79 protein-coding genes, 2 tRNA genes, 1 rRNA gene, 3 pseudogenes and 1 riboswitch are annotated in these 90,861 nt (G+C 44.9%); of the genes and pseudogenes, 32 read left to right on the top strand and 53 right to left on the bottom strand.

The window, feature by feature from the left end; genetic code table 11:
- The first annotated feature begins 463 nt into the window (after positions 1-463).
- From AACT42_RS02275 to AACT42_RS02260, 4 genes are all read left to right on the top strand, one after another.
- The gene (locus tag AACT42_RS02275; protein ID WP_094131903.1) at positions 464-1,621 is read left to right on the top strand and encodes a site-specific integrase; all 1,158 of its coding nucleotides are present in this window, start codon (positions 464-466) and stop codon (positions 1,619-1,621) included.
- Between the two features lie 18 nt (positions 1,622-1,639).
- Complete coding sequence (locus AACT42_RS02270; RefSeq protein ID WP_176429117.1) at positions 1,640-1,798, top strand: hypothetical protein; 159 nt, start codon at positions 1,640-1,642, stop codon at positions 1,796-1,798.
- 182 nt (positions 1,799-1,980) lie between these two features.
- Complete coding sequence (locus tag AACT42_RS02265; RefSeq protein WP_254918509.1) at positions 1,981-2,511, top strand: AAA family ATPase; 531 nt, start codon at positions 1,981-1,983, stop codon at positions 2,509-2,511.
- Between the two features lie 59 nt (positions 2,512-2,570).
- A complete protein-coding gene (locus AACT42_RS02260; protein WP_254918702.1) occupies positions 2,571-3,020 on the top strand; it encodes a hypothetical protein in 450 nt (149 codons plus the stop codon).
- Between the two features lie 102 nt (positions 3,021-3,122).
- Here the strand turns inward: AACT42_RS02260 and AACT42_RS02255 are convergent, their stop codons facing one another.
- From AACT42_RS02255 to AACT42_RS02235, 5 genes are all read right to left on the bottom strand, one after another.
- The gene (locus tag AACT42_RS02255; protein ID WP_094131902.1) at positions 3,123-6,377 is read right to left on the bottom strand and encodes a type I restriction endonuclease subunit R; all 3,255 of its coding nucleotides are present in this window, start codon (positions 6,375-6,377) and stop codon (positions 3,123-3,125) included.
- Positions 6,378-7,412, bottom strand: a complete 1,035-nt coding sequence (locus tag AACT42_RS02250; protein ID WP_094131901.1) for a PDDEXK nuclease domain-containing protein — start codon at positions 7,410-7,412, stop codon at positions 6,378-6,380.
- Positions 7,409-8,809 (bottom strand): restriction endonuclease subunit S, encoded by a 1,401-nt coding sequence (locus AACT42_RS02245; RefSeq protein ID WP_094131900.1) that lies wholly within the window; start codon positions 8,807-8,809, stop codon positions 7,409-7,411. The genes AACT42_RS02250 and AACT42_RS02245 overlap by 4 nt, the downstream gene beginning before the upstream one ends.
- On the bottom strand, positions 8,809-10,866 hold the full coding sequence (locus AACT42_RS02240) for a type I restriction-modification system subunit M (protein ID WP_094131899.1): 2,058 nt from the start codon (positions 10,864-10,866) through the stop codon (positions 8,809-8,811). Before AACT42_RS02240 ends, AACT42_RS02245 begins: the two co-directional genes overlap by 1 nt.
- A 136-nt stretch (positions 10,867-11,002) precedes the next feature.
- A complete protein-coding gene (locus AACT42_RS02235; protein WP_094131904.1) occupies positions 11,003-11,347 on the bottom strand; it encodes a hypothetical protein in 345 nt (114 codons plus the stop codon).
- A 203-nt stretch (positions 11,348-11,550) separates the two neighbouring features.
- Here AACT42_RS02235 and AACT42_RS02230 point away from each other — a divergent pair, with 203 nt between their 5' ends.
- The 4 genes and pseudogenes from AACT42_RS02230 to AACT42_RS02215 form a co-directional block, all read left to right on the top strand.
- A complete protein-coding gene (locus tag AACT42_RS02230) occupies positions 11,551-12,384 on the top strand; it encodes a hypothetical protein (RefSeq protein WP_094131898.1) in 834 nt (277 codons plus the stop codon).
- A 569-nt stretch (positions 12,385-12,953) separates the two neighbouring features.
- Positions 12,954-13,307, top strand: a pseudogene (locus tag AACT42_RS02225) (hypothetical protein); the annotation flags it as partial.
- Positions 13,308-13,309: 2 nt separating this feature from the next.
- A pseudogene (locus AACT42_RS02220) lies at positions 13,310-13,393 on the top strand (transcriptional regulator); the annotation flags it as partial.
- 114 nt (positions 13,394-13,507) lie between these two features.
- Positions 13,508-13,630 (top strand): annotated as a pseudogene (locus tag AACT42_RS02215) (integrase); the annotation flags it as partial.
- Positions 13,631-13,646: 16 nt separating this feature from the next.
- On the opposite strand, the gene AACT42_RS02210 reads toward AACT42_RS02215, so the two are convergent.
- From AACT42_RS02210 to AACT42_RS02200, 3 genes are all read right to left on the bottom strand, one after another.
- Positions 13,647-14,204: a hypothetical protein gene (locus tag AACT42_RS02210; protein ID WP_013857463.1), complete on the bottom strand. Its 558-nt coding sequence runs from the start codon at positions 14,202-14,204 to the stop codon at positions 13,647-13,649.
- A gap of 288 nt (positions 14,205-14,492) precedes the next feature.
- On the bottom strand, positions 14,493-14,645 hold the full coding sequence (locus tag AACT42_RS02205; RefSeq protein WP_176428357.1) for a hypothetical protein: 153 nt from the start codon (positions 14,643-14,645) through the stop codon (positions 14,493-14,495).
- A 99-nt stretch (positions 14,646-14,744) separates the two neighbouring features.
- A complete protein-coding gene (locus tag AACT42_RS02200) occupies positions 14,745-15,140 on the bottom strand; it encodes an ACT domain-containing protein (RefSeq protein WP_094131897.1) in 396 nt (131 codons plus the stop codon).
- Between the two features lie 250 nt (positions 15,141-15,390).
- On the opposite strand from AACT42_RS02200, the gene AACT42_RS02195 reads away from it, so the two are divergent.
- The 11 genes from AACT42_RS02195 to AACT42_RS02145 all read left to right on the top strand — a co-directional run bounded on the left by AACT42_RS02195 (position 15,391) and on the right by AACT42_RS02145 (position 26,735).
- Positions 15,391-15,978 carry a class I SAM-dependent methyltransferase gene (locus tag AACT42_RS02195; protein WP_088728669.1) on the top strand — a complete coding sequence of 196 codons (588 nt, stop codon included), beginning with the start codon at positions 15,391-15,393 and terminating at the stop codon, positions 15,976-15,978.
- Positions 15,975-18,902, top strand: a complete 2,928-nt coding sequence (locus AACT42_RS02190; protein ID WP_094168061.1) for a DEAD/DEAH box helicase family protein — start codon at positions 15,975-15,977, stop codon at positions 18,900-18,902. The genes AACT42_RS02195 and AACT42_RS02190 overlap by 4 nt, the downstream gene beginning before the upstream one ends.
- Positions 18,903-19,196: 294 nt before the next feature.
- Complete coding sequence (locus AACT42_RS02185) at positions 19,197-19,559, top strand: transcriptional regulator (protein WP_228209387.1); 363 nt, start codon at positions 19,197-19,199, stop codon at positions 19,557-19,559.
- On the top strand, positions 19,550-19,918 hold the full coding sequence (locus AACT42_RS02180) for an SFCGS family glycine-rich protein (protein WP_019281179.1): 369 nt from the start codon (positions 19,550-19,552) through the stop codon (positions 19,916-19,918). The genes AACT42_RS02185 and AACT42_RS02180 overlap by 10 nt, the downstream gene beginning before the upstream one ends.
- Complete coding sequence (locus tag AACT42_RS02175; protein ID WP_094131644.1) at positions 19,915-20,208, top strand: DUF4312 family protein; 294 nt, start codon at positions 19,915-19,917, stop codon at positions 20,206-20,208. Before AACT42_RS02180 ends, AACT42_RS02175 begins: the two co-directional genes overlap by 4 nt.
- Positions 20,209-20,232: 24 nt before the next feature.
- Entirely contained in the window at positions 20,233-21,009 is a 777-nt protein-coding gene (locus AACT42_RS02170) for a DUF4311 domain-containing protein (protein WP_017045612.1), read from the top strand.
- 10 nt (positions 21,010-21,019) lie between these two features.
- The gene (locus tag AACT42_RS02165) at positions 21,020-21,667 is read left to right on the top strand and encodes a DUF4310 family protein (protein ID WP_017045613.1); all 648 of its coding nucleotides are present in this window, start codon (positions 21,020-21,022) and stop codon (positions 21,665-21,667) included.
- Between the two features lie 45 nt (positions 21,668-21,712).
- Positions 21,713-22,876, top strand: a complete 1,164-nt coding sequence (locus AACT42_RS02160; RefSeq protein ID WP_094131643.1) for an amidohydrolase/deacetylase family metallohydrolase — start codon at positions 21,713-21,715, stop codon at positions 22,874-22,876.
- Positions 22,860-23,984: a DgaE family pyridoxal phosphate-dependent ammonia lyase gene (locus AACT42_RS02155; RefSeq protein WP_017049433.1), complete on the top strand. Its 1,125-nt coding sequence runs from the start codon at positions 22,860-22,862 to the stop codon at positions 23,982-23,984. The genes AACT42_RS02160 and AACT42_RS02155 overlap by 17 nt, the downstream gene beginning before the upstream one ends.
- Positions 23,975-24,721: a 2-dehydro-3-deoxy-phosphogluconate aldolase gene (dagF, locus tag AACT42_RS02150; RefSeq protein WP_094131642.1), complete on the top strand. Its 747-nt coding sequence runs from the start codon at positions 23,975-23,977 to the stop codon at positions 24,719-24,721. The genes AACT42_RS02155 and dagF overlap by 10 nt, the downstream gene beginning before the upstream one ends.
- 106 nt (positions 24,722-24,827) lie before the next feature.
- Entirely contained in the window at positions 24,828-26,735 is a 1,908-nt protein-coding gene (locus AACT42_RS02145) for a BglG family transcription antiterminator (RefSeq protein WP_236732701.1), read from the top strand.
- 199 nt (positions 26,736-26,934) lie between these two features.
- Here AACT42_RS02145 and katG read toward each other — a convergent pair whose 3' ends face one another.
- Both katG and AACT42_RS02135 read right to left on the bottom strand, forming a co-directional pair.
- A complete protein-coding gene (gene katG / locus AACT42_RS02140; RefSeq protein ID WP_017047941.1) occupies positions 26,935-29,109 on the bottom strand; it encodes a catalase/peroxidase HPI in 2,175 nt (724 codons plus the stop codon).
- A gap of 304 nt (positions 29,110-29,413) precedes the next feature.
- Positions 29,414-29,734, bottom strand: a complete 321-nt coding sequence (locus AACT42_RS02135) for a DOPA 4,5-dioxygenase family protein (protein ID WP_017046265.1) — start codon at positions 29,732-29,734, stop codon at positions 29,414-29,416.
- A gap of 216 nt (positions 29,735-29,950) precedes the next feature.
- Here AACT42_RS02135 and AACT42_RS02130 point away from each other — a divergent pair, with 216 nt between their 5' ends.
- The 3 genes from AACT42_RS02130 (at position 29,951) to AACT42_RS02120 (ending at position 33,835) form a co-directional block, all read left to right on the top strand.
- Positions 29,951-30,556, top strand: a complete 606-nt coding sequence (locus AACT42_RS02130; RefSeq protein ID WP_019282098.1) for a DedA family protein — start codon at positions 29,951-29,953, stop codon at positions 30,554-30,556.
- 176 nt (positions 30,557-30,732) lie between these two features.
- Entirely contained in the window at positions 30,733-31,992 is a 1,260-nt protein-coding gene (locus AACT42_RS02125) for a D-amino acid dehydrogenase (protein ID WP_017046262.1), read from the top strand.
- Between the two features lie 298 nt (positions 31,993-32,290).
- Positions 32,291-33,835 carry an alanine/glycine:cation symporter family protein gene (locus tag AACT42_RS02120; RefSeq protein ID WP_094131641.1) on the top strand — a complete coding sequence of 515 codons (1,545 nt, stop codon included), beginning with the start codon at positions 32,291-32,293 and terminating at the stop codon, positions 33,833-33,835.
- Between the two features lie 91 nt (positions 33,836-33,926).
- On the opposite strand, the gene AACT42_RS02115 is transcribed toward AACT42_RS02120, so the two are convergent.
- The 5 genes from AACT42_RS02115 to guaB form a co-directional block, all read right to left on the bottom strand.
- Complete coding sequence (locus tag AACT42_RS02115) at positions 33,927-34,535, bottom strand: acetate uptake transporter (protein ID WP_010320388.1); 609 nt, start codon at positions 34,533-34,535, stop codon at positions 33,927-33,929.
- A gap of 179 nt (positions 34,536-34,714) precedes the next feature.
- Positions 34,715-36,403, bottom strand: a complete 1,689-nt coding sequence (locus tag AACT42_RS02110) for a chitinase (RefSeq protein ID WP_094167918.1) — start codon at positions 36,401-36,403, stop codon at positions 34,715-34,717.
- Between the two features lie 280 nt (positions 36,404-36,683).
- Complete coding sequence (thiD, locus tag AACT42_RS02105; RefSeq protein WP_094132388.1) at positions 36,684-37,541, bottom strand: bifunctional hydroxymethylpyrimidine kinase/phosphomethylpyrimidine kinase; 858 nt, start codon at positions 37,539-37,541, stop codon at positions 36,684-36,686.
- A 99-nt stretch (positions 37,542-37,640) separates the two neighbouring features.
- Positions 37,641-37,751: riboswitch (TPP riboswitch) on the bottom strand.
- 49 nt (positions 37,752-37,800) lie between these two features.
- The gene (gene guaA, locus AACT42_RS02100) at positions 37,801-39,354 is read right to left on the bottom strand and encodes a glutamine-hydrolyzing GMP synthase (protein WP_094132390.1); all 1,554 of its coding nucleotides are present in this window, start codon (positions 39,352-39,354) and stop codon (positions 37,801-37,803) included.
- 81 nt (positions 39,355-39,435) lie between these two features.
- The gene (guaB, locus tag AACT42_RS02095; RefSeq protein ID WP_026028100.1) at positions 39,436-40,899 is read right to left on the bottom strand and encodes an IMP dehydrogenase; all 1,464 of its coding nucleotides are present in this window, start codon (positions 40,897-40,899) and stop codon (positions 39,436-39,438) included.
- A gap of 230 nt (positions 40,900-41,129) precedes the next feature.
- Here guaB and xseA point away from each other — a divergent pair, with 230 nt between their 5' ends.
- Complete coding sequence (gene xseA, locus AACT42_RS02090) at positions 41,130-42,461, top strand: exodeoxyribonuclease VII large subunit (RefSeq protein ID WP_094132392.1); 1,332 nt, start codon at positions 41,130-41,132, stop codon at positions 42,459-42,461.
- A 4-nt stretch (positions 42,462-42,465) separates the two neighbouring features.
- Here the strand turns inward: xseA and AACT42_RS02085 are convergent, their stop codons facing one another.
- From AACT42_RS02085 to trmJ, 19 genes are all read right to left on the bottom strand, one after another.
- Entirely contained in the window at positions 42,466-42,690 is a 225-nt protein-coding gene (locus tag AACT42_RS02085) for a zinc ribbon domain-containing protein (RefSeq protein ID WP_202599510.1), read from the bottom strand.
- 620 nt (positions 42,691-43,310) lie between these two features.
- On the bottom strand, positions 43,311-44,798 hold the full coding sequence (der, locus tag AACT42_RS02080; RefSeq protein WP_094132395.1) for a ribosome biogenesis GTPase Der: 1,488 nt from the start codon (positions 44,796-44,798) through the stop codon (positions 43,311-43,313).
- A 149-nt stretch (positions 44,799-44,947) separates the two neighbouring features.
- Entirely contained in the window at positions 44,948-46,108 is a 1,161-nt protein-coding gene (gene bamB, locus AACT42_RS02075; RefSeq protein WP_094132397.1) for an outer membrane protein assembly factor BamB, read from the bottom strand.
- Between the two features lie 12 nt (positions 46,109-46,120).
- Entirely contained in the window at positions 46,121-46,735 is a 615-nt protein-coding gene (locus AACT42_RS02070) for a YfgM family protein (protein ID WP_013857490.1), read from the bottom strand.
- A 38-nt stretch (positions 46,736-46,773) separates the two neighbouring features.
- The gene (hisS, locus tag AACT42_RS02065) at positions 46,774-48,042 is read right to left on the bottom strand and encodes a histidine--tRNA ligase (RefSeq protein WP_017044251.1); all 1,269 of its coding nucleotides are present in this window, start codon (positions 48,040-48,042) and stop codon (positions 46,774-46,776) included.
- Between the two features lie 25 nt (positions 48,043-48,067).
- Positions 48,068-49,192 (bottom strand): flavodoxin-dependent (E)-4-hydroxy-3-methylbut-2-enyl-diphosphate synthase, encoded by a 1,125-nt coding sequence (ispG, locus tag AACT42_RS02060; protein WP_094132399.1) that lies wholly within the window; start codon positions 49,190-49,192, stop codon positions 48,068-48,070.
- A gap of 8 nt (positions 49,193-49,200) precedes the next feature.
- Positions 49,201-50,145: a cytoskeleton protein RodZ gene (gene rodZ, locus AACT42_RS02055; protein ID WP_094132401.1), complete on the bottom strand. Its 945-nt coding sequence runs from the start codon at positions 50,143-50,145 to the stop codon at positions 49,201-49,203.
- Between the two features lie 301 nt (positions 50,146-50,446).
- Entirely contained in the window at positions 50,447-51,568 is a 1,122-nt protein-coding gene (locus AACT42_RS02050) for a bifunctional tRNA (adenosine(37)-C2)-methyltransferase TrmG/ribosomal RNA large subunit methyltransferase RlmN (RefSeq protein ID WP_026028096.1), read from the bottom strand.
- 209 nt (positions 51,569-51,777) lie between these two features.
- Positions 51,778-52,203, bottom strand: coding sequence for a nucleoside-diphosphate kinase (gene ndk, locus AACT42_RS02045; protein WP_013857494.1), 426 nt, complete (start codon positions 52,201-52,203; stop codon positions 51,778-51,780).
- A 72-nt stretch (positions 52,204-52,275) separates the two neighbouring features.
- Positions 52,276-53,571 carry an aminopeptidase PepB gene (gene pepB / locus AACT42_RS02040; RefSeq protein WP_094132403.1) on the bottom strand — a complete coding sequence of 432 codons (1,296 nt, stop codon included), beginning with the start codon at positions 53,569-53,571 and terminating at the stop codon, positions 52,276-52,278.
- Between the two features lie 184 nt (positions 53,572-53,755).
- Positions 53,756-53,950 carry a Fe-S cluster assembly protein IscX gene (iscX, locus tag AACT42_RS02035; RefSeq protein ID WP_010320404.1) on the bottom strand — a complete coding sequence of 65 codons (195 nt, stop codon included), beginning with the start codon at positions 53,948-53,950 and terminating at the stop codon, positions 53,756-53,758.
- Between the two features lie 50 nt (positions 53,951-54,000).
- Positions 54,001-54,339, bottom strand: coding sequence for an ISC system 2Fe-2S type ferredoxin (fdx, locus tag AACT42_RS02030; protein ID WP_010320405.1), 339 nt, complete (start codon positions 54,337-54,339; stop codon positions 54,001-54,003).
- Positions 54,340-54,350: 11 nt separating this feature from the next.
- Positions 54,351-56,204, bottom strand: coding sequence for a Fe-S protein assembly chaperone HscA (hscA, locus tag AACT42_RS02025; RefSeq protein WP_094132405.1), 1,854 nt, complete (start codon positions 56,202-56,204; stop codon positions 54,351-54,353).
- A 21-nt stretch (positions 56,205-56,225) separates the two neighbouring features.
- Complete coding sequence (hscB, locus tag AACT42_RS02020; RefSeq protein ID WP_094132407.1) at positions 56,226-56,741, bottom strand: co-chaperone HscB; 516 nt, start codon at positions 56,739-56,741, stop codon at positions 56,226-56,228.
- A gap of 66 nt (positions 56,742-56,807) precedes the next feature.
- On the bottom strand, positions 56,808-57,131 hold the full coding sequence (gene iscA / locus AACT42_RS02015; protein ID WP_010320408.1) for an iron-sulfur cluster assembly protein IscA: 324 nt from the start codon (positions 57,129-57,131) through the stop codon (positions 56,808-56,810).
- A gap of 62 nt (positions 57,132-57,193) precedes the next feature.
- Positions 57,194-57,577, bottom strand: coding sequence for a Fe-S cluster assembly scaffold IscU (iscU, locus tag AACT42_RS02010; RefSeq protein WP_010320409.1), 384 nt, complete (start codon positions 57,575-57,577; stop codon positions 57,194-57,196).
- 56 nt (positions 57,578-57,633) lie between these two features.
- The gene (locus tag AACT42_RS02005) at positions 57,634-58,848 is read right to left on the bottom strand and encodes an IscS subfamily cysteine desulfurase (protein WP_013857499.1); all 1,215 of its coding nucleotides are present in this window, start codon (positions 58,846-58,848) and stop codon (positions 57,634-57,636) included.
- Positions 58,849-58,874: 26 nt separating this feature from the next.
- Positions 58,875-59,396 carry a Fe-S cluster assembly transcriptional regulator IscR gene (gene iscR / locus AACT42_RS02000; RefSeq protein WP_026027698.1) on the bottom strand — a complete coding sequence of 174 codons (522 nt, stop codon included), beginning with the start codon at positions 59,394-59,396 and terminating at the stop codon, positions 58,875-58,877.
- Positions 59,397-59,511: 115 nt separating this feature from the next.
- Positions 59,512-60,240 (bottom strand): tRNA (cytosine(32)/uridine(32)-2'-O)-methyltransferase TrmJ, encoded by a 729-nt coding sequence (trmJ, locus tag AACT42_RS01995; RefSeq protein ID WP_094132409.1) that lies wholly within the window; start codon positions 60,238-60,240, stop codon positions 59,512-59,514.
- Positions 60,241-60,417: 177 nt separating this feature from the next.
- Here trmJ and suhB point away from each other — a divergent pair, with 177 nt between their 5' ends.
- On the top strand, positions 60,418-61,221 hold the full coding sequence (gene suhB / locus AACT42_RS01990) for an inositol-1-monophosphatase (protein WP_013857502.1): 804 nt from the start codon (positions 60,418-60,420) through the stop codon (positions 61,219-61,221).
- 174 nt (positions 61,222-61,395) lie between these two features.
- Here the strand turns inward: suhB and secF are convergent, their stop codons facing one another.
- From secF to queA, 5 genes are all read right to left on the bottom strand, one after another.
- Entirely contained in the window at positions 61,396-62,343 is a 948-nt protein-coding gene (secF, locus tag AACT42_RS01985; RefSeq protein ID WP_013857503.1) for a protein translocase subunit SecF, read from the bottom strand.
- Positions 62,344-62,357: 14 nt separating this feature from the next.
- Complete coding sequence (secD, locus tag AACT42_RS01980; protein WP_017044259.1) at positions 62,358-64,214, bottom strand: protein translocase subunit SecD; 1,857 nt, start codon at positions 64,212-64,214, stop codon at positions 62,358-62,360.
- Between the two features lie 19 nt (positions 64,215-64,233).
- Positions 64,234-64,566 carry a preprotein translocase subunit YajC gene (yajC, locus tag AACT42_RS01975; RefSeq protein WP_013857505.1) on the bottom strand — a complete coding sequence of 111 codons (333 nt, stop codon included), beginning with the start codon at positions 64,564-64,566 and terminating at the stop codon, positions 64,234-64,236.
- Positions 64,567-64,673: 107 nt separating this feature from the next.
- A complete protein-coding gene (gene tgt, locus AACT42_RS01970; RefSeq protein ID WP_026027700.1) occupies positions 64,674-65,804 on the bottom strand; it encodes a tRNA guanosine(34) transglycosylase Tgt in 1,131 nt (376 codons plus the stop codon).
- Between the two features lie 128 nt (positions 65,805-65,932).
- Complete coding sequence (queA, locus tag AACT42_RS01965) at positions 65,933-66,985, bottom strand: tRNA preQ1(34) S-adenosylmethionine ribosyltransferase-isomerase QueA (protein WP_094132411.1); 1,053 nt, start codon at positions 66,983-66,985, stop codon at positions 65,933-65,935.
- A gap of 228 nt (positions 66,986-67,213) precedes the next feature.
- Between queA and AACT42_RS01960 the strand changes: the two genes are divergently transcribed.
- Positions 67,214-67,660 carry a CBS domain-containing protein gene (locus tag AACT42_RS01960; protein ID WP_088728656.1) on the top strand — a complete coding sequence of 149 codons (447 nt, stop codon included), beginning with the start codon at positions 67,214-67,216 and terminating at the stop codon, positions 67,658-67,660.
- Between the two features lie 93 nt (positions 67,661-67,753).
- Here AACT42_RS01960 and aceA read toward each other — a convergent pair whose 3' ends face one another.
- The 3 genes from aceA to AACT42_RS01945 form a co-directional block, all read right to left on the bottom strand.
- A complete protein-coding gene (gene aceA, locus AACT42_RS01955; RefSeq protein ID WP_013857509.1) occupies positions 67,754-69,064 on the bottom strand; it encodes an isocitrate lyase in 1,311 nt (436 codons plus the stop codon).
- A gap of 135 nt (positions 69,065-69,199) precedes the next feature.
- Complete coding sequence (gene aceB / locus AACT42_RS01950; protein WP_094132412.1) at positions 69,200-70,834, bottom strand: malate synthase A; 1,635 nt, start codon at positions 70,832-70,834, stop codon at positions 69,200-69,202.
- A 592-nt stretch (positions 70,835-71,426) separates the two neighbouring features.
- On the bottom strand, positions 71,427-72,329 hold the full coding sequence (locus AACT42_RS01945) for a hydrogen peroxide-inducible genes activator (RefSeq protein ID WP_013857512.1): 903 nt from the start codon (positions 72,327-72,329) through the stop codon (positions 71,427-71,429).
- A gap of 196 nt (positions 72,330-72,525) precedes the next feature.
- Between AACT42_RS01945 and AACT42_RS01940 the strand changes: the two genes are divergently transcribed.
- Together AACT42_RS01940 and AACT42_RS01935 are read left to right on the top strand one after the other, a co-directional pair.
- Entirely contained in the window at positions 72,526-73,137 is a 612-nt protein-coding gene (locus tag AACT42_RS01940; RefSeq protein ID WP_010320425.1) for a peroxiredoxin C, read from the top strand.
- Between the two features lie 157 nt (positions 73,138-73,294).
- Complete coding sequence (locus tag AACT42_RS01935; protein ID WP_013857514.1) at positions 73,295-74,131, top strand: copper homeostasis protein CutC; 837 nt, start codon at positions 73,295-73,297, stop codon at positions 74,129-74,131.
- Positions 74,132-74,197: 66 nt separating this feature from the next.
- Here AACT42_RS01935 and phoU read toward each other — a convergent pair whose 3' ends face one another.
- From phoU to AACT42_RS01915, 4 genes are read right to left on the bottom strand one after another with little or no spacing between them, the layout of a single operon-like run.
- Positions 74,198-74,896 (bottom strand): phosphate signaling complex protein PhoU, encoded by a 699-nt coding sequence (gene phoU / locus AACT42_RS01930; protein ID WP_010320427.1) that lies wholly within the window; start codon positions 74,894-74,896, stop codon positions 74,198-74,200.
- A gap of 36 nt (positions 74,897-74,932) precedes the next feature.
- Positions 74,933-75,751: a phosphate ABC transporter ATP-binding protein PstB gene (gene pstB / locus AACT42_RS01925; RefSeq protein WP_010320428.1), complete on the bottom strand. Its 819-nt coding sequence runs from the start codon at positions 75,749-75,751 to the stop codon at positions 74,933-74,935.
- 2 nt (positions 75,752-75,753) lie between these two features.
- The gene (gene pstA, locus AACT42_RS01920) at positions 75,754-77,400 is read right to left on the bottom strand and encodes a phosphate ABC transporter permease PstA (RefSeq protein WP_094132128.1); all 1,647 of its coding nucleotides are present in this window, start codon (positions 77,398-77,400) and stop codon (positions 75,754-75,756) included.
- Positions 77,401-77,423: 23 nt separating this feature from the next.
- Complete coding sequence (locus tag AACT42_RS01915) at positions 77,424-79,625, bottom strand: ABC transporter permease subunit (protein WP_094132127.1); 2,202 nt, start codon at positions 79,623-79,625, stop codon at positions 77,424-77,426.
- A gap of 249 nt (positions 79,626-79,874) precedes the next feature.
- Here AACT42_RS01915 and ppk1 point away from each other — a divergent pair, with 249 nt between their 5' ends.
- Positions 79,875-81,974, top strand: coding sequence for a polyphosphate kinase 1 (gene ppk1 / locus AACT42_RS01910; RefSeq protein ID WP_013857518.1), 2,100 nt, complete (start codon positions 79,875-79,877; stop codon positions 81,972-81,974).
- Positions 81,955-83,460: an exopolyphosphatase gene (gene ppx, locus AACT42_RS01905; protein ID WP_017046241.1), complete on the top strand. Its 1,506-nt coding sequence runs from the start codon at positions 81,955-81,957 to the stop codon at positions 83,458-83,460. The genes ppk1 and ppx overlap by 20 nt, the downstream gene beginning before the upstream one ends.
- 41 nt (positions 83,461-83,501) lie before the next feature.
- On the opposite strand, the gene AACT42_RS01900 is transcribed toward ppx, so the two are convergent.
- The 3 genes from AACT42_RS01900 to phoB are packed head-to-tail and all read right to left on the bottom strand — an operon-like array spanning position 83,502 to position 86,469.
- Positions 83,502-84,461, bottom strand: coding sequence for a PstS family phosphate ABC transporter substrate-binding protein (locus AACT42_RS01900; RefSeq protein WP_094132126.1), 960 nt, complete (start codon positions 84,459-84,461; stop codon positions 83,502-83,504).
- Positions 84,458-85,759, bottom strand: a complete 1,302-nt coding sequence (gene phoR / locus AACT42_RS01895; protein ID WP_013857521.1) for a phosphate regulon sensor histidine kinase PhoR — start codon at positions 85,757-85,759, stop codon at positions 84,458-84,460. The genes AACT42_RS01900 and phoR overlap by 4 nt, the downstream gene beginning before the upstream one ends.
- Positions 85,760-85,779: 20 nt before the next feature.
- Positions 85,780-86,469, bottom strand: a complete 690-nt coding sequence (phoB, locus tag AACT42_RS01890) for a phosphate regulon transcriptional regulator PhoB (protein ID WP_013857522.1) — start codon at positions 86,467-86,469, stop codon at positions 85,780-85,782.
- A 190-nt stretch (positions 86,470-86,659) separates the two neighbouring features.
- Between phoB and rdgC the strand changes: the two genes are divergently transcribed.
- From rdgC to AACT42_RS01875, 3 genes are all read left to right on the top strand, one after another.
- Positions 86,660-87,574 (top strand): recombination-associated protein RdgC, encoded by a 915-nt coding sequence (gene rdgC, locus AACT42_RS01885; RefSeq protein ID WP_010320437.1) that lies wholly within the window; start codon positions 86,660-86,662, stop codon positions 87,572-87,574.
- A gap of 162 nt (positions 87,575-87,736) precedes the next feature.
- Positions 87,737-89,137, top strand: coding sequence for a prephenate-dependent tRNA uridine(34) hydroxylase TrhP (gene trhP, locus AACT42_RS01880; RefSeq protein WP_094132125.1), 1,401 nt, complete (start codon positions 87,737-87,739; stop codon positions 89,135-89,137).
- Positions 89,138-89,139: 2 nt separating this feature from the next.
- Positions 89,140-89,394: a YfhL family 4Fe-4S dicluster ferredoxin gene (locus tag AACT42_RS01875; RefSeq protein ID WP_013857525.1), complete on the top strand. Its 255-nt coding sequence runs from the start codon at positions 89,140-89,142 to the stop codon at positions 89,392-89,394.
- A gap of 39 nt (positions 89,395-89,433) precedes the next feature.
- On the opposite strand, the gene nfsA is transcribed toward AACT42_RS01875, so the two are convergent.
- From nfsA to rrf, 4 genes are all read right to left on the bottom strand, one after another.
- Positions 89,434-90,156, bottom strand: coding sequence for an oxygen-insensitive NADPH nitroreductase (gene nfsA / locus AACT42_RS01870; RefSeq protein ID WP_094132124.1), 723 nt, complete (start codon positions 90,154-90,156; stop codon positions 89,434-89,436).
- Between the two features lie 220 nt (positions 90,157-90,376).
- Positions 90,377-90,453 (bottom strand) — tRNA-Trp (locus AACT42_RS01865).
- A gap of 59 nt (positions 90,454-90,512) precedes the next feature.
- A tRNA-Asp gene (locus AACT42_RS01860) sits at positions 90,513-90,589 on the bottom strand.
- A gap of 29 nt (positions 90,590-90,618) precedes the next feature.
- Positions 90,619-90,734, bottom strand: a 5S ribosomal RNA gene (gene rrf, locus AACT42_RS01855).
- Positions 90,735-90,861: the final 127 nt, after the last annotated feature.

Raw genomic sequence — 90,861 nt, 5'->3', positions numbered from 1 at the left:
TAATGTCACCTGTTAACTTATGAGGTGATGATATCACCTCTAACTAAGTGACCAAATTCACTATGCCACTACAGTCACACCTTGAATAACATTACCTACGACCGATACGGGAAGGATCTAAACATTGAGCAAGTGATGACTGTCGTAAACCTGATTGATCCCCTCCCTTTAGATAAGGTGAAAAACTATTCAACTGAGTGACCCTAGCGACCTCTTAAGCAGTTATGTGGCTTTAATTTTGGGCGTGATTTCACGCCCCAAAAAAACAAACTCATTCGCTCACTCTTTCAGCAATCAGCTCAAAAAAACCAAATAAACAATTTAAAAACAACAATTTAAAAAATAAGTTGCAGTTAAATATGCATACATGTATGTGATTAATAGGTTGCTAGTTTTTTTTCTTTACGGCCGTGAAAGACCTTCTTAGATTGATTGAAAAGCAATTGATTAATTAGGAGTTATTATGAATTTGTCTTCTTCTGTGGCACAAAGCTTACGCTCTAATTTCAGCGATAACGTAAATCTCGAAGCTATCCTCAGTCTTAAAATACCAGTGCAACGAAGCCATAAGACACTAGAACCACTAACAGGTGTCGAACTACTAGATGCTTACACAGATTCACGTATAAAACTCGGCAAATCTAAGCTAAAAAACATCCAGCAAGATCATGAACTTCTTGCGAGAGTATTGCACCTTATCGGCTTTGATGACTTAAACGAGCTTGATCGTGCAGGCGCTAAAAGCGTTCGAGACGCCTTGAGCCACTATCCCACAAACGCAAAGAAACACTCTGAGTTTGCGGGACTAACAGGGTACGACGTAATCTTCAAAAATGCTGCCTTGCCAAAGCCTAAACCATCCCTTTCCCTTACAACCGTCAAAGGGATAATCGAAAAATTCTCTACTTTTCTTAACTGGAGCAAAGCTCATGGATACGTTAAGGACAATGTATTCTATCGACTTCCAAAAAAGAGTGAAAAAGGTGGAAAGAAACGCCTATGCTTTTCCGACCACCACCTTGCTGCCATTTTCAACATGACAGACTACAAATCTCATCGCTACCTTCATTCTTATTACTACTGGGTACCACTATTGTTACGTTACACAGGGGCAAGGCTAAATGAAATCTGCCAACTAATCTTTGATGATGTAACTCAAGTTGATGGTGTTTACTGTCTTAAGATTAGGGAGAACTTCCAAGGGCAGAGTGTCAAAAATAGTTCATCTATCAGGCTGATCCCTATTCATAATGAATTGATTGCAAAAGGCTTCTTAGCATTCGTAAATTCAAAGAGCAAATGTCGCCTCTTCCCAGAGCTACCACTTATTAAAGGGTACTACTCACACAATGCTTCAAAGTGGTTTCAACGCCGCAGGGATTCATTGGGTTTAGGTAAAGGGTTAGATGCACACTCTTTCCGACACACGTTCATCAATGAGTTGAAACAATTAGGTGTTTCTAAAGAGATTATAGAGTGCATTGTTGGCCATAAACATAACTCTGAGTCGCTTGATACCTACAGTGAGCAATACCATCCTAGAATTCTGGATCCTGTGGTAAATATGATTGATACATCTCATACAGAGAATGTGCTTCCTTATTTTTCTTGTTTAAATTAATAATTAAGAGGTAATTGAATGAACAATAACACAAACCGTGAATCTGATGGTTATATTTATAACTCAAGAAGAAATATCCGCACTAATGATCGTATAGAGCAGTTGTATCGCGATCAAGATGATAATTTTCTTGCCTTGATTTATTCTGTTGAATACAAAAACTCAGAAGGTAAATGATGGAAGGCAGGTTCTCGTTGGGCTTTTAACTCTCTTGATACAGCCTTTATTTTAGATAATGGATTTAGAGAATTCCCAAGCACATCTAAATAACCTTCTAAACATTTAAATAATCACAGTTATTCACCTTAACTTTTGGGTGAGTGGTTTCGCTCACCCATAATTTACCAAAACGTTATTCTATGAAAGAAAATACTTTATCATTACTTAATTCATATTCTATTAATGATAGCCTAGAAGAAATAAAGAAAGATGCCGACGAAAAAACATTTATTTTTGATCGACTAGTTTTAAAAGGTCAATCAAACATCCTTTTTGCCCCACCAAACGCAGGTAAAACTCTATTAATGTTAAATCAACTAAAACAAGCCTATGCTACTGGCTTTCTTGATGGGTTATCTATTTTCTATGTTAATGCTGACGACTCTCAAAGCGGGGTCATAGAAAAAACAGAAGTTCTATCTGCCATTGGGGTTCACACTCTCGTGCCCGGATATAATAAATTTAAAACAGATTCACTGTCACATATATTAGGTGGATTGACTGCCGATGATGATGCAAAGAATGTTGTGCTAATTGTAGATACTTTAAAAAAATTCGCAGACACGATGGACAAGAAGAACATGCGTAATTTTGGCATTAAGGTGAGTGAGTTCATACTTAAAGGAGGTACGTTCATAGGGCTAGGTCATACAAATAAAACCGAGATATGAACAACAACCTTATTTACTCTGGTACATCTGATCTTATTGAAGACGTCGATTGTATCTATATGATGGATATAGAAGAAGAGAAAAAGAGTTTAAATGGTATACAAACTAGGTACATAAAACTGATTAACCAAAAGTTACGCGGAAATAATGCGTTAGAGTTAACCTTCTCTTATGAAAAATCAGAAAAAATGTCCTACTCGGAAATGGTAGATTCCGTTTGTCGTATTGATAGTGATACTTACTGTAAAGACAAGCTATTGAGAGTTGAGGAAAATCACTACTCTAATTACCTCAATAAGTATAAAGATGCTGTTTCATTAATTACTAAGGTACTAAACACCATTGAAATGGATAAAACAGAATTACGCGATTATTTAATCCAACACACCAATTACGGACGTGATAAGTGCATTGAGATCATTGATAAACTTTCTGGCAAGCTAATTGATTTCAAGTTAGGTGGAAAAACAGGACGAAAAAAAGTCTATTTTCTTATCACTACCCCCTAACTATTTTACTCGTTTATTACATTCATTACGTTTATTTAACAAACTGAAAGAACGGAATACCCTAGATAAAAGCCAGTGCTCGTCACTGGCTTTCCTCAAAAACTAAGCTTGTGGCTTACCTAAGCCCTTCATCAATACATCAAACATCAGCCCAGCAAAGCCTTTCGCTATAGCTTCATTAGATAGAAGTTTCATTGCCATCTCGTTATGTACGTCCATACTCTCGATAATGGCATTGTTGATTGACTCTGGGAATTGGCCGAGCATCGCTTGTTCTTTGGTGTTGCTGCGGAGTTGATCCATCACCACTTCATTCTCCGAGATCTTGCCTGCAATGGTATTGGCATAATTGAGCATATCATTTTCAGACAAACCATCTTCGATAAACAAATCGTTCATTCTCTGGATGATCTCGTTAAGTAGTTCAGTTTTTGGATCTTTCGGCACGGCACCAGTGCCTTCCTTTGCGGCTGGCAAGTAAGACTTTGGCTCTTCACCGATTTTCACGCCAAGCTGTAGATCGGCTTCACGCTGCTCGTGCAAGCGGTAGTGCGTCATTACCACATCGGATAAATCAATTTCATCCTCCACCACATCAAGGCGCAGCAGCGGGTAAAGATGTTTGGCGAAGATACTCAGCTTTTCCAGATCATAATCATCAAAATTGACGATTTGAGAGGTAAACTCGTAGAAGCGATAAAAAGAGATTAAATCTTTCTTGAACACTTCCAGAATATCTCGTGCTTCTTTGGCGTGTTTGACGCTGTTTTCCGCAAACTTGATTTTCTTGTCGTTCTGCTCAATTTTCGCTTTTGACAGTTCCGCTTGTGCGGATTGAAGCACTTGTGTCGCTTCTTTATAACGAACGGAGAAACGATCAACGGCAGGTTTGCACACATTGGCTAATTTAGCTTGGCTCGCTTGTTTGTTGTTATAAGCCTCAACAAATGCCTCAACCTCTCGCCACTGGTAAATGCAAACCTTATCCAACTTCTTCATCAGCTCATAAACGATGTTTGGATCGGATACACCAGCGAGTTCTGCGGTTTGGAAGTAAACCTTAAACTCTGCCAAAATCTCTTCTGGGTCGTTCACAAAATCGAGCACAAAGGTTTTGTCTTTGCCTTTGTAGGTACGGTTTAGCCTTGAAAGGGTCTGAATGCACTCAACGCCTTTTAATGGTTTATCGACATACATGGCCACCAGTTTCGGCTGGTCAAAGCCCGTCTGGAATTTATTCGCCACCAGCATCACCTGATAATCTGTTGTATCAAATGCTTTACGCATATCACGACCACGCAGATTCGGGTTCATATTGGTTTCCGTGAATGGCTGATCAGGTAAGTCAGGATCATTCACTTCGCCCGAAAACGCCACCATTGCATTGACGTTGGTATAGCCTTTTTCTTGCACGTATTTTTCAAAGGCGAGTTTGTATCGTACGGCTTCTAGTCGGCTACTGGTGACAACCATCGCTTTTGCTTCACCGCCAAGCAGATGTTTCACTTTCTCGTTAAAGTGCTCAATGATGGTTTCCACTTTTTGAGCAATGTTATACGGGTGCAAGCGAACCCATTTGGCCATTTTGGAAGCAGCTTTTTTGCTGTCCACCTCGTGATCTAAATCTGGGTTGTTGTGCGCTAATTGGTAAGCAACTCGGTAACTGGTGTAGTTCTGTAAAACATCCAGAATAAACCCTTCTTCAATCGCTTGGCGCATGGAATAAACGTGGAAAGGCTGTGGTTTGTTGGTGTCGCTTGCTGGTTCATCAAGGTTTGGCTTGCGACCAAACAGCTCTAATGTTTTCGCCTTGGGTGTAGCGGTAAAAGCAAAGTAGCTGAGCTTGTTCGAGCCTTTACGTGCTTCCAGTGACAACCGCAGCATATCTTCACTCGACAATTCAGTCTCGCCGCTGGCGCTCTCTTCACCACCTTCAAGCTGCTCGCTCATCAACACTTCACGCAATTTGCGAGCGGTTGTCCCTGTTTGGCTGGAGTGCGCTTCATCTGCTATCACGGCATAGCTTCGACCAGCGAGGGTTGAGTCTTTGCGGATCGCCTCTAAAACGTGTGGGAAGGTTTGAATGGTGACGATAATGATCGAGGTGCTTGCTTTTAGTTCTCCTGCCAGTTGGCTGGATTTAGAACCTTGTGCTTCTTCTCGGTTAACACGCGCAATCATGCCTTCGTTATGATCAAACTGATAAATCGTGTCCTGTAGCTGGCTATCCAGTACCGTTCGGTCAGTGATGACAATAACAGAATCAAAAACCTTATCCCCTGCCTTTTTATTAAGCTCAGGATGGTCGCTTTCTATAGATGGAGAAGTGTAGTGTTTTGATGCGAGTTGATGAGACAGCCACGCAATCGAGTTTGATTTGCCAGAGCCTGCACTGTGCTGGATAAGGTATTTATGCCCTGTGCCTTCACTATCCACCGTTTTAAGCAGTTTAGAGACGACCGCCCACTGGTGATAACGAGGGAAAATCATCGTTTCTTTTTGAGTGATTGAACCGTCTAGGTTTTCAACGTCTTTCACTTCAAGGTGAATGTAGCGGCCAAGGATCAGTAGCAGGTTATCTTTTTGGAAAATCTCGTTCCAAAGGTAAGACGTTGCGTAACCACCATCTTCGGGTACATCATTACCTTTACCACCTTCACTTGTGCCTTGATCAAACGGTAGGAAAAAGGTTTTCTTGCCATCTAAGCGCGTGGTCATCGCCACATTGTATTGGCTCACGGCAAAGTGAACCAATGCACCACGCTTAAAGGTTAATAACGGCTCTGGTTTACGAGTTTTTGGATCTTTCGGCTGCCTATCCTTCATATACTGGACTTTGGCGTTATCAATCGACTGTTTAAACTCGGATTTCAGCTCACACGTCGCAACAGGGATACCGTTGACGAAGAGAGTTAAATCTAAACGCCCATCATAGCCATTGGATGAGTAAACCAGCTCTGGCACGACTCGCAGAATATTTTGTTCATAACGGGCGGTTGCCGCTTCGTTTAAGTCGTGATCAGGCTTGAAACTACAAAGGTCAAACTTGGCCCCACGATTACTGAGTTTGTTGCGCAGCACCCACAGCGTGCCTTCATTTTTAAGTTCTTGCGCTAATGATTTGAGCAGAGCGTCAGCCGTTGCATTGGGGTTACGCTCCGTCTCTGGGAAGTGCTGAGCCAACTTATCCCACTGCTCAGGTTGTGTTGCTTTGACAAAGGCAATCACATCATCGGTGTAAAGTGCCAACGCTTTGTTGTACTTGTTCGACTCACCCAGCAACCAACCGTGAGACTGCATTTGGTCAAGGATGTCGTTTTGAAACTGAAACTCTTTTAATGCTTTTTCTTGGTTCATTTATCCGCCCTGATTGTTGAGTCGCTGCTTGGCGTTGGCAATCGAGTGTTGTAACTTTTGCTCTAGTAATTCAACGTCTATCAGGCGGGTCAAATATTCAGCCACGTGAATATCGCTGCCTTCCATCTCGAGTAACTCAATTTGTTCTTGTTTTTTACTGGAGCATAATATTATGCCTAGTGGCGGGTTCTCACCTTCTTCGGTTTCGTATTTTTTCAACCAACTAAGGTAAAGTTCCATCTGGCTTTTGTGGCTGTGTTTGAATTTTTCTAGCTTTAAATCTATCGCCACCAAGCGCTTTAATTTACGGTTGTAAAACAGTAGATCGATGTAAAAATCATCGTTATCAATTTGAATGCGTTTTTGTCTGGCAACAAACGTAAAGCCCGCGCCTAATTCTAATAAAAACTGCTCAATGTCTCTTAGAATGGCATCTTCTAAGTCCTTTTCTAGATAGCGATCATTCAGTTCTAGAAAATCCAATATATAGGGATCTTTTAGCAGCAAGTTTTTATTGTATTGACCCGAGGCTCTCAGCTCAGTTAGCTCGGCGACGATGGTTTCGTCTGGCTTTTTAGAAATGGCGGTGCGCTCAAAAAGCAATGCGCCAATGCGCTCATCAAGGGTACGGGTTGACCAACGCTCTTGCATGGCCATGCTGGTGTAAAAATCCCGTTTGAGCGGGTCGTCAATAGCGCAAAGGATAACAAAATGGCTCCAACTCAATTGTGCAGACAGCGTCTGCACAATGTGAGCATCTGTAAAAACCTCTGCAAATTTAACCATTTGGGCAAGATTGCGTTTACTCCACCCTTTACCATATTGTGCCGTAAGTTCAGTGGCTAGGGTGGCGATCACTTGTTTGCCATAATCTGCCCGTCCGCCGCCTAACACCTCTTGACGAATTCGGTTGCCGACCTGCCAATAGAGCACGGTGATTTCATTATTAATGGCAGCGGCGGCACGCTGCTTGGCGCTGCGGATCAGCGCGGCCACCTCTTGGCTCAAGGGGAGTAGGTTATTTAGGTTGCTCATCCTTGCGCTCCTTGAGGCTGCCCCTGTTCTACAACAAAGTGACGCACATCAATCTTGCCTGTTACGGCGGCTGAGATAAGGGCTGTTTTGCGTTCTCTAGATAATTCGATCATCTTCTCAGCATTTAATATTAGAGACGAGAGAGATTTTTCTTGTTGTTGGACAAAATTAACAATTGCTTGTTGCTCTTCTTTTGATGGTCGTAAGAATGGAAGATTATTAAGTTGACCTAAAGACAATGCTGGCTGTGCAGTTACGTTAACACCATCATCCATCGCACCCTCTTGCTTCAGATGTGTTAGCAGATGGTGACAATATTGAACATCCATTGCTTTATCATTAATTTTTAGGCTTAAGGAGTTTCCAGATACTACAGCTTTTTTATCGAGAGCAGGCATTACCGAGTTCATACCATACCTAGCACCAATCTTGGCTATAATAATCGCCCCTTCAGTTGTCTCACTTCGGCTTATTGTTTCAAAATGCTCTGTTGAGATCGTTTTTAACTTTGTTGTATCCAATAATCCAGTTGTAGCAAAGTTACTCTCGATTACATATACATCACCATTATCAACAAAGTGCTCAGATTTTAAGTTGCTACCAAATGGGCCATCGACAAAAGAGCCTTTGTCTTCACCTTTGATATGTTTGAGGCAACAAACAACCCAATGCTCAGGCACTTCACCCAACCACTCCACGCCAGAGTCTTTCATTGGTGCATCAGGGTTAAGCCCTTTGGTCACGGCGTGAGAAATCACCGCTTGGCGTTTTTCTTTTAACAGCTCAATCAGCTTTTCTTGCTTGGCGATTAGGGTGTCGATCTTGGCGGTTTCGTGATCGAGGAAATTGGCGATTTTTTGTTGTTCTTCAAAAGGCGGAAAGCATACTGTTAAGTTCTCTAACGTGTTCATTCCTATGTTTTGTTGTGTACCAAATGTCCAGCTCAGTTGAACTGATTTTTGGAACGAATCGGATCTTAGATAATTTAGTAAAAAATATGGGTTGTAGCTTTTCTTGCACCTCATTACTGCGAGAGGTGACCAAATATTAAATCTTCTATTTGTTTCAACAATCGCAGAAATGCCTGTGGTTGCACCTGATTTAATCATATAGACATCGTGTAGTTGAGGTCTGTATTTTTGACTAAAAAGAGTATCATCTTCTTCAGATATATATCCTCTAATCTTGTCAAAGTTTATATAACCTCCAGACACTGCTTCAGCCGATACGAATGGAATACCCTCATCTTGAAATATTGGTGTAGAGTGAGGACCATCAGTTATAGGTGTTGATAATACGTGCTTCAGTGCCGTTACTTTCCAATGAGCAGGTATTGCATCTAACCATTTACTATCAGCGGTCATGTACTTTGGATATGCTTTATAACGACCAGCCATTATGAATGCACCTCTTGTAGCAACTGCATAATCTCAGCCGATACCGCATCCAAATCCGCATCAATGTCTTCTAATGCTCTTGGTGGTTCATACACATAGAAATGGCGGTTAAATGGGATTTCATAGCCGACAATCCCTACTTCACCATCTTTAGGGTCGGTCTTGCTTTCATCAATCCACGCATTCGGCACGTGCGGCAGCACTTCACGAGCAAAGTAATCGGCAACGCTTTCAGTTAGTGGCACGTTCTCGTTATCACGCAGATCTGGGTTGGCTTCAATCTGACCTTTTGTTTTACAGACTTCGGCTTCGTCATCGTGCTCGCCTAGGTGTTTGACGATCAGTTTTAGTTGAACTGCGCTGAGTTTAACGGCTGCTAGTCTAGCTTTGAGTTGTTTGAGGAACTTATCACGCGATAAATATTTCTCTTGTTCAAAAGAAGCGAGCGCATCAAGAATGGCTTGTTGAGTCGTTTCATCCATTTTCGCCCAAGCATTATCGGCTTGCAGGGCTTCAAGTCTCAGTTCATCTTTCGGATAAATCGCCAATTGCAGCGGGCGCTCAACGGTAATGCGGCGATAGCCAAACTCTTTGTAGTCAAAAATCTTGCTAAAGTCGTTTTCGGCAAACTGACCATAGGTTTTTACTATTTCTTTGATGCCGCCTTCTGTCAGTTCTTTGCGTTTACTACCCAGTGATTTACGCATTGCTGCATAGAATACATTTTCATCATCACCTTCTACTTCACCACCGCCACTGCGACCACGACCGCCTGTTTTGGCACGCTCTTTTGATGCATTGATCAGCTGAACCTTGCCTTTGCGATGAGCAGGTTTATGGCTAGATAGCACCCAAATATAAGTGGCAATACCTGTGTTGTAGAACATATCGGTTGGCAACGCCACAATGGCTTCTAGCAGGTCATTTTCCAGAATGTAGCGTCTAATTTCGCTTTCACCACTCCCCGCACCGCCTGTAAAGAGTGGCGAGCCATTCAAGATAATACCGATACGTGAACCGCCTTCGCCTTTGTTTTCAGGAGAAGCAGAGCGCATTTTGCTGATTAGGTGCAGCAAAAAGAGCAATGAACCGTCAGACACGCGTGGCAAGCCTGCGCCAAATCGACCTTCAAAGCCTTTTTGCGTGTGCTCATCATTGATTTGTTTTTGGATCTTTTTCCAATCCACACCAAACGGAGGGTTTGACAGCATATAGTCAAACTTGTCGGTGCGTAGTTGGTCATTCGATAAGGTATTACCCAGTTTGATGTTATCGACCTTCTGCCCCTTGATCAGCATATCCGCTTTACAGATAGCGTAGGACTCAGGGTTTAGCTCTTGACCAAATGCAGACAGGGACGCTTTTTCGTTTAGCTCCAGCACGTATTCCATACCAGACGATAAAAAGCCGCCCGTGCCTGCGGTTGGGTCATAAATGGAGCGCACTAAACCCGATTGGGTCAGCGCATCATCATCTTCAGTGAAGACCAAAGAGGTAGTTAAGCGCACGATATCTCTTGGGGTAAAGTGTTCCCCTGCGGTTTCATTGGAGCTTTCAGCAAAACGGCGAATAAGCTCTTCAAACACTAGCCCCATACCATAGTTGCTGATGGTATTCGGGTGAAGATCGGTGGTTGCAAAGCGTTTGGCCACTTTGTAAAGCAGATCGGCCTCTTCCAGTTTGTCGATGGTATTGAAAAAATCGAAGTGCTCGAAAATCTCACGCGCATTAGGGCTGAACGATTGAATGTAGCTCTCTAGGTTACTTGCTACGCCTGTTTCACCAAGGCGGTTTAAATCCATTTTTGAGGTATTGTAAAAGCTTAATTTCGCTGCGTGGGTGAGCAGTTTATCTTGCGCCTCAATCGGCATGGCTTTGACTGTTTCGTATTTTGCCAGTACCTCTGGCTTGGTAGCTTCTAGCACACACTCTAAGCGTCTTAGCAGTGTGAATGGGAGAATGATGCGTCCGTATTGAGATTGCTTGAAATCACCACGCAGTAGGTCAGCCACCGACCATAAAAACGCTGCTGTTGAAGAGAAATTGTTGTTAGTCATTATAATCAGCACATTGAATATGAAAAAATTGTGCCGATTGTACCTCACCACTCTCCAAGTCGCAGCGACATACAACAAAAAAGCACCTATTACAGGTACTTTAAATGAGAGATCATATTTTAAACAATGCTAGTTCTTAGCCTTTGTAAGGCGGAGCTGCATCAATGATATACCTAGCTAACAATTCCAAAATATCATTTACTCGCTTTTCGCGTTCTTGCCTAAGCTGTTTGAACGTCGACATATTCAGCTCAAGCGGCTGTTCACTATCAATGACTGCTTCTAGATTAAATGCATCTTCAGCATGCTTAACGATTTTCTTTATCCAACGCAATTTAGGCATGTAAGACTCATCGTGTACGTTTAAAAAGCCTGCGTTCTCTGCCTTTTGTATGACTTGGTCTTCGAGCGTTGTAGATTCAAACAGTTCAAGTTCAATGATGTAACCGATAAGATCGGAAGATGGAATAGGTTTGTCCATAGTGTTTTTTATAAGCATAAGAACTATTTTAGGCTGCTGCAAATTTACGTTTTTCAAAAGGGGAGTTAAGAGGGGTATCCACTCTTGCCAGCGGACAATGCGAAGCACTTGACCTATCTGGAACCATAACCCAGCATAACCAGTTGATTTTAAGTTGTTTAAATCTAAAAAATAATTTTCTATATTTATAGAAAACATATTTCATGATTAAAAACTGGACTGTAACAACACAACCCGTTCGACTTGCATCAGATGGTGTAATGATGCGAGAGCGTTACCTACTAAACACCGAACACGCCAACCACAAATACACCGAAGACCTCGTATCACTCTTCGGCTGTGGCGCTACCTCCAAGCGCATTGCTCTTACAGGCGAACAATTCAGGCTTAATCAGCAGCTAAATAACCGCCGTGGAGGTCGCCCACTATCGACCTACGCTATGGAATATTGCCTTACGTTGCCAAGGGGCTACAGACCTAGCTATGAGCAGTGGCAATCCATTGTCAAAGATTGTGCATTGGCTCTTGCTAAATTGTGTCAACTTAACAAATGTGAATTTTCGCAATACCGACAACAAATTCGAGCTGTCTTGCACCAGCAGGAACAGAAAGGAAAAAAAGGTAGTGGCGACCATGTGCATTTGATGATTGGTAAGGTTGTCGGCAATCGAGTCCTCACGGAATTACAACGGAAAAAAGCAACAAAAGTCATTAAGCAAGCATTCAACAGCGCAGTACTGCAACATGTCGGCATAGATTACCGGAGCTATGAGCCAATTGAAAAAGAGAAAGGACGCAGACTATCAACTTGGCAATACCAATATAAAAAAGCCACTGAAGCCCTTGAAATTGAAAAACTCATCAAGCTGATGCAAAAGCAGTTTGATAAGTGGTTAAACGCAAAAGAAGAGCTAAATGATCGACAAATTCGACGTCAACAAAACAGATTATTAAAAAGCTATGAGCAATTAAAGCAACACTCATTAAGTGCGTCGCAGTTGGAAAGGATTAACGCCGTCAAAAGTCAGATTAAGTGATCTGCGTATCATAGATATCGGTTCAGCTCCCAAATAGGGAGCTGAACTGGCGTCCTTAATTAGGATAATAGGCTTCTATATTGATACTGGCCTCATATGGTACTAAGATAAGGTACTAAAGAGTTATTCTCAAAAATCACAAACACCCTAACCTATTGAAGTAACTGTTTTTTAAGGCAGTTGAAGGTGAGTCCCGCCAGCTCCACCAAATCATAGTTTAAAGACGTCTCCGGACGTCTTTTTTCTTTTCTAATCCCTTGTCATATCTAGCTTTAAGTGGTTCAGGGAGTCTCATCGAGATTCACTTACGTAACATTCCTCGTAACACTGCTACAGCTCACCTCAACCACTTTGTTCATTCAAGGTAACTGTTCATTTATTACGAACAACTTGCATCACTGTACAAACTATTAACGCCCTACTTCCTATCGCAGCTTTCATCGCTGAAATCATCCATTCTGCTCATCAAAACTTTTGACTTACAGATTACGAGTAACAATTTACTCACAACTTAAAAGAAAATGACTTTAAGAGTAAAACTTTACTCATTGATAAGTAGGGTGTTGTCGATGGAAGAACTAACCGTACAAGCTTTTATCAAAGGTGAATGGATAGATATTGGTATTATCTCGTTCCCTAAAAGTAGCCAACATAATTTCCGAGTAACTGAACTCAACTACCTCAGCGACTATGCGCTAGAACATCACGATAAAGATGACTTTCACGCTGTTTCACTCAACCACCCTGTCTCATTCTTTTTTAATGACATGGGTAAACCTGGATGGTTAAAGTTTCTAGACGATATTATGCCTAGCGGCGCTAGTAGACGGTACTGGGTTAAACTCCTAGATATTGAAGACCTTAGTTCAAACGAACAAGACTATGTTTTGCTCAAGTTTGGCACGATGTCGCCTATTGGCAACTCAAACCATTTGGCTTAAAAGTCGGACTGCTCCCCTCTTCTCCCGATGCGTTAAAATCGCTATTGATAGATGGTGAGGATGGGTAAAATGCTCAGTATCAGCGCTCTTGCTTTAGATTGAATTGCTATAACAAGCTAGTATTTTTTAATGATTTAGGAATACATGGACGCGGGTTCAGTTCCTTTTGAAGTAGGAAATTGATGATTTTGCCAGGTGGCTCTAAACAATCGCAACTCAATGACTATCGCTCAATAAATAGAAAGCGCGCCAATCTCAACTTAGGACGCCACCCTGATGTTTCTCTTGTACAAATGCGGAGGTCAGTTTACACACCCGCAGTTATGCATTCGTTTGTTGCTGATGGGTAGCGACTGTCGTGAGTTTATCGGCGCGGAAAAGCTTGTAAGCCATAATGCCAATAACCAACGCTTTGATAATCATCATTTGTGGGTTACCGAAATAGGCAGCCATACCAACAAACCCCGATAAGAACATGAGCAAACGGAACCTTTTCAGGTCAGTCATATACAGTGCCAACAAAATTAACGCGAGATCGCCAAACTGCAAGGCTTCAGCAAGTGTGGGGTTATTGATAAAGCTGCTTACGGCCACATAAGCAATATAAAGAATACCGCTCGCCATCAAAGCCGCAGCAGAATTGATCACCATTTTGCTGGTGTTAGTAAAATCTTTCACATATCGATAGGCGTTAATGGCACCAACCGACAGGTTAAGGATGACTTTAGGCCACCAGCCCATCAAAATTGACCAAGCAATGTCATTCGCAGCCGAAGCAAATGCAGCATAGCGAGTAAACTTCATCGAATTAAAAATAGTGAGTGATATATAGAATGCGACAGATGTCCATCCTAATACTTCGCGTAATATATCAAGCAAAATATGGTCTCTTTTTACATAGAATCATCATCCACAACAATGAAACTATCTGCTACTAATAAGGCCAGTAGTGGTTTATAAACCCACCACATAGCCGTTGGGCGCAGGATAATATCACGGCATTCGGTATAAATCCTAGAAAAGACTCTTATCAATACACGCTTATTCTCGAAAATATGTTTCTCAATTTTGGAAACAAAAATGCAAGCTCAACAAACGCATCACCACTCCCCTTTTGACACATTCAATCATCCCTGAATAAAAATTGACTGACGTACGCTAACTCATTCAGCGAGGAGAACGAACCTCAGCAACTTTCGTCTCAATCAACTGGTAGCGAATCCCAGCTTGGTCAAACGACTGGCGCAGCGCCGTTAAATTCCGGTGATAGGTCACTTGCCGACCAGATGCCGTCTTCACTTTCATTACCATATTACTCATACACTTATCCTCTACACTTAACCGATTGGTTGCATCAAACTATGCTATTTTGAATATTTATCACCAAACAACTTGGAGTTGCAGGTAGCAAGGAAATCATTATTGTGCGAACTCTTTGAGTGCCGCCATCGCCTTTTCTGCCTTCTCTTTTTGCACAAAAATATGGTCATGATAATAGCCCGCCATCACATTAGCGCTGATGCCATACGAAGCTAGCTTAGTTGCAAAAGCGGCCGTTAAACCCACCGCCTCTAAACTTGAATGAACCGTCAGCGTAATTAAGCTGAATACCGATTCAAAATCGAGCTGCGCCGCAACGGCCTTTTGCTGCTCAACGACCAAGGTCAGCCCTTCACGCTCTTTAAATGTCGCCACGGGTTCTAAATGCAAATAATCGGCTAATGCCCCTTGCACAGTACAAAACACATAACTTCCGCCCACCAACTCGGGTGACATGGATTGCAGTAAAACCTCTAAATCAGTAATCGCTGTCATATTTTCTTTCTCATTCAAATTGAAGCCGAAGTGCAGAGTAAAGCCCTCTGTGGAATAAGTGAAATTAATAATACTAATGGTTAATCAGTCATTCTTATTGAATAGAAAATCAATTGAATTCTATGGCGACTTTAGGCTCGCTGTCTGCGCACGAAAAACTTAAAACAACTCAGTTGATCACACTTGTACTGCAATCAATTGAGCCTTTGGTATTAGATAGTTAGAATAGCGTTCACTTTGAGGAGCGATTATGTCTATCGAGTTCTACAACCAAAATGCCCAACTGTTTTTTGCATCAACCAAAGAAGTAGATACCCATTCGCTGATGGAACACTTTACGCCCCATATTCCAAAAGGGGGCATCATCCTTGATGCTGGTTGTGGTTCTGGCAGAGATGCAAAAAGTTTCATTGAGCAGGGTTATAAAGTGGTGGCATTTGACGCCAGTGAAGAATTAGCAAGCTTGGCATCTCAACTGCTTCAAATTCCGGTCACCGTTTCAACCTTTGCTGATTTTCAAAGTGATCAATCTTTTGATGGTATTTGGGCTTGCGCATCGTTACTGCATGTTGGTGAATTGGATCTTCCAGATACCTTTACTCATTTAGCTTCTCAGCTAAAACCATTAGCCCCTTTATATTGTTCTTTTAAATATGGAACAGGGGAAGTGGAACGTGATGGCCGTCGATTTACCAACGGTGATGAACAACGTTTAGCACAGTGGATCGCTCATGCCCCATTGAATGTGGCAAAAATCTGGATAACCAATGATTTAAGAACGGATCGCCAAAACGAACAGTGGTTGAATGCTATTTTAATAAAAAGTGAAGAGCGATGAGCGCTCATAGAAACAAGGGTCTGGCCACTTTATATAGCGGCCCAAAACTGAGTGCGGGAGGGAAACAAGACCCGCTACTTCCTAAGTTAATCCAAGCCATTAACCACGCTAGTGAAATAGAGATCTCGGTTTCTTTCGTTCAACCTTCCGGATTGGATTTACTATTTGACCCTATTCTTGACGCTCTAAAAAGTGGAGCCTCACTCAAATTACTGACTTCGGACTATCTAGCAATAACCCACCCAGTCGCATTACGACGCCTTATGATATTGGCGGAACGTGGAGCGCAATGCCGTATTTTTACTTGTGAAAGTCAACATAGCTTTCATATGAAATCCTACATTTTTGTTAAAACAGAACAAGGGACCATCAGTGAAGGGTGTGCTTGGGTCGGTTCAAATAACATCAGTAAAACAGCATTACTACAAAGCTATGAGTGGGCTTTACGCCACGATTTTGAGCAACCAGCCACTTCACCCGCAGCGCAAGAATTTGAATATATTCGTGAGCAGTTTTCAGTTATTTTTTCTCATGAACAGAGTATGACTCTCTCCCATCACTGGATAGACGACTACTTACTGCGCTACAAAAAACTGTCAACGCAACGTTCATTAACACTGTTGGATGGAGCCGATGAAGCACCGGAGATACCTACCCCAAACTCAATGCAAGTGTTGGCTTTATCAGCGCTAAACCAGAGCCGTGAGCAAGGCTATGTACGTGGCTTGGTTGTCTTAGCGACTGGAATGGGAAAAACATGGTTAGCCGCTTTTGATGCCCAACAGATGCAAGCAAAACGCGTCTTGTTTGTTGCCCATCGAGAAGAGATTCTGACTCAAGCTGAAAGCACATTTAGTAAATTAATACCTAACGCTAAAACTGGCTTATACAACGGAGCTGAAAAAACAGAGGAAGCTGATTATCTTTTTGCTTCAGTCGCCACCTTAGGTAAAAAAGCGCAGTTAGCGCGCTTCAAAGCCGATGATTTTGACTATATTGTTGTCGATGAATTTCATCACGCGAGTGCGCGTAGTTACCGAGATTTACTCGCTTATTTCCAACCAGCATTTCTTTTAGGCTTAACTGCAACACCCGAGCGCTCTGATCAAGCCGATATATTATCGCTTTGCGACAACAATTTAGTGTTTGAGCGTAACTTGGTGCATGGCATTGATGAGAAAATTTTAGTGCCATTTCATTACTACGGTATTTACGATCAATTCGTCGATTATCAAGAAATCCCTTGGCGCAATGGCAAATTTGACCCTACAGCTTTGGACAGTGCATTTGCGACCAAGCAGCGTGCCGAACATATTTATCACCATTGGTTTGACAGAAAACAACAGCGCACATTAGCTTTCTGTATTTCTAAACGTCATGCCGATTACATGGCGAAATACTTTTCCAAACAAGGCGTTCGCGCTATCGCCGTCTATAGTGACTCTCAAATACGTCGAAACGACGCCTTAAAACAGTTGAATGAAGGAAGTATCGACATTCTTTTTTCTGTCGACCTGTTCAATGAAGGAACCGATCTACCCGCGATTGATACCATTTTGATGATTCGTCCCACCGAATCAAAAATACTCTTTTTACAGCAATTAGGCCGCGGTTTGCGCCAATCTCCGAGTACAGGTAAACAGCAATTAATGGTGTTAGATTTTATCGGTAATCACTCTTCATTTTTAAATCGGCCCGCAACCCTACTCAATGTGGGTTCACTGAAAGAAATAGTCAAAGCGACCAACCAAACCACTTCGTTAGCGGCCGGTTGCTATGTCAACTTTGATCCACAACTGCTGCAATTTTGGCAAACCTTAGCAAAACAGATACGTTCAACTGCGGCTGAAGATTACCAAGATCTCAAGCATCAGCTCGCACACCGACCAAGTGCCGCCGAATTTTTCCACCATGGCTATGATCTCAGTAAAGTACGCCGCTTGATGAAAAGTTGGTTTAGGTTCGTGGCAGACCAAGAAAGTGACTTAGCACTGACTCAACGACTGACGAAATATGACGAGTTTTTGCTCAAAGCAGTCGAAATCACAGCGATGAGCAAATGCTTTAAAGCCGTTTTACTTGAAGCACTATTAGAGCTTGATGGTTTGCGAAAGCCCCCAACATTGAATGAGCTAGCGATTCAAAGTCATAAAGTGTTATCACGTAGACCTGATTTGATGCGACGAGATCTCACCGAACAAGCCAAGCAATTTAGCGCAACAGGATCCGAATGGCTAAATTACTGGAATCGAAACCCAGTCAAAGCGTTTACAAGCCCAGACTCTTCTGGCCATGCATGGTTTAAGGTGGATAATCACCGCTTTTTACCCACTTTTGCTGTAGACAATGCCGATTTGCCACAGCTTCATGATCTTATTCAAGAACTTGTCGATTTGCGTTTTGCCGAATACATACAGCGAGTCAGTAAGCAAGAAGCACATTCAAACTCAAAGCCAATCCAAACTTCGGCCAAGATCCTTCCATTACCAAGCCAAGCAAGCGAAAAAGGTACCTATTTGCCCCTCTACCCCGATCTAAAAATTGCTTGCGGTCATTTCAAGCAAGGTACTCATGATACTCAAGATCAATATTTAGTCGCCGGTGGTTACGGTAAGCTTGACCCAACAAGACATTTCATTGCCCCCGCTTCAGGTAATTCAATGAATGGAGGTAAAAGCCCGATTCAAGATGGTGATTTACTACTACTTGAATGGGTCACACCAAAGAGCGCAGGTTCAATTTCTAATCTGGTCATGGCGATTGAAACTCAAGATGAAACGGGTGATAACCACTACTTGCTACGCGTAGTACGCAAAATAGGACCAAACCATTATCAGCTTGAGGCACAAAACGCTGACTACGCTCCCATGCTCGCAACCGACAGCATGCGTACTTTTGCTCGGCTCAAAGCCATCCTCCGTTAATATTGCGTGCTTCCTGACGCTCGATTGGGAAAATAAACATAAAACCAAAATAACCACCAGTTGTTTTGTGACAGGCAGCAAATAAAGAGACGATAAATTTGCGCTTGAAATAGCGATTCAAATCACCTTTTCAGCGCATTTATTCCCATAAATCTTATTCACACATCACATAAAACCGCGCGAATGTTACTGGCCACGGTTTATTTCCATTTGGAAGTGGAAATAGGGCTTATCCACCCTTGCTCCCTTTTACGCTATTTTCTTCTCCAAGCTAAACATTTGGAGAATCCCACGGTGCAAAACTCTCAACCCATTAGCATGGATGATGCACAGATTATAGAGCTTGGCTTGTCGCTCACCGAACGAGCCATTGCCTTGCTTAATTCACACGCTATCTACCCCGATTCGCTACAGAAAAAAATGCTCGAAACACACATCAAAGCGATGGTTTGGCGCTCATTTAGCGGTGAATCGTTACCTGAACTCGATATGGAGATGTTTGATGAAATCTCTCCCATTTGTTTCACCTTGGCCGAGCAAGTGTGTCGTTGGATGGAGAACCTCGCTTATGAAGAAGCGCATCTGCTTTCGGTCCATTTTGAAGTAGCTAAAGAAAACGAATTAAACCCAACAGCAGGAGAAACAACATGTCAGTAATCAAAGTCGTTATTGGTGATCGCATGGGCAAAGGTCAGAAAGTAGGAGCCGGTGCTCAAGCGGCAGGCGCTGAAGTGACCGTTATTCCCGGCATGGCCGCAGACATGAAGTTAGGTGATGTCATGCAACAGCAGCAAGCCGATTTAGGGATCTCTTTTTGCGGCAGCGGCGGCGCAGGTGCTATCACAGCGCAAACAAAATATGGCTATCAATGCCGTTATGGAATGCGCTCTGTTGAGGAAGGGATAACCGCGATCAATGAAGGCTGTGTGGTTTTGGGTTTCGGCTTTATGGATAAAGAAGAGCTGGGCGAAAAACTGGTGAAGGCGTTTGTGGCTAAGCATGGCGTCAAAGCATGAAAGAGCAGTTAACCACTAAGGTAACTGTGAGTGGCAAGGGCGAAACAAAGCAGCAGGCTTTTGCCGCGGCTTTAAGCCAAGTGCAACCCACGTTACTTAAGAATAACGCAAAAGTGCTCCTCCGGATTGAGCCGTTAGACGTCAACGTTTTGCAAGCAGAAGAGAAGGTAAAGCGAGAGAAATTCCTTTTCTTCTTTCTTGCAAGAGATCGACGCCAATACAGCGTCAAGCTAGAGGTTACGGTCAGCCTGACCTACATAGATGTGGAACAGGTCGATTTCAAACGTTAACAGGTCACTATAAGGATCCCTGACATGTTTCTTATCATTCTCTTTAAGTCCATCATCATTGGTGGCTTAGTCGGTATCGGCGTTGGAGTAGGCGCGGCAAGGATGTTCCATGCTCCAACTATCCAAGGTATGGGCGCATTTCGTACTCTGGGAGAGTTGAACTCGTGTGAAGGCGACCCTGCCTCTCACTTCTCTTTTGGGCTTGGATTCTTCTTTAATGCTTGGGCCTCAACGGTTGCGGCAGGGGCATTCACTCAAGATGTTGACCACCGCATCATCCCGAACTGGGGCGCGGCGGCGCTGATGATAAAAAACCGCGACCTTGCCACTACCTTGCATGATCCAAAACGAATGGGCATTGCTTGCGCCATTATCGGTGCGATTGTGGTTGCGTTTCTTAACTCAACGGCGGCGGCCGTTCCTGCGGCGCTGCAAGTCACGGCGGTAAAGGTATTAGTACCAGCGGCAAACTTACTGGTGAATACCGTCATGCCGGTTATTTTCTGGCTAGCGGCAATTGAAGCGGGTAAAAAATCGGGCTTTTGGGCCACTATCTTTGGTGGTTTAGCTCAGATGATTATGGGCAACGCCGTTCCTGGTTTGGTGCTGGGTATTTTGATTGGTAAAGGTGTTGAAGAGAGTGGTTGGAACAAAGTAACCCAGATCATGATGGCGGCAATTATTGCACTGTTTGCGTTAAGTGCTTTCTTCCGCGGGTTCGACATGAAATTTATCGAAGCTTTCCATATGCAAGTTCCTTTGTGGCTTGAAAACATCCATCTCATGATCAGTGGCAAATAAGGAGTTGACCATGGACGAAAAAATGAAACACAACTTTTGGTATGCCGACTGGTCTTTCCCGATTTTCGTGGGCTTGCTTTCAGCCGGGGTTTTTGCCGGAACGCACATGTACTACTTATACGGTGTCGGTGCTTTTAACGAAGTGGCGTTTGTTTCCATGCTGCGAGCAGGGATGGATACAGGCGCGTACGGTGCGGTGGCCGCTTTTGGTGCAAGCTTTCTGTTTGCTCGCATCATTGAAGGTTCGCTCGTGGGCATTTTGGATATCGGTGGCGCAGTGCAAACCGGTGTGGGTTTAGGGATTCCAGCTTTACTACTAGGTGCTGGCATTGTTTATCCTCTTGAAAATTTCACCGCTTCGTTAATCACAGGCATGCTCGCTGGTTTGGCGATTGGTGGCTTAATTGTGCTGGCACGTAAATTTACCATCAACCAAAGCGATTCAACCTACGGGGCTGATGTGATGATGGGAGCAGGCAATAGCTCCGGCCGTTTTCTTGGACCATTGATCATTTTATCTGCGATGGCCGCTTCTATCCCGATTGGGATCGGCTCTCTAGGTGGCGCATTGATTTTCTATGTGTGGGGTAAACCGATTACGGGTGGTGCCATTCTCGGAGCGATGGCGTTAGGAGCTCTTTTTCCTATCGCACTGTAAAACAAGCTGGGGTTTAAATTCTACTGAGAATCGCTCTTCGCGCCGATGAGCGAAGAGCGTGAGATGCAAATTATGTATGACATCCTGATCAAAAATGCCCAACAAGCGGGTGGGTGTAGTATCGATATCGCCCTTCAGGGCAACAAAATAGCGGCGGTGGGCGATCTTGCTGGTTCATTGGCAAAACAGACCGTCGATTTAGATCATGACGTTTTTGTGAGTGCTGGTTGGATTGACGGCCACACTCACTGCTATCCGAACTCGCCTATTTATAACGACCACCCCGATAACGTTGGGGTGTCCGGTGGCGTGACAACTGTCATTGATGCGGGCAGCACAGGCGCAAACGACGTGGATGATTTTGCGCAGCTTGCAGCGCAATGCACAACCCATGTGCGCGCACTACTTAACATCTCGAAAATTGGCTTGTTGCGCCAAAATGAACTGGCCGATGCCAACGACATTGATCTGGATAGCGCAAAGCAAGCGCTGCTTCGTCATCCCGAATTTATTGTCGGCTTAAAAGCACGCATGAGCGGTAGTGTTGTCGGCCACAATGGCTTAATGCCGCTTCAGGCTGCCAAAGCATTACAGCAGCAATGCGGCTGCGTTCCATTGATGGTGCACGTCGGTAATGCGCCGCCGGATTTGGATGAAATTGTCGCTCTGCTGGGCAAAGGCGATATTCTCACTCACTGCTTTAATGGCAAACCTAACCGCATTCTTGATTGTCATGGGGAGATAAAAAGCAGCGTTCAGCAGGCCAGAGCTCGAGGCCTGAAACTTGATATCGGCCACGGCAGTGCCAGTTTCAGTTTTGAGGTGGCTGAGCAGGCAATCGCACAAGGGATTTTGCCCGATACAATCAGTTCTGACATTTACTGTAAAAACCGACTCAATGGCCCGGTTTACGGTCTTGCCCACCTGATGTCGATGTTTTTTACGCTCGGATTATCCCATGAGCAGATCATTGAGCGCGTGACGAGTCAAGCAGCGCAAGCACTTCGCCTAGCGAAAAAGGGGCACTTAATTGCAGGCTATGATGCCGATTTAACGCTCTACACCATCGATAAAGCGTCGGTTAACTACACCGATACTCATCACCAGCATCGAACTGGACAACAGAGATTTACGCCTCTTGCTGCCATCATTGACGGCAAGCTTGTATTGACTGAACAAGGACAACAGCATTATGTCTTCCATTCTTGAAAAATATCACTTGAAACAGGTGATCAACGCATCTGGCCGTATGACAGCTCTTGGTGTTTCCACTCCGCAGCCCGAAGTGGAGCAGACCGTCTGTTTTGGGATGAACAACTACTTTGAAATGAGCGATTTGGTGAACAAAACTGGCCAATATATTGCTCGTTTGCTGCAAGTTGAAAATGCGGTCGTCGTCTCATGCGCTTCAGCGGGAATTGCACAGAGTGTCGCGGCAGTCATTGTGCGTGGTAACCCTTATCTGCTTGAGCATCTGCATGCAAAAACGCACCCGATCGCAACGGATATTGTGATCCCCAAAGGGCATAACGTCAATTATGGTGCCCCGGTTGGCAGCATGGTAAATCTTGGCGGCGGTAACCTGATTGAGGCCGGTTGGGCTAATGAATGCAGCGCAGAACAATTAGCCGCGGCAATCACCCCCAATACCGCCGCCATTCTCTACATTAAATCGCACCATTGCGTGCAAAAAAGCATGTTAACCGTGGCACAAGCGGCCAAAGTGGCTCAAGACCACCAGCTTCCGTTGATTGTTGATGCAGCAGCAGAAGAGGATCTACAACTCTATTATCAGCAAGGGGCTGATCTGGTGATCTACAGTGGTGCGAAAGCGATTGAAGGCCCAACCAGTGGTTTAGTGATTGGGAAACATCAATATGTGGAATGGGTTAAGCAGCAATCTGCAGGGATTGGCCGTGCGATGAAAGTCGGTAAAGAAGGCATTTTAGGCCTAACGCATGCCATTGAGCTGTACTTAAGCCGCCAACAAGAAACCGGCCAACAAATGGTGGATAAAATGACGCCATTTATCGAGGGGTTAAACCGTATTGAAGGGATAAGCGCGCGCGTGGTTTGGGACAGTGCAGGCCGAGATATCGCACGTGCAGAAGTGAGTTTTGATGCCAAACAATTTGGTATCAGCGCTAATGAAGCCGTTACACGCCTCCAAAATGGTAACCCAGCGATTTATTGCCGCGCTTACAAATCCAATGAAGGTTCGGTGGAATTTGATGTCCGCAGTGTTTCATCTCATCAACTTGAACTTATTCTTAGCGCCATGAACCAACTGAATCAGGAGTCATTAGAATGTCTTTAAGCCCTAATTTTTACGCTGACCGTGTATGTCTCAATGTGCTGGCGGGTTCGCATCATAATGCGATTGAAGTCTACCAAGCCGCAGAAGGCCATGTGTTGGTCGGTATGCTCTCGAAAGATTACCCAGATACCGCAAGCGCTGCGGCTGATATGAAAGCGTGCGCTGAAAAAATCGAGAATGCTTTATCGATTGGCCTTGGCGCAGGGGATCCCAAACAATCGGATATGGTGACGGCTTTAGCCGGAATACTACAGCCTCAGCATGTCAATCAAGTCTTTACTGGTGTGGGGGCTACGCGTCAAGCTCTAGGTCAAAATCACACCATCGTGAATGGTTTGATTTCACCATCAGGCACTGTTGGCTTGGTTAAAATCTCAACTGGCCCGAAAAGTTCAGGTATGGAAGAAGCGGTTGTTCCCGTTGATACGGCGATTGCCATGTTGCAAGATATGGGCTGCAGCTCAGTCAAATTCTTCCCAATGCAGGGGCTAAAATGCAAAGCTGAGTACCAAGAAGTTGCCAACGCCTGTGCTCGTCACCACTTTTGGTTAGAGCCAACGGGTGGTATTGATCTAAACAACTTTGAAGAGATTTTACGCATCGCTCTCGATGCTGGAGTCGAAAAAGTCATTCCACACATTTACAGCTCAATCATCGATGAGAAAACCGGACAGACTCGCCCCGAGGATGTGAAAACCCTGCTGGCCATGACTCAAAAACAACTGGCACATTCATAACACCGACGCCGGAGCATGTGCTCCGGCATAACAAAGCGTTGGCTATCTATTGCCTTTAGTGCATTTTACCTTTTAGATAGCGCTGTTCATGCTGGAATAGGAATCGATGATGTACAAGCTACCGCACCCTCGCCTAATTCATTTGTTGGATGCTGTATCCGCCTCGCCTTTGACTCAGGACGAACTTGCGCAACGGCTTAATGTTTCGACACGCACCATACGCACCGATGTCGCGCTGCTCAATAATGTGATGGTCAATCATGGCGCACATCTTCTCCACCAGCGCGGTTCCGGTTACCAACTCAATATCTACAACCCATCAACTTTCGAGCATTTTTTGTCGAGGGTGCAAAATGCAGAAACGATTCCAAGGACCAGTAAAGAGCGCATCATCCAGATTCAAGTACTGCTATTAACGGCAGAACAAGGCGTAAAAATTGACGAATTGGCCGAGACATGGAATCTAAGCCGCACTGTTATTCAAAATGATATGGTTGATGTACGCAGCCAACTGGCCACGTTTGGTTTATCGATCGAAAGTAAACCTCGTTTGGGCATGCAGATCCAAGGCCCAGAAATGGCGATTCGCTCCCGTTTAACACAACTTATCTACATCGAACAAAAAGAGACAAAACAAGCTCTGGGCTTTATTAGTACGATTTTCCCTGAAAAATCTCAGCAAATTTTTGCAGCGCGCTTTCGTGAAGTGTTGACCAACCATACACTCTATATCAATGATATTGGGCTGCGTTGGTTAACCCTTTATGCTGCCGTCACACTGCACAGGCTCGCGTGTGGCAAAGAGCTTACCGAATTTTCTAAAAACGATGTTCATGAAACGACGCTACCAATTGCCAAAGCGTTATTTTCTGCGCTACCGATGCTGTTACCCGCCAATAACCATGAAATTGCCGCCTTGGCGATTCACATTCAAGCGAGAATTGCGACGAATCAAGCACTCCTTAGCCAGGGTGTACAGCATGAAGCCGATGCTCTAGTCACTCACATCTTTGATTATATCTATCAAAATTACCCTTACGATGTGCGTGACGATGCGCTATTACGCCGCGATCTTCACAACCACGTCTGCCATATGATCATTCGAGTCAAACATCATGTCGCCACAATTAACCCATTGGCCGAGCATATCAAACAGCACTACCCACTCGCTTACAGTATTACCTTATCGGCCATCGCAGACTGGATCAGAGAGACGGGTTACTGCATGACACAGCACGAAATAGGCTATCTTGTGATTCACATTGGTGTGGGGCTTGAACGTAATTACCATTTAGGTCACCGTACACCCAAAGCGCTCCTGTATTGCGACGCCGGTAATGCCGCAACACTTGGGCTAGAAGCGATCATCCGCCGCCAGTATCCGCAATTGGATATGAAAACGGTTTATTCCCCTGAACAATTGATCACCGCTGATGCCACGCAAGCGGACCTCATTATTACCACCATGCCCTTAGCCAATAGAGAGATTCAGAGCTTTGTGGTTGACCCCTTCCCTACCCAACATCAATTGGAAGAACTGGGCAAACAAGTGTTGGTTGATCGCACGCACTCTTATCTTTTGGATAAGTATTTTTCCAAGGCTCAATTTCTCTACCTTGATGACGTCATTGAGCAATCACACCTCTTTGAACAGGTTTGCTCGCATCTTGAATCAACAGAGTTGGTAGAGGAAGGATACCGAGCTTCACTGCAAGAGCGAGAGAGTTTGGTTTCAACCATGATGGGCGAATACATTGCTCTACCTCACTCGATTGAACTCTTTGCTAAACGTTCGATGGTTTACACCGTCGCTGCACCGCGTGGAATTGAATGGGGTAATGGTGAAAAAGCCTATCTGATCTTTTTCCTCGCCTTAAGTAAATGTGACTATGAAGAGGCGATGGGGCTGTATGATCTTTTCCAAGTGCTGATTAATAAAAAATTAGGTAAAAGTCTGTCGCAATGCGAAACCTTCAAGCACTTCAAAACACTGGCGCACTTGGAATTACAATAAAATATATCGCTGTGTGATCCTTCCTAGATGCCCTCTATTTTTTAGATACCATCTATTTTTAGGTTCCGTCTGTTTTTAGAAACACTCGTTTTTTGGGGACTAGTCTCTTTTATAAACAAGCCGTTTAGAGAGAAAACCGAGACACAACAAGGCCCTCGCTAAGAGGGCCTTAATATCAAGATTACCGAGTGGAGATAGCTTACAACACGTCGAAGCGATCGGCGTTCATGACTTTGGTCCAAGCAGCGACAAAGTCTTTGACGAACTTCTCTTTGTTATCGTCCTGCGCGTAAATTTCAGCGTATGAGCGCAAAATGGAGTTTGAGCCAAACACCAAATCAACACGAGTCGCTGTCCATTTTGTTTTACCGCTCTTACGCTCAACCATATCGTAAGAGTTACGGCCTGTTGGCTTCCAAGTATAATTCATGTCGGTGAGGTTAACGAAGAAATCGTTAGTCAACGCCCCAACACGGTCTGTCAATACACCATGTTGACTGCCGCCATAGTTTGTACCGAGCACTCGCAATCCACCAATCAATACGGTCATTTCTGGGGCGGTCAGGCGCAATAGTTGCGCTTTATCTAACAGCATCTCTTCTGGGTTAACCACGTAATGTTTCTTTTGCCAGTTACGGAAACCATCCGCCAGTGGCTCAAGCACATCAAACGATTCCACATCCGTTTGTTCAAGCGTTGCATCACCACGTCCGGTAGTAAAAGGCACAGTAATATTAACGCCTGCCGCTTTGGCCGCTTGTTCAACACCGACGTTACCCGCCAAAACAATGGTATCGGCGATGCTAATACCCGCATCAGCAGCAATTTTATCCAGAACAGCCAACACTTTGCTGAGTCTTTCTGGCTCATTACCTTGCCAATCTTTTTGAGGAGCCAAGCGAATGCGCGCACCGTTAGCGCCACCACGTTTATCGGAACCACGGAAAGTACGAGCACTATCCCATGCGGTGCTGACCATCTCACTGATGCTTAAGCCGCTGGCCGCTATTTTTGCTTTTACTGCATCCACATCATAATCTTTACGACCTGCGGGGATGGGATCTTGCCAAATGAGATCTTCTGCCGGCACATCAGGGCCAAAGTAACGCGCTTTAGGCCCCATATCACGGTGAGTAAGCTTAAACCAAGCTCGCGCAAACACTTCAGAGAAATACGCTGGGTCTTTGTAGAAACGCTCTGAGATCTTGCGATATTCAGGATCCATCTTCAGCGCCATATCGGCATCGGTCATCATGGGGTTATAGCGAATGCTTGGGTCTTCCACATCAACCGGTTTATCTTCCTCTTTGATGTTGATTGGCTCCCACTGCCACGCGCCAGCAGGGCTCTTCGTCAGTTGCCATTCGTAGGTAAACAACAGGTGGAAGAAGCCGTTATCCCACTGGGTTGGGTGCGTAGTCCATGCACCTTCAATACCACTGGTGACGGTATTACGGCCAATGCCGCGACTGGCATGGTTATTCCAACCCAAGCCTTGTTCGTGCAAGTCCGCCCCTTCAGGATCTGGCCCTAAGTTCGCAGCGCTACCATTACCATGCGCTTTACCCACAGTATGCCCACCCGCTGTCAGCGCCACGGTTTCTTCATCATTCATTGCCATGCGCTCAAAAGTGACGCGCATGTCATGTGCGGTTTTAAGCGGGTCTGGATTACCGTCAACGCCTTCAGGGTTTACATAAATCAGGCCCATCATCACGGCAGCAAGCGGGTTTTCTAGATCGCGCTGACCGGAATAGCGGCTATTTTCTCCGCCACTTGGCGCTAGCCACTCTTTTTCTGAGCCCCAATAAGTGTCTTTTTCTGGGTGCCAAATATCTTCACGACCAAAAGCGAAACCAAAGGTTTTAAGCCCCATGGATTCATAAGCCATATTACCCGCCAAGATCATCAGATCTGCCCAACTGATTTTGTTGCCGTATTTTTGTTTGATTGGCCACAATAAGCGACGAGCTTTATCTAAGTTGGCGTTATCGGGCCACGAGTTAAGCGGAGCAAAACGCTGGTTGCCAGAGCCCGCACCACCGCGACCATCTGCAATTCGGTAAGTCCCAGCGGAGTGCCATGCCATGCGGATCATCAAACCACCGTAATGCCCCCAGTCGGCAGGCCACCACTCTTGGCTATCGGTCATTAGTGCTTTGAGATCTTTTTTCAAGGCATCAACATCCAATGTTTTTAGCGCATCGCGGTAATTAAAATCCGCCCCCATTGGGTTGGTTTTCACGTCGTGCTGGTGAAGAATGTCAAGATTCAGTGCTTTTGGCCACCAATCCATGTTCGATAGTTCAGCAGAGGTTACTCCGCCGTGCATGACAGGGCATTTACCGCCCGAATTCATACCTTTATTCTCCATTGCGTTCTCCTTGCTTCGCATTACTGCGGCTATTTAAGTGTGCTTGATTTATTCTAAAAACACTCAGCACGGTCAATATTGGCTGAACATTCACTGTATTAAATTCAAATGCAACAAAACTTAGAACAACATCATGTATATACAATAACAACGAGAGGTGATGAGCCTGCGGTCACGACTTGTTCGAAAAACCTTTTTCTTCAAAACCTTGCCACGATTATTGTTTCTGCTGCGTTCTGTACAGACTAGACAAGATGAGCATTAAACACTAATTCACTGTGGCTATTAATTTGATAGGCATCCTCTAACGCAATACGGCTAAGTTCACCCCTAAAGTCTCTCCTAACCACAGAACTTGTCCCTCAGAATGGTCATACCTATCGTCTCCAGAAACCGGATGGATTAACACGCTAAGACCTTCCCGATGTTCATCTAGCCACTCAATAAATCCGTGGCTATTGTCAGCAAGGTGTACTTCAAACATCGGCTTTAAGTGCGGGCCAACAAGCCTTGGTACTAAGCCAAACATGGCTTGTACATCATGTCGTTGTTGGGCAATTTTTTGTTGTACGCGCTGTGCTTTTGCTTGCTCTGCGAGATCAAAATAAACATGGGCATGAAACATAAAATAACTCCTCTTGATTTTTAAGCAGTGTACTACGCCAAAAGAGCATAGAAACCACAACAAATTTGCTGATGATTTTCAGCTAATTTGAAGGTACTAACCACAACGTATTCTATTTTAAGAGCCAAGAAATGGGCATTATCACACGATGACGTTGATTCAAACGAAGAACCAGCGTATTAAATAACCTCAAACTTTCGATGGTGGATACCCGCTTTGCAACCTATCAATCAACTGCTCCTCTCAATGCAGCCGTTATTGGAACAGTACGGATACCTAGCACTGATCATCAGCATCTTTTTCGAAGGGATTGGCATTCCGATGCCCGGCCAATCGCTCATGATTGCCGCGTCCATTTTGTCATCCAATGGCGTAATGAATTTCTCTCTTGTTATGATTGTATCGTGGCTAAGCTGCTTTATTGGTAATAGTTGCGGCTATCTGCTCGGCTATTATTTTGAGGGTTGGTTGGATAAAAAAGGCTATATTTCAGGGGCTAAATTTCAAAAACTGCAAAGCGCTATTCAAAAATACGGCCCGATTTGCTTAATCATCAGTCGCTTTGTTGAGGGGATGAAACAATTCATGCCATTAGCCTGCGGAGTGGCGAAAATGCCCATCAGAGTATTTTTACTGGGTAACGTGCTTGCCACCACAGTTTGGGTCGCGGTCTTTGGTTTACTCACCCATTTTGCATTTGAACATCTTCACCAAATCAGCCACTTTTATTCTGCTTACCGCTATTGGATCTGGGCAATGGCCGCTATCACTTTTATCGTTATGATTTATGCAGTATTGAAACATAGACACACTCAGCGCTGATAGCGACCTGTCTCTGACTTCATTTCCCCCCTTCTGTCATCACCACATAAAAATAAGTGCAGGGGCTAGTGATTGTGTTTCCACTCAATTTGATGTTTGATGTTGCCATTATGTGAACATTTACACCAACTCTGAATGTGCTCAAAGAACACACTAGGATGATTTAAGGAGACAACATGGACGTGATCGTCTTAGGCAGCGGCGTCATCGGGCTAACCAGCGCATGGTATTTATCACAAGCGGGCCACCGAGTAACGGTGGTGGATCGCCAATCACAAGGTGCAAAAGAAACCAGTTTTGCTAACGCAGGGCAAATATCTTATGGCTACTCTTCCCCTTGGGCTGCACCCGGCATCCCACAAAAAGCATTAAAGTGGCTGTTTGAAGAGCATGCGCCGTTGAAAATAAAACCGTCTATCGACCCACAGCTGTTGGCGTGGATGGGTAAAATGTTATTGAACTGCCAGCAGGATCGTTACAACATCAATAAAGCCCGAATGCTGGCGATTGCCAATTACAGCCGCGTTTGTTTGGCTGACCTGAATCAGCAACATAACCTGCAATATCAAGGCCGTCGGCTTGGAACGTTGCAAGTATTTCGCAGCGAAAAACAGCTACAAGCGATACAAAAGGACATCAAACTACTCGAGCAAAGTGGGATTCGTTATCAGCTTCTTGATGTCGATGGGTGCATTAAGCAAGAGCCGGGGCTTGCTCTTGTACGCGATAAATTGCGAGGTGGTTTGTACCTCCCCGACGATGAAACCGGGGACTGCTATCTGTTTTGCCAACAATTAACAGAGCTCGCGAAAAGCCGTGGGGTGCAATTTCTGTTTGATACACAAATAAAAACATTAACCACTGAAGGTAAAAAGATCATCGCTGTCCAAACCGATAAAGGTGAACTGAAAGCAGACAAATATGTCGTCGCACTCGGCAGTTACTCTACCGCTTTACTGGCGACATTGGGTATCTCCATTCCTGTTTATCCAGTGAAAGGGTACTCACTAACGCTGCCGATTGTCGACGCCGAACTGTCCCCACGTTCAACGGTAATGGACGAAACATATAAAGTGGCCATCACTCGTTTTGAGGATCGAATTCGTGTCGCGGGCACGGCAGAGTTAGCCGGGTTTGATCCTGCCTTGCCTGATGCGCGCAAAGCAACCATTGCAAAAGTCGTGACCGATCTCTTTCCTCAAGGCGGTGATTTAGCACAAGCTGAATTCTGGACAGGCTTTAGACCAATGACGCCTGACGGGACTCCGATTATAGGCTCCACTCCATTTGAAAACCTCTACACCAATACCGGACATGGAACCTTAGGGTGGACGATGGCTTGCGGATCTGGACAGCTTCTTGCCGACATTGTCAGTGAGCAAACTTGTGCTTTACCAATTCATGAGTTGAATCTCTCTCGCTACCTCATCAACTAGTTACAATAGAAAATGCTTATTATTAGCTAAACCTTAGTAGAAAGTTATTATGCATAATGATTCACCCGAGAGGATTTAATTTCCAACCTTTCGGGTGACCAACCCATATGCGCTGAAATTTTAGCCAATTCTAATTAACCCACCTATTATTTAACATTTCGTTAGCATTTTGTGTTCCTCATCACGCTAACGATTATTCACAGACAAATAAATTAACATCTAAGTTACAAAAAGATTAATATGTTGCCCACAAAGCAAACACAACACTCACCAAAACTACTAAAACAGGGAAATGCATATGCAGTCATTTGTTGATTTTCTGAATGGAATAATCTGGAGCCCGGCGCTAATTTATTTATGCCTTGGTGCGGGTTTATTCTACTCAATTGTGACCCGATTCGTTCAGGTCCGTCACTTTTTTGAAATGTGGCGACTTCTTCTTTCCGGAAAAAGCTCAACCAAAGGGATATCCTCTTTCCAAGCTTTGGCCGTTTCACTTTCGGGACGCGTCGGTACGGGTAATATTGCAGGCGTAGCCGCAGCAATTGGTTTTGGTGGCCCTGGTGCTATTTTCTGGATGTGGGTAGTGGCCTTTTTTGGTGCCGCGACTGCTTATGCTGAATCAACTCTGGCACAAATTTATAAAGAAGAAGATGAAGGTGAATTCCGTGGTGGCCCCGCTTATTACATCGAAAAAGCGATGGGACAAAAATGGTATGCATGGATCTTCGCCATTTCCACCATCTTTGCTTGTGGTGTGCTTTTACCTGGCGTGCAATCCAACAGCATTGGTAATGCCGTAGAAGCGGCTTTTGGGGCTGGCCCAATCATTGAAACGACTATCGGTAGCTTCACTTTTGCTAAGATTTTTACTGGTACCGTAGTGTCAATTATTTTAGCTTTCATCATCTTTGGTGGTGTTAAGCGTATCGCTAACTTCACACAGGTCGTGGTGCCATTTATGGCTTTGGCCTATGTGATTACTGCGTTTGTTATCATCCTGCTTAACATCAGTGAAGTACCACGTATTTTTGCCATGATCATTGGTGATGCGTTCACACCAATGGCAGGTATTGGTGCTGCGATTGGTTGGGGGGTAAAACGAGGTGTTTACTCAAACGAAGCAGGCCAAGGTACTGGACCGCACGCTGCGGCTGCCGCGAGTGTTGATCACCCAGCGCAGCAAGGTTTAGTGCAAGCATTTTCTATCTACATTGATACTCTGCTGGTCTGTTCCGCAACCGCGTTCATGATTCTGATCACTGGTGCTTATAACGTACACGGCGGCGCAGAAGGTGCATTTTTAGTACAGAACATCGCGGCGGATATTAGTGCCAATGGCCCAGTATTTACCCAAATGGCGATTGAGAGCGCACTACCGGGCGTGGGCAAACCTTTTGTTGCGTTTGCTCTGTTCTTCTTCGCCTTTACCACGATTTTGGCATACTACTATATTGCTGAAACGAATATTGCTTACATTCGCCGCACCTTTAAAGTCGATGGCCTGATGTTCCTTCTTAAAGTAGTGATCATCGCAACGGTATTCTACGGCACAGTGAGAACCGCGAACCTTGCTTGGGCAATGGGTGATGTGGGCGTGGGTTTGATGGCGTGGCTAAACATAGTCGGGATTTTGATCATCTTCTTTATGGCTAAACCAGCTATTGCAGCACTCAAAGATTATGAAGAGCAACAAAAACAAGGTGTCGATGAGTATCTTTTCAACCCAGTAAAACTCGGCATTAAGAATGCGACATATTGGGAAGGAAAATATAAACGCAAAACGGGACAAGAACCAACCGTAGAAAAAAGCTCCGTGGGTGTTGAACAACCATCATCCTAACGATTAGCTAAGCTCATCAGCAAAAAGCAATCAAGGTAAACGTAAAAAGGGTTAGCAAACGCTAACCCTTTTTCTTTTTCATCAACCCGTATTAGGCTGCGATTTCTTGTGTCGTCAACTTTTCGACAACAGCGTTTTGCGCTTTCTTTTCACCAATCGGCAAAATAACACGGCCGTATTCGTTATTCAGAACTTGAGCCATTGCAAAATAAATCGCACTTGCGCCACAGAAGATACCTTCAAAGCCGGCAATCGTGCCGATAAGCTCGCTACCAGTGAAATCACGCGCCGCTAGCAAAGCAAATAGAATGGTCAGTGAGCCGAATACCACTTGTTTAGCTCGTGGGTAGCACAATGAACCGATAAACATGAAACCAGTGAAAATACCCCACAACGCTAAGTACCAACCCATAAAATGAGCAGGGCTTGCTGGTAGTCCCATGTATGGCATGACAATCAGTCCAACCAATGTGAGCCAAAATAGACCGTAAGAGGTAAACGCTGTGGTGCCAAAAGTGTCACCACGTTTGAAACACATGATACCCACGATGACTTGACTTAAGCCGCCGTAGAAAATACCCATCGCCAAAATCATAGAGTCGATAGGGAAAAAGCCTGCATTATGGATATTAAGCAGGATAGTCGTCATGCCAAAACCCATTAGGCCTAGCGGCGCTGGATTGGCCAATTTAGTAGACATTCGCGAGTACCTTAAAAAATGTTGATAAAAATTACGCGCGGATTTTAGTGGAGTAGCACACAAAATGGAAAGAACGTTAACGGAAACTAAGATTGTAAATTTAGATACTTGATTGTTCAAAAAGAGAGCAGGACAACCGAATTCGATCGTGCTGCTCTCCTTTTGCTAAATGTTACTCTCTATTGGCAGTTTATTTCATCCCAAAACCAGTTACTTTGCGTGGGTGATTCCCATACTCCGGGGTTATTTTTAGCCATAAAACACTTTCCATTATGCGTAATTTTATCGCCATTTTTTGCAACAGTAACCCCTGCAACCCAGCTTGAAAAATCACTGCTTGGTGGCGTCGGCTCTGATGTGACGGGCGGTTCTGGCTCATTGACGACTGGCGGAGGCTCAACAGGGTCAGGTGTTGTGGGCGCTGTTGGTTCACCCGTAATAAGCTTCCAAGGATCACCTTGAGTGGGTTCATTACCTTGTGACCACCACTTAGCTTCATAAGTAGCGCCTTTATAGCTCACCTTATCGCCCGTGTTATATACCTTTGTTGCTTCCCAGCCGACAATGCCATCCACTGGTGGCTCTGGTGGCGTACCGGGATCAATCGCATCCACAACACGCACTTGGGGCCAGCTAGAATGTGAACCATAAAAGTTAGTCACACATTTTTCGTAATCACCAGCAACAAGGGCTGAATACGCGGTTTGGAAACCAACCAGTTCACATTCAAACGAGTAGCCACCTGGGCGATCAGAGTAATATTTCCAATTACCATCCCAGTTGGTATACAGCACATCCGTCGCACCGTTCAAATTTAAGCTACCGTAAGGCGTTTGCTGCCAACAGGTATTCTTTTCATCTGACTCAATCGGTATTTGATAATGATCCGCTAGCCCTTCCCAGTAGCGAATGCGATTAACCGGTTGACCTTTATCCTTATTCTGTTCACCGCACTCAATGCCACCATTGATAACGTTAATTGTGGTGCCAAAACCATAGCCAATACCGGCATCGCTTTCACGTTGCGAAGGTGTCCATGTACGGTCAATTACGTGCAACATTGCCGGTTTCGGTGCTTGAGGTGTTAAGAAAAACCAAATCGCTGAAGCTAAATTCAACCAAGAATCCGCTACTAATCCGGGGTTATTGAGTAGTACTTTGGCATCACCATCAAACATCACTTCAGAAAAAGCGCCATAGTTGAAATGATAAGAGAGCTGCTTCGCGCCTCGACCAAAATACCCTTGCCCGGCGGCGCACGGCCAACGAGCATTTTGCCAATCATTTTGGCCACAACCGGTTGTATAGCCACTTTGCCCTTCAGACCACCCCATTTCACGTACATGAACCAGTGCTTGCTGCCACTCTTCAAGCCCATTAGGGTTATCAGATACGTTGTCTTTCGCAATGTGGCCACCCGTTTCTTGTGAGAAATGAGCAAAAGCCGTCACGATGGATTTTTTACAAATTGCGTCTGAATCTCGGCCATCCGTATATTCGCCACAAAACGCGGGGAATTTGCCTATTGCCCGTAAGAAGCGCGTATAGGTGTATTCGGGAGCCGCCATTTGAGTTAAGAAATCCCACTCGTACTGTGGAAAAACTCGTTCAACACGCTTGACGTTTTCAGGGTTAGAACTTAACCCCGGTACTATTGCTTCAACAATCGCATTCGAACGCGTTTCTAGTGCTTTCGACCAGATGGCATACATAGGATCCGCTGTTTTGGCTTTTTCTGCCGCTTGTAGCTCTACTTTAGAGACAATATAACCCGCAGAATTTTCAGGGTCAGGTAAGATATTTAACGCGTAACTGTTTGCGGCTAAGACACTGCTAATCAGCACGGCTAAATGCTTTGTTTTCAACATATCAATCCCTTATTTTTTGCTTAGTGGGTACGGTGAAAATAGTATGGATAGCCGAGCCATTGTTGACAGTGAAACTTATTAATTAAATGTCAAAATGCGAGTGGTTTCATCATGATGTAAACCAATTATCGTACGGCGACATCGCCCTTTGAAGGCAAGTCGATAAATATGAAAAAGCCTCAAAAAAGCTTGAGGCTTTTAGAGTTCAATCTATTTTTCATCAGGTTAAGTGAACAACCAATGCCTCAAATTTCTCAAGCATCATCGCACCGGCAATGGCTTAGCGCACATGAGCGTGGCCAGTAAAAAAGTGATGAACTGGGCCGCGACCTTGGCCAACATCCAGCTCATCGGCATAGCCAATGGCTTGCGATATGTACTGCTTAGCCAAATACACGGATTTGTGCAGGTTATTTCCTTGAGCAAGATAAGAAGCGATCGCAGAAGAGAGCGTGCAACCCGTCCCATGGGTATTTTGGGTTGGAAAACGCTTCGCACTGAGTAATTCTGACGAAGATTGCATGATCAAAAGATCATTGCTGTTTTCATCTTGTTCTAAATGCCCACCTTTTAGCAGCACCGCCTTTGCACCCAACGCTCGTAAATCAGCCACCATACCGCTCATTTCGACTTCAGATTGAGGAACCGGCTTGCCAGTAAGTACTGCTCCCTCAAATAAATTGGGGGTAATGATGTCAGCCAAAGGGATCAACATTTCTTTTAATGTACTGATTGCCGATTGCTCAAGTAATAAATCACCACTGGTCGCCACCATCACGGGGTCTATCACAAGGCTCTTGGGTTGGTATTGCTGCATTTTTTTGGCAACGATCTTGATGATACTGGCATCGGCTAGCATGCCAATTTTAACGGCCACGATCTTCAAGTCGCTAAAGACGGCATCTAACTGGCTTTCGATATGATCAAGTGGAATGGGGAAAATGGCGGAGACGCCTTGAGTATTTTGTGAAGTAATGGCGGTAATAACGGAACACGCGAAACTGCCAGTTGCCGATATCGCTTTGATGTCGGCTTGAATGCCTGCCCCTCCACCGCTATCAGACCCTGCGATAGTGAGTACAACAGGTATGTTTAATAGCGTCGTTTCTTGTGTGTGTTTCTGTATTGGTTGTGCCATGGTCGCTCCTATGACAAGACATACAGGAACTGACTTTGACCGTGGTTGGAAAGTTCGGTAATCGAATTTACAAAGGTTAGCCGTTGTTATTCGGCTCGTGACAAAGTGCTCATAGTTCCCTACGTCAGTATTAACTGAATCAGGTTCGACGGGTCTCGAATTTCGATCTCAGCCGATGCAGAATCTGCATCGGCTCCCCGACTATTTCGCAGCAATCATAACAGGGCACTCACCGAAGGAGTACGCTTTTCTGGAGGAATTATTCCCACTCAATAGTGGCTGGTGGCTTACCTGAAATATCGTAAACCACACGAGAAATACCATTCACTTCATTGATGATACGGTTAGAAACCTTACCCAAGAACTCATAAGGCAGGTGCGCCCAATGTGCGGTCATAAAGTCAATGGTTTCCACAGCGCGTAGCGATACAACCCAATCGTATTTACGTCCATCACCCATAACGCCTACCGAACGAACAGGTAAGAAAACCGTGAAAGCTTGGGACACTTTGTTATACAGATCAGCGGTATGCAGCTCTTCAATGAAAATAGCATCGGCGCGGCGCAGCAAATCACAGTACTCTTTCTTCACTTCGCCCAACACGCGTACGCCAAGGCCTGGACCAGGGAACGGATGGCGGTAAAGCATGTTGTAAGGCAGACCAAGCTCTAGGCCAATCTTGCGCACTTCATCTTTGAAAAGCTCACGCAGTGGTTCAACCAATCCCATTTCCATATCATCAGGCAAACCGCCAACGTTATGGTGAGATTTAATCACGTGCGCTTTACCTGTTTTAGAGGCAGCCGATTCAATCACATCTGGGTAAATCGTGCCTTGCGCAAGCCATTTCGCATTTTTCAATTTCTTTGATTCTTCATCGAAGATATCAACAAACACATGGCCGATGATTTTGCGTTTCGCTTCCGGATCAGACTCACCTTGCAGTGCGTTGAGGAAACGATCTTCTGCATTAACATGAATGATGTTTAAACCAAACTTGTTGCCAAACATATCCATTACTTGCTGAGCTTCATTCAGACGCAATAGGCCGTTATCAACGAATACGCAGGTTAATTTATCGCCAATCGCTCGGTGAGCCAGCATCGCCACAACTGACGAATCTACACCACCCGATAGGCCAAGGATCACCTCATCGTCGCCGACTTGCTCTTTAATACGAGCAACCGCATCTTCGATGATAGACTCAGCCGTCCATAGACGCTCACAACCACAAACGTTGAGAACGAAATTCTCAAGCATTTTTAGACCGTTTTTGGTGTGCGTGACTTCTGGGTGAAATTGCACGCCATAATATTTTTTCTCTTCGTTCGCCATTGCCGCATAAGGACAAGTTTCCGTTTGCGCTGTTTTTACAAAATCAGCTGGAATCTGCACCACTTTATCACCGTGGCTCATCCAAACGTCTTGCGTTAGCTCAAGGTCGCTAAACAGGGCCGATTCACCCATTAGCTGTACAGCTGCATAACCAAATTCACGTTCCTCAGAACTGGCCACTTTTCCGCCCAACTGTTCAGCCATGGTTTGCATGCCATAGCAAACACCAAACACAGGTACGCCAGAATCAAACACATATTGTGGCGCACGCGGAGAGTTGGCTTCAGTCACACTTTCAGGACCACCAGAAAGAATAATGCCATCTGGGTTGAATTCACGGATGTCTGCTTCTTCAACATCCCAGCTCCACAGCTCACAATAAACACCGATTTCGCGAACACGGCGGGCAACCAGTTGTGTGTACTGAGAGCCGAAATCTAAGATCAGAATACGTTGGTCATGGATATCTTTAGTCATTTAAGGTCAATCTCAATCATTAATGTAGTGGATGGGGAGCATCACGCTCCCCATAAGCTTCAAGCTATTCGTGGTTCGTCATTAACCCAAGCGGTAGTTTGGCGCTTCTTTGGTAATTTGAACATCATGCACGTGTGACTCTTTCATACCTGCACCAGAGATACGAACAAACTCGGCTTTAGTGCGCAGATCTTCGATAGTGGCCGAGCCAGTTAAGCCCATGCTTGAGCGTAAACCACCCATTTGTTGATGAACGATCTCTTTTAGACGGCCTCGATAAGCGATACGACCTTCGATCCCTTCAGGTACAAGCTTGTCAGCTGCATTGTCAGATTGGAAATAACGATCAGAAGAGCCTTGAGACATTGCACCCAGCGAACCCATACCGCGGTAAGCTTTATATGAACGACCTTGGAACAAAATAACTTCACCCGGAGCTTCTTCAGTACCTGCAAACATGGAGCCGACCATCACGCAAGATGCACCAGCAGCAATCGCTTTACAAATATCGCCAGAAAAACGAATACCGCCATCAGCAATCACAGGAATACCGTATTGATCAGCCACTTCAGCTGCATCAGAAATCGCCGTAATTTGAGGAACACCAACACCCGTTACAATACGCGTTGTACAGATTGAACCCGGGCCAATACCGACTTTGACCGCGCTTACGCCCGCGTCAATTAGAGCTTTCGCACCGGCACCCGTTGCAACATTGCCGCCGATAATATCGAGATCAGGATAAGCGGCGCGCGTTTCACGAATACGGTTAAGTACACCTTCTGAATGGCCATGGGAAGAGTCAATCAGTAGAACATCCACTCCCGCTTCCACTAATGCTTTTACGCGCTCTTCATTGCCAGCACCGGCACCAACAGCCGCACCAACACGTAAACGCCCTTGTTCATCTTTACAAGCATTCGGTTTGCGTTCTGCTTTATGGAAATCTTTCGCGGTGATCATACCAGTCAGTTTGAATTCATCATTCACTACCAAGACTTTTTCAACACGCGCTTTGTGCATGCGCTCTTGTACATCCTGACGAGATGCGCCCTCTTTAACTGTGGCTAAGCGATCTTTTGGTGTCATGACTGCTTCAACTTTTTTTGTTAAATCAGTAACAAAGCGAATATCGCGGCCGGTGATGATACCGACAAGCTCATTGTGATCGCTCACCACAGGGAAACCGGCAAAACCATGTTTCTCTGTCAAAGCAATCACATCTTGAATGGTTGCATCAGGGCGAACTGTTACTGGCGCAGTGACTACACCCGCTTCAAAAATTTTGACAAGACGGACTTGTTCAGCCTGCTCTTCAATGGGCATATTTTTGTGGATAAAACCAATACCACCCTCTTGGGCAAGAGCGATCGCAAGGCGAGCCTCTGTCACTGTATCCATAGAAGCTGAGATCATCGGAATGTTCAGTGCGATATTTTTGGTCAGCTGAGTATGGAGATCGGCTGTGTTTGGGAGAACGGTGGAGTGTGCTGGTACGAGAAGAACATCATCGAATGTCAGCGCTTCTTTGGCAATTCTTAGCATTTGCAATATCTCACAATTAAGAGGAGTGAATAAAAGGTAAATCCAAGTTGTCTCAATTTGCCCTAATACACAATGAACAGGATAAATCGATTTGGATTTGATATTGCGGTCGGATTATACGCCCGAGGTAATCGCTTGACCACTCATTTTTTCATTTTTAATTTGCATTCCAACCCTTGATATGTATTATATTGCCGCTAATTTCCATACCCTCGTCTAGGGGATTAGCCTTGCCTTCTTTGACCAACGAAAACATCTACACTGTCTCCCGTCTCAATGCTGAAGTACGCCTGTTACTTGAAAATGAAATGGGCATTGTGTGGCTCGTTGGTGAAATATCGAACTTCTCCGCTCCGGTTTCTGGCCATTGGTATCTCTCACTCAAAGATTCTCGCGCGCAGGTAAAATGTGCGATGTTCAAAGGCAATAATCGCTTTGTGACCTTCAAACCTAAAAATGGCCAGCAGGTACTTGTTAAAGCGCGTCTTTCTCTTTATGAACCCAGAGGTGACTACCAAGTCATTATCGAGAGCATGCAACCCGAAGGGGATGGTCGTCTCCAGCAAGAGTTTGAAAAGCTGAAGATGCAGTTGGCCGCGGAAGGGCTGTTTGCACAATCCAATAAGCGCCCCTTGCCGGAAAATCCTCAATGCGTCGGAGTTATTACTTCAAAAACTGGCGCAGCCCTGTTTGATATTCTTGATGTGCTCAAGCGGCGCGATCCAAGCTTGCCCGTCATCATTTATCCTACACTGGTTCAAGGCGACCAAGCGGCCATTCAAATTGCTCAAGCAATTGGTAGAGCAAATGCGAGGCAAGAGTGTGACGTATTGATTGTGGGTCGCGGTGGCGGTTCTTTAGAGGACTTATGGTGTTTTAACCACGAGATCGTAGCGCGCACAATTGCCGCTAGTCAGATCCCAATTATCAGTGCCGTCGGGCATGAAATCGATGTGACGATTGCTGATTTTGTGGCTGACGTACGTGCCCCAACCCCCTCCGCTGCTGCAGAATTAGTCAGCCGAGACAACAGTAATAAGCGGCAAGCTTTCGCCTCATACCAGCACAAGCTACAAAATGCGATGCGCTATTACACCAGTCAACAAGCGCATCATTTACGCGCTTTGGTTCACGCGCTAGAGAAACAACACCCCACTTATCGCTTGCAGCGTCAAAGCCAGCAACTTGATGACACAGAAATGCGCCTACAGCGGGCGATACAGCGCTATATTTCGACTCAGCGTGAGCACATTGGCCAGCAATACCATCAACTGCAGTTGCATTCTCCCGTGCAAACCTTAGCGAAGCAGCAGCATCGACTAGCCAAAAGCGAGCAACGATTGCTGGACGTAATGGAGAAAAAACTCCTGCGCACAGCACACCGTTTAACGCTAGCCGCAGAGAAGCTTGACGCAGTAAGCCCATTAGCGACACTAAAACGAGGCTATTCGATCACGCGAGATAGCTCAGGCAAAGTGATTCACCGCGCTCGTGATCTAAAAACCGGCGATCAATTGATCACGCGAGTAGCGGATGGCGAAGTTTTCTCTACCGTTAATTAATCACTTAATCCTGTGCTTGAAACTCAAATCGAATCTTAGATTTTGATTTGAGCTCATTGCATGAGTTACAGAAAAAGTTTGCCGCGCCACACGCCTGCAATTTCTCCAGCTCAGAATCACACTCAGGGCAAAAACCAATTTTGTTAAAGTGATGTTTGCACTGAGTACAATGGTAACGCCCATCCCACGCCAGTGGATTTTGGCAACAAGGGCAAAGATTTTCCTGCATATTGATCCCATCTCTCTTTGTGTCTTTCACATAACATCTCTCACATAGTGTGATTTTGGTAGATGTTTTATATCGTTCGTTTTAATAGATAGCTCGTTTGCGTAGATAGTTCGTGCATGTGATAGCCGACACTTCATCAAACGGCATGTATGGTCTCGGATTATCGAGAGTTCAGCTTTGATCTCTATCACAATACCTTTAGGCTCACCAACCATCTCATACACATTAGGCTATGATCGATAAAAGATCTCAGCCTGATCATTTGCTTTATCTGCTCCGTTCAGCGATCTACTCTCAAAAGAACATTTATATAACCACACACCGAAAGCATAAGTTACATATTCTGCATATGGATTTATAACGATATAAAACTCCACTTGATAGCTAATAAATCAAAAAAACCAGAATATATTAAAATGATCTTTTGGCGAAATGTTCTACTCATTTTGTTTGATACTTATACAAAGCAGCAACGTTGCCATGCTCTGTTTTTCACTCAATCATTTTGGCACTGCACTTCATTTTCAGACCGCCACGTTAGTGAAGCTCTATTGCCAATGATAAATTTTAGGCAAAAAAATACCCAAGTCTAAGCTTGGGTATTTCAGTTATGAGGAAGGCTACTTGCTGCGTCCTTTCATCATCGTCATTAAGCGTTTACGTTTACGCTCTTGAGATAAGGTCAGCTTATTCACTTTTCCTTCAAATGGGTTATCACTGCTTTGGAACTGGATACGAATAGGCGTACCCATGATTTCTAAAGACTTACGGTAATAATTCATCAAATAACGTTTGTAAGAATCTGGCAGCTCATTCACCAAGTTACCGTGTACAACGATAATCGGCGGGTTATAACCACCTGCGTGAGCGTATTTAAGTTTTACGCGGCGGCTACGAACCATAGGCGGTTGGTGATCATCGGTTGCCATTTTAAGAATGCGAGTCAATACCGATGTACCAACACGTGTTGTCGCCGATTTATACGCTTCTTGAACCGATTCAAATAGATGACCAACACCTGTACCATGCAATGCAGAGATAAAGTGGATACGAGCAAAATCGACAAAGCCTAAACGGCGATCGAGCTCTTTCTTGACACGTTCTTTGACGTCGTTATCGAGCCCATCCCACTTATTGACTGCAAGCACTATCGAACGTCCGGCGTTTAGTGCAAAACCTAGCAGGCTAAGATCTTGATCTGAGATATTCTCACGAGCGTCAATGACTAACAGAACAACGTTTGCATCTTCAACGGCTTTTAAGGTTTTGACGACCGAGAATTTCTCAACCGTTTCGTTAATGCGAGTACGACGACGCACGCCAGCAGTATCAATCAATACATACTCGCGCTCATCACGCATCATCGGGATGTAGATGGAGTCTCGCGTCGTTCCGGGCATGTCGTAAACCACAACACGCTCTTCACCGAGAATGCGGTTGGTGAGTGTCGATTTACCGACATTCGGACGGCCAATGATCGCCAGTTTTATCGGCTGATCTTGCAGACGTTTGTATTCAGCTTCGGCTTCTTCTTCGGTGTAATCTAACTTTTCTTCTTCGGCATCTTCAAAGTCGGTTAGATCTTCGATTTCGCCTTCGGCCTGCTCTATCATTTCTTCAGCAAGTGGATTCAAAGCTCGGTCGATAAGGATCCCAACACCACGGCCATGAGCGGCAGCAATTTGGTACATTTGATCAACGCCCAATTGCCAAAACTCAGCGCTTGCAGCATCAGCGTCAATGCCATCCACTTTATTCACGACCAAAATAGCGCGCTTTTCAATTTTACGCAGATGTTGGGCGATCATTTCATCAGCCGCCGTTAAACCAGCGCGACCATCAACCATAAATAGCACAACATCAGCTTCATCAATCGCGGCCAATGACTGTTGAGCCATTTTCGTTTCTACACCCTCTTCACTACCATCAATACCGCCGGTATCGATAACAATGAAGTCGTGCTCACCCAATTTAGCTTGGCCATATTTACGGTCACGCGTTAAACCGGGGAAATCCGCCACCAACGCATCGCGAGTGCGAGTTAATCGGTTAAACAACGTAGATTTACCGACATTGGGGCGCCCAACAAGAGCAACAACAGGAACCATACTAACCTCTACAATATTTTCTCTTATGTAGTTATAGGTAAACACTTGCTAGCAAGCATTAAATTTTTACCTATAACCACATCTATTTATTCAATAAAACGGCCCCTAACTGTTACCAGCCAGGAGCCGAATGTGAATTATATCACGATTTATTTTTTAATCGTCAGTTTCTTTACATTGCCATTACGGGTGATGCTGACATAGCCATCGTCGACAGCGAGAGGACTCACCGCAAAACCACTCTTATCAACCAATTGTTGGGCAACGAATTCGCCACTGCTACGATCAATCCAATGTAGATACCCTTCACTGTCACCTAGCACAAGGTAGCCATTGATAATCGCTGGTGCAGTTAACAAACGATGTTCAAGCTGTTTGTTGCTCCAAAGTTCGGTACCACTTCTTGTATCCACAGCCACCACATGATCTTTGTCGGTCACCACAAATAATCGGCCACCATCGCTAGCCATGTCTGTTGCTGAAGAGTAATTCCGCTTCCAAGCTGGTTTGCCCGAACGCAGATCAATGGCGATCAACTGGCCATTAAAACCCACCGCATACAGCATGCCGCCAATCACGACAGGTGAGGCATCAACATCGACTAGGCGGTCAATTTCAGTGGCACCTTTAGGCATGCCAATTGGTTGCTGCCAAATCAACTGACCACGCTCAACGATCGCGGCAGCAAGACGGCCACCTGAGGTTCCCCAAAAAACACCGCCCGATACCGCAACAGGTTTGCTGTCGCCTCTCAACGTTAAATTAGGAACTTCAGTACTGATGGTCCATTTTTGCTCACCCGTCGCTTGGTCTAAACTCACCAAAGTACCACGACTGGTATTAACAATGATCATGTTCGCATCTGCAGCCGGAGCTGCTAGCACTTCACCATCGACTTTAACTTGCCATACAAGCTCACCCGTAGCTTCATCAAGCGCAGTGACTAAACCGTTTTCACTACCAATGTAAATTTGGCTATAGGCCGCCGCTATACCGCCGGATAAACGCATGGTGCCATCTTGTTCAAGATCGGTTTTCCACAGCTCTTTACCCGTTTTAGGGTTCAAGGCTTTCACCAAACCATCACGGCTAGCAATAAACACTTTGTCGTAAGCGTATTCTGGAGATAACTTTGAGAAGTAATGCCCTACGCCATCACCAATCGATGTGCTCCACTGAGTTGTAGGCGTAAATTCACTCGTTACCATTGGCACAGGAGCCATGATAATGGTGTCTTCTTCACTAGCACACCCTGCAAGTGCTCCAAGCACAACGGCAGAAACGAGCACTTTGTTGAACAACTTTTTCATCAACTTGTGCCCTTATTTGGCAAGATCGTCCAGTTTCATCTGTAGCGTTTGGCTTGCATCGTCAGCTTGTTGTGCTTCCGTGTATGCCGCATAAGCCGCGTCTGTGTCGCCTTTACGCAGTGAGATATCACCACGCAGTTCCGCAATGCGTCCCGCCCACCCTTTCTCTGTGATGGTCGTAAGATCAGCTAAGGCGGCATCAAACTGGCCTTGTTCCGCTTTAATACGGGCCACGCGATAGGTCGCTAACGGTAGAATAGCATCATCTTTGGTGTTTGCTTTTGCCCATTCAAGCTGCGCTAAAGCTTCATCAATTTGACCCGCTTCTACTTGAACTTTTGCAAGTTGTAGTGCGGCTAAGACGGCATATTCTGTACCTTTATTACTATCAATAAAGCTCTCAACAACCATCTCTGCTTCTGCGCCTTTTGCAGCTAACTGAGTTACCGCTTTGCTATAACTTTCAGAAGCGGCTTCTTGCGCAGCAATAACGCTATCTTGGTAGTAACGCCAACCAAACAAGCCACCAAGGCCAATTACAGCACCAAAGATCACGGCTTTACCGTTCTCTTTCCACCAATCTTTTATCGCTTCAACTTGTTGTTCTTCAGTATCGTAGAGTTCCACTTCCTGTCCTCTTTAATAGATGTCTCAAATGCGCTTGCTTACACAAGATGCGTCAGTTTGCTCGCGACTTCAGTTTGAGAAATCGTAATTTGTTCACCACCGATAAGATCTTTGAGAACTACTGTGCTTTCTGCGACTTCATCTTCGCCTAATACCAAAGCCACCGCAGCGCCCACTTTATCAGCACGTTTAAATTGTTTTTTGAAGTTACCACCACCAAAATGGTTCATAACACGCAGCCCCGGAACCTGTTCACGCAACTGCTCAGCAAGTTTCATTGCTGCCATCATAGTGCCTTCACCCGCACTGACCATGTACACATCGACACTGCGACGCACGTCGGTCAGTTCCAGTGTTTCCATCATCAGCACTAAGCGCTCTAACCCCATGGCAAAACCCACTGCCGGTGTCGCTTTGCCACCCAGTTGTTCTACCAAGCCATCATAACGTCCACCGCCACAAACCGTACCCTGAGCACCTAAGCTTTCGGTGATCCACTCAAATACGGTGCGGTTGTAGTAGTCTAGGCCGCGCACCAAGCGCTCGTTAACTTGGTATTCGATACCCGCAGCGGTAAGAAGTTCACATAAGCCTGCAAAATGTTGCTTGGATTCTTCATCTAGATACTCAGACAATTTGGGTGCGTCACCTAAAATCGCTTGAATATCTGGATTTTTAGTATCGAGTACACGCAGTGGGTTGGTGTACATGCGACGTTTGGCATCTTCATCCAACACCTCTTGATGCTGCTCTAAATAGTCAATCAAAGCGGTGCGGTAATTGGCACGCGCTTCAAGAGAACCAATTGAGTTCAGTTCCAAACGAACATGTTTGTCGATGCCCAATTCACGCCACAAACGCGCGGTCATCATAATCAGCTCGGCATCAACATCAGGGCCATCCAGGCCAAACACTTCAACCCCACATTGGTGGAATTGACGGTAGCGCCCTTTTTGCGGACGTTCATGACGGAACATCGGCCCCATGTACCATAAACGTTGCTCTTGGTTGTAGAGCAAACCATTTTCGATACCAGAACGGACACAACCTGCGGTACCCTCAGGGCGAAGCGATAAACTGTCACCATTGCGATCTTCAAAAGAATACATCTCTTTTTCAACCACATCGGTCACTTCACCGATCGCACGGCTAAATAGATGTGTCATCTCAACGATAGGCATACGTACTTCATTGTAGCCATATGCACTAATCACGTTTTTCACTGTGCCTTCCACTTTTTGCCAAAGTGGAGACTGAGTTGGGAGGCAGTCGTTCATGCCTCGAATTGCTTGAATTGTTTTTGCCACAATACTTACCGTAAGGTCGTTGAGATTAATTTTGTTCGATTTGAGTCACGTTGATTCGGTTCTTCTCATCGAGAATAGAGGCCTTCGCGCGAATTTTCGCTTCGAGTTGGCTGACCAGACCATCGTTATCAAAACGCTCTTTCTGGCGGACGCCGTCTTCGTAGAATGCACTTTTCTTGTTGCTGCCAGCCAAACCAAGATGAGAAGCTTCAGCTTCACCTGGGCCATTAACCACGCAACCGATGATCGAGACATCCATAGGTGTCAAAATATCTTCCAAACGTTGCTCTAACGCATTGACTGTGGCGATCACATCAAACTCTTGACGTGAACAGCTTGGACAAGCGATGAAGTTAATGCCTCGCGAGCGAATACGCAGCGATTTAAGAATATCAAAGCCGACTTTGATCTCTTCGATCGGATCCGCAGCCAGTGAAATACGCAGCGTGTCGCCGATGCCTTCGGCAAGCAGCATACCTAAGCCGACTGCCGATTTCACTGCACCGGCTCTTGCGCCTCCTGCTTCCGTAATACCAAGATGCAGAGGTTGGGCAATCTGTTTAGCCAGTAGACGGTAGGAATCAACGGCAAGAAAAACATCCGATGCTTTAACGCTGACTTTGAATTGATCAAAGTTGAGTCTTTCAAGAATATCGACATGACGCATCGCTGACTCGACTAAAGCAGCCGGTGTTGGCTCACCATATTTCATTTGGATCTCTTTTTCGAGCGACCCACCATTCACGCCAATCCGAATGGGTATGTTCTTGTCACGTGCGCAATCGACCACGGCGCGAATACGTTCTTCGTTGCCAATGTTACCAGGGTTGATACGCAAGCAATCAACGCCATATTCGGCGACTTTCAACGCAATGCGGTAATCAAAATGGATGTCAGCCACCAGCGGGATGGATACTTGCTGCTTGATCAACTTGAACGCTTCTGCCGCGTCCATTGTCGGTACAGAAACTCGTACGATATCAGCCCCGACTTTTTCTAACGCTTTAATTTGGGCGACCGTTGCCGCAACATCGGTAGTGCGCGTGTTGGTCATAGATTGAACAGCAATAGGAGCACCATCACCGATGGGCACATTACCGACATAAATACGCGTCGATGAACGACGCTTAATTGGAGATTCGTGTTGCATAGTATTTTCTAAGGTAAGGTGAATCGAGCGACTTTACCGGAAGTATACCCAGAAAGGTCTACAGGTTCACTTGCAAATGTCATTGAAACGCTTTCAGGCGCGCCAAGAATGATTTGAAACGGAGCTTCACCTTGCAAGGTTACGGTTTGCCCTGATTTTTTAATCCCAGTGGAAAGGGTTTTGCCTGCTGCATCTTTCACCTGAATCCAACAATCTGCGCTGAATGTGAGCGTTAGAGGAGCGTATGGATTCGTTGCATCCTGCGGTGGCGTCTTATCCAATACAGGATCGTCGCTCGCACTAAGGTCGGCTTCGGCTGTATCATCTTCAGGTGAAGGGATAAGTTCTGCAGCCTGAGTGTTGATTTCTACAGGGGCATCCACCGCTTCTGCTTCTACTTGAGATTCGTCAACCGTAGGCACTAATTCAGGAACGGTCGTGAAATCCTCATCTCGCAAACGCTCAACCGATGTCGACGTGATTGATGGTGAACTCTCAACCACAACATTCTCTTGTTCTTGGTTTTGCCACCACCATAATGAGGAAATACCAATAATGATGGCAAAAATACCCCATGTCAGCGTCATAATACGGCTATCGTGTTTCTCTCGCTTGGTTTTCTTCGAAAAACTTTGCATCGGTTGTTCAGCGACAACCGTAGGATAGCAATCATCAAAGGAAGCTAAAATAACTGACTCTTTGATCCCGACGGCCTTCGCATAGGAACGTAAATAACCGCGAGTAAACGTCGCCACTTGGTCCGAGGCGAAGTTATTCTCTTCTAAACTCTGAATGATAGAGAGACGTAACCGCAACCTATCGGCAACTTGCTTTTGCGTTAATCCCAACGCTTCACGCTTTGCCTTTAATAAAGTACCGGGTTGCACCGTGTCTGTTTTTACATCTGCAATAATCTGTTCTTGTTCAGTAGTCATCCGTTTTGTACATCTCATTATGTTATGGCTCGAATGGCACCGTCATCACTTTTATTGTTATTAGTTCGTAGTAATAAAATGGTGCATCCCAACACGGTGAAAAATTTGCATTCATTGATGCAGGCGACAGTTCAAATTTAACATTACGTCAGTTAGCAATTCTAATGGATATTTGACGTTAAACAACATGGCTTTAGGAAAGAAATTACAGCTAGGTCAATATTTTTCATAAAATTGACGTCAAAATCGCGGAAAATTATTTCAAATGGTAAAAATGCACAAAGCCAGAGGAATCTCTGGCTTTGCTTTATCATCCGATTTAGACCGATTTGACAGGAATGACATCGCCACCCATTTGTTTCATTTTGGTCCGTTTGGTTCTATCAATCACATCACCTACTAGCTGCCCACAAGCGGCATCAATATCATCACCACGAGTTTTACGCACCGTCACTGTGTGTTCATACTGCATCAGTGTTTTTTGAAAACGGTCAATACGTGAATTACTCGGTTTTTTATAAGGTGAACCGGGATAAGGGTTAAATGGGATCAGGTTAATTTTGCACGGCGTGCCTTTCATCAACTTAGCCAATTCGTGCGCGTGGTCCATATCGTCATTGACATGATCTAGCAACACATATTCCACCGTAACCTTGCCACGGTTTGCATTTGAAGTGGCGATATAACGACGCACTGAGGCTAAGAAATCTTGAATATCCCAGCGATCATTGATCGGCATAATTTCGCTGCGTAATTTGTCATTGGGTGCATGCAATGAAATCGCTAATGCAACATCGATTTGCCCTGTCATTTGATCAAGACCAGAAACCACGCCCGAAGTGGACACGGTGACACGACGTTTTGACAAGCCAAAACCTAAATCATCCAGCATGATCTCTAACGCTGGGATCAAGTTTTTCATGTTGAGTAAAGGCTCGCCCATCCCCATCATTACTACGTTAGTAATCGGACGACGACCCGTCTCTTTCTCAAGGCCAATTTCTCTCGCTGCGCGCCAAACTTGCCCGATAATTTCAGACACTTTGAGGTTACGGTTAAAACCTTGCTGAGCCGTTGAACAGAATTTGCATTCCAGAGCACAGCCAACTTGGGAAGAGACGCACAAAGTCGCTCGGTCTTCCTCTGGGATGTAAACCGTTTCAACATCTTGATCTCCTACACGCATCGCCCACTTAATCGTACCATCAGACGAATGTTGTGCTTGTGAAACGATCGGCGCGCGAATTTCACAGCGTTGTTGCAGTTGCTCACGCAGTTTCTTGTTGATATTGGTCATTTGTTCGAAGTCATCACAACCAAAATGGTAGATCCACTTCATGACCTGATCAGCGCGGAACGCTTTTTCACTGAGCTCTTCAGCAAAAAATTTACGCAGACCTTGGCGATCAAAATCAAGCAGATTGACTTTTTCAATAGTCATGTGGCCTCTCAACGGCGGAAACAATAAATAAGGGCGCGAATTGTACAGCCTTTATGCAGTAACAACAAGGGTTGTACAACCCTTCAATTACTAAGTCATTCAATGCTTGGCGGATTGTTTTTACTCTGCAGCTCCCAATCATACGAGTATAAAAAAGCCTCACAACGTGAGGCCTTAATCGAAATAATTTGGGATAAAAAACGCCAAGATTAACGAGAGAAAATCTCTGATTCTGGGAAGAAAAAAGCGATTTCACGTGCCGCCGATTCAGGACTATCACTGCCATGAACTGAGTTATGGCGCATGCTTAATGCGTAATCAGCACGAATGGTTCCACATGCCGCTTCTTCTGGGTTAGTTTTACCCATTAATTCGCGGTAACGAGCAATAGCATCTTCACCTTCAAGCACTTGAGCCATGATCGGCCCTGAGGTCATAAATTCTTTTAGTGCTGGAAAAAACGCTTTGCCTTCATGCTCAGCATAAAAGCCGCTCGCTTGCTCTTCGTTCAAATGTACCATTTTCGCAGCGATAATACGCAAACCTGATTTTTCGATACGGTGATAGATTTCACCAATCAAGTTACGTTCTACCGCATCGGGTTTAATGATAGAAAATGTTCTTTCTAGAGCCATAAGGTTATCCTTTTTCTTTTGTTTTTTTAGTTATAGTGAACCGCCCAAAACAGAGAGTTGAGCGGTTTTTCATTATTGAGTTTGGTCGGTCAAAATGCGTGCTAATGTACGCACCCCCATTGCAGTTGCACCTGCGGCCCATTTATCGCTTGCTGATTTGCGGTAAGTACCAGCGCAATCAAAGTGCAGCCACCCTTTTTTGTAATCTTCAACAAAGTAAGAGAGGAAGGCCGCTGCGGTACTTGCTCCCGGTGAATAATCACCTGAGCTGATGTTAGAGAGATCCGCAAAGCTTGAAGGTAACATAGAGCGATGAAACTCAGCCAAAGGCAGAGGCCATAAGCCTTCTTTCTCTTGGTGAGCTGCCACCAATGCCTGCTGTGATAAGCTCTCATCAAAGCTCAGCAGTGCATGGTAATCATTGCCGAGTGCATTTTTGGCGGCACCCGTTAATGTCGCGCAATCAATAATAAGCTGTGGTTTTTGCTCGTTGGCATAAATCAAGCCATCGGCCAACACTAGGCGGCCTTCTGCATCGGTGTTCATTATTTCAACTGTGGTGCCGTTTTTATAAGTGATGATATCACCCAGTTTCAAGGCGCGTCCGGAAACCATATTTTCTGCACAACACAAAATGAGTTTCACACGTTTATTAAAACCACGCATGATAGCCAAACCAAGGCCACCGGTGATCGTTGCAGCGCCCCCCATATCTGCTTTCATCGCCGACATAAAGTTGGACGTTTTTAAACTGTAACCACCAGAATCAAAAGTAATGCCTTTGCCAATTAAGCAAGCAAAAACAGGAGCACTTTCTTTTCCTGTCGGATTGTAATCGAGTTGCAGCATGGCTGACGTACGCTCGGAGCCGCGACCAACCGCATAAATACCTTCCCAACCTTCGGTGAGTAGATCTTTATCTTTGACAATGCGGTAGCTGACATGCTCAGGGGCTAGCGATTTGATGAACTCAGCCGCCATGGTCGCTAACTGACGCGGCGCGACTTCTTCAGCGCTTTTATTGATGATATCACGCGTCCATTCCGTCGCTTTAATACGATATTCTAACTCGGCTTGATCTGACTCACTCAGCGGTTGCCATTCTAGTGTGTTGAGTTTTTTCGCTTCACGATAACCTTGGTAGAAAGCCCAAATATTTTCTAAGTGCCAACCGTCACCTTGTAGGCTGATAGCTCTGATAGCTTGCCCATCAAGCTTACGTGCCGCGCGCTGAACCGCGCTGAGTTCATGCTCACTCTCAATAGCATGAATTGTGGCACCATTTTCTGAAAACGAAACAATCGCCTTTTCTCCCCACTGAGGCTGGGCAGCTTGTTGGCTGATAAATACGGACATCTTTGTAGACATGGTTTCTCCTTGCCTGAATATGGCCTCACCTGTGCCATTACGATTAAATAACCAAGGGATGTTAGCATTTTGTAGGGTCAAAATGTCAACTTGATAAAAAAACGGACCATTCGGTCCGCTCTTTTTAGTTAAAATTGTTAACTCTGTGATGTTTTACTGAATAACCATCATGTTAGCAATAGTCTTAGTCGATCTCTTCCATCCAACATAGAATAATCGCTTCGAGAATTTTTTCGTTGGAACGGTTTGGCTCATCATCAAACTCTTCCAGTTCCATCACCCACTGGTGTAGATCCGTAAAACGTACATTTTTAGGATCTACGTCTGGGTATTGCTCACAAAGCTCGATCGCAATGTCACGAGAATCGGTCCATTTCATTTTGCTTTCCTTTTACAAACAGTCAACGGGCGTTAATACGCTCAATAGGATTAATGATCTTCAGAAGCCAGATTGAGTGTATACTTTGGAATTTCAACCACTAAATCTTCGTTAGCGACTCTAGCTTGGCAGCCAAGGCGAGATTCAGGTTCAAGACCCCACGCTTTATCAAGCATGTCATCTTCCAACTCATCACTCTCATCAAGTGAGTCAAACCCTTCGCGAACGATAATATGGCAAGTCGTGCATGCGCAGGATTTTTCACACGCATGTTCAATAGCGATACCATTTTTCAGCGCCACATCCAGTACGGTTTCTCCTGCTTGCGCTTCCAGAACGGCACCTTCAGGACAAAGCTCTTGGTGAGGTAACACAATAATCTTAGGCATAATTTTTCTCTTTAAATATCATCTACCGATTGACCAGCAAGTGCACTGCGAATGGATTTATCCATACGGCGTGAAGCAAAATCTTGGCTGGCTTTGTCTGTCTCTTTAATTCCTTGCTCGATGGCATCGGCGCTATCACCATTACGCAGCACAATTAAATCTTCTATTGCATTCAGAAGGATCTGCTTTTCTGACTCAGATAACAATTCATCACCATCGGCCTGTAAGGCAGAGATCAAACCTTCGATAACACGATCGGCTTCTACACGTTGCTCTGCCAGAGCGCGAGTCTGCATATCTTGTTTGGCAAACGTCATCGAATCTCGCAGCATATTTGCTACTTCATTATCACTCAGTCCATACGAGGGCTTAACTTGAATTTCCGCCTGAACTCCCGTACTTTTTTCCATCGCTGTCACGGAGAGTAAGCCATCTGCATCAACTTGATAAGTTACGCGGATATGCGCGGCACCCGCCGTCATTGGTGGAATACCTTTTAGTGAAAAACGAGCCAATGAGCGGCAATCGTCTACCATCTCACGTTCGCCCTGCACCGTATGGATGCTCATGGCTGTTTGACCATCTTTGAAGGTGGTGAATTCTTGAGCTTTCGCAACAGGAATGGTGGTGTTACGTGGGATGATTTTTTCCACTAAGCCACCCATGGTTTCAATACCCAGCGACAGGGGAATTACATCCAGCAGTAACATTTCTGAATCGGGTTTATTACCCACCAAAATGTCGGCTTGAATTGCTGCACCAATCGCGACAACTTCATCAGGGTTGATGCTAGTTAGTGGTGTGCGACCAAAAAACTCACCGACTAAATCTCGAACCAGTGGCGTACGAGTTGAACCGCCGACCATCACCACTTCCAACACTTCATCTGCAGTAATCTCGGCATCTTTGAGTGCTCGACGACACGATAGTAAGGTTTTTTTTACTAGTGGCGTGATGAGTTGGTTAAACTCATCGCGAGTTAAACGCCCTTGCCAACCCAGCACAAAAACCTCGACACTATCAGTATCAGATAAGGCAATTTTCGCTTCGGTGGCCGCATCAAGCAATGCTCGTTGCTGCTCTGCACTGAGCGGTTCAGCTAAGCCGATTTGGCTCAAAAAATGGTCAGCAATCAAATGGTCAAAATCATCACCACCGAGCGCAGAATCGCCACCAGTCGCGAGTACCTCAAACACGCCTTTCGACAGACGTAAGATAGAAATATCAAACGTACCGCCACCTAAATCATAAACCGCAATCACACCTTCTTGCGCTGAGTCTAAGCCATAGGCAATCGCTGCAGCGGTAGGTTCATTGAGTAAACGCAGTACGTGCAAGCCGGCAAGTTGAGCGGCATCTTTGGTGCCCACGCGCTGCGCATCATCAAAATAAGCAGGTACGGTAATCACCACGCCCGCTAATTCACCACCTAACGACGCTTCGGCACGCTGAGCAAGAGATTGAAGAATATCGGCGGAAACTTGAATCGGGTTCTTATCACCTTGCGCCGTTTGCAAAATAGGCAAACCGTTGTCACTGGCTTTGAAGCGATAAGGCAATGTGGGATAACGCGCCTGAATGTCAGCCAGTGAACGGCCGATCAAACGCTTCACAGAAATGATGGTATTGGCAGGATCAACTTGCGCGTGTGCTCTGGCATCAAAGCCTACGCAACGCTCTTGAGCCGAATAGTGGACCACCGAAGGGAGGATCGAGCGTCCTTGTTCATCAGCAAGCGTCGTCGCATTACCGCTTCGAACTGATGCGACTAATGAGTTGGTTGTCCCCAAGTCGATACCCGCTGCGAGTTTATGCTGATGCGGCGCAGAGCTTTGACCGGGTTCTGCAATTTGAAGTAATGCCATGGGTTGGTCCTTATTATCGAACTAGCCGAGTAACTGTTCTTCGACTCTTTCTATTTCATTTTTGAGCTTGGCAATAAATTTAAGCTTGCGAACCGTATCAGCCGCAAGGCTCCATTGAGCATGGTTAAGTTGTTGCTCAACCAAGATAAGATGCTGTTTATACATCTTGCTAACTCTGTTTTCAAAATCGAATAACGCACTTTCAACATCAGACTGTGAGGCGATGGCTTCAAGCTCTTCTCGCAGCTCCATTTGCTCCATTAAAAACAGCGGATCTTGCATGGTTTGGTGTTCTGCGCGTAACTCTATGCCTTGTTCAAGCAACAAGTATTCTGCGCGACTGATCGGCGATTTTAATGTTTGATAAGCATCATTGATTTGTGAGGCGTTTTGCACAGCAAGCAGGCGATCTCGCTCAGACGCAGTGGCAAAGTTGTCGGGATGAAACCGTTTTTGCAGCGCACGAAACTGAGAAGAAAGAAGGCTACCATCCAGTGCAAACTGACTTGGTAGCCCAAATAATTCAAAATAGTTCATTAACACATTGCTCCTAGTGCTCGACACTAGGCTCAAGTGAGCCTAGTCACGCCGAAAGCCAATCCGTTACACGTTGAAGCTTTCACCACAACCACATTCGCTTTTTGCATTCGGGTTGTTGAACTCAAAACCTTCGTTTAGCCCTTCTTTGACATAGTCAAGCTGTGTGCCATCAAGGTAGACGAGGCTTTTCGAATCGATAATCACTTTGACACCATGATCTTCAAACACTTCGTCTTCTTCGTTAACGTCATCAACGAATTCAAGCACGTAAGCCATACCCGAGCAGCCTGTTGTTTTCACTCCAAGACGTAAACCTACGCCTTTGCCTCGGTTATCTAGGAATGCTCGAACGCGATGCGCTGCTGTTTCAGTTAAGGTAATGGCCATACTACAACCTTAGATTCTTAGTTTGAACTTATGGGAGTGAACCATCATTCACTCCCTTAATATTATTGTTGGTGTTTCTTTTTATAATCGGCAACGGCAGCTTTGATCGCATCTTCCGCCAAAATCGAACAGTGAACTTTCACTGGTGGAAGCTCTAGCTCTTCCGCAATTTCAGAGTTCTTAATAGCTGCCGCTTCGTCAATGCTCTTGCCTTTGACCCATTCAGTAACCAGTGAGCTCGAAGCAATCGCGCTACCACAACCGTAGGTTTTAAATTTTGCATCTTCAATGATGCCTTCTGGCGTCACTTTAATTTGTAGCTTCATTACGTCGCCACAAGCTGGAGCGCCAACCATACCACTACCAATGGTTGGATCTTCTTTATCAAAAGAGCCAACATTACGTGGGTTTTCATAGTGATCAATTACTTTTTCGCTGTATGCCATGATAGTTACCTCTAATCCTCTATTTCCTTGGGAATAAACCAGTGCCTTTTAAAGGACTAGTGATGTGCCCATTCAACGGTGTTTAAATCCACACCCTCTTGATACATATCCCATAGAGGAGACATGTCACGTAATTTGCTTACGGCTACGCGGATTTGTTCAACGGCGTAGTCCACTTCCTCTTCGGTCGTAAAACGGCCAAATGAGAAACGAATTGAGCTGTGCGCCATTTCATCGTTCAAACCAAGCGCGCGCAGTACATATGACGGCTCTAAGCTGGCCGACGTACAAGCACTACCTGATGATACTGCTAAGTCTTTCAAAGACATCAGTAGCGATTCGCCTTCAACAAAGGCAAAACTAATATTCAGGTTGTGCGGAACACGCTGATCTAAATCGCCATTCACACTCACGGCTTCCATGTCTTGTACACCAGCGAGTAGACGATCACGCAATGCTTTTGCGTGGTCAAAATCTTTTTGCATGTCTTGCTTAGCAATACGGAATGCTTCACCCATACCTACGATTTGGTGCGTTGGTAATGTGCCTGAACGGAAACCACGTTCATGGCCGCCACCGTGCATTTGCGCTTCAAGGCGAATACGAGGTTTACGGCGAACATATAATGCGCCAATCCCTTTAGGTCCATACGCTTTATGCGCAGAAAGGGAGATAAGATCCACTTTCATTTCTTGTACATCAAGGGGAATTTTACCGGCAGATTGCGCTGCATCTACGTGGAAAATTATCTTGCGTTCACGGCAAAGCTCACCGATCGCCATGATGTCCTGAATTACGCCAATTTCGTTGTTCACGTGCATGATCGACACCAAAATTGTGTCATCACGCATTGCCGCTTCTAATTTTTTTAGATCAATCAAGCCATTCGATTCTGGCTCAAGATAGGTCACTTCATAACCTTCACGCTCAAGCTGACGACATGGATCAAGCACCGCTTTATGCTCGGTTTTACAGGTAATGATATGCTTACCTTGCTTGGCATAGAAATGCGCCACACCTTTGATCGCGAGGTTATCTGACTCTGTCGCACCGGACGTGAATACGATTTCGCGAGGATCAGCATTAAGCAGTTCAGCAATTTGCTCACGCGCAGTGTCTACGGCTTCTTCTGCCTGCCAGCCATAACGGTGCGATCGCGATGCTGGATTACCAAAAACACCATCCATCGTCATGTACTGAACCATCTTTTCAGCCACGCGAGGGTCAACTGGACAGGTAGCTGAATAGTCAAAATAAATAGGCAGTTTCATTTTCTACTCCAATGTAAACATTGCCGCTATGAGCGGGCATTAAGACCTACGGGCACCGAGCCGATAATCACGGTATTGGTATTTTTATTGGTTAACCCGTGGTTCACCGTCAGGCCCAAGCCTTGGCGGTCAGAAATTTCTAGTACTTCATTATCAATCATTAACTCGCCAAGAGTAATGTTGTTCAGAAAGTCACTAATGCGAGAGCTAAGATCTCGCCATAACGTATGTGTTAAGCAGCGAGTACCACCTTGGCAGTCGGCTCTTCCATTACATTTTGTTGCATCAACTGATTCATCAACAGCGGCAATCACAGTACCAATCGAAATTGAGCAGGCATCTGCACCTAAGCGGTATCCACCACCTGGACCACGCACACTAGCAACTAGCCCCGCTTTACGCAGTTTAGAAAACAGCTGCTCAAGGTAAGAGAGCGAAATGCCTTGCCGTTCGGAAATATCCGCCAGTGGCACTGGGGTTTGTTGCGAATGCAGAGCCACATCTAACATGGCTGTAACCGCATATCTTCCTTTAGATGTAAGTCTCATATCACCGTATCCACATTGATTATGTGGTTGGAATTTTTCCATACCTGACTAAATAGGTCAAGTATTTATTTGACTAATTTAGTCAGGTATTTAACCCTATTATTAATCTGGATAATTATTGATTGCTGCGATGCTTCTCAATTGAGGTCAACACACCACGTAATATATTGATTTCTTGAGACTCTGGACGCGAACGAGAAAATAGCCGACGGAGTTTATTCATGATCTGTCCCGGCTGTTCCTTTGAAATAAACTGTGTCTGTATCATTACCTTTTCAAGATGCTGATAGAACATTTCTAATTCGTGATGCAGAGGATACGCTTCTTCTGGCTGGGCTTGATAACCTTTTTTTTCATTATTTAGATAGGCAACACGCATCTCATAACTCAATGTTTGTACGGCCATAGCAAGGTTTAACGAACTGTATTCAGGATTAGCCGGAATGCACACATGAAAATGGCATTTTTGCAGTTCATCGTTGGTCAGCCCGGTTTTTTCTCGGCCAAACACTAAAGCAACCGGGTATTGCTGCCCTTCTTGCGCCAATTTTTCACCACATTCACGCGGTTCAAGCATTGGCCATTCTAAAGTTCGTGAGCGTGCACTTGACCCAACCACCAGGCCACAATCTGCGACAGCCTGCTCTAGCGTATCCACGACCTCCGCATTTAAAGCAATGTCGCTTGCTCCAGCAGCTAGAGCGATCGCTTGGGCGTCTACCTCGCATTGAGGCGAAACCAAAATCATTTTACTTAGGCCCATGACCTTCATCGCTCGGGCAGCAGAACCAATATTTCCTGAATGAGATGTCCCTACTAAAATGATTTTTACATTGTCTAGCATTACGTTGTACGCCACTCTATTTTAAACGACAGAATACTAACATAAACCTGACTAAAATGGTCAGGTCCTTTAGCTACACATGAACAACCGAGCAAAAAATAGCCACTTCCTTTTTAATAAAACTTTGTTATACTACTGCCCGCTTTTTCGTTCTTTAACATCCGTTGGGAAAACTGTATGCATCCAATGCTAAACATTGCTATTCGCGCTGCGCGAAAAGCTGGTAACCATATTGCTAAATCACTAGAAAATACTGAGAAAATCGAAACAACTCAGAAAGGGACTAATGACTTTGTTACTAACGTAGACAAAGAAGCAGAAACTATGATCATCGATACAATCAAAAGTTCTTACCCAGAACACAGTATCGTTGCTGAAGAAAACGGGCTTATCGACGGTAAAGATAAGGACGTTCAATGGATCATCGACCCACTGGATGGCACAACAAACTTCGTCAAAGGTTTACCCCACTTCGCCGTTTCCATCGCGGTTCGCATTAAAGGCAAAACAGAAGTTGCTTGTGTTTATGACCCAATGCGCAATGAGCTGTTTACCGCTCAACGTGGTGCTGGTGCGCAATTAAACAACTCACGCCTTCGTGTTAAACAGTTAAAAGATCTTCAAGGCACTATTCTCGCTACTGGTTTCCCATACAAACAAAAGCAACATGCCGAATCTTTCATGAAAATCATGTCTGCACTGTTTGTTGAATGTGCTGATTTCCGTCGTACTGGTTCTCCTGCGCTTGATTTATGTTACCTAGCTTCAAACCGTGTCGATGGTTACTTTGAACTGGGTTTAAGACCTTGGAATTTAGCCGCTGGCGAGCTGATCGCTCGTGAAGCAGGCGTTATTCTTACCGATTTCTCTGGCGGTACTGAATACATGAAATCGGGCAACATTGTAGGTTCAAGTGCCCGTGGTGTTAAAGCGATTCTGAAACACATTCGTGATAACGGTAACAGCGCTATTCTTAAATAGGTTGCACTAAATACCATCAACACCGTCAAAATTGATTCAAGCCTCGTATAGCAATATACGAGGCTTTTTTAGTTTCGTTTTATACTTTGCTACTTAGAGTGACAGCGGTGAGATGGTTAGAAAAAAGCCGCAGAATATTCTGCGGCTTTGGCTATTTAAGAAACTTTCAGGCTGCTAAGGAAGTTCGTCGAACTCCGCACCCTCTTTTTCCACTTGAGGTGGAAGTAGGTGCTCACGGGTAATTCCTAATTTCAATGCCAACGCTGATGCGACATAGATAGATGAATAAGTACCCACGGTGATACCGAGCAGTAAAGCGGTGGCAAAACCATGTATGTTCGCCCCACCTTGCACAAAGAGTGCGATCACCACCAGCAAGGTGGTTCCCGATGTAATCAAAGTCCGGCTCAAGGTTTGGGTAATTGAGCTGTTCATGATCTCGGCTGAATCACCTTTACGCAATTTACGGAAGTTTTCACGGATACGGTCAAATACCACAATCGTATCGTTGAGCGAGTAACCGACAACGGTCAGCAAAGCGGCAACAATCGTTAAATCAACCTCAATTTGCATGATAGAGAAGATGCCAAGCGTGATGATCACATCGTGTGCCAATGACATCACCGCACCCGCTGCGAGCCGCCATTCAAAACGAACAGAGACGTAAAGCAAAATACAGATGAGCGAAGCTAAAATCGCTAAACCTCCTGCTTCAGCTAATTCATCGCCCACATTCGGACCAACGAACTCAATGCGACGCATCTCGACACTTTTTCCTGTCCCCTCTTTAATAGCAGAAAGAATTTGATTGCCTAACGTCTCGCCAACCATGTCAGCACGTGGACGAAGACGAACCATCACTTCGCGCGCGGAACCGAAATTCTGCACCGTCGCATCGCCAAACCCTTTCGCTTCCAAAGCACTGCGGATATCTTCAAGATTAGCTGGGTGTTCAAACCCAACTTCAATCAAAGTACCGCCGGTGAAGTCCAGTCCCCAGTTCAACCACTTGGTTGATAAAGTGAAAATAGACGCACCAATCATTAAAAGAGAGAATAAAAACGCAAATTTAGACCAACGCATAAAGTCGATCGTTTTATCTGCTTTTAGAATCTGAAACATAGTAATTCCTAGCCTTAGATCGACAATTTTTTAATGCGTTTACCACCATATAACAGGTTCACAATACAGCGAGTCCCGATAATAGCGGTAAACATTGAGGTTAAAATACCGATAGAAAGTGTGACGGCAAACCCTTTGATGGCTCCAGTACCCACAGCAAATAGAATGATTGCCGTAATCAACGTAGTGATGTTGGCATCAGCAATGGTACTGAACGCGTTAGCATAGCCTTGGTGGATAGCTTGTTGTGGGTTTCGTCCATCACGGAGCTCTTCACGAATACGCTCGAAGATCAGAACGTTAGCATCCACGGCCATACCAACCGTCAATACGATGCCCGCAATACCCGGCAAGGTCATTGTCGCCCCTGGGATCATCGACATCACACCAATAATGAGCACAAGGTTCGCCATCAATGCAATATTGGCAATCAAGCCAAAACCACGGTAGTAAAGCAGCGTAAAGAGCATCACCGCAACCATACCCCAGATGCAGGCTTGAATGCCCATATCGATATTTTGCTGCCCCATTGATGGACCAATGGTACGCTCTTCAACAATAGAGATTGGCGCAATTAACGCACCTGCACGCAGTAAAAGTGCAAGGTTTTGAGCTTCTGCAGCAGAATCAATTCCCGTGATACGGAAGTTACGCCCAAGAGCCGACTGAATCGTTGCTTGGTTGATCACTTCTTCATGCTTATCCAGAATCACTTTGCCATCAGGTGTCCGACGGCCGCTGTCTTTGTACTCTGCAAATACCGTTGCCATAAGCTTGCCAATGTTCTTTTTAGAGAACGCCGACATCTTATTTCCGCCTTCGCTATCTAACGAAATGTTCACTTGCGGGCGACCATATTCATCCATGCTAGAGCTGGCATCCGTGATACTTTGACCACCTAGAATCACGCGTTTTTTCAAGACAACCGGGCGACCATTACGATCAGATTTGATTTCACTCCCAGCAGGAGCACGACCAGAAGCCGCGGCGGCTAAATCAGCCTTGTCATCAACTTCACGAAATTCAAGAGTCGCGGTTGCGCCAAGAATTTCTTTAGCACGAGCAGTATCTTGAACCCCCGGTAACTCAACTACAATGCGGCTGGCACCTTGACGCTGCACTAAGGGTTCAGCGACCCCTAATTCGTTAACACGGTTACGCAAAATCGTGATGTTCTGCTCAACGGCGTAATTTCGAACTTCCTGCAAACGCTGCTCAGTAAATTGAGCAATCAGCGCAAAGCGACCGTCAGCCTTAGACGTAGTAAAAGTCATATCAGGATGTTTCGACGTTAATGCTTGCTGTGCTTGCTCTAATTGCTCATCGTCACGCAAAGTGACTTCCACTCGATCGTTGCCCACTGAGCGAATAGCGCGGTAGCGAATTTTGTCATCACGCAGTTCGCTGCGAAACGCTTCTTCTTGCTGGCCAATCAATTTTTCCATTGCGGCATCCATATCCACTTCCATTAAGAAGTGAACACCACCACGCAGATCAAGGCCAAGCTTCATCGGTGCCGCGCCAATTGATTCCAACCAAGAAGGCGTTGAAGGAGCAAGGTTAAGTGCAACAATTGTATCTTTGCCTAACGCTTCACTCACCACATCACGCGCACTGATTTGAGTATCGGTATCGTTAAATCGAACAAGAATTGATCCATTCTCTAGAGCAATGGATTTATGAGAAAGGCTCTCTTTATCAAGAGCTTTGGTGACAGCATCCAGCGTTGACATATCAACAGAGGCGCCACGCGCCCCTGTAATTTGAATTGCCGGATCTTCACCGTAAATATTTGGAAGTGCATATAAAGCAGAGAGAGTGATGGCGAACACCACTAACAAATACTTCCATAACGGATAACGGTTTAGCACAGCAAGGATCCTTTAGCTGTTATAAAGACTTAAGCGTACCTTTTGGTAGCACCGCTGTAATGAAATCTTTTTTGATCACAATTTCATTGTTCACATTCAGTTCGATAGAGATGTAATCGCTGTCTTCTGCGATTTTAGTGATTTTACCCACTAAACCGCCACTGGTTAACACTTCATCACCTTTAGTCATGGCGGCCATCAAACTTTTATGCTCTTTAACACGTTTAGCTTGTGGGCGGTAAATCATGAAGTAGAAAATAACCGCAAACATACCAAGCATGATCAGCATTTCATAACCGCCACCTTGTGATGCACCTTCACCTGCTGCGTGTGCTACAGAAATTAAACTCATTGAAAACGTCCTCTAAAATATTGTTGTGTAATGTAATTCTAATTGGGCTGCGTTGGCTTAATTTCAAGTTTATCACTTCACAAATCAAGCAAAACGCAGCAAAACCGTTATTGGCCCATTGGTGGAACTTCACGATTGCGACGAGCATAAAACTCCTCAACAAACGCGTCGAAGCGATCTTCTTCAATCGCTAAACGAATGCTTGCCATCAGGCGTTGGTAATAACGTAAGTTATGAATAGTATTTAAACGCGCACCCAGAATTTCGTTACAACGATCCAGATGGTGTAAATACGACTTCGAATAATTTTTGCAAGTGTAACAGTCACAATGCGGATCCAGCGCAGTTGTATCGGTTTTATGTACTGCATTACGGATCTTGATCACACCACCCGTTACAAATAGATGGCCATTACGTGCATTTCGCGTTGGCATCACACAGTCAAACATATCGATACCGCGACGTACCCCTTCCACTAAGTCTTCAGGTTTACCGACACCCATCAGGTAGCGTGGTTTGTCTTCTGGCAATTGTGGACAGGTGTGCTCAAGTACACGGTGCATGTCTTCTTTAGGTTCACCCACCGCTAAGCCACCAACCGCGTAGCCATCAAATCCGATCTCAGTTAAACCTTTCACGGAAACATCACGCAAATCTTCGTAAACACTGCCTTGCACGATACCAAATAGCGAGTTGGTGTTCTCTAATTTGTCGAAATGGTCACGTGAACGCTGCGCCCAACGTAAAGACATCTCCATTGATTTTTTCGCTTCGTCGTGCGTCGCAGGGTACGGCGTACACTCATCGAAAATCATCACAATGTCAGAGCCCAGATCTTTTTGAATTTCCATCGACTTTTCTGCGTCCATGAAAATCTTGTCACCATTGACTGGGTTACGAAAATGCACCCCTTCTTCTGTGATTTTGCGAATATCACCCAAGCTAAACACTTGGAAACCACCTGAATCGGTGAGGATCGGGCCTTGCCAGTTCATAAAATCATGCAAGTCGCCGTGCATTTTCATCACTTCTTGGCCAGGGCGCAGCCACAGGTGAAAAGTATTACCGAGCAAAATTTCTGCGCCCGTCTCTTTTACTTCTTCCGGTGTCATGCCTTTTACTGTGCCGTAAGTACCTACAGGCATGAATGCCGGTGTTTGCACAGTGCCACGTTCAAAGGTTAATTGCCCACGGCGAGCATTTCCGTTTTTCTTTTTAAGTTCGTATGTTAACTTCACGAAGCCTCCAATGTCAGAGAAACAGTCTGACGTATCATGATTAGGTGCAAGCACCCCTCTAGAGCGGTCGCCAATTCCTAGCGAAAAACGAAGCGGAGCTTCTTCTCCTAGCGTAATGCTAGCACTCGTTAATTGGTGTTCTTGGTGATAAACATCGCATCACCATAACTAAAGAAACGATATTGATGTTTCACGGCATGCGCGTACGCGGCCATAGTATGATCATAACCTGCAAAAGCGCTGACGAGCATAATCAGTGTCGACTCTGGCAAGTGGAAGTTAGTGATTAAGCAATCCACCAACTGATATTCATAACCAGGGAAGATGAAAATTTCAGTGTCACCGAAAAAAGGAACCAGCTCAGTGCACTTTTTAAGCGCATCTTGCGCGGCACTTTCCAGTGAGCGCACCGACGTAGTTCCAACAGCGATCACTCGGCCACCACGCGCTTTCGTCGCGTTGACGGCATCGACTACCTCTTGTGGCACTTCAACATATTCAGCATGCATATGGTGATCGTGAATATTGTCGACTCGTACTGGCTGGAAGGTTCCAGCGCCAACATGCAAGGTTACATAAGCAAATTCGACGCCTTTCGCTTTGATTTGCTCAAGCAGAGCCTCATCGAAATGCAAACCGGCGGTCGGTGCAGCGACAGCTCCCGGTTTTTGGTTGTATACGGTTTGATAACGCTCTTTATCAGCATCTTCATCAGGGCGGTCAATGTAAGGCGGCAACGGCATATGGCCAATCTCGTTTAAGATCTCCAGTACCGTCTTTGACGCTGTAAAACGAATCTCGAACAGCGCGTCATGGCGAGCCACCATGTGTGCATGATATTCGTCATGCTCTCCTAAATACAACTCACTGCCCGGTTTTGGCGGCTTAGATGAGCGAACATGAGCTAAAATCGTCTGTTCATCCAACATTCGTTCGACCAATACTTCCAGTTTGCCGCCTGAAGCTTTGCGCCCAAACATGCGAGCCGGGATGACACGTGTATTGTTAAAAACCAATAAATCGCCGGGCTGAGCTCGGTCAAGAACGTCTTTAAATGAGCCATCCGCCAGTTCACCGCTGTTACCGTCTAATTGCAGTAAGCGACTCGCCGTACGTTCAGCCGTTGGGTAACGAGCAATCAGCTCATCGGGAAGTTCAAAGTGAAAGTCTGAAACTTGCATAGTTCTTATCTTGTTCGTTTTGAGTGGATGACGTAATTTTTTTAAGCGCCGTAGTATATACGTAAACACCTTCGCTCGTCAGACCCAGATCTAAATTTAATGTAATTAAACATGAAAATGGCACCCAATCTTTACGCATCAATCAAAGTAAAAATAGCGGGAGCTCTCAGATATTTTGCGCAGAAAAAACTATAGTTGAATCAGGTCAATAATAAAAAGGAGCTCGTTATGATCAAAATTGAAGACATGATGACTCGCAACCCCCATACCCTGTTGCGTACACACACGTTAGCCGATGCTAAGCACACTATGGAAGCGTTGGATATTCGCCACATCCCTATCATCGATCCACACAAAAAACTACTCGGTATCATTACTCATCGAGATATTCTTGCCGCGCAAGAGTCGAGCTTAAAAAACATCCCTGAAGATCAATCATATACACTGACAACGCCATTATATGAGGTGATGCATACTGAAATTATGACGGTTGACCCGCGAGCGGGGTTAAAAGAGAGTGCTATCTACATGCAAAAACATAAAGTAGGCTGCTTACCCGTTGTAGATAAAGGCCAACTAGTGGGCATTATTACTGACACGGACTTTATTGGGGTAGCTGTTACCTTACTTGAGCTACAAGAAGAGAGTGAACCGGACGAAGTCGATATTGAATAACGTTCACTCCCTAATATAAGTACCTCACATAAAAAAGAGCGGCTTACGCCGCTCAAAGGTGTTACACAGATAATGATTGGGAAGTATAGCTAATTAAAATTGGTCTTCTTCAGTAGAGCCCGTTAACGCGGTTACGGAAGAGCTACCACCTTGGATGGTATTTGTCATCCGGTCAAAGTAACCCGTCCCCACCTCTTGTTGGTGTGCAACAAAGGTATAACCTCTTGATGCTGCTTCAAACTCTGGACGCTGAACTTTCTCAACGTAATGACGCATACCTTCGCCTTGCGCGTAAGCATGTGCTAACTCAAACATGTTGTACCACATGTTATGAATGCCCGCTAAGGTGATGAATTGATATTTGTACCCCATGTCCGACAACTCTTGCTGGAAACGAGCAATGGTGTCTGCATCCAAGTTTTTCTCCCAGTTGAAAGAGGGAGAACAGTTATAAGCCAGCAGTTGATCTGGGTATTGCGCTAGAATTGCTTCGGCAAATTGGCGGGCTTCATCCAAATCAGGCTTAGCGGTTTCACACCACACGAGGTCAGCATACGGCGCGTAAGCGAGACCGCGTGAAATCGCTTGCTCAATCCCAGCATTCACGCGATAGAAACCTTCTTGAGTACGCTCACCTTGGATAAAATCACGATCGTATGCGTCGCAATCCGAGGTCAGTAGATCCGCCGCGTTTGCATCAGTACGAGCAATGACCAAAGTGGTTGTCCCTGATACGTCAGCGGCCAAACGTGCCGCAATCAATTTTTGAACCGCTTCTTGAGTCGGAACCAGAACCTTGCCGCCCATGTGTCCGCATTTTTTTACTGACGCCAACTGATCTTCAAAGTGCACACCGGCCGCCCCTGCTTCAATCATCGACTTCATCAACTCGTAAGCATTGAGCACGCCACCAAAACCGGCTTCAGCATCAGCAACAATCGGTAAGAAGTAATCAATACCACCTTCATCTTCCGGTGATTTTCCAGCCGCCCACTGAATTTGATCGGCACGACGAAACGAGTTGTTGATGCGCTTGACCACCGATGGAACAGAATCGACTGGATAGAGCGATTGGTCTGGGTACATGGTGGAAGCGGTGTTGTTGTCTGCCGCTACTTGCCAGCCGGAGAGATAAATCGCCTCAATTCCCGCTTTGGCTTGTTGTACCGCTTGACCACCTGTCAATGCACCCAAACAGTTCACATAACCTTTTTTGGCACTGCCGTTAACCAGTGACCACAATTTATCAGCGCCACGTTGGGCCAAGGTGTTGGCTGGAGTGATTGAACCGCGCAGGTCAACCACTTCAGCAGCAGTATAAGTACGCTTTACATTTTTCCAGCGTGGGTTGGTTGCCCAATCTTTTTCTAGAGCTTCGATTTGTTGGCGGCGAGTTAATGTCATGGTCTATCCCTCTTATTTTGATGCGCAAGCGCACTGTCATCCTTTTCTCAGCAGTACGACCTATTCTGCTTTTGAAAACAGCTTCACGTTATTGGTTGTCAGTAATTGGTTATTAGTTATTGGTTTTAAATCTCATCAATCTAGGTAGTCATAACCCGGAACGGTGAGAAAATGTGTCAGCTCATCGCTGGTAGTTAAGCGAGCCATCAATTGTGCCGCTTCGCTAAATCGTCCTTGTGCAAATCGCTGCGTGCCGATTTCCTGTTTCACAACTTCAATTTCTTGCGCAAGATACTGCTCAAAAAGCGCTTTGGTAACAATCTGACCGTTATCCAAGGCTTTTCCATGCTTGATCCATTGCCATATTGACGCTCGAGAAATCTCTGCGGTCGCCGCATCTTCCATCAAACCATAAATGGGGACACAGCCATTGCCGGAGATCCATGCTTCGATGTACTGAAGTGCAACTCGAATATTATGACGCATGCCCTGTTCGGTACGTTCCCCTTCACATGGGGTCAACAGCTCATTGGCATGAATCGGCGCATCAGACAGACGCGTAACATCTAATTGGTTACAACGCTCGCCCAGTACTTGGTCAAAGACCGCTTTTGCCGTATCCGCTAAACCTGGATGGGCAACCCAAGTACCGTCATGACCATTATTGGCTTCGAGTAATTTATCGTAATGAATTTTATCGAGAACCAACTGATTTTCTTGGGGATCTTTAGCTGGAATGAACGCGGCCATACCGCCCATCGCAAATGCGCCACGCTTATGACAGGTGTAGATCAGTAAGCGTGAATAGGCGTTAAGAAACGGCTTTTCCATTGTGACAACTTGGCGATCTGGTAGCACCCGATCCGGATAATTTTTCAATGTCTTGATATAACTGAAAATGTAATCCCAGCGGCCACAATTTAAGCCGACAATGTGTTCTTTAAGCGAGAACAATATTTCGTCCATCTCGAACACGGCGGGTAAGGTTTCAATCAATACGGTGGCTTTAATGGTGCCAGTTTCTAACCCAAAATACTCTTCGGTAAAATGGAAAACGTCACTCCACCACTTTGCTTCTTGATAGGCCTGAAGTTTTGGAAGATAAAAATAAGGGCCACTGCCTTTTTTAAGCAATGATTTACAGTTGTTGTAAAAGTAGAGTGCAAAATCAAACAACGAACCCGGAATACTTTGCCCTGCATATTTAACATGCTTTTCTTTAAGGTGCAGACCGCGTACCCGACAAATGAGCACCGCTGGGTTATCTTTAAGCTGGTAGCACTTACCATTGTCAGGATTGGTATAGCTAATGGTTCCTTCAATGGCATCACGCAAATTGACTTGCCCATCCAGCACTTTATCCCATGCTGGTGACATCGAATCCTCAAAATCCGCCATGAACACTTTGACGTTAGCATTCAATGCATTGATCACCATTTTTCGGTCGGTTGGCCCCGTAATCTCCACTCGACGATCTTGTAAATCGTGTGGGATACCGAGAATTTTCCAGCTTCCTTCGCGAATATCTTGCGTATCCTTGAGAAAATCCGGCAGTTCTCCGTTATCAATACGTGTTTGTCGCTCTTCTCGTGCATCCAGCAGCGAATCGACACGGCTTGCAAATTTAGCACACAGAGTGGACAAGAAGATTTGGGCTTCTGAAGGGAAAATAGCTTGGTGATGTGGGCCAACGGCACCAACAACCTCAAGCTTGGCTTCGTGGTGTTCTTTGCTGAGTGCTAACTCTGTTTCTGGGGTCTGTGCAAACATAACGTTCTTCCTTAAAACCATTCCAACTACATTTGTAATTTAAAAACCACAAATTCAAATGCTCATTTTTTGCTATCCACTGACTTATCTCTACCGACACTTTCTCTCAGTCAATCCAATATTTCAAGCCTAACCAAGCTAGACATAAGTCTTACAAAACCTTATTAAACCTTACATCAACTCATCATTCAGCAAAAGAGACAAAGTTAATGAAAGGTTAAAAACAAAGTTTTATCCCGTTTCAAACCTATGTTTGATTTCCTTGTTAAATATGAAAGTTATTACGTTATTTTATTACACAGCTCAAAAAGGCAGATTTTAGTTTTAAACAGACGTTCGAAATGATGTGAGACGCAGTAAGGCTTGAATTTACGACTAACCGAGCGAGACAGATGCCTTATTTTTAAACGCAAGAGAAAATAGGATGTGTAAAATTGTGGCTGTAAAGATTTTTGATTTTATGAAAACTTCATCAAGAATTGTTTGTGAAATTTTACAAGTTTAAAAACACTAACAGAATAAAAAACTGAAAAAAGCCACATTAAAAGTGACTTTTTGATTTTTTAGGCAAAGGAAAGAGTAAGACTAATCGCTAAAGTAAACCAGAAACCACATCCGCTAACTGCTTAAAAGTGTGAGTTCGCGATGAACTTGGCCGCCAGACTAAACCAATCTCTCGATACGCTTGCTGGCCAGGAGGCTCGATGACCACTAAATTTTGGTTTTCAACTAAGCCATGATTGATTGCCATTTGTGGAATGAAAGTCGTCCCTAAACCATTGGCGACCATCTGCACTAAGGTATGTAAACTGGTTGCGGTAAATGGATTAATTTTCTCTTTGGCGGTTAACTTGCAAGCCGACACAGCATGATCCGTTAAACAGTGCACATTTTCGAGCAAAAACACCGATTCATCAGGCAGGTCAGCATACTTGATTGGCACACGGATGCTATCCATTTGATGACGGCTGATCACCATTTTGAATGGATCAATCCCCACGACTCTACTCTCCATTTTGCCGATATCGACAGGCAAAGCCAAAATCAACACATCAAGCTCTCCATGACGCAGTGCAGCCAAAAGGTTCGTCGTCGTATCTTCTCGTAATAATAAGTTCAACTTCGGAAAGCGGACATTCACTTCTTGCACTAAATCACACAGTAAAAATGGAGCAATGGTTGGAATACAACCCAGCTTAAGCTGACCTTGCATCTCATCGCCTTGGCAAACCTTGCCGAGTTCCACTAAATCTTGTCCTTTGGCAAGTAACTCTCTTCCTTGACTAACAACCAGCTCTCCCGCTTGAGTAAACACTAACGGAGCTTTCTTATCCTTTTCATAAAGCGGGCAGCCTATTAATTCCTCTAAATTTTGGATCCCTTTACTTAGGGTAGATTGACTAACAAAACAACGTTCAGCGGCATCACTAAAGTGCCGTGTTTCGTAGAGTGTTACTAAATAGTGCAACTGCTTCAAACTGGGCCATTTATTCATCGTTCTACTACTATCTTATTTGAGTGCCGTTTCTGATTCCGTCATTAGAGCTCATCGCTTTTTTCGATGAGACTAATCTATTTATTTCGCTTTTTACTATCCTACAATCTGTACTATAGTTTGTCTCGTTCAAAAACGGACTGGACCAGTGCTTATCACTGGTTTGGAACTAAACCTTATTCTTAGGAGCAAAAAAATGGTACTAGTTGGTCGTAAAGCCCCTGATTTTACTGCAGCAGCTGTTCTTGGTAACGGTGAAATCGTTGATAGCTTCAACTTCGCAGAATTTACTAAAGGTAAGAAAGCGGTTGTTTTCTTCTACCCACTAGACTTCACTTTCGTTTGCCCATCAGAGCTTATCGCTTTTGACAAACGCTTCGAAGATTTCCAAGCGAAAGGCGTTGAAGTAATCGGTGTATCTATCGATTCTCAATTCTCTCACAACGCATGGCGTAATACCGCTATCGAAAACGGTGGCATTGGCCAAGTAAAATACCCGCTAATCGCTGACGTGAAACACGAAATCTGTAAGGCGTACGATGTTGAGCACCCAGAAGCAGGCGTTGCTTTCCGTGGTTCTTTCCTCATCGACGAAGATGGTCTTGTACGTCACCAAGTTGTGAACGACCTACCACTAGGCCGTAACATCGACGAAATGCTACGTATGGTTGATGCGCTTAACTTCCACCAAAAGAACGGTGAAGTGTGCCCAGCACAGTGGGAAGAAGGCAAAGCCGGTATGGATGCATCTCCAAAAGGTGTTGCAGCATTCCTAGCTGAGCACTCAGACGACCTAGGCAAGAAATAATTCTCCTTAGCCCGCGCTCAACTCGGGTCAATGGTTGGACATATAATAAAGCGTAAAACGCATCGCCAATCAGTTAAGAAGTAAAGTCCTTATCCAAGCCCAAAGCTAACGCTTTGGGCTTTTTCGTTGTCGTTCATTTAGCGAAAATGAGGCAGCATTGGTTGGTAAACTTTACCCCTATTTCTTACCTCAATCACACAGACGTCACTACTCTAACTTGCTAACATTAACCAAATTTTTCCAGCAGGATTTTGCTATGAATATTCAAGTTGAAGTGTGTATTGATAATATTGAATCGCTACACAACGCCATTAAAGGCGGGGCTACTCGCATTGAATTGTGTTCGTCGCTCGCATTGGGTGGACTGACGCCCAGCTTTGGTTTAATGAAAAAGGCCGCACAAATATCGAGCGTTCCTGTTTACGCGATGATTCGTCCACGTCAAGGCGACTTTCTTTATGATCAGGATGATCTCGATTCGATGTTGATCGATATCGAGATGGCAAAACAGGCGGGACTAGACGGCATCGTCTTTGGTATTTTGAATCCGAATCGCACCATCAACCTTGAAGCAAGTTTACTGATGATGCAAGCCGCGCAAGGATTGGGTACCACTTTCCACCGTGCGATTGATCAATGCCACAGCTATGAACAAGCGATTGAAGACATTGCAAAATTAGGGTGTGAGCGTGTACTTACTTCAGGGTTAGCGCCAGATGCCTATGCAGGACGAGCCGTAATTGCACACATGGTGAAACTGGCGAATGGTCGATTCTCTATTATGGCTGGGGCTGGCTTAAACGCATCAAACGTGACTGACATTATCCGTGAAACGGGCATCACAGAAGTGCATTTGTCCGGCAAAACCACGCGTGCAAGTAGCATGGATATGATCGCCAATGCGGTGAAAATGGGCCAAGAGTCTGTCGATGACACCCTCATCCCAATTACCGATCCGGCTAAAATCCAAGAGGTATTGCGCCAGCTTTCTTAACTTCGGCGACCGTTATGTCTTGATGTAAGGTGAATAACTTTCCTTCACCTTACTTTACCCAAAAGGCTATTTGAGGATGTCATCAATCGATTGTTTACCTAAGTGGCGCACATCCTTACCTTTGACAAAATAGATGATGTATTCGCAGATATTCTGGCAGCGATCGCCCACGCGTTCGATGGCTCGTGCAGACCACATGACTTGTAATATATGTGGGATATTTTTAGGGTCTTCCATCATATAGGTCATTAGTTGGCGGATCACGGCTTCATATTCGGCATCCAGCTTGTCATCCAAGCGGTACACTTCAGCAGCCGATTCAAGATCCATCCGCGCAAAAGCGTCTAACACTTGGTGCAACATTGCAATGGCTTGTCGGCATAAAGGTTCAAGAGAAACTCGAAATTTGCTCTCTTTAGGTGAAGGGCTTTCGATAGTGACGTAGGCAATTTTGGTGGCAACATCACCAATTCGTTCAAGGTCGGTAATGGTTTTTATGATCGCCATGATCAAGCGCAGATCCTTGGCTGTCGGTTGTCGCTTAGCGATAATACGCGTGCAAGCCTCATCAATAGAGACTTCCATAGCATTCACTTTGTGATCATCCCGAACGACTTTTCTGGCCAGATCGGCATCATCTTTATGCAATGCTTGCATCGCAAAAGAGAGTTGTTGCTCCACCAGCCCGCCCATCGTCAATACATGAGTGCGAATCGATTCAAGTTCAACATTGAACTGTCCTGAAATGTGGCGACCTAGATGCATCATCGTTCCTTTTGAATATCGCTATTGACGAAAGTATTAACCATATCGACCAGTAATATAGTCTTCCGTCTGTTTTTTCAATGGGGAGGTGAAAATAGAGTCAGTATCCGCATACTCAATCAATTTTCCCATATGGATAAAAGCCGTATGGTCGCTCACTCTTGCCGCTTGTTGCATGTTATGCGTCACAATCACCACTGTGTATTTGGTTTTGAGATCGTTAATCAACTCTTCGATGGTCAAAGTAGAAATAGGGTCTAACGCGGACGTTGGCTCATCAAGCAACAGCACCTCTGGCTCAATAGCAATCGCTCTGGCGATCACTAAGCGTTGCTGCTGCCCACCCGAAAGGCCAAATGCATTTTCATGTAAGCGATGCTTCACTTCATCCCATAACGCAGCGGCTCTTAAAGCTCGCTCAACGGAGTCATCTAAAGTACGGCTATTTTTAATTCCTTGTAGACGAAGCCCATACACCACGTTTTCATAAATGGATTTCGGAAATGGGTTGGGTCGTTGGAATACCATCCCCACTCGGCGGCGCAACGTGGCAACATCCACATCTGGGTGATAGACGTTTCTACCATGCAGTTTGACTTCACCTTCAACTCGACACCCTTCGACCAGATCGTTCATCCGGTTAATACAGCGCAGTAAGGTTGACTTACCACAACCGGAAGGGCCGATAAACGCCGTTACTTGTCCTTTGGGAATACGCATTGAGATATGGCTCAGCGCACAAGTCTGTTTATAGAACAGATTCAGATCTTCAATCGCAATCGCCGTTTGTTGATCGCTCAGATTATTGACATCTAACGGGGCGTGATAACCCAAAGTTTGATTGATGGAAAACATAATTAATCTTGCCCTAACGTTCGATATTTCTCACGCAAGTTATTGCGGATACTGATGGCCGTTAAATTCAGTGCCACAATCACTGTCACCAATAAAAATGAAGTGGCGTACACCAGTGGCCTAGCCGCTTCGATGTTGGTCGTTTGGAAACCAACATCGTAAATATGAAAACCTAAGTGCATGAATTTTCGCTCAAGATGTACAAAGGGAAATTCGCCATCCACAGGCAAACTTGACGCTAGTTTGACCACACCCACCAGCATCAAAGGGGCAACCTCACCCGCGGCTCGCGCAATGGCGAGGATAAGCCCAGTAATAATCGCAGGGCTTGCCATCGGTAATACTATGCGCCAAATCGTCTCAAAATGGGTCGCGCCCAATGCTAACGAGCCATGGCGTACTGCGCTGGGAATCCGTGTTAACCCTTCTTCCGTCGTCACAATCACTACGGGTAGAGTTAACACGGCTAATGTGAGCGCCGACCACAGTAAGCCTGGCGTGCCAAAAGTGGGGGCCGGTAACCTTTCGCTATAGAGTAGCGTATCAATCGATGAGCCTATGGTGTAAACAAAAAAACCAAGACCAAACACCCCATAAACAATCGATGGCACACCAGCAAGGTTGATAACCGCAACACGAATGATACGAGTAAACAGATTCTCTTTTGCGTATTCATGCAAATAAATAGCCGCCACAACACCAAGTGGCATGACGATAATCGACATCAACAACACCAACAGCACGGTACCAAAGATGGCTGGAAATACGCCACCTTCAGAGTTCGATTCGCGGGGATCTTCTGATAGGAAGAGCCACACCTGCTTTCCCCACTGGACCAATTTTTGCGCCAAAGTCATATCATTGGGATACCAAATATCGAGAATTTGGCTAAGTGGAATCGCCACTCGTTGTCCACTCATCTCTTCAACAATCAACGACGGCCCATTCATTTGCTGGCGCAGCGCATCTAACTTTTGTTCGGTAATAGCTAATTGGCTATCCAAATCCTGCTTTTTATGAAAATAGTGATCTAAATAGGTTCGTTCTAGCTTTCCATTGAGTTCTTTACGACGCTTCTCTAAACGTAATTTTTCGGCGGCAAAGCCAATGACTCGGATCTCTTGGTCAATCACATCGTCAATTTGCTCTCTCAATAACGCGACATCCTGCATTCCTGCAGCGAGCATGGTCTGAACATCCGAACTCTCGCTTCCATCGGTTTGCACATAAGCAATCGGCTTGCCATAAAACTGTCCGTTACTCTTACGTTCTATTACCGCCCACCCGCTAGGCATTTGTTTATCCGACAGTTTAACATCCAGTATCGAGACAAAGTCCGCATGATTTCGTTCTCGGTTAGCGACTTTAATACTGAGCCGCTTCACTTCCCCTGCATCCAATATGGCTTTGGGCCATGTAATATCTAACGCTCTTAAGTGTGTTAATGGCACATTTTCCTCAGAGTAGAGCTGGCCAACCAGTGCTTGTCCCTCTTGAGTTTGCCATTGATAAAGTGGCGTCGGCCAAAAATAGGTTAATCCTTTCCAACCAATAAACAGGAGCAAGCCCAATACCGAAATCAGGCTGATGCTGACAGCACCGCCTGTTAACCATATCCAAGGTGAACCTGATTGAAACCACTTAAACATTTGTGATGATTTTTCCCAATTGATTACAAAGCGCGATATTTGGCACGCAACCTTTGTCTGACCCATTCAGCAATCGAGTTCACACAAAAGGTGAACATGAGTAGCAATAGTGCCGCTAAAAAAAGCAACCGGTAATGGGAGTTTCCCACTTCCGACTCTGGTAACTCAACCGCAATCGTTGCCGATAAGGTGCGCATCCCTTCTAAAATATTCCAATCTAAAATGGGTGTATTACCCGTCGCCATAAGAACGATCATTGTTTCTCCGACGGCTCGCCCCAACCCCATCATGATCGCCGAGAATATGCCAGGACTTGCCGTTAACAACACGACTTTGGTTAATGTCTGCCAAGGTGTTGCGCCTAATGCTAATGACCCATCAGAAAGATGTTTAGGTACGGAAAAGATCGCATCTTCCGCAATAGTGAAAATGGTTGGAATGACGGCAAAGCCCATCGCAAAACCAACCACCAGCGCATTACGCTGATCAAAATCGATGCCGTTTTGCGCGAGATAAATCTGAATATCGCCATCAAATAGCCAAACTTCAATTTGGCTGCTATACGAAAAGATAACCACTGCACTAACGACTAATACGGGGATTAGTATCAATGCGTGCCACCCATTTGAAAAATTTCGCACCCATGCTCTCGGTAACAGGTGCCAACCTAGCCCAACGAGTAACATCACAATGGGTAAAAATAGCAGCAGCGCTCCGACCGCCGCGAGATGGCTTTCAATTAATGGTGCAAACCACAACCCCGCTAAAAAACCAATAATGACGGTTGGTAACGCTTCCATCAATTCAATCGACGGCTTCACCACTCGGCGCATTCTCGGTGACATAAAATAAGCCGTGTAAATCGCGCCAAACACCGCAATCGGTATTGCAAATAACATTGCGTATGCTGCGGCCTTAAGAGTGCCAAAGGCTATCGGTACTAGGCTAAACTTAGGCTCAAATTCATCGTTCGCTGACGTCGATTGCCACACATATTGAGGCTCTGGATAACTTTCGTACCACACTTTTTGCCACAATGATGAGAGTGATATTTCAGGATAATCATTATCCACTTTTGCCACGCTGATCTTCTGCTCGCTTAACGTAGCGAGATAAAGCTCATTATTGGACATGGCGGCCAATTGAGGGGCTTTGTTGTACATCCTCTCAAACAACACCAGTTTTTCACTGGTCGTATAGTGACTTTGGATTGTGCCATTAGGGTAGAAACTGTAAAAACCTTTGCGATAAGTATCCGGCAGTAACAGCGTCACCTGCGGCGCTAATTTAAACTTACGAATCTGAGTCAGTTGACGTTCTTCATTTTGCAGCACATCAAACCATTGTGACACTAAGCCGTTACGGTGAGTCACCAGTAGCGAATAAGCACCGGACAATAAGTTGATTTGTGTCACGGCTCGATCGGAATTACCTTGGCTTAAATCAACCACTTCTCGCACGAAATAACCTTGACGACTCTTAACGGCAACAACCAATTCGGACCCTGAGCGAAGATAAAGCGTTTTACCATCTGGCGTAAAAAGCAATTGGTCCAAAGAAGGAAATGAGCCTTGAAACACAAAGCGCTGAATTGGCTCAACGTTATCACTCGTTAAGGTTTGTACTATCACCTCATCATTATCGAGATAAGAAGCGAAGAAAAGTGCCTCATCAGTAACGGCGAAGGCAAACTGGCGTAACGTTTGCGTTTTATGAGTCAGCCGAAAGGTAGAGGGTAAACTGACGCGCTCAAGATAAGGAGAAAACTGGCGACCTTCCACGCTATGCAGATAACTGAATTTAGGGCGAGCAATAAAGACCTCTCCCGCCACATTGCTAGCGGCAAACCACCCATCCAGCGGGGGAGCTTGGCTAAAAAGATCAACGCGAATGGGGAGACTATCCGACCACAATGCGTGTTCCGTTTTGCCGTCCAAGGGCCAAAAGTTCATGCTGCCATCAAGGTCAACAACAAAGGCATTCTCGCCGTATTCATCTATGGCCAAAAATTGAGGATTGGAAGTGGTTATACTCACTTGCGCCACGTTCCTTTCAATTTTTGCGCTACCAAACAGAGGGAAAACAACCATCGCAAGATAGACAAAAATCAGCACTAAAGCGCCAAGTACACTCACGCCACCAAAACTCACTGCAAGGCGAACCAAACGGTCTTTTATCAACCGTTTTCTGTCACGTTCCTTCAATGAAAATTCACTTGGTGCCATTGCTCTCTCTACCCTTTTTCCTGTCTGCGTATAATATGTAATTTTCGTGACAAGTATATTACAACTCGCAATAAACGACTGAAAATAAAACAACTATACTCAACTTGCCTACTTGAAATAAAAATGTCACATAAAAGGCATAGTTTGCATAATCATCAATACCCGAATTGATTGCTGTGCAGAATCGCACAATCAGCACACAGAGGGTGAGTCAGTAAAAAACGTCAATTGAGTTAAAAGGTAACATGAATGAGTACGGACAAGTTGTATATCGACAAGGAATTGAGCTGGCTTTCGTTTAATGAACGCGTATTGCAAGAAGCCGCAGATAAAACCGTGCCTTTAATCGAGAGAATACGGTTTTTAGGTATTTTTTCTAACAATCTGGATGAGTTCTATAAAGTTCGCTTTTCCGATGTAAAACGGCAAATTTTGATCAACCGAGAACGTGGTGGTAACGATACTACCAAGCATTTGCTGACACGAATGCAAAGTAAGGCGTTCAAACTCAACCAAGATTTCGACAATCTCTATAATGAGCTTATTTTAGAAATGGCACGTCGCCGTATCTTCTTGGTTAATGAAACGCAGTTGGATGAGACTCAGAAAAAATGGATCACTAAGTATTTCCATAAAGAAGTGCGCCCGCATATTACACCGCTGCTCATGACTGACGACATTGATGTCATGCAATTTTTGAAAGATGAATACGCCTACATTGCCGTTGATCTCAAACACAATGACCGCAGCCAATATGCGCTGATTGAAATCCCGACAGACCACCTACCGCGCTTTGTCATGGTGCCGGAGCAAAAGGGCAAACGCCGCAAAACCATCATCTTATTGGACAACATCATTCGCCACTGCCTTGATGAGATTTTCCGCGGATTTTTTGACTATGAAGAGCTCACGGGTTACGCGATGAAAATGACACGTGATGCGGAATATGACTTGCGACGGGAAGTCGAATACAGTTTGTTAGAACAGATGTCAGAGGGGTTGAATCAACGCTTAAGTGCTATGCCCGTACGCTTTGTTTATGAACGAGAAATGCCGACAAAAATGCTTAAATTTTTGTGCGAAAAACTCAAAATATCGCACTATGATAGCCTTCTTCCTGGTGGTCGTTACCATAACTTTAAAGATTTTATTGGGTTCCCAAACGTGGGGCGTGACTATTTAGAAAACAAGCCGCTACCACCCATGCAATGTGCTGACTTTGAAGGTTTTGCCAATGCATTTGATGCGATTCGCGCTCAGGATATTCTACTTCACTATCCTTACCACTCATTTGAACACATTACCGAGTTGGTAAGACAAGCCTCGTTTGATCCCAAAGTGATCAGCATCAAAATCAATATTTATCGTGTTGCCAAAGATTCTCGCTTAATGAACTCGCTCGTCGATGCGGTACACAATGGCAAACGAGTGGTGGTAGTGGTTGAGTTACAAGCACGGTTTGATGAAGAAGCCAACATTGAATGGTCACGTATTTTAACCGAAGCGGGGGTCCAAGTAATTTTCGGTGCTCCCGGATTAAAAATTCACTCTAAATTGCTGCTCATTAGCCGCAAAGAACAGGATAATATCGTTCGCTACGCACACATAGGCACGGGCAACTTCCATGAAAAAACCGCCCGTATCTATACGGACTTTTCACTACTGACCGCCGACAATGAAATTGCTACCGAAGTACGAAACGTGTTTGGCTATATTGAAAACCCTTACCGACCAGTTAAATTTAGCCATCTCATTGTGTCGCCAAGAAACTCTCGTATTCAGCTTTATCGATTAATCGACAGTGAAATCGCCAATGTGAAACTTGGCAAAAAAGCCGCAATCACTTTAAAGTTAAATAACTTAGTGGATAAAGGGTTAATCAATAAACTGTATGGCGCAAGCAGCGCAGGCGTACAAATTAAGATGATCGTCCGGGGCATGTGTTCGCTGGTTCCGGGAATTGAGGGCGTGAGTGACAATATCAAAATCATCAGCATCGTTGATCGCTTTTTGGAACACCCTCGTGTCATTATTACGCACAATGATGGCAACCCGCTGGTGTATATCTCCTCTGCCGACTGGATGACGCGCAATATCGATCATCGTATCGAAGTAACGACACCAATTCGTGACCCACGTTTGAAACAGCGTATGATTGACATTATGAATTTACAATTTACCGATACAGTGAAAGCGCGCTGGATAGACAAAGAGATGAGCAATAATTATGTAGAACGTGGTAACCGTAAAAAAGTGCGTTCGCAATTTGCCATCTACGACTATCTTAAGAATGTAGAAAGACAGACCAGAAAGAGCAAAGAACCCTTACATGACAATCAACCCAACTAATACTATTCGCGATATTGCGGCCATCGATTTAGGCTCTAACAGCTTTCATATGGTGGTGGCCAAAGTCGTCGATCAAGATCTACAACTGGTGAGCCGCCATAAGCAACGTGTACGCTTGGCGGCTGGGTTAGATGAACAAAAAAATTTGGATGCCGATGCCATAGAGCGAGGACTTGAATGCTTAGCGATGTTTGCCGAGCGGTTGCAAGGTTTCGAACCTGAAAACGTGCGCATCGCGGCCACGCATACGCTGCGTCAAGCCAATAATGCTCATACATTCTTGCAACGAGCCAAACAGGTACTGCCTTTCCCTATTGAAATCATTCCCGGAGCTGAGGAAGCACGCTTAATTTATTTAGGCGTGGCACATACTCAACCTCAAGCAGCGTCTATGTTGGTGGTGGATATCGGTGGCGGCAGTACCGAGATGGTGATTGGCCAAGGGTTTGATCCAGACCTAATCAACAGCAAGCAAATGGGATGCGTCAGCTATACCGACCGTTACTTCGCTGATGGTAGGCTTTCAAGCAGAAACTTCGCTCATGCGATATTAGCCGCCGAGCAAAAAATCGAATCTATTGCGGCGAAATATCGCAAAAAAGGGTGGGAAGTCGCCTTCGGCTCGTCAGGAACCATCAAAGCCATTCACGAAGTACTGATTGGTTTGGGCTTTGATGATGGCATCATCACGCTTGAGCGAGTCAATAAACTCATTGAAAAACTCTGTGAATGGCAAAGTATTGATGAGATCGAACTCAGCGCATTGACTGACGATAGAAAACCCGTTTTTGCTGCGGGAGTTGCCATTTTAAGCGCGGTTTTAAAATCGCTGCGTGTGAAAGAGATGCATTTTTCTGATGGTGCATTACGAGAAGGTTTGCTTTATGAGATGGAAGATCGGTTCAAGTATTCCGATATCCGTTTACGTACCACTGAAAACCTCGCGATGAAGCATCTAGTCGACTTAGAGCATGCCGCTAAAGTCAAAGGCCATGCAAAAGAGTTTCTACAGAATGTGACCCCAGAGCTAGGATTGAAAAAAGGCAGCGAACTGTTTGATCTTTTGGAATGGGGAGCGTTATTGCATGAGGTGGGATTGAGCATCAACTTACAAGGCTTTCACCGACACTCTGCTTATATTCTGCGTCACACCAACATGCCCGGTTTTAACAGCGAACAGCAACAGGTACTGTCGACCTTAGCGCGCTTTCAACGCAAATCCCTCAAGCTGCAAGAAATGAATGATTTCACCTTGTTTAAGAAAAAGCACATTATTGGCCTCATCCGCGTGTTGCGTTTAGCGATTGTTGTCAATAGCCAACGTAATGATGATCCTCTTCCTGAGCTGACACTCAGCGCAAAAGATGATGAGTGGAAACTTGAATGTGAAGACGCCAATTGGTTAGAAAATAATAAATTATTACATGCGGATCTGATGTGCGAACAACAGTATTGGCGAAGTGTCGGTTGGCAGCTCAATGTTTAATTTGAATTGATTTTGATTAAAAATAGCGAGCGAACAGCTCGTTATTTTATGCCCACTTTGGCTAGTTCTTGCTGAGCAAACTCGGCACTGACAGGCACATAACCATCTTTCCCAACAATCGCTTGTCCTTGCTTAGAAAAAATGAAACGGATAAATTCTCGCTGCATGGGTGGCAGATCCTGATTAGGATGTTTATTCACATACACATACAAATAGCGAGATAACGGATAAGCACCTGATAGAATATTTTCATAACTTGCGGCAATAAACTGATCGCCTTGTTTGGCTATCGGAATCAATTTCACACCAGAAACCTGATAACCAACACCAGAATAACCGATAGTATTGATCGATGAAGCAACCGATTGTACAACCGATGCCGATCCCGGCTGCTCGTTTACTCCCTTTTTGAAATCGCCACCACACAGTGCATTTTGTTTGAAATAGCCATAAGTTCCCGACACCGAATTTCGGCCAAACAGTTGAATTCCTCGCTTAGCCCAATCCTCATCAACGCCCAATTGCGCCCAAGTATTGATCGGTTGTGTTGCACCGCAGCGCAACGTGGATGAGAAAATACTGTCTAATTGAGTAAAATTAAGCCCTTTGATTGAATTATCTCGATGTACAAAAATACCAATGGCATCTATCGCAACCCGCAATGCCGTCGGCTTATAACCATGAGCGCGTTCAAATGCTTCAATCTCACGACCACGCATCGGGCGACTCATTGGGCCAAATTGCGCCGTTCCTTCAGTTAAAGCAGGAGGCGCGGTGGAGGAACCTGAGGCTTGAACTTGAGCATTGATATTTGGGTAGATCGTCTTAAACTCTTCAACCCAGAGCGTCGTCATTCCTGCCAGAGTGTCTGACCCCACTGAAAGTAAACTACCTGCAACACCGTTAGTTTTTGAGTAATCCACGAGCGGCTGAGCGATCACGGCGTTCGTGGTAACCAGCAAGTAAAAATAGAGAAAGGCTGTAAATATGCGATGTATCATGACAGCACAACCAAACGTTTAGGCAAAATAAAAGAGAATTTGCTGCCAACACCCACTTCACTGTGAATCTGCAAATGCGTGTCATGATGTGACAATGCATGCTTAACAATCGCGAGCCCAAGCCCACTTCCTCCAGTATCTCGCGAACGTGCTTTATCGACACGATAAAAACGTTCCGTTAAACGATGTAAATGCTGTGGCTCAATCCCTTCCCCTTTATCCACCACGTCTAAACAAGCACCTTGCGCGTTTTGATACCAACGCACATTAATTTCCGCTCCCGGAGGCGTATATTTGACGGCGTTATAAACAAGGTTTGATATAGCACTGCGCAGTTGATCTTCATCGGCCAATACTTTAAGTCGCTTATCGACATCAAAATGCAGTCGGTGATGATGATCGCCACTTAAACTGATCGCTTCTTTTTCAAGTACTTCCAACATAGCCGGAACATCAACCACTTCATCCAGCTCATGCATAGGCGCCGCTTCAATTTTTGACAACGTCAGCAGTTGATTGACTAAACTGTTCATACGGTTTAACTGCTCAGTCATCACTCCATGTGCCTTAGGCCACATCGGCCCTACCAGCATGTCAGGGTCTTCTGTCATCTCAAGATACCCTTGCAACACCGTCATCGGCGTTCTCAGTTCATGAGAAACGTTAGCAAAGAAATTTCGGCGCATGCCTTCTAACTGTTTCAACTGAGTGACATCACGCACAACCATCAAATGCTCACCTTCTGTGTAAGGCACAATACGCAGCTCTAACATGCGCTCAACATTAAGTGGAGAGCGCATTTCAAGTGGTTCTGTGAAATCATCTTTTTGCAGATATTTGATAAAATCAGGGGCGCGCAATAAATTTGAGATAGGTTGACCTGCATCATCTGGCCAGCGAAAACCAAGCAGGTGTTGTGCAAGTCGGTTACACCAAACAATGTTCCCTTCGTCACGAAACACCACCACCGCATCGGGTAGCGACTCAGCCCCGTTACGAAAGCGGCGGATCAAATTGGTCAGTTCTTTGCGTTTTTTACGTTGGCGTTGCTGTAAACGATAAATCCCATTAAACAGGTATTCCCAATTTCCAGTCCCGGAAGGCGGCGTTAAACGTTTTTCATCCCACAACCAAGCCGACAAGCGCATTTGGTTATGCAAATGCCAAATCAGTTGCAACGCCGTAGCCGCTAGCAGCAGCCAAGCCATATGGCCAAAGATCCAGCCAACGATAATCCAAGGAGAGTAAAAAAAAGCCAGCTCCCAAGCCAGCCTTTTCCACGTTAAACGTTCAACCATTTCGTACCTTAATTAATCCTTTATGTTCTGGATGAAAAGCGATAACCGGCACCACGTACTGTTTGAATTAATTTATCGTGGCCAGCCTCTTCTAACGCTTTTCTCAGACGGCGTATATGAACATCGACCGTGCGGTCTTCAACATAAACGTTGGTACCCCACACATTGTTCAATAACTGCTCACGGCTATAGACGCGTTCTTGGTGCGTCATAAAGAAGTGTAGCATTTTGAATTCCGTCGGCCCCATCTCTAAGGCATTATCATTAGCCGTTACTCGATGAGAGACAGGATCTAACTTCAATCCTTGCACGTCGATCACATCTTCCAGTGCTGTCGGTGTGACGCGCCGGATAACCGCTTTCAAACGAGCAACCAACTCTTTAGGCGAAAAAGGTTTGGTTATGTAATCATCCGCACCCACTTCAAGGCCGCGAACTTTATCTTCTTCTTCACCACGGGCGGTTAACATCACAACAGGAATGTTGCGCGTTAATTCTTCACGCTTCATATGCTTAATAAAGTTGATACCACTCCCGCCGGGCAACATCCAATCTAATAACACAAGATCGGGAAAGGGTTCAGCCAGTTTACTCACCGCCGTGTCGTAATCTTCCGCTTCAACAGCTTGATAACCTTTTTGCTCAAGCACGAAACACAACATTTCGCGAATGGGTGCTTCGTCTTCAACAACCAGAATCCTTCTAGACATTTGAATAACCTTTCTATGTAATCAACGCTATGCATTATGGGAAACAATTATGACACTTTTGTGACCTTTGCAAACAATTTTTCATATAAGTTTCTTATCAAGTTCATGATTATATTTTGAAATTGATTTAAGACTTTAGCTTTCAAATCCCCTATCATGTTGCGTCTTCTAATTAAGTAAGAGAAAGAATATGTGGTTTAAAAACTGTATGGTTTATCGTGTTAATCGCGATGTAGAATTCAACGCCGATCAGCTCGAAAAACAACTGGCCGAATTTCGTTTTACGCCATGCGGCAGCCAAGATAAGCAAAAATTTGGTTGGGTTAACGCAATGGGTAAACACGGCGACATGATGACCCACGTTTCTGAAGACCGTATTCTGATCTGCGCGAAAAAAGAAGAAAAGATGTTACCGGCTTCGGTCATTAAAGATTCTTTGAATGCCAAAGTTGAAGCGATGGAAGTGGAAGAAGGGCGACCTCTCAAGAAAAAGGAGAAGGAAAGCCTCAAGGAAGATATTGTCATCGATCTCCTACCTAGAGCATTTAGCCGCAGCAATCTCACTTTTGTGCTTATTCTACCCAAACAAGGCTTCATTCTAGTCGATGCCGCAAGCTACAAAAAAGCTGAAGACGTTTTGGCGCTGCTACGCAAAACCATGGGTAGCCTACCCGTAGTACCTGCGATCCCAGAACAAGCGGTAGAAACAACACTTACTCAGTGGGTTAAAAGTGGCGAACTACCACCAGGGTTTAGCTTGTTGGATGAAGCTGAATTAAAGTCGTTATTAGAAGATGGCGCAGTGATCCGCTGTAAGAAACAAGAACTGACAAGCGATGAGATCTTAAGCCATATTGAAGCCAATAAAGTTGTCACTAAACTGGCATTGAACTGGCAAGATCGCCTGAGCTTTATTCTGGCTGAAGATTGTAGCATTAAGCGTTTGGCATTTAGCGATGAGCTCAAAGAACAAAATGAAGATATTCCACGAGAAGAGCAAGCGGCTCGCTTTGATGCCGATTTCTCATTAATGTGTGGTGAAATGTCGGCATTTTTGCCTAACTTATTTGACGTTCTCGGCGGCCTTCCTCACCCGAACGCTTAACAAAAGCATCATGCAAAAGCCCAATACCCTTAAAAGTGTTGGGCTTTTTTGTATCGCTTACGATCCCTACTATGCATAAGGTTATTTTTAACGTAAAATTTGCGCCCCTCCAATACCATCAGGTGGTATTGGCCTGACTTGAGATCAGATTAGAGAAAAACAATGAGCACACATACCCCTTTTGTCCCCGAGCTACTATCACCGGCGGGCAGTCTAAAAAACATGCGTTATGCGTTTGCTTACGGTGCAGATGCCGTTTATGCCGGCCAACCTCGTTATAGCCTTCGTGTACGCAACAACGAATTTAACCATGAAAACCTGCAAATCGGTATCGATGAAGCACATGCTTTGGGTAAAAAATTGTACGTGGTTTGTAATATTCAACCCCACAACTCAAAACTTAAGACATTCATCCGAGATCTAAAGCCTGTGGTTGAAATGGGACCTGATGCGCTTATTATGTCTGACCCTGGGCTTATCATGATGGTTCGTGAAGCATTTCCTGAAATGCCTATTCACCTTTCAGTTCAAGCCAATGCTGTTAACTGGGCAACAGTTAAGTTCTGGGCATCCCAAGGCGTTGAACGAGTGATTCTATCACGCGAACTTTCGTTGGAAGAAATTGAAGAAATTCGTGAGCAATGTCCAACGACCGAACTCGAAATTTTTGTTCATGGCGCATTATGCATGGCTTATTCAGGTCGCTGTCTATTGTCTGGCTACATTAATAAACGTGATCCAAACCAAGGAACATGCACCAATGCATGTCGTTGGGAATACAAAGTTGAATCAGCCAAAGAAGACGAAACAGGTCAAATTGTCGAGAAATTTGATCCAACAGCAGTTCAAACTATCGAGATACAAGAAGAGCGCCCTGATAATACACTTGGTTTAGGCAAACCGATTGATGATGTGGTTTTGCTTTCAGAAAGCCATCGTCCAGAAGAGAAGATGGCCGCTTTTGAAGATGAACATGGCACCTACATTATGAACTCAAAAGATCTACGAGCCGTACAGCATGTAGAACGATTGACGAAAATGGGCGTGCATTCATTAAAAATAGAAGGTCGTACTAAATCTTTCTATTATTGCGCTCGCACAGCTCAAGTGTATCGCAAAGCAATTGATGACGCAGTTTCAGGTAAACCATTTGATGAAAGCCTGATGGGCACTTTAGAAAGCCTTGCACACCGTGGCTATACCGAAGGTTTCTTGCGACGCCATACACACGATACTTATCAAAACTATGACTATGGCTATTCAGTCTCAGATTCACAGCAATTTGTTGGTGAATTTACGGGTAAACGTCGTGGTGAAATGGCTGAAGTTGAAGTTAAAAACAAGTTTATCTTAGGTGATAGTTTAGAGCTGATGACCCCAAAAGGGAATGTTGTCTTCAGACTTGAAGCAATGGAAAACCGCAAAGGTGAAACTGTTGATGACGCAAAAGGAAACGGTCACTTTGTTTATATCCCGGTTCCTGAAGAGTTGGATTTAAACTTTGCTCTGTTAATGCGTAACTTGAATGCTGGCCAAGATACTCGTAATCCCGTAGGCAAGTAGTTATGGCATTATTGATCACCAGTAAATGCATTAACTGTGATATGTGTGATCCGGAATGTCCAAATGGCGCGATCTCTATGGGCAACCGGATCTATGAAATTGATCCTAATCTATGTACTGAATGCAAAGGACATTACGACAAGCCCACCTGTCAATCCGTATGTCCGATAACAAACTGCATCATTACCGATCCAGAACACATAGAAACTGAACATCAACTACTTGAAAAATTCGTCGTTATTCAAGGTTTAGCCTAATCATTGTAAAAGAGCCCAATCGTTAAGATTGGGCTCTTTTTATCGGTATGCTAAGCCTTTACTGTTGAGATAGTTCAACATATGAGGTCGAGATTCTTGTGCTAATTTAGCCGTTACCTCTGTAGACCAAGCCGCTTGCTTAGTATTGGAAGAACGCGTCTGATAATAAGCCCTCATCGTCTCATCATATTGCTCTATTTCAACATAACTCAAAGCATGGTAGGTATTCTCATGAACAATTACCTCAGGAGATAAACGAGGTTTTAGTTGTGGATTCTGAGCCGGATACCCCAAACACATACCAAATAACACTGCGCAATATGGAGGAAGCTCTAATAACTCATCCACTTCTTTAGGTGAATTTCTTAATCCGCCAATATAAACACCACCCAATCCCATCGATTCTGCCGCCAATAAACAGTTTTGTGCCATGATCCCAGCGTCTACAGCGCCAATCAAAGTGAGTTCAATCAGCTCTGGTTTTACCTCAGGATTAATGGCGTAATGACGTTGGTAGTCAATGCAGAACACTAAAAACTCAGCAGCGCTTGCAACATAAGCTTGGTTGGCCGCCAGTATAGCCAACTGCTCGCGTTTATCTTTATCTGTAACACGAATGATTGAATTAACCTGTAATAGGCTCGATGATGATGCCGCAATACCAGCAGAAATAATTGTACTCAGCTGATCTGGAGTTATCTTCTGATCGGTAAAAGATCGGATAGAACGATGTGCAAGAATAGTTTCAATGACTGGATTCATCTTATATTTTTTCCCTACGAGGATATTGCCACTATCTTAGCAAGCATTACCTACTGACGCCGTAAAAATGCAAACTTAAAATTAGCACAGAAAAGATCGTTTTAATGCAGTATGGGGCGATACTTTTATTGAAGTTATTGAAGAACAGGAATGCTCTAAAAAATAATAAGGAGATGAAAAATAGCAAAAAGCCTCAGCATTTCTGCAGAGGCTTGATAGATGGCAGGGGTGGAGAGATTCGAACTCCCAACACGCGGATTTGGAATCCGCTGCTCTGCCAGTTGGAGCTACACCCCTAAAACTTTATCTTACTCATTGAAGAAAGCCTCAACGTGACTGCTGAGGCTCTTAATAAGTGGCGGAGCGGACGGGACTCGAACCCGCGACCCCCGGCGTGACAGGCCGGTATTCTAACCAACTGAACTACCGCTCCGCAGCGTGTCTGGTTAGACAATATTCAAAGCCTGGCGATGTCCTACTCTCACATGGGGAGACCCCACACTACCATCGGCGCTGTTGTGTTTCACTTCTGAGTTCGGCATGGAATCAGGTGGGTCCACAACGCTATGGTCGCCAAGCAAATTTCTTAATTCGGAAAGCTGTTTCGTTCTCATTCACACATTCAATGTTCTTCCATTGAGTCCACAAAACCCCTTCGGTGTTGTATGGTTAAGCCTCACGGGCAATTAGTATTGGTTAGCTCAA

This window comes from Vibrio sp. V15_P4S5T153 (assembly GCF_963874485.1).
Classification (GTDB): Bacteria; Pseudomonadota; Gammaproteobacteria; order Enterobacterales; family Vibrionaceae; genus Vibrio; species Vibrio anguillarum.
This window is presented reverse-complemented; position numbering and strand designations above follow the sequence as displayed.

Coding starts and splice junctions, on each gene's coding strand:
- AACT42_RS02275 (WP_094131903.1), top strand. CDS start 464: ATGAATTTGTCTTCTTCTGTGGCACAAAGCTTACGCTCTAATTTCAGC.
- AACT42_RS02270 (WP_176429117.1), top strand. CDS start 1,640: ATGAACAATAACACAAACCGTGAATCTGATGGTTATATTTATAACTCA.
- AACT42_RS02265 (WP_254918509.1), top strand. CDS start 1,981: ATGAAAGAAAATACTTTATCATTACTTAATTCATATTCTATTAATGAT.
- AACT42_RS02260 (WP_254918702.1), top strand. CDS start 2,571: ATGATGGATATAGAAGAAGAGAAAAAGAGTTTAAATGGTATACAAACT.
- AACT42_RS02255 (WP_094131902.1), bottom strand. CDS start 6,377: ATGAACCAAGAAAAAGCATTAAAAGAGTTTCAGTTTCAAAACGACATC.
- AACT42_RS02250 (WP_094131901.1), bottom strand. CDS start 7,412: ATGAGCAACCTAAATAACCTACTCCCCTTGAGCCAAGAGGTGGCCGCG.
- AACT42_RS02245 (WP_094131900.1), bottom strand. CDS start 8,809: ATGGCTGGTCGTTATAAAGCATATCCAAAGTACATGACCGCTGATAGT.
- AACT42_RS02240 (WP_094131899.1), bottom strand. CDS start 10,866: ATGACTAACAACAATTTCTCTTCAACAGCAGCGTTTTTATGGTCGGTG.
- AACT42_RS02235 (WP_094131904.1), bottom strand. CDS start 11,347: ATGGACAAACCTATTCCATCTTCCGATCTTATCGGTTACATCATTGAA.
- AACT42_RS02230 (WP_094131898.1), top strand. CDS start 11,551: ATGATTAAAAACTGGACTGTAACAACACAACCCGTTCGACTTGCATCA.
- AACT42_RS02205 (WP_176428357.1), bottom strand. CDS start 14,645: ATGAGTAATATGGTAATGAAAGTGAAGACGGCATCTGGTCGGCAAGTG.
- AACT42_RS02200 (WP_094131897.1), bottom strand. CDS start 15,140: ATGACAGCGATTACTGATTTAGAGGTTTTACTGCAATCCATGTCACCC.
- AACT42_RS02195 (WP_088728669.1), top strand. CDS start 15,391: ATGTCTATCGAGTTCTACAACCAAAATGCCCAACTGTTTTTTGCATCA.
- AACT42_RS02190 (WP_094168061.1), top strand. CDS start 15,975: ATGAGCGCTCATAGAAACAAGGGTCTGGCCACTTTATATAGCGGCCCA.
- AACT42_RS02180 (WP_019281179.1), top strand. CDS start 19,550: ATGTCAGTAATCAAAGTCGTTATTGGTGATCGCATGGGCAAAGGTCAG.
- AACT42_RS02175 (WP_094131644.1), top strand. CDS start 19,915: ATGAAAGAGCAGTTAACCACTAAGGTAACTGTGAGTGGCAAGGGCGAA.
- AACT42_RS02170 (WP_017045612.1), top strand. CDS start 20,233: ATGTTTCTTATCATTCTCTTTAAGTCCATCATCATTGGTGGCTTAGTC.
- AACT42_RS02165 (WP_017045613.1), top strand. CDS start 21,020: ATGGACGAAAAAATGAAACACAACTTTTGGTATGCCGACTGGTCTTTC.
- AACT42_RS02160 (WP_094131643.1), top strand. CDS start 21,713: ATGAGCGAAGAGCGTGAGATGCAAATTATGTATGACATCCTGATCAAA.
- AACT42_RS02155 (WP_017049433.1), top strand. CDS start 22,860: ATGTCTTCCATTCTTGAAAAATATCACTTGAAACAGGTGATCAACGCA.
- dagF (WP_094131642.1), top strand. CDS start 23,975: ATGTCTTTAAGCCCTAATTTTTACGCTGACCGTGTATGTCTCAATGTG.
- AACT42_RS02145 (WP_236732701.1), top strand. CDS start 24,828: ATGATGTACAAGCTACCGCACCCTCGCCTAATTCATTTGTTGGATGCT.
- katG (WP_017047941.1), bottom strand. CDS start 29,109: ATGGAGAATAAAGGTATGAATTCGGGCGGTAAATGCCCTGTCATGCAC.
- AACT42_RS02135 (WP_017046265.1), bottom strand. CDS start 29,734: ATGTTTCATGCCCATGTTTATTTTGATCTCGCAGAGCAAGCAAAAGCA.
- AACT42_RS02125 (WP_017046262.1), top strand. CDS start 30,733: ATGGACGTGATCGTCTTAGGCAGCGGCGTCATCGGGCTAACCAGCGCA.
- AACT42_RS02120 (WP_094131641.1), top strand. CDS start 32,291: ATGCAGTCATTTGTTGATTTTCTGAATGGAATAATCTGGAGCCCGGCG.
- AACT42_RS02115 (WP_010320388.1), bottom strand. CDS start 34,535: ATGTCTACTAAATTGGCCAATCCAGCGCCGCTAGGCCTAATGGGTTTT.
- AACT42_RS02110 (WP_094167918.1), bottom strand. CDS start 36,403: ATGTTGAAAACAAAGCATTTAGCCGTGCTGATTAGCAGTGTCTTAGCC.
- thiD (WP_094132388.1), bottom strand. CDS start 37,541: ATGGCACAACCAATACAGAAACACACACAAGAAACGACGCTATTAAAC.
- guaA (WP_094132390.1), bottom strand. CDS start 39,354: ATGACTAAAGATATCCATGACCAACGTATTCTGATCTTAGATTTCGGC.
- guaB (WP_026028100.1), bottom strand. CDS start 40,899: ATGCTAAGAATTGCCAAAGAAGCGCTGACATTCGATGATGTTCTTCTC.
- AACT42_RS02085 (WP_202599510.1), bottom strand. CDS start 42,690: ATGCAGGAAAATCTTTGCCCTTGTTGCCAAAATCCACTGGCGTGGGAT.
- der (WP_094132395.1), bottom strand. CDS start 44,798: ATGGTTCCTGTTGTTGCTCTTGTTGGGCGCCCCAATGTCGGTAAATCT.
- bamB (WP_094132397.1), bottom strand. CDS start 46,108: ATGAAAAAGTTGTTCAACAAAGTGCTCGTTTCTGCCGTTGTGCTTGGA.
- ispG (WP_094132399.1), bottom strand. CDS start 49,192: ATGCAACACGAATCTCCAATTAAGCGTCGTTCATCGACGCGTATTTAT.
- rodZ (WP_094132401.1), bottom strand. CDS start 50,145: ATGAGATGTACAAAACGGATGACTACTGAACAAGAACAGATTATTGCA.
- AACT42_RS02050 (WP_026028096.1), bottom strand. CDS start 51,568: ATGACTATTGAAAAAGTCAATCTGCTTGATTTTGATCGCCAAGGTCTG.
- ndk (WP_013857494.1), bottom strand. CDS start 52,203: ATGGCTCTAGAAAGAACATTTTCTATCATTAAACCCGATGCGGTAGAA.
- pepB (WP_094132403.1), bottom strand. CDS start 53,571: ATGTCTACAAAGATGTCCGTATTTATCAGCCAACAAGCTGCCCAGCCT.
- iscX (WP_010320404.1), bottom strand. CDS start 53,950: ATGAAATGGACCGATTCTCGTGACATTGCGATCGAGCTTTGTGAGCAA.
- fdx (WP_010320405.1), bottom strand. CDS start 54,339: ATGCCTAAGATTATTGTGTTACCTCACCAAGAGCTTTGTCCTGAAGGT.
- hscA (WP_094132405.1), bottom strand. CDS start 56,204: ATGGCATTACTTCAAATTGCAGAACCCGGTCAAAGCTCTGCGCCGCAT.
- hscB (WP_094132407.1), bottom strand. CDS start 56,741: ATGAACTATTTTGAATTATTTGGGCTACCAAGTCAGTTTGCACTGGAT.
- iscA (WP_010320408.1), bottom strand. CDS start 57,131: ATGGCCATTACCTTAACTGAAACAGCAGCGCATCGCGTTCGAGCATTC.
- iscU (WP_010320409.1), bottom strand. CDS start 57,577: ATGGCATACAGCGAAAAAGTAATTGATCACTATGAAAACCCACGTAAT.
- AACT42_RS02005 (WP_013857499.1), bottom strand. CDS start 58,848: ATGAAACTGCCTATTTATTTTGACTATTCAGCTACCTGTCCAGTTGAC.
- iscR (WP_026027698.1), bottom strand. CDS start 59,396: ATGAGACTTACATCTAAAGGAAGATATGCGGTTACAGCCATGTTAGAT.
- trmJ (WP_094132409.1), bottom strand. CDS start 60,240: ATGCTAGACAATGTAAAAATCATTTTAGTAGGGACATCTCATTCAGGA.
- suhB (WP_013857502.1), top strand. CDS start 60,418: ATGCATCCAATGCTAAACATTGCTATTCGCGCTGCGCGAAAAGCTGGT.
- secF (WP_013857503.1), bottom strand. CDS start 62,343: ATGTTTCAGATTCTAAAAGCAGATAAAACGATCGACTTTATGCGTTGG.
- yajC (WP_013857505.1), bottom strand. CDS start 64,566: ATGAGTTTAATTTCTGTAGCACACGCAGCAGGTGAAGGTGCATCACAA.
- queA (WP_094132411.1), bottom strand. CDS start 66,985: ATGCAAGTTTCAGACTTTCACTTTGAACTTCCCGATGAGCTGATTGCT.
- AACT42_RS01960 (WP_088728656.1), top strand. CDS start 67,214: ATGATCAAAATTGAAGACATGATGACTCGCAACCCCCATACCCTGTTG.
- aceA (WP_013857509.1), bottom strand. CDS start 69,064: ATGACATTAACTCGCCGCCAACAAATCGAAGCTCTAGAAAAAGATTGG.
- aceB (WP_094132412.1), bottom strand. CDS start 70,834: ATGTTTGCACAGACCCCAGAAACAGAGTTAGCACTCAGCAAAGAACAC.
- AACT42_RS01945 (WP_013857512.1), bottom strand. CDS start 72,329: ATGAATAAATGGCCCAGTTTGAAGCAGTTGCACTATTTAGTAACACTC.
- AACT42_RS01940 (WP_010320425.1), top strand. CDS start 72,526: ATGGTACTAGTTGGTCGTAAAGCCCCTGATTTTACTGCAGCAGCTGTT.
- phoU (WP_010320427.1), bottom strand. CDS start 74,896: ATGCATCTAGGTCGCCACATTTCAGGACAGTTCAATGTTGAACTTGAA.
- pstB (WP_010320428.1), bottom strand. CDS start 75,751: ATGTTTTCCATCAATCAAACTTTGGGTTATCACGCCCCGTTAGATGTC.
- pstA (WP_094132128.1), bottom strand. CDS start 77,400: ATGTTTAAGTGGTTTCAATCAGGTTCACCTTGGATATGGTTAACAGGC.
- AACT42_RS01915 (WP_094132127.1), bottom strand. CDS start 79,625: ATGGCACCAAGTGAATTTTCATTGAAGGAACGTGACAGAAAACGGTTG.
- ppk1 (WP_013857518.1), top strand. CDS start 79,875: ATGAGTACGGACAAGTTGTATATCGACAAGGAATTGAGCTGGCTTTCG.
- ppx (WP_017046241.1), top strand. CDS start 81,955: ATGACAATCAACCCAACTAATACTATTCGCGATATTGCGGCCATCGAT.
- AACT42_RS01900 (WP_094132126.1), bottom strand. CDS start 84,461: ATGATACATCGCATATTTACAGCCTTTCTCTATTTTTACTTGCTGGTT.
- phoR (WP_013857521.1), bottom strand. CDS start 85,759: ATGGTTGAACGTTTAACGTGGAAAAGGCTGGCTTGGGAGCTGGCTTTT.
- phoB (WP_013857522.1), bottom strand. CDS start 86,469: ATGTCTAGAAGGATTCTGGTTGTTGAAGACGAAGCACCCATTCGCGAA.
- rdgC (WP_010320437.1), top strand. CDS start 86,660: ATGTGGTTTAAAAACTGTATGGTTTATCGTGTTAATCGCGATGTAGAA.
- trhP (WP_094132125.1), top strand. CDS start 87,737: ATGAGCACACATACCCCTTTTGTCCCCGAGCTACTATCACCGGCGGGC.
- AACT42_RS01875 (WP_013857525.1), top strand. CDS start 89,140: ATGGCATTATTGATCACCAGTAAATGCATTAACTGTGATATGTGTGAT.
- nfsA (WP_094132124.1), bottom strand. CDS start 90,156: ATGAATCCAGTCATTGAAACTATTCTTGCACATCGTTCTATCCGATCT.